Below are 115343 nucleotides of genomic sequence, written 5' to 3'. Positions count from 1 at the left end.
GGCAAGACCCGCTTCCACGATTTCAAGCTCGCCCCGGAACTGATGCATGCCATCCAGGACCTGGGTTTCCCGTATTGCACGCCGATCCAGGCGCAAGTGCTCGGTTACACCCTCGCCGGCAAAGATGCCATCGGTCGCGCCCAGACCGGCACCGGCAAGACCGCCGCGTTCCTGATTTCCATCATCACCCAGTTGCTCCAGACCCCACCGCCCAAGGAACGCTACATGGGCGAACCGCGGGCGCTGATCATCGCGCCGACCCGCGAGCTGGTGGTGCAGATCGCCAAGGACGCCGCCGACCTGACCAAGTACACCGGCCTGAACGTCATGACGTTCGTGGGCGGCATGGATTTCGACAAGCAGCTCAAGCACCTCGAAGCCCGTCACTGCGACATCCTGGTCGCCACGCCGGGCCGCCTGCTGGACTTCAACCAGCGCGGCGACGTGCACCTGGACATGGTCGAAGTGATGGTGCTGGACGAAGCCGACCGCATGCTCGACATGGGCTTCATCCCGCAAGTGCGCCAGATCATTCGCCAGACTCCACCTAAAAGCGAACGCCAGACCCTGCTGTTCTCCGCCACCTTCACCGAGGACGTGATGAACCTGGCCAAGCAGTGGACCACCGACCCTGCCATCGTCGAGATCGAAGCCGAGAACGTCGCCAGCGAAAACGTCGAGCAACATATCTACGCAGTCGCCGGGGCCGACAAGTACAAGCTGCTCTACAACCTGGTCAACGACAACGGTTGGGAGCGGGTGATGGTGTTCGCCAACCGCAAGGACGAAGTGCGCCGCATCGAGGAACGCCTGGTGCGCGATGGCGTCAACGCGGCCCAGCTCTCGGGCGACGTGCCGCAACACAAGCGCATCAAGACCCTCGAAGGTTTCCGTGAAGGCAAGATTCGCGTGCTGGTGGCCACCGACGTGGCCGGTCGTGGTATCCACATCGACGGCATCAGCCACGTGATCAATTTCACCCTGCCGGAAGTGCCGGACGACTACGTGCATCGCATCGGCCGTACCGGTCGTGCCGGGGCCGCGGGGGTTTCGATCAGCTTCGCCGGTGAGGATGACTCCTACCAGTTGCCGTCGATTGAGGCGTTGCTGGGGAAAAAGATTAATTGCGAAACTCCGCCGACGCATCTGTTGCGACCGGTCGAGCGCAAGCGCCCTTAGCATCGAGACGGACGCAGAGCGTCCATGAGGCATTCCCACGCAGAGCGTGGGAATGATCAGCGCAGCCAAGACAGGCTGCGCTTTTTTTTGCCTGGGGATATTGCTCGATTAAACTAAAAGTCCATAATGGACAAATTAGTTTACGCAAGCATCCGGAGCCCCCATGTCCAGCACGCCCCATGTGATGACCCAAGCCCAGGCCCGAGAACTGCTCGGGCAAATCGACGTGCCGCACATCCTGCGCAAGCTGTTCCGTGATCTCGCCGCTGGACAAGCGGTGCAGCCACCCCAGCAACTGGTGGTGTTTCCACAGGGCGCCGGGGACTTCATCAACTATCTGGGTGTGCTGGCTGAAGACCAGGTCTACGGGGTCAAGACCTCGCCCTACATCGTGCGCGAGCAAGGTCCGCTGGTGACCGCCTGGACCTTGTTGATGTCGATGCAGACCGGCCAGCCGCTACTACTGTGCGATGCCGCCGAGTTGACCACCGCTCGCACCGCTGCCACCACGGCTGTTGCCGTCGATGCCCTCGCCCCGCACACCGCCCGGCGCCTGGCGGTCATCGGTAGCGGTGCGGTGGCGCGGGCACACGTGCAATACGTCAAGGGCCTGCGGGACTGGCAAGCTATCAGCCTATATTCGCCAGGCCTGAAGACCAAGTCGGCACAAGAACTTGCCTCCATCACCGACCTGGACCCGCGCCTGCACATCGCCGACAGCCTTGAAGCGGCGCTGCACGACGCTGATGTGGTGATGCTCTGCACCTCGTCCGCCAAAGCGGTACTCGACCCGCAGGCCTTGGGCAAACCGGCGCTGATCACCTCCATCAGCACCAACGCCCCACGCGCCCATGAAGTCCCCCCTCAAAGCCTCAACGACATGGACGTGTTCTGCGACTATCGTCAGACCACCCCAGGCTCGGCCGGTGAAATGCTGATCGCCGGCGAAGAGCATGGCTGGGAGGCGTCGAGCATCGTCGGCGATTTGCCCGAATTACTCAGCGAACACGTGGCGCGTCCCGACTACCAACGCCACGTGTTCTTCCGCTCCATTGGTCTGGGCCTGGAAGATGTTGCGCTGGCGAATGCCCTGTATCGACTTCACAACTGACACCCCCCATTCCCTTGTGGGAGCGAGCTTGCTCGCGATGGCGGTGGGTCAGTCACCTTCAATATCGACTGTCAGGCCGCCTTCGCGAGCAAGCTCGCTCCCACAGGGGTCTTCGAGTTCCCGGGCACATTCTTCGCAGGAGAATTCATGAAACAAGCAGATTTCATCATCATCGGCGGCGGCATTGCCGGTGCATCCACCGGTTACTGGCTCGCCCCCCACGGCCGTGTGATTGTGCTCGAACGCGAATCCCATCCGGCCTACCACTCCACCGGACGCTCGGCGGCGCTGTATACCGCCGCCTACGGCACCCCTCAGGTGCGGGCACTGACCCAGGCCAGCCGGGATTTTTTCGACGCCCCGCCGACCGGTTTCTGCGAACACCCCTTGCTGACCCCACGGGGCGAAATGACCGTGGACTTCACCGGTGACCCGGCCGAGTTGAACAACCAATACCTCAGCGCCAAGGCCACGGTGCCGCAGATGCAACTGCTCAGCGCCGACGAGGCCTGTGTGCGGCTGCCGATCCTGCGACGGGAGAAAGTCCACGGAGCGATCTACGACCCCACGGCCTGCGACATCGACACCGATGCACTGCACCAAGGCTACCTGCGCGGTATTCGTCGCAATGGCGGTGAAGTGCACACCGACAGCGAAGTCCAGCAATTGAGCCGCGATGATCAGGGGCTGTGGCAGGTGAAGACCGCCAACCAGACGTTCACCGCACCGATCCTGATCAATGCTGCCGGCGCATGGGCCGATCACATTGCCGAAATGGCCGGCGCCCGGAAGCTAGGGTTGCAGCCCAAGCGGCGCGCAGCGTTCATTTTTGCCGGGCCCGAGGGCGTGGACATCCATGACTGGCCGATGCTGGTGAGCCTGGACGAATCCTTCTATATGAAGCCTGACGCCGGCATGTTCCTCGGCTCGCCAGCCAACGCCGACCCGGTGGAACCCCATGACGTGCAGCCGGAAGAGCTGGACATCGCCATGGGCATCTACCAGATCGAAGAAGCCACTACCCTGACCATCCGCCGCCCGACCCGCACCTGGGCCGGCTTGCGCAGTTTCGTGCCCGACGGTGACCTGCTGTCCGGTTTCGATCCGCAGCTGCCCGGGCTGTATTGGGTCGCAGCCCAGGGTGGCTACGGCATCCAGACCTCACCGGCCATGGGCCAGGCCAGCGCGGCGCTGGTGCGTGGCGAACCGCTGCCCGAGGCCCTGGCCCGTTTCGGCCTGAACAGCGCCATGCTGTCACCCGAACGCCTGGGCTGAACCACCTTGAGGTGACGCATCGCCACGATTGCGGCACACTCCCCCGCGCCCCTGTTCCACGGGGCGCTGACGCTGCCTGGAGCCCTGTCATGACTGCCTCGCCACCCGATCCGGCGCTGGAAAACTTCCGCACCATCGCCGACGCCATCGCCACGCTGTTCTACCCCCACGCCGAAGTGGTGCTGCACGACCTGCGCACCCAGAAAGTCGATTACATCGCCAATAACCTGTCCAAGCGCGAAATTGGCGATGACTCGTCCCTGGAAGACATGCTCAGCGAGGACGTCAGCGAACGTAATATCGGGCCCTACGAAAAGCTGAACTGGGACGGACAGAAGATTCGCAGCCTCAGCAGCGTACTGCGCGACGCCGACGGTCATCCGCTGGCGGTGCTGTGCATCAACCTGAATATTTCGCTGTTCGAGAATGCCAAGGCCGCGCTGGATCTGTTCCTGTCGCCGAGCAAGTTGATCCCCCAGCCCGACTCACTGTTTCGCGATGACTGGCAGGAACGAATCAACACCTTCCTGCATGCCTGGATGCGCGAGCGTCAGTTGAGCCTGAACCTGCTGACCCGCGACCACAAACGCGAGCTGGTGCTGGCACTGCATGCCGAAGGCGCATTCAAGGGCAAGAGCGCGTCCAACTACGTGGCCAATGTGCTGAATATGGGGCGGGCGACGGTGTACAAGCATTTGAAGGAGCTGAAGGGCTGAAATCTGCTTTGCCAGGCCTACCGCCTTCGCGAGCAAGCTCGCTCCCACACTGGATCTTTGTACCCAGGTCCCCTGTGGGAGCGAGCTTGCTCGCGATGGCGGTCAATCAGTCGCCATAGATATCCGACTTGAAATACTTGCCCTGGATCTTCTGATACTCCCCATTGGCCCGAATCCCATCGATGGCCTTGTTCAAATCCGCCACCAGTTGGGTATTGCCCTTGCGCACCGCGATACCGGCGCCTTCGCCGACGTATTTCGGGTCCTTGAGCTCGGGGCCGACAAAGGCGTAGCCCTTGCCACGAGGCATCGACAGGAAGTCTTCCAGCGGGATGGTGTCGGCGAAAATCGCGTCGAGCCGACCGGACGCCAGGTCCATGTAGATTTCTTCGTTGTTGCTATAGCGCTTGACGATCACACCCTTGGGTTCGAGGACTTCAGTGGCGTAGCGGTCAGTGGTGGTGGCCCGCTGCACACCGACGGTCTTGCCCTTGAGGCTGGCGTACTGGTCATCGACCACCGCCCCTTCCTTCATGACCAGGCGCGATGAGGTGAAGTAGTACTTGTGGGTGAAATCCACCGATTTCTTGCGCTCTTCGGTAATGGTCATGGACGACAACGCCAGATCGATCTTCTTCACCTTGAGCGCCGGAATCAGCCCGTCGAACTCACCCTCGATCCACTCGCACTTGACCTGCATCTGCGCGCACAGGGCATTGCCGATGTCGTAGTCGAACCCCTCGATCTTCCCTTCCGAGGTCTTGGAAGCAAACGGCGGATATGCCGCCTCGATGCCGATGCGCAAGGTTTTCTCAGCGGCGAACAGGCTGCTGGAGGCCAACAGGCTCAAGGCCAGGCCGGTGATGAGGGGGAGTTTTTTCATGATCGATCTCTCGCGGGTTGTTGTTGGTTTGGCAGAGAAAGGTGGGGCGATGACTTTATATGTACTTATAAATCCATATTGGACTTTAATGTACACACCGTCAATCGGTAGGCAGGGGAATGTGATGGGAGGTTGATGGCCTCATCGCGAGCAAGCTCGCTCCCACAAGGGACCTTGTGTACAACGAAGATCCACTGTGGGAGCGAGCTTGCTCGCGATGGCGACTTATGGCTTGCGAAAAAACAACAGGTTGCTTACTGCTTCCAGCGATCCGCCGCCGCATGGTCACTGTCCCGCCCTTCAACCCAGCGCGGGCCGTCGACAGTGTTTTCCTTTTTCCAGAACGGCGCTCGGGTCTTGAGGTAGTCCATGACAAAGGCGCAGGCATCGAACGCCGCCTGGCGATGGGCACTGGCGGCACCGACGAAGACGATCGGCTCGCCCGGTTCCAGGGCACCGATCCGGTGCAGCACCTCCAGCTTGAGCAACGGCCAGCGCTGCTCGGCCTCGGTGGCGATCTTGCCCAAGGCTTTTTCGGTCATGCCTGGGTAATGCTCCAGGAACATCCCGGACACATCGAGGCCGTCATTGAAGTCACGCACGTAGCCGACAAAACTCACCACCGCCCCCACGCCGACATTGGCCGCGTGCATCGCGTTGACTTCGCCCCCTGCGTCGAACGGTTCGACCTGCACACGAATCGCCATGGTTCAGCCTCCGGTCACGGTGGGGAAAAACGCCACTTCATCGCCGTCCGCCAGCGGTTCGTCGAGCTGGCACAAGTCTTCGTTGCGCGCGCACATCAGGTTTTGTTCCTTCAGCACCTCGGCCCCGTCACGCTGGGCAAGCAGCACGCGCACATCGTCGACCGTGGCGAAATCGCCTTCCACTTTCACCGAATCCACACCAAGTGCTTCACGGTAACGAGCAAAGAACTTCACGTTGATTTTCATGACGCATCCGCCTGGAAATGGCCGCTCTTGCCACCGAGTTTTTCCAGCACTCGCACGCCTTCGATGGTCATGCCCCGGTCGACGGCCTTGCACATGTCGTAGATGGTCAATGCGGCGACGCTGGCGGCGGTGAGCGCCTCCATTTCCACGCCGGTCTGCCCCGACAGTTTGCAGCGGGCGACGATGCGCACCCGGTCCTCGCCTTCGGCATTGAGCTCGACCTTGACGCTGGTGAGCAGCAGCGGGTGGCAGAGCGGAATCAGGTCACTGGTTTTCTTGGCCGCCTGGATGCCGGCAATGCGTGCGACGGCGAACACATCGCCCTTGGGGTGACCGCCGCTGACGATCATCTGCAGCGTGTCGGGCAACATGCGCACAAAGGCCTCGGCCGTGGCTTCACGGAACGTCACGGCCTTGTCGGTCACGTCAACCATGTTGGCGCGACCTTGGGAATCGAGATGAGTCAGCACAGGGTTACTCCTGATCGGGAGTGTCGATTGTAAACCCGTGGGTCAAATTCCGGCAGGCTTGATTGTCGCACCCTGTTATATCCCGCAACTTCCCAAATACCGAAAATCCCCTTGCTATCGCGAGCAGGCTCGTTCCCACAGGGGTTATGTGGCGCATACAAAAAACCGGGCGACGGTGAGGTCGCCCGGTTTGGCTGGGGTTACAGGTGGGATTCGGCGTATTCGGCCAGGATCGAGCGCGGTACGCCCTGCAGGGTGATGTGGACCCCGTTGGGGAAGTCCTTGAAGCGTTCGGTCAGGTAGGTCAGCCCGGAACTGGTCGCGGACAGGTAAGGGGTGTCGATCTGCGCCAGGTTACCCAGGCACACCACTTTGGAACCGGCACCGGCACGGGTGATGATGGTTTTCATCTGGTGCGGGGTCAGGTTCTGGCATTCGTCAATCAGGATCAGGCTCTGCTGGAAGCTGCGCCCCCTAATGTAGTTGAGGGATTTGAACTGCAACGGCACTTTGCTGAGGATGTAGTCGACGCTGCCATGGGTGCTTTCGTCATCCATGTGCAAGGCTTCGAGGTTGTCGGTTATCGCCCCCAGCCACGGCTCCATTTTCTCCGCTTCGGTACCGGGCAGGAAGCCGATTTCCTGGTCCAGGCCCTGCACGCTGCGGGTGGCGATGATGCGCCGGTAGCGCTTGCTGACCATGGTCTGCTCGATGGCAGCGGCCAGGGCCAGAATGGTTTTGCCGGAACCGGCGGCGCCGGACAGGTTGACCAGGTGGATATCCGGATCGAGCAAAGCGAACAGCGCCAGGCTCTGATAGATGTCACGGGGCTTGAGGCCCCAGGCTTCCTGATGCAGCAAAGGTTCCTGGTGCAGGTCGAGGATCAGCAGCTTGTCGACATGGATTTCCTTGATCCAGCCGACAAAGCCTTGTTCGTCGATGATGAACTCGTTGATGTGCACGGCCGGCAGGTTGTCGATCAACTGCACCTGGTGCCAGGTGCGGCCGTGATCCTGGCGGGTCTCGACCTTGCTCACACGGTCCCAGAAGGAGCCGGTCATGTTGTGGTAGCCATTGGGCAACAGCGAGACGTCGTCGACCAGTTGGTCGGTGCTGTAGTCCTCCGCCGCGATCCCACAGGCGCGGGCCTTGAGGCGCATGTTGATGTCTTTGGTCACCAGCACCACGGCCTGGTCCTTGGTGCGCGCGTGCAAGTCGATCAACTGGTTGATGATGATGTTGTCGTTCAGGTGTTCAGGCAGCACCAGGTTGGGTTCGGTGCGCTTGCTCATCAGGATCGAAAGCAGGCCCTTGGGGCCACTTTTGCCGCGCTGGATCGGCACGCCGAGTTCAACGTCCTCCGGAGAGGCGTCACCCAGGGTCTTGTCGATCAGACGGATCGCCTGCCGGCATTCGGCCGCAACGCTGTGGTGTCCGCTCTTGAGCTTGTCCAGCTCCTCAAGCACGGTCATCGGGATGGCAACGTGGTGTTCTTCGAAGTTCAGCAGGGCGTTTGGATCGTGGATCAATACGTTGGTATCGAGTACATAGAGGATTGGCTGGTTGGAGGAAAGGCTGCGTCCGTGGTCATCCATACTCGGTCACCTATGTGGGGGCCATTCGACGCAATACCGTGACAGTGCTGCGCCTCGAGGTAGCCACCGAATTCACCCGCGACGATTCAGGTGAACTGCACACAATCTGGGTCTTGGAAGACGCCACCTGTGTTGCAGGTTTCGGCGGTCTGTCTTCTTGATACTCCAAAAACCATGACAGGAAAAAGCACTTTGACGCTTTTTTGAAGTTTATTTTTCAGAGTGACGAATAACCCTTGGCGTACCGCCATTGCGCCGTTAAAGTCGGAAGTCCGGTTGTCATGAATGTGCGCCGATTTTTTCTCGTCCCCCAATGTTTCCGGGCCTTTTCAGGTTTCAGCGAAACGCTTCCTGGCAGTCCGCCCAACCGATCCCGCTTTGCGCCGTCTGCGTCATCAACCAGGGCATCGCCGTTTTCACCCCATCCTGCTTGGCATTGAAATTGATCACCCCGTGGCGCCACAGCAGCATCAGGGTCAGCACACGCTGGGCGCTTTGCTCAGGCTTGAGTCGATTGTTGCTGTCCTGGGGATCGATGTCCCACAGCGCCACTTGCAAGCCCTGCTGCTGGAAGAACGCTTGCGCATCGCCGCGCCGCTGGCCTTGGGGCGGACGGAACAGCGGCACGAAATTTTCGGGCAGCTTGCCCTTGACCAGTTCGACACTGCGCCGGACCGAGTCTTGCCAGTCCTGCCAATAACTGTGGGAGCGGAACTCCCAGCCCTGCACGCCCACGCATTGTCTCGAATACAACGCCTGGAGATTGTTGACCGAGCCCTCTTGCAACCGCGCCTGAATGTCCTTGCCCAGCACGAAGAAGGTGCCATTGATGTTCGCCTTGCGCAGGTATTCGGCCAACCACGGGGTGTTGTCCGGCACAACGTTGGCGGCGCTGTCGAAGGTCAGCAGGAACAGGCGGTCGTTCATGCCTTCGCCGTTGCGTTCGTAATCGCCGAAACGTTCGATTTCGCTGCTGGTTTGCGGAAAAAGCGCGGCTTTACGCAGCAGTTCGTCGCGGTATTGGGTATGAAAGATCTGGCTCGGCGCGGCCCACTTGATGTAGTAGGAATTGTCATCCAGATGGAATCTGCGTGCCTCTTCGCGCAGGGTCGCCATGTCCTCGACCAGGTAACAGAAGGAAGCGTCCTGATCGCAACTGCGTTGGGCAAAGTTGTAGTTGGCCAACAACCGCTGCCACAGCCGGGCGCGAAGCGCGTCGATAGCAACCATATTGACCGAACGCAGCCCCAGGTACTGCTTGAGCGCAATTTCGTCCATCGCATCGACGTCCAGCAGGACCCGGGCGAACATCAGGATCTCGGCCCGCGAGGCCACGTCGAACAGCGTCGGGCTGGTGAGTTGTTCCGGCCAGGTGCTGCGGTCCAGGGTCGCGACGTCGTTGAGCGCGGGCGCGGCAATGGCACCCAGGCTCAACAGCCAGGCCGATAACAGAAGAGCGATACGCAAAAGGGATGTCTCCATAACGAAACCCGCGCGGCATCATAGCCGATCCTGGCGCAATACCCTTGTGATCAGAGGACTTGGGGAGCAGACCTGTGGGAGCAACGCTTGCTCGCGATGCAGGTGACAAGGTCCATCTGCAAGATTGCGTCATCGTTCATCGCGAGCAAGCTTTGCTCCCACGGACTTTGCTCCCACAGCTCCCTCACCACAAATGCCCGTCAATACTCGCCCATCCATCACCTATCACCCCAATAGCTGGAGTCCACCCGGACAACCCCCTAGAATCGCCGCACCCTCAAGGAGACGATTTCATGCTGATGGTGATTTCCCCCGCCAAGACCCTCGATTACGAAACACCGCCGGCCACCGCGCGTTTTACCCAGCCTCAGTACCTGGATCATTCCCAGGAACTGATCGAGCAACTGCGCGAACTCTCCCCGGCACAGATCAGCGAGCTGATGCATGTCTCCGACAAGATCGGCGGCCTCAATGCCGCGCGATTCGGCAGTTGGACGCCGGCGTTCACTGCGGCCAATGCCAAGCAGGCGCTGCTGGCCTTCAAGGGCGACGTGTATACGGGCCTCGATGCGCAAAGCTTTGGCGATGCCGACTTCGACTACGCCCAGCAGCACCTGCGCATGCTCTCTGGCCTCTATGGCCTGCTGCGGCCACTGGACCTGATGCAACCCTATCGCCTGGAAATGGGCACGAAGCTGGCCAATGCCCGGGGCAAGGACCTTTATGCTTTCTGGGGCACGCGCATCAGCGAATGGCTGAACGAAGCCCTCGCCGACCAGGGCGACGACGTACTGCTGAACCTGGCCTCCAATGAATACTTCTCGGCGGTCAAGCGCAGCGCACTGAAAGCACGAGTCATCGATACCGAATTCCGCGACCTGAAAAATGGCCAGTACAAAATCATCAGCTTCTACGCCAAGAAAGCCCGGGGCCTGATGAGTCGTTTCGTGATTCAGGAACGGATCAACGACCCTGCGGCACTCAGCCAATTCGATGTACAGGGCTACCGCTTCAACGCCCAACAGTCGAGCCGGGACAAACTCGTTTTCCTGCGCGATCACGCCCCCGAATAAAGCATGACCTTATACCGCCCCCTGATCGGGGGCTTCGATCATCTGCCTATTTGTCATCTTAGTTCCTCGCCCACTTCGACAGTTTCATGGCGCCAATAAATCGCCCCACCCCTGCGCTAACTTTTCTTTCACTCGACACTCGTCAGTTTTTTGCGTAGTGGCACCGATTTTTTTCATCGGTAGTGGCACAAAACTATCTACCCCTCCTAACTCCCCATTAATAAAGGGCGAAACGGTAAGTGCCATCATATTGAGGGCAGTGCCATCTTCGATAATATTTCGAAAAATTTCGAAAATCGCGATGAGCGGATCGGAACTATGTGAAATTGCATGGCTCATACCATCCGTAACGATTCTCGGCGAGCGTGTACGAGATAACTTACAAAGGACGACGAACGGATTAACCAAGTTGTCACGACAACTTAGTGAAACCGTCGTCTAATTGGATCCACCCTTAAAGGATGGGAGATAAAGCACCATTACTATCCCCTACAAGGCCAAGGCTGCGCCCCTATAACGTGCTCACCCGAGCACACAAGCTTCTGATTTTGTGGGCTTTTTGCCAGGGATCGGAAGTGAAGGACCTTTGCACGAGCGTTCCCGATAACGAGGACTGGCTGCATAACAGGGCAGGTCATAACAACTAGGCCACATTGCGCACAACTTGAGTGCATTTATTTAGACACTCGGAACTTAGTATGCCTGCACACGGCATTGTGGCGCCTGCATTCCACACTTCCGAGTGCACTATGACCGCTGAACACTATTAACTCCGGCCATTTAATGGCGTGAAAAACAGAGGGAAATGCGATGCGCATTAGCATATTTGGTTTGGGTTACGTCGGTGCAGTATGTGCCGGTTGCCTGTCTGCACGGGGCCATGATGTAGTTGGCGTAGATGTCGCCAAAGACAAAATCGACATGATCAACGCCGGCAAATCGCCAATCGTTGAACCGGGTCTTGGCGAGCTATTGGCGCAAGGCATTCAAACAGGTCGACTGCGCGGTACCACCAACTTCGCCGAAGCCATTCGCGATACTGACCTGTCGATGATTTGTGTCGGTACACCGAGCAAGAAGAACGGCGACCTGGAACTGAACTACATCGAAGCCGTGTGTCGCGAGATCGGTTTTGTCCTGCGTGACAAGACCACCCGCCACACCATTGTGGTTCGTAGCACCGTATTGCCGGGCACTGTGGCAAACGTCGTCATCCCGATCCTGGAAGACTGCTCCGGCAAGAAAGCCGGCGTCGATTTCGGTGTCGCAGTCAACCCTGAGTTCCTGCGCGAAAGCACCGCGATCAAAGACTACGACCTGCCGCCGATGACCGTTATCGGTGAGTTCGACAAAGCCTCTGGCGACGTTCTGCAATCGCTGTACGAAGAGCTCGATGCGCCGATCATCCGCAAGGACATCGCCGTTGCCGAGATGATCAAGTACACCTGCAACGTGTGGCACGCCACCAAGGTGACCTTCGCCAACGAGATCGGCAACATCGCCAAGGCCGTCGGCGTCGATGGCCGTGAAGTGATGGACGTCGTCTGCCAGGACAAGACCCTGAACCTGTCCCAGTACTACATGCGCCCAGGCTTTGCCTTCGGCGGCTCCTGCCTGCCCAAGGACGTTCGCGCCCTGACCTACCGCGCCGGTTCCCTGGACGTGGACGCGCCGCTGCTCAACTCGCTGATGCGCAGCAACGAATCCCAGGTGCAGAACGCCTTCGACATCGTTTCCAGCCACGACAAGCGCAAAGTCGCCCTGCTGGGCCTGAGCTTCAAGGCCGGTACCGACGACCTGCGTGAAAGCCCACTGGTAGAACTGGCGGAAATGCTGATCGGCAAGGGTTTCGACCTGAAGATCTACGACAGCAACGTCGAATATGCCCGCGTCCACGGTGCGAACAAGGATTACATCGAGTCGAAGATTCCTCACGTCTCGTCCTTGCTCAACTCCGACTTCGACTCGGTGATCGACAGCTCCGACATCATCATCCTGGGCAACCGCGACGAGAAGTTCCGCGCGCTGACCGAGAACGTACCGGAAGGCAAGCAGGTCATCGACCTGGTCGGCTTCATGTCCAAGGCCACCAACCCGAGTGGCCGGACCGAAGGCATCTGCTGGTAAGTCTGTTTGCCGGCCGGGGCATGCCCCGGCCGGCCTTTCGCCTGCCTTAACCCATCGGGCCGCCCACAAGGCCCGCCCGAGATAGAGACGGATGCAGATTATGCACAGGCTAAAGCACGGCCTGCTTCAGGCCGCCGGTTGGCTGTTTTACTTGAGTTTATTGATGGGCATCGCCATGGCGCTGCCCACGTCCACGTTCGACTCCGAATCCAAGGACTTCATCTTCCTGATCGGCGCCGTGGGCATCTGGCGTTACTCCATGGGAGCAACGCATTTCGTGCGCGGCATGATCTTCCTGTACATCGTCTACCCGCACCTGCGCCGCAAGGTCCGCAAGCTGGGCAAGGCGGCGGATCCGTCCCATGTGTACCTGATGGTCACCAGCTTCCGGATCGATGCGCTGACCACCGCTCAGGTGTATGGCTCGGTGATTCGCGAGGCCATCGAATGCGGGCTGCCCACCACCGTGGTCTGCTCCATCGTGGAAATGTCCGACGAACTGCTGGTCAAGAGCCTCTGGGCCCGCATGAACCCGCCAGCGCGGGTCAAGCTGGACTTCGTGCGCATCCCTGGCACCGGCAAGCGCGACGGTCTGGCCTACGGTTTCCGCGCCATCTCCCGCCACTTGCCGGACGACCGTGCCGTGGTAGCGGTGATCGACGGCGACACCGTGCTCGCCGAAGGCGTCGTGCGCAAGACCGTGCCGTGGTTCCAGCTGTTCGGCAACGTCGGCGGCCTGACCACCAACGAGTTCTGCGAAGTGCGCGGCGGCTACATCATGAGCGAATGGCACAAGCTGCGTTTCGCCCAGCGTCACATCAACATGTGCTCCATGGCCTTGTCCAAGCGCGTGCTGACCATGACCGGCCGCATGTCGGTGTTCCGCGCCACCGTAGTCACCAACCCGGACTTCATCGCCGACGTGGAAAGCGACTCGCTGCAACACTGGCGCCTGGGTCGCTTCAAGTTCCTGACCGGCGATGACAAGTCGAGCTGGTTCAGCCTGATGCGCCTGGGCTACGACACGTTCTACGTGCCCGATGCAGCGATCAATACCGTCGAACACCCGCCGGAGAAGAGCTTCATCAAGGCCAGCCGCAAATTGATGTTCCGCTGGTACGGCAACAACCTGCGGCAGAACTCCCGGGCACTGGGCCTGGGTCTGCGCCGTCTGGGCCTGTTCACCTCGGTGGTGCTGTTCGACCAGCGTGTGTCGATGTGGACCTCGCTGCTGGGCCTGACCGTGGCACTGATCGCCAGCTTCAAGTACGGCACCGCGTTCATCCTGGTGTACCTGCTGTGGATCGGCATCACGCGGTTGATCCTGACCCTGTTGCTGTCGTGCTCCGGACACCGGATCGGCCCTGCCTACCCGGCGATTCTCTATTACAACCAGATCGTCGGTGCCCTGGTGAAGATCTACGTGTTCTTCCGCCTCGATCAACAGTCCTGGACCCGCCAGCCCACCCACCTGACCCGTGATCTCGCCAGCTTTCAACGTTGGTTCAACACTTGGTCGTCTCGGACCATGACCTTCTCCGCCGGCAGCATTTTTGTCGCCGTGCTGCTGACGATGGTCTGACCGGACTTGAATGAATTAACTAGGAAATCGCCCCTATGAACACCGCCGTGAATGTCAACGTAGTGCATGAATCCGAAGCCCAGCGCCAACACGCCCGGGTCAAAATCCCGGCCAAGCTGCGCTTCTTCGGTCCTGACCGTACGCCGATGGAAGTCAAGGTCCAGGACCTGTCCGCCGGTGGCCTGAGCTTCAACGCCGGCCAGATGCCCCTCAAGACCGGGGAGTCCTACAAAGGTCGCCTGCAGTTCGTCATCGACAACCTTGGCCTGGCCATGGACGTGGAATTGCAGATCCGTTCCTACGACCGCCAGACCGGCCGCACCGGTTGCCAGTTCCAGAACCTGGAGCCTCGGGACATCTCGACACTGCGTCACATCATCACCTCGCACCTGGCCGGCGACATCGTCGGTGTGGGCGATGTGCTGGCGACCCTGCAGCGCGATAACTTCACCAAGGCTCGCAAACAGAAAGACGAAAACGGTGGCATGAGTGCCTTCGGCCGCCTGCGCGCCGTGACCTTCAGCCTGGGCGTCTTCGTCGTTGGCTTGGCGGCGTTCGGTTTCGTCTTCAAGTCGGTGTACGGCATGTATTTCGTCAGCCACGCCCAGGCCGGCCTGGTGAATGTACCGGGCATGGCCATCACCATGCCGCGCGACGGCACTGTGCAGAGCCTGGTCAAGGCCGACGGCGTGGCCGCCAAGGGCGCCCCGCTGGCGACCTTCAGCACCAGCATGCTCGACGTGCTCAAGGGTCACCTGGACGACAACCAGTTGCAACCGGCCAAGGTCGAGGAGCTGTTCGGCAAGCAAATGACCGGCACCCTGACGTCGCCGTGCGACTGCATCGTGTCCCAGCAACTGGTTGCCAACGGCCAGTACGCCAGCAAGGGTGACGTGATCTTCCAACTGGTCCCACGGGGCACCGAGGCCAACGTCGAAGCGCGCTTCTCCTATCGCCAGTTCGGCGACGTGCGCCCAGGTACGCCAGTCAACTTCCAGGTCGCCGGCGAAGACACCACCCGTACCGGCAAGATCGTCAGCAGCACCAGCCTGAAAAGTGCCGACCTGTCCTCCGATATCCGTGTGCTGATCCAACCTGACGAACCTCTGGACAGCTCGCTGGCCGGCCGTCCGGTAGAAGTCACCAGCGACCGTGGCCCGAATCTGAACTGGCTGATCGACAAAGCCATGGCCGTCGGTATTTAAGTCGAGGATATGCCCGTGACCATTATAAAAATCCTGAACACCCCACAGACCCTGTGGGAGCGAGCTTGCTCGCAAAAGGATCAACGCGGTCAGGATGCTATGCCGCAAACTCGCTCCCACATGGGAACTCTGTGTGCCCTGGCACTGGCCGTCAGCCTGGCCGGTTGCGCCGGTCTGCCCGATCAACGCCTGGCCAATGAAGCCCTCAAGCGCGGCGACACGGCGCTGGCGCAGCAGAACTACCAGCAACTGGCCGACCTGGGCTACAGCGAGGCCCAGGTGGGCCTGGCTGACATCCAGGTGGATAGCCACGACCCCGAGCAGATGAAAAAAGCCGAGGCGACTTACCGCGCCGCGGCCGATATCTCGCCACGGGCCCAGGCTCGCCTGGGTCGCCTGCTGGTGGCCAAGCCCGGTTCCACTGAAGCGGAAAAACACGAAGCCGAAGGCCTGTTGAAGAAAGCCTTCGCCAACGGAGAAGGCAACACCCTGATCCCGCTGGCGATGCTGTACCTGCAATATCCCCACAGCTTCCCGAACGTCAACGCCCAGCAGCAGATCAGCCAATGGCGCAGCGCCGGTTACCCGGAAGCGGGCCTGGCGCAGATTCTGCTCTACCGCACCCAGGGCACCTACGACCAGCACCTGGACGAGGTCGAGAAGGTCTGCAAGGCCGCGCTGGCGACCACGGACATCTGCTACGTCGAACTGGCCACGGTCTATCAGAAACGCGGCCAGCCGGAACAGCAGGCCGCATTGCTCAAGCAGATGCAGGACGGTCACGCCCGTGGCGTCGTATCCGCCCAGCGCGTGGACAGCGTCGCCCGTGTCCTGGCCGATGCCAGCCTGGGCAAGACCGACGAAAAGACCGCCCAGTCGTTGCTCGAAGGCATTGCTCCTGGCTACCCCGCTGCCTGGGTCAGCCTGGCGCAACTGCTCTACGACTTCCCGGAACTGGGTGACGTCGACAAGATGATGCAGTACCTGGAAAACGGCCGCGCCGCCGACCAGCCGCGCGCCGAGCTGTTGCTGGGCAAGCTTTACTACGAAGGCAAGTGGGTCCCGGCCGATGCCAAGGTCGCCGAGGCGCATTTCCAGAAAGCCGTGGGCCGCGAAGTGGCTGCCGACTACTACCTCGGCCAGATCTATCGCCGCGGTTACCTGGGCCAGGTGTACTCGCAAAAAGCCCTGGACCACCTGCTCAAGGCCGCCCGCAACGGCCAGAACAGCGCCGACTTTGCCATTGCCCAGCTGTTCTCCCAGGGCAAGGGCACCAAGCCCAACCCGGTCAACGCCTATGTGTTCAGCCAGTTGGCCAAGGTGCAGAACACCCCGCAAGCCACCGAGCTTGCCCAAACCCTCGAAGCACAATTACCGCCGGAACAACTTGCACAAGCCCAACGCCTGCTACAACAAGAGCAGGCCATTCGCGGCGCTATGAGCCCCGATACGCTTGAACTGCAAGCCCTAAAAGAAGATGACGGCGAGGAACCTCTATGAAGCTTTTGAAGCTCAACCCTTTTGTGCAGGCTGGTATTGGCCTGTCGTTTGCCCTGCTGTGGTCCTGTCCGACCCTGGCGGCACTGACCGATAGCAAGAATTTCGGCCTGGAAGTGAAGATCACCGGACAGTCCGAAGATGACCGTGACCTCGGCACCCAGAGCGGTGGCGACGTCAACGGTGTCGGCCTGGACCTGCGTCCATGGGTCTACGGTGAAAGCGAAAGCGGCGCCTGGAGCGCCTATGCCATGGCCCAGGCCGTGACGTCCAGCGACATCATCGAGACCGACACCCTGCAGCAGTCCGATGGCAGCACCCAGCAAACCGACAGCGGTGACCGCGAAGCCAAGAAAAGCTACCTGGCCATGCGCGAGTTCTGGATTGGCTACCGCGGCCTGACCCCCTACCCGGGCGAGCAGTTGAAATTCGGTCGCCAGCGCCTGCGCAACGACGACGGCCAATGGCGCGACACCAACATCGAAGCCTTGAACTGGACCTTCGATACCACCTTGCTGCGGGCCAACCTCGGCGTGGCCGAACGGTTCAGCGAGTACCGTACCGACCTCAAGGAATTGTCCCCCAAGGACAAGGACCGCCTGCACGTCTATGGCGACGTGGGCTACCAGTGGATGCCAGGCCAGTGGGCCGGTATCCGCGCCCACCACTCCCATGACAATGGCAGCCTCGATTACCCGACCCCGGGCGAAGCCACCGACACCCTGGACAAGACCCAGAACGGCGACATCTCCTGGCTGGGCCTGGAAGCCAACAGCGATGCCTACAACTGGCGCAACACCAACACCGTCAACTACTGGGCCAGTATCACCGGCATGAGCGGCGAGCGCGACACCGTCAACCCGCTCAACGCCGACGGCACGCGCCCGACAGAAGCCAAGCACAGCGATGACGTGGACGGCTGGGCCACTGACCTGGGTATCCGCCTGCGTCTGGACCCGCAATGGCAAGTCGGTGCGGCCTATGCCCGCGCCAGCGATGAGTACCAACAGAACGGCCTGCAAAGCAACCGCTCGAACTTCACCGGCACCCGCTCGCGCGTGCACCGTTTCGGCGAAGCGTTCCGTGGCGAAATGGCCAACACCCAGAGCGCCAGCCTGTTCGGCTCCTGGCAACTGCGTGACGAATACGACGCCAGCCTTGTGTACCACAAGTTCTGGCGCGTGGACGGCAACAAGCCAGTGGGCAGCAACGGTATCAACGCCGTGGAAAACAACACCGACGACGTGACCGGCGCGATTCTGTCCACCTCGTCCCTGCCGCTGAATGATGGCGAAAAGGACCTGGGCCAGGAAGTCGATCTGGTCGTCACCAAATACTTCAAGCAAGGCCTGCTACCGGCCGCGCTGAGTCAATCCATTGATGAGCCGTCGGCGCTGGTGCGCTTTCGTGGCGGCGTGTTCAAGCCAGGCGACGCCTACGGCAAAGAGGTCGATTCGTACATGCATCGCGCCTTTGTCGACGTGATCTGGCGCTTCTGATGCGAATGGCCATGGGAGTGCCCGAAATGAACCGCTACCTCAGGAACAGCCAGGCGATGAAAGGTTCGATCAGCCTGTTGGTCGCAGCGATGCTGCTGGCCGGCTCGCCGGCGTTCGCCAACGTTGAACCGGTGGTCAAGCCGGGCAACGTGGCCAAGGGCCTGCAACGGGCCAAGACCTACACCGTCAACAGTGCACCGACCGCGCCACTGGAGCTGGCCAAGCCAACCTTGCCCGACCTCTCCGGCTACACCGCCGAAGCGGTCGCGGCAAAAATTGTCCGCACCAAGCCCGGCAAGGTCAGTGTGCGCCGGATGATGCAGGAAAACGCCTTGAAGGACTTCATCGGCGGCGACAACAAGATGGCCGAGTGGGTCGTGCGTCAGCACGGCATCCCACAGGCCATCTTCGTCGACGATGGCTACATGAATCTCAAGGACCTGGCCAAGAAACAGCCCAAGTACGTCATCGAAACTTCGCCAGGTGTCTACCTGGCGAAGATTCCGATCGTGGTCGGTCAGAAAGGCATCCTGGAAATCGACAAACAGACCCAGGAACTGCGCCTGTCCCAGGAAGGCGGCGCATTCCTGGTCAACGATGGTCATATGTTCATCCGCGACACCAAGGTCACCGGCTGGCGTGAAAAGGACAACGGCCCTGCGACCTTCCGTTCACCCAAGGAATTCCGTCCGTTCCTGCTGGCCTGGGGTGGCACCGAGACCTACATCGTCAACACCAAGATGGCGAGTTTCGGCTACTCCAACAGTAAGTCGTACGGGGTGAGTATTTCCCAGTACACGCCGAACATGGCCAAGGTCCTCAAACGCCCGGAACCGACCGGTTGGATCATCGGTTCCGAGTTTTCGGACATGTGGTACGGCTTCTACTGCTACGAAACCCGCGACTTCGTGGTCAAGAGCAACACCTACAAAGACAACATTGTCTACGGCATCGACCCCCACGACCGTTCCCATCGGCTGGTCATCGCCGACAACACCGTCTACGGGACCAAGAAGAAGCACGGGATCATTATTTCCCGTGAGGTCAACGACAGCTTCATTTTCAACAACCGCAGCTATGACAACAAACTCTCGGGCCTGGTGATCGACCGTAACAGCGTGAACAACCTGATCGCCTACAACGAGATCTACAAGAACCACACCGACGGCATCACGCTCTATGAGAGTGCTGACAACCTGTTGTGGGCCAACAAGGTGATCAGCAACCGCCGCCACGGCATCCGTATTCGTAACAGCGTGAACATTCGCCTCTACGAAAACGTGTCCATGGCCAACGGCCTGACCGGTATCTACGGTCACATCAAGGACCTGTCCGATACCGACCGTGACATCAAGCTCGACCCGTTCGACGCCGAAGTCTCGCTGATCGTGGTCGGCGGCGAACTGGCTGCCAATGGCAGCGGCCCGCTGTCCATCGACTCGCCGTTGAGCGTCGAGCTGTACCGCGTGTCCATGCTCGCGCCGACCAAATCCAGCGGCATCAGCTTCACGGGAATCCTTGGCGAGCGCCAGGATGAAATTCTCGACCTGCTGGTGCGCCAGCAGAAAGCCGTGCTGATCGACCCCGTCGAACGCCAGACCGAAATGCGGGACTGAGGATGACCTTTATGAACCCAAAGATGATCAAACTCCTGGGCCTGTCCGCCCTGACTGCCGGCATTCTCGCCGCCGCAAGCGGCGCTCGCGCCGATGAAATCAAGGCACCGAGCTTCACCGCCGAGCCATGCTGCAACCTGTGCCCTGAAGCCCACGACGCGAAGAACTACACCACGCGCTACCAGCAGAACTTCACCACGCTGGTGCAGGCCCAGGGCGACTGGTTGTTCCGAACCCAGGAAGACCTGCGGACCGAATTCAACACCACCCCGGCCGGCTACAAGCGCCTGCAGCAGTTGCACGATGCGTTCAAGGCAAAAGGTGTCGAGCTGGTGCTCGTCTACCAGCCAACCCGGGGCCTGGTGAACCGCAACAAGCTCAACCCACAGGAAAAGGCCGCTTTCGACTACGAGAAAGCCCTGACCAACTACAAATCCATGCTCGGCCGTTTCGCCCAGATGGGTTACGTGGTGCCGGACCTGTCGCCGCTGACCAACGAAAGCCTGCCCGAAACCCTGCCGGCCCACGATTTCTATTTCCGTGGCGACCAGCACTGGACGCCATACGGCGCCCAGCGCACCGCCAAGATCGTCGCCGAGAAGGTCAAGCAGATCCCGGCCTTCGCCGACATTCCCAAGCGTGAGTTCGAGACCAAGAAGTCCGGCCGCATGGGCAAGACCGGCACCCTGCACAACATGGCCGGGCAGCTGTGCGGCACCAGCTATGCGATCCAGTACATGGACCAGTTCACCACCGAGCCTAAGGGCGAGGCTGGCGACGGCGACCTGTTCAGCGATTCCGGCAACCCGCAGATCACCCTCGTGGGCACCAGTCACAGCGGCAAGAACTACAACTTCGCAGGCTTCCTGGAAGAGGCCATCGGCGCCGACATCCTCAACGTAGCCTTCCCCGGCGGCGGTTTCGAGGGCGCGATGATCCAGTACCTGGGCAGCGAAGAGTTCCAGAAGAACCCGCCGAAAATCCTCATCTGGGAATTCTCGCCGCTGTATCGCCTGGACCAGGAAACCATCTATCGCCAGATGATGGCGCTGCTGGACAACAACGGTTGCGAAGGCAAGCCGGCATTGATGAGCAGCAAGACCGCGCTCAAGCCGGGCAAGAACGAATTGATGGTCAATAGCAAGAACATGGATCTGCGTAACGGCAGCCACCAGGTCGACATCCGCTTCGCCGACACCTCGGTGAAAACCTTGCAAGCCACCCTCTGGTACATGAATGGGCGCCACGAGGATATCAAGATCGAAAAACCGGATACCTCCGAAACCGACGGACGTTTCGCCTTCCAGCTGCGCACCGACGAGGACTGGGCTTCGCAAAACCTTCTGGCTGTTGAAGTCCAGGGCCCCGAAGCCGGTAAAGAGCCGCAGCAGATCGAAGCGAAAATCTGTAAACGCAACGCATCTCCGCAAGCCGAACAAACGGCTCAAATCGGACAATGAGGTCTCGTCTCATGACCAGTACCACGCGCACCCGAACGTTGAAAACGCTGCTGGCGCCCTCCCTGCTGACCCTGGCGATGTTCGCCGGGGCCACGCAGGCGGCGGCCCCGCTGCGCCCGCCACAGGGTTACTTCGCCCCGATCGAAAAGGTCAAGGCCGGCGAAGCGGCCCAAGGCTGCGACGCCACACCGACGCCCTACACCGGCTCCCTGCAATTTCGCAGCAAGTACGAGGGCTCCGACAAGGCCCGTGCAACCCTGAACGTGCAATCGGAAAAAGCCTTCCGCGACAGCACCGCCGACATCACCAAGATCGAGCGCGGCGTCAGCAAGCAAGTGATGCAATTCATGCGTGACGGCCGTCCCGAACAATTGGAATGCACCCTCAACTGGCTGACCGCGTGGGCCCAGGCCGATGCGCTGATGTCCAAGGACTTCAACCACACCGGCAAGTCCATGCGCAAATGGGCGCTGGGCAGCATGGCTTCGGCCTATGTGCGCCTGAAGTTTTCCGAGTCCCGCCCACTGGCCAATCACCCGGAGCAGGCGCAACTGATCGAAGGCTGGTTCAGCCGGATGGCCGATCAGGTGGTCAGCGACTGGGACAACCTGCCGCTGGACAAGACCAACAACCACTCCTACTGGGCCGCCTGGTCGGTGATGGCCACCTCCGTGGCAACCAACCGCCGCGACTTGTTCGACTGGGCCGTCAAGGAATACAAGGTCGGCGTCAACCAGGTCGATGCCGACGGTTTCCTGCCCAACGAACTCAAGCGCAAGCAACGCGCCCTGTCCTACCACAACTATGCCCTGCCGCCACTGGCGATGATCGCCAGTTTCGCCCAGGTCAATGGTGTGGACCTGCGCCAGGAAAACAACGGCGCCCTCAAGCGCTTGGGTGACCGGGTGCTGGCCGGGGTCGAAGACCCGGACATCTTCAAAGAGAAGAATGGCGACAAGCAGGACATGAAGGACCTGAAGGTCGACTCGAAATTCGCCTGGCTCGAACCGTTCTGCAGCCTCTACACCTGCAGCGAGGATGTACTGGAGCGCAAGCATGAGATGCAACCGTTCAAGACCTTCCGCCTCGGCGGTGACTTGACCCGGGTGTACGACCCTTCGCGGGAGAAAGGCGAAAAAGGAAGCTGATTCACCGCTGATCATTCCCACGCTCTGCGTGGGAATGCAGCCCGGGACGCTCTGCGTCCCACAAAGCCGAACGCGGAGCGTCCGTAGAGGCATTCCCACGCAGAGCGTGGGAACGATCATCACCCCTCTTTTTCATTGGGGGGGTTTGGGGGGGCTCTGGCCCTTGACTGTTGATTCAACATGGAGAGATCGGGATGGTATTTTCATCCAATGTGTTCCTGTTTCTGTTCTTGCCGATCTTTCTCGGCTTGTACTACTTGAGCGGGCAACGCTATCGCAACCTGCTGCTGCTGATCGCCAGCTACGTGTTCTATGCCTGGTGGCGGGTGGACTTCCTGGCGCTGTTCGCCGGCGTCACCCTGTGGAACTACTGGATCGGCCTGAAAGTCGGCGCCGCCGGTGTGCGCACCAAACCGGCCCAGCGTTGGCTGTTGCTCGGCGTGGCGGTGGACTTGTGCATCCTGGGTTACTTCAAGTACGCCAACTTCGGCGTGGACAGCCTCAACGCGATCATGACCAGCTTCGGTCTCGAACCGTTCATCCTGACCCACGTGCTGTTGCCGATCGGGATCTCGTTCTACATCTTCGAGTCCATCAGCTACATCATCGACGTCTATCGCGGTGACACCCCGGCGACCCGCAACCTGATCGACTTCGCGGCGTTCGTGGCCATTTTCCCGCACCTGATCGCCGGCCCCGTGTTGCGTTTCCGCGACCTGGCCGACCAGTTCAACAACCGTACCCACACGTTGGACAAGTTCTCCGAAGGCTGCACCCGCTTCATGCAGGGCTTCATCAAGAAAGTGTTCATCGCCGACACCCTGGCGGTGGTGGCCGACCATTGCTTCGCCTTGCAGAACCCGACCACGGGCGATGCCTGGCTCGGCGCGCTGGCCTACACCGCGCAGCTGTACTTCGACTTCTCCGGCTACAGCGACATGGCCATCGGCCTGGGCCTGATGATGGGTTTCCGTTTCATGGAAAACTTCAAGCAACCCTACATCAGCCAGTCGATCACCGAGTTCTGGCGTCGCTGGCACATCAGCCTGTCCACCTGGCTGCGCGACTACCTCTACATCACCCTGGGCGGTAACCGCAAAGGCACGCTGATGACCTATCGCAACCTGTTCCTGACCATGCTGCTCGGTGGTCTGTGGCACGGCGCGAACTTCACCTACATCATCTGGGGTGCCTGGCACGGCATGTGGCTGGCCATCGAAAAAGCCGTGGGCATCAACACCACGCCACGCAGCATCAACCCGATCCGCTGGGCGCTGACCTTCCTGCTGGTGGTGATGGGCTGGGTAATTTTCCGCTCCGAGAACCTGCATGTGGCCGGCCGCATGTACGGCGCCATGTTCAGCTTCGGCGACTGGTCGCTGTCGGAGCTGACCCGCGCCAACCTCACCGGCCTGCAGATCGCCACGCTGGTGGTGGCCTACATCACCCTCGCCTTCTTCGGCCTGCGGGACTTCTACACCAACCGTCCGCCGGTCAAGACCAAGCCTGAGGTCAATACCGAGGCCAACGGCCCTGCCACCGCACAGCCGGGGATGATCAAGGCCGTACCGGGTGACAATCCATCGACGATCCATGAACCAGGCTACACCGTAGGTGTCGAAGCCCAGGTGCAACCGGCCTACTGGACCGTGGACTGGTCACGCTATGTGATGCGCACCCTGGTGCTGCTGTTGTTCATCGCCTCGATTCTCAAACTCTCGGCGCAAAGCTTCTCGCCGTTCCTTTACTTCCAGTTCTGAGGGATCTGAACATGACCCGCTCATTACGCATCTTTTACATCGCACTGTTCATGCTGATCCTGACAGCATTGGGCCTGTGGTCGATGCGCAGTTTCTTCGGCTTCAGCACCAACCCCGACGCCACCGTGCTCAACGGGCGCTGGGCCAAGGCCGTGGAAACGCACTACGACGATCAGTTCCCGATCAAGCGCCTGGGCACCAACATCTGGGCTGCGCTGGACTACAAGCTGTTCAACGAAGGCCGCAAAGGCGTGGTCCTGGGCCGCGACCAGTGGCTGTACAGCGACGAAGAGTTCAACCCGATCGTCAACGAAGAGCTGAACCTGCAAGGCAACTACGCGCTGGTCGAAGGCGTGCGCCAGAAGCTCAAGGAACAAGGCGTGACCCTGGTCATGGCGATCGTGCCGGCCAAGGCGCGGCTGTACCCCGAGCACCTGGGTGACGTGAAGCCATCGAGCATTCACGCCAACCTCTACCAGGATTTCCATGCTCGCGTGGCGGCCGACAAGATCCTCGCGCCGGACCTGCTCGGCCCGCTGCAACAGGCCAAGCAAGGCGGCCAGCAAGTGTTCCTGCGCACCGACACTCACTGGACTCCGGAAGGTGCTCAGGTCGCTGCCGAGAACCTGGCCAAGGCCATTGCCGAAGGCACACCGCTCAACGGTGAGCCGCAACGCTTCGTCACGGAACCTGCGGAGAAAATCACCCACAAGGGTGACCTGCGCCAGTTCCTGCCCCTGGACCCGCTGTTCGAAAACCTGATGCCAGCCCAGGAGCCGCTGGTCAAGCGCAACACCCGCGAAGCCGACGACAAGCCGGCCGGCGACGACGCATTGTTCGCCGACGCCCAGGTGCCCGTGGCCCTGATAGGCACCAGCTACAGCGCCAACCCCAACTGGAACTTCGTCGGTGCACTCAAGCAAGCCCTGCACAGCGATGTCGTCAACTACGCCGAAGACGGCCATGGCCCGATTCTGCCGATGCTCAGCTACCTCAAGAGCGACGCCTTCAAGAACAGCCCGCCACAGGTGCTGATCTGGGAGTTCCCTGAACGTTATCTGCCCGTGAACAACGAAATCGGCGACGCAGACCCACAGTGGGTCGCAGAGCTCAAGCAAACCGGCGCGCGCCAACAGAACGTAGCCGCCAACACCCCATCCGAGACGCCCGACCGGGCGCAAAACTGAAAGAGAGGTCCACCATGACTTTCAACACTACTCCTCGCCGTCTCGCTGCTCGCTCCTTCAAGGTCGTTGCACTCGTCGCCAGCATGAGCGCCCTCTCACTGTCAGCCTTTGCCGGTGACGCGGCCCTGTACGGCCCGGTCGCGCCAAAAGGCTCGAGCTTCGTGCGGGTGTACAACGCCGCCAACGCCGAAGTCAGCGCAACCGTCGGCAGCACCAACATCAGCGACGTAGCTCCCTTGGCCAGCAGCGACTTCAGCTTCATGCCCGGTGGCGACTACAGCGCCAAGGTCGGCAGCCAGACCGTGCCGGTGAAACTGGCTTCCGATCACTATTACACCTTGGTCAACAACGCCAGCGGCCAGCCGCAACTGATCGAAGAGCCGCCGTTCAAGAACAAGCAGAAGTCCCTGGTCCGCGTACAGAACCTGAGCGACAAGGCACTGACCCTCAAGACTGCCGACGGCAAGACCGAAGTGGTGCCGAACGTGGCCGCCAAGGGCCGTGGCGAGCGTGAAATCAACCCGGTGAAAGTGTCCCTGGCGCTGTTCGAAGGCGACAAGAAAGTCGGCGACCTCAAGCCCGTGGCCCTGGAGCGCGGCGAAGCAGCCGTGCTGTACGTCACAGGTTCAGGCAGCAGCCTGTCGCCAGTGTGGGTCAAACGCCCAGTGTCGACCCGCTGATGAATTCACTTGATTGACGTTGTACCCCTGTGGGAGCGGGCTTGCTCGCGAATACGGTCTCACATTCAACATTGATGTTGGCTGAAGCACCACTTTCGCGAGCAAGCCCGCTCCCACCCTGAATCGGGGTGTCAGTCGGGTACGGAACAAGAACAAGAGAGTGAAACGACAGAACGCAGTAGCTCTAACAACCATTTCGCTTCAAGGAGTAACAAACATGATTCCGGTGATCTTGTCAGGTGGTAGTGGCTCACGTCTTTGGCCGCTTTCGCGCAAGCAATTCCCTAAACAGTTCCTGGCCCTGACCGGTGAACACACCCTGTTCCAGCAGACCCTCGAGCGCCTGGTGTTCGAAGGCATGGACACGCCGATCGTGGTCTGCAACACAGACCACCGTTTCATCGTCAACGAACAGTTGACCAACCGTAATCTCGAAGCCCAGCGCATCCTGATGGAACCGTTCGGGCGCAACACCGCACCGGCCGTGGCGCTGACCGCGATGATGCTGGTCAACGAAGGCCGCGACGAGCTGATGCTGGTGCTGCCGGCCGACCACGTGCTGGAAGACCAGAAAGCCCTGCAACGCGCCCTGGCCCTGGCCACCGTGGCCGCCGAGCGTGGCGAAATGGTGCTGTTCGGCGTACCGGCCACAAAACCGGAAACCGGCTACGGCTACATCAAATCGACCAACGACGCGCTGCTGCCTGAAGGCGTGAGCCGCGTTTCGCACTTCGTCGAAAAACCCGACGTCAAGCGCGCCACCGAGTTCGTCGAGGCCGGCGGTTACTTCTGGAACAGCGGCATGTTCCTGTTCCGCGCCAGCCGTTTCCTCGAAGAGCTGAAAAAGCACGATCCGGACATCTACGACACCTGCCTGCTGACCCTGGAGCGCAGTGAGCAGACGGCCGACACCATTACTTTCGACGAAGCCACCTTCGCCTGCTGCCCGGACAACTCCATCGACTACGCCGTGATGGAAAAAACCCAGCGCGCCTGCGTGGTGCCACTGTCGGCGGGTTGGAGCGATGTCGGCTGCTGGTCGTCGCTGTGGGAAGTCAACCCCAAGGATGCCAACGGCAACGTCACCAAAGGCGACGTGGTCGTCCAGGACAGCCGCAACTGCATGATCCACGGCAACGGCAAGCTGGTGTCGGTGATCGGCCTGGACAACATCGTGGTGGTCGAAACCAAGGACGCCATGATGATCGCCCACAAGGACAAGGTCCAAGGCGTCAAGCAGATGGTCAACACCCTCAACGCACAGGGCCGCACCGAGACCCAGAACCACTGCGAGGTCTATCGTCCTTGGGGCTCCTATGACTCGGTGGACATGGGCGGTCGTTTCCAGGTCAAGCACATCTCGGTCAAGCCGGGCGCGTGCCTGTCGCTGCAGATGCACCACCACCGCGCCGAACACTGGATCGTGGTCAGCGGCACCGCCGAAGTGACCTGCGACGAGAACGTGTTCCTGCTCTGCGAAAACCAGTCGACCTACATCCCGATCGCGTCGGTCCACCGCCTGCGCAACCCGGGCAAGATCCCACTGGAAATCATCGAAGTGCAGTCCGGCAGCTACCTGGGCGAAGACGACATCGAGCGTTTCGAAGACATCTACGGTCGCTCCACCCCGATCGAACGCGGCGTGTCGGTGAAGACCATCGCGCAGTAACGATCAGCAGAACAAGAAGCCCCCATCCAGCCCACTGCGTCCCCTATCCGCAGCGGGCTGGGTGGGGGCTTTTTATTGATTGACCACTCTCTTGGCATCAAACTTTTCGGCAATCCTGGCCGAGCGCGGATTGACAGCGTCCGTTCTGATTTTTCTGATATCCGCTCCCTTCGAAATCGCCTTGATTGCGCGCACCGTCAAGAATGTACCCACTCCCTTCAGAATCGGCAGTCGCGCCACTGAGGTGGCCTCTGCCAGCGCCTCTTTTTTCAACGTTCCGTCACCCTGGGTTTCAGGATGGACGACCACTTGCACAACATCCACTTCCGTTTTTCCCTCGGAAGTAAACATGTTCAGTTCAGCCAGACCATAAATGTGCCGCTCCTCGGGCGATTTCAACTTGTCGGATTTTTTCATGACTGCGAAAAAGCGCCGCTCAACGACGAAGTCAGGGTGTCTGTGCAAAGCGTCCGGATCGTTCGGCTCGTCCACAAATACGTCATTGGCACTGCGCAACATATAACCGGAAATGCTTGCCCCCAGACCGAAGTTTGAAGGCTGCCCAACGACCTTCGAACGCGCCGTTTCGCTGGAGAGGGTTTTATAGCGTTGCTTGTAGTGTTGAAGATTCTGTTTGACCTCATCTCCTCCCACCAGATAATCATTGAATGCGCCGACCTCCACCACTTTGAAGTCGTTCACTTCACTGTACTTTCCCGTGGCTTGCTTAAACACGCTAACCCGGCTCGTAAGCGCTGCCCCTGTGAGCTTGAGTCGATTCTTCAAGCCCATTTCAATTTCGTACTTTCCAGTCTTGTTAAGCCCGTCGGCGTCCCGAAAAGTCAGTGGGTTATTGCTCACCATCGCGTACAGGTTCAGCCCATCGATATCTCCTGCGGGGTCTGGATTGAGCCAGCGCTGCAAGCCAGGCATGTAGTAGCGATAGCCGTAATAATAGAACCCCGTCGCATCCCGTTCCTTCCCCGAATAACGAACCGTCTTGTAACTGACCTCGACCCCGTCAGCCCCCGCCAGGTACGCGGTCTCGCCGAAGGGATAGAAGTGCTCCCGGCTGATGATTCGCCCGTCCTGGCCAAGCTCCAGGCTGGTCGAGCCCAGATGGTCGGTAAAACTGTATCGATAGAGGTCATTGGCCCCCGCAGGTGGTGGGCTTTCCCAGTGCAATATCCGAACGCTGTTGAGCCCACCCTGGGCGGTGATGACCTGGAGTAACTCTCCGGTGCTGCTGTCGGCACGCAACTGCAGGCCCGGCAAATAACGCACCTCGGCGGCCAAGCTGCGGGCGCCGGTTTGCAGCGATCGCAGCTTGCGCACACGTTGCCCACCGCCGTCGTAGGCATACACTTCACTGTCGTCAAGCCCCGAGTCGCGTTCAATGGACGTGACCGAACTCAACTGGTTGCGCAAGTCCCAGACCAGGAACCGTCCCGCGTACAGTTCCAAGCAGTTGCCCCGCGCATCGAACGCCGCAGCGATTTCGTCCTCCGTGGGCGGCACACCATTACGGTACGGCAAGCAGCGATTGCTATAGCGAGCCGCTTGGATTTCCCGACCATGGTTTTGTGCCCCGACGTGAACCAGCGTCAACAGATTGCCGCCTTCGTCGTAGCGGTAGGTCTGTTGGTAATTGCTGACCGCCGCCGGGTCGTTCTGCCTCAGCGAGTCGGGCCCTTGGTTCGCCGAGCCCGCCTCCCAACCGGTGGCTTTGATCAGTTGATAGAGACTGTCGTAGACAAAGCGGCTGATCGGGTCGATGCGCTGGTTGGCAAAGTAGCGGACCGCCAGGGCTGCGTCCTCGATGCTCAACACGTTGCCCATCGGGTCATAAACGTAGCGCAAGTGTTGCAGTGCCTGGCCGGAACGCAGGGCTTGGCGCTCTGCCAGGCGTCCGTCTTCAGGGCTGTAGATAAGGGTGGTTTTCACGCCGTTGCCGGCTGTTTCTCCCTCGATCTGTCCAAGGGCATCGTAGCGAATATCACTCACCAGCGTCTGCCAATCGCCCTGCCCCGCCAATAGCAGTTGGCTGCCGGACAGCCGGCCATCGAGCGTAAGGCGTTGGCGTTGGCGATTTCCCCGGGCGTCGACTCGCTCCAGCACGTCTCTCAGCGGGCCGACGCGCCACGTCGAAACGGCACCGCTTCCAGGTTCAAGGAGTTGTTCGCGATCGGGTTCCGGCCCCGGCCAATCGGGCAAAGCCGCATCGAGGATGTAACGGCGGTCCTGCATGAGGTTTTGCCCGGTCAAGGCAAACGACGCCAGCAACAGCACACCCGCCGTATCGTCGTGCCGAATCAACTGCCCATACTGATTTTGGTCCTGATCGCCCTGGCCCGGATATCCGTAGGTCATGCGCTCGGTACACCGACGCGGCATCCCATCACCTTGCTCGAACACCGCCACGGGGCGAAGCGATTCGTCGTAGAGCACATCGCGCTGCGCCCCTCGACTGTCCCAGCCCAGCAGTCCTTCCTCGGCGAGCCCCGGCAGATCGGTCTGCCGGCCGGCATCGACGCTGTCTGTGCGCAGCGTGACGCCGGACAACGAATAAATCGCCGAAAGGTTGCTGGGCGCCAATTCGTCACTGTCCTGCATGGCCCACAACCGCGGATCCCACTGTTTCACCGCGCGCCCGGCGAGGTCAAGGAGGCTGCGGTTGATACGCCGCTGCGCGGGGCCGTTCTCCAGGCTGCGGCAGTATTCGAGCGAACGAACCGGCCTACTTCGCGAGTCGACGGCTATCAACGTCGGCGTTCGATAATCCATGCCCATCTGTAGGAACCCGTGTAGTGCCAGGGTATCGCGGTCCATCTAACCAACGAGTCTGCAAGGCTGCCAACTGTCAGATATGACAGTGACGACCGACGGTGCAGGATCGGTGAATATCCATCGCCCCCTCCCTTCGGTAGGATGTGGCAACGGGAACGGAGGCTTCCACCATGCTTATCGGCGTCTTGCTGGTCATCACCTGGCTCATCCTGCTGTTGCGCTACCCGGCCAGGGCCTTGCCGGTTTCCCTGGCGGCGTTCATCGGGCTGGGACTGGTCGCTGCGTGGGTGCTCTGGCAGGAAAACCGCGAGACCCGGCAATTGGAGCGCCTGGAAATGCGCATCACCTATGCCCCCGGACAATGCCCCGCCGACCGACCGCTGTCGCTGAACCTGAAAAACACCAATGACGTGCCACTGATCGAACTGCGCTGGCAGGTCGCGGCCTACGCGCCTGGCGACACCATCAACCTGGCCGACACCCCCTACGATGCACCGCGCTACCGAGGCCCCGGCCAATTGCAGGCCGGCGTTGACTGGCAAGATTGCCTGCCGCTGCCGCCCCTGCGTCCGGGTTATCGCCCGCAAACCCTGGAGTTTCGCGCCGAGCGATTGCACGGTAGCTTTTCCAACTGATTGCTCTCCCCCCACTTTTGCACAAGGAATGCGCCATGCCTGTTGCGCTGATTACCGGATGTTCCAGCGGCATTGGCCGCGCCCTCGCCGACGCCTTCAAGACTGCGGGTTATCAGGTCTGGGCCACGGCGCGCAAGGTTGAAGACGTAGCGACACTCAGCACCGCCGGGTTCACCGCCGTGCAACTGGACGTCAACGACGGCCAGGCCCTGGAACAACTCAACGAACGGATCAACCAGCAGCATGGCGGCCTGGATTTGCTGGTCAACAACGCAGGCTACGGCGCCATGGGCCCGTTGCTCGACGGCGGCGTGCCGGCCATGCAGCGTCAGTTCGAAACCAACGTGTTCGCCATCGTCGGGGTCACCCGGGCGCTGTTCCCGGTGTTGCGCCGGGCCAGGGGGCTGGTGGTGAACATCGGCAGCGTTTCCGGGGTGCTGGTCACGCCGTTTGCCGGGGCCTACTGCGCCTCGAAGGCGGCGGTGCATGCCTTGAGCGATGCCTTGCGCATGGAACTGGCGCCGTTCGGCATCCGCGTGATGGAGGTACAACCCGGCGCCATTGCCTCCAGCTTTGCCAAGAATGCCGGCCATGAAGCCGAACAACTGATCAGCGAACAATCGCCCTGGTGGCCCCTGCGCGACGGCATCCGCGCCCGGGCCAAGGCCTCCCAGGACAACCCGACCCCGGCCCCCGAATTCGCCGCCGCGCTGCTCAAGGCGGTTCAACAACCCAAGCCTCCTCGCTTGCTGCGTCTGGGCAATGGCAGCCGGGCATTGCCATTGATGGCCGGCTTGCTGCCCAAGGGGTTGCTGGAAAAAGGGTTGATGAAGCGGTTTGGGTTGGGTGGGTCGCTTTGATAAATAGCGGCCACCCTGAAAACTGTGGGAGCGAGCCTGCTCGCGAAGACACCGGCACAGTCAACATCTTTGCAAACTGACCCACCGCTTTCGCGAGCAAGCTCGCTCCCACAAGGGGTCAGCGCTTGTCGTGGGGTTCTACCACCACCGTACAAGTCATCCCCGCCGCCAGCAGCACCCCGTCGGGCACTTCGTCGAGATGGATGCGCACCGGCACCCGCTGGGCCAGGCGAACCCAGTTGAAAGTCGGGTTCACGTCGGCGATCAGTTCGCGGCTTTCGGGGTTGTCCCGGTCGTAGATGCCGCGGGAGATGCTTTCCACATGCCCCTTGAGCATCTCACCGCTCATCAACTGCAACTGCGCTGAATCGCCGACCCGCACCTTGGGCAATTTGGTCTCTTCGAAGAAGCCGTAGACCCAGAACGAATTCATGTCCACCACGGCCATCTTCGCCTCGCCGATGCGGGCGTAGTCGCCACGGTGCACGTTGAGGTTGGTGACGTAGCCATCCACCGCCGCGCGGACTTCGGTGCGCGACAGGTTCAGCTCCGCGGCTTCCAATTGCGCCTGGGCCTGCTGATAATCGGCCAGGGCCGAGTCGGCGATGTTGCTGGCGTCGTCGCGGTTTTCCCGGGAGATCACCAGGCTATCCAGGTCGGCACGCCGATGGGCGTTGACCTTGCGCATCTCCCAAGTGGCCTTGCGTGACGCCACCAGGGAGCGAGCCTGCTTCACGGCGATGCGGTAATGCTCAGGATCGATGCGCATCAACAGGTCGCCCTTTTTCACCGATTGGTTGTCGCGCACCGGCACTTCGACCACCTCGCCGCTGACATCGGCGGCCACATTGATGATATCGGCCCGCACCCGGCCATCGCGAGTCCAGGGCTCGTTCATGTAATGGACCCACAACGTACGGCCGATCCACAGCGCCAGGGCCAGAACCAACAGCGTCGCCAGCAGGCTGAAAAACTTTCTCATCGCATCGATCTCAACGGTAGACCGTCAGCGCCAGCGCGCCGAACAGACAGGTAAACAGACTCAGGCGCAGCAACGCCGGGTGCCAGAAGAAGCGGTACAGGTCCAGCCCCGACAGGAAGCGGTCCAAGGCCCAGGCCAGGCCGGCAGCGATGAAAAACATCAAGGTCATGGTGGGCATGTACACGCCATGGAAGGCGATCTCACGGGGCATGTTCAAGTTCCTGGGGAAGCGGTGTGGCGTGCGGCATGGCATAGCCGGCCAAGGGCGATTGCGGGTCGAGCAACGAGGTGCGGATGAAATGCAGATAGCTTTTCACCCGGCGCAGGGCCGAGGTGTCGAAATGCGGGGCGAAGGGTTCGTCGGTGGCCTGCACGCGGCCGATGGCGTGGTCCACCGCCACCAGGGCACGCTCCAGATTGCTCTGGCTCGGTTGGCGGAACAGCCGCACCAGCGCCCGCCCCATCACCCGAATCGCCTGGCGCCACGGCTGGCTTTCGGCATACGCCGGATGCACCGGCAAAATCGCCTGTTCCTTGCGCAGCTCGATAATCGCGTGGCCGACCTCCAGCACCACGAACATCCAGCGCAGCAAGTCCCGTTGCACCCGAGGCTGCCCCGCTGCCAGCCCGTAGGCCTGGTGCAGCAAGTCGCGGGTACCACTTTCGAAGCTCGATGCCAGGCCCTTGAGCTTGCCACTGATAGCAAACACCACTTGCTCGCGCAAATTCTGTTCGAGCCGGCGCCACAACCAGCGACTGTTGGGCGGCAGAATGATTGCCCCGGCCGCGGCACACACCAGCATGCCGAGGATCATCGCGATGTAATCGTTGATGAAGGCGTAGGGGTTGTAGACCGTCAGGTTGTCCGGCACCGAACCGGTGCTGAAAAAGATCAGCAGCCCCAGCCCGACCCCGGCGTATTTCGGCCGCGAGCTGAGGAACGAACCGAGCATGATCACCGGCGCCAGCATCACGCAGAGCAAAGGGAAGCCGTCGATCAACGGGAAGATGAAGAACATCTCGACAAAGCCGATCAACGCCCCGAACAACGTGCCGCAGGCCATCTGGAAAGCCATGCGCTTGGGGTTCGGCGTCGCGGCCGACAAGCCCACGGTGGCAGCGGCGATCATCGTCATGGTCGCGCCGCTCGGCCAGGCCGTGGCGACCCAGTAACTCCCCAGCACCAACAGGATGAAGGCGGCGCGAACACCCGATGCCGTAGCGGCCAGCCAGTTGGTCTGCGGCACGAACGGTTCGTCCCAGCGCTCACGTTCGTGGCTATGATCGGCCAGGGAGGCGTGGGTCAAGGCATAGCCGTGCAAGTCGTCGACGAATCGATAAAGCAGCTCGTAGGCAGTATGGAAATCCAGTTGCTGCCCATCACTGGGCGCCGTTTCCTGGAACAACGCCCGCAGCCGCCGCACCTGGGCCGGCAGCTCGGCCTTGTACTCGGCCAGCGCCGCCGCCAGACGGGCCGCATCGGCATCGGTCAGGGCGCGGCCACTGAAACCGTCGAGCAGTTCGGCCAACGTTTGCAAGCCCGGCTTGATGGCATTGACCACGTGATCCGCCGCACTGCTGCGCAAGCGCTCCAGCAATTGGTGCAAAGCGTTAAAGCGGGTGGTGATACCCATGAATTCGCTGTTCAAGCGGCTCAGCCGGCCGTTGCGTCGACGCATGTGCGGGTCTTCGAAAACGGTCACGCTGCGCAGGCTTTCCAGGCCCACCGCCTCGGCAATGAAGCCCACGTTGCGCGCTTCGAATGCCTCCCGCTTGCTGCGCCCACGCAGGCCATCGGTAACAAACAGGGCAAATACCCCAAAGCGCTGGTACAAGGCATTGCGCATGGCGGCACTGGCGGTTTGCGGCAGGATCGCGGCGCTGACCAGGGTGGCGCAGAGAATCCCCAGGGAAATCTCCAGCACCCGCCAGACCGCCGCCATGAACGCGCCTTCCGGATGGGCCAGGGCCGGCAGGCCGATCATCGCCGCGGTGTAGCCGGCCAGCACAAAACCATAGGCCCGGAAGTTGCGATAACGCGCCGCCCCTGCCGAACAGAGACCAACCCAGACCGCCAGGCACGCGAGGAACGGCTCGGTGTTCTGGGCAAACAAGGCGATCAGCGCCACCATCACCACCGAGCCGGCCAGGGTGCCGAGGAAGCGGTAGAAACTCTTGGCGAACACCTGCCCGCTCTGGGGCTGCATGACGATGAACACGGTGATCATGGCCGTGCGCGGTTGCGGCAACTCCAGGCGCATCGCCAGCCACAAGGTCAGGAACGCGGCAAACAGGACCTTGAAGATATAGACCCAGGTCACCCCGTCGCTGCGGGCCCAGTCGAAGAAACCCCGGCGCCATTCAAGACGGTACAGCCAGCGTGCGGGGGCAAGTAAAGACGTCACAGGGGAAATATGGCTCACCGTACGTGGCCCAAGTCAGGACTGTCGTTGCCGGCCTCAAGCCCGCCCCCCAACGCCGTCACCAGGTCGGCATGGGCACTCAGGCGCGCCGCCTGCACTTGCTGTTGCACCTGTTGCTGCTTGAACAACAGGCTTTGGGCGTTGAGCACGTTGAGGTAATCGGTAAGCCCACGCTGGAACGCCACCATTGCGATGTCGTAGGTGCGCTGGGCTGCGGCCACCGATTCGGCGGCGAAGGCCTGCTGCTTGTCCATGGATTGGCGGCGGATCAACTGATCGGAAATGCCCTTGAGGGCGTTCACCAGTGTCTGGTTGTAGTGCGCCACGGCGATGTCATAACCCGCCGCCGCCTCGCCCAATTGCGAACGCAAGCGCCCGCCGTCGAAGATCGGCAACGTGATCGCCGGCCCGACGTTGTAGGTGAGCTTCTTGCCCGTCAAGAACTCCAGCGCCCCACCACCGGTGGCCATGTAGCCAAGGCTACCCACCAGGTCGACGTTGGGATAAAACCCGGCCCGGGCCACATCGATGCCCCGGGCCTGGGCCGCCACTTGCCAACGCCCGGCAACCACATCCGGACGTTGGCCGAGCAGTTCGGCGGGCAAGGCCGACGGCAGCTTCAACGGCGCGCCGAGGGCCAGGGTCGGGCGTTGCAGTTGCGTGCCCTCTCCCGGTCCCTTGCCGGCCAGGGCCGCCAACTGATTGCGGCTCAAGGCGATGGCTTCGTCCAGGGCGTCGAGTTGGCGGTGGGTCTCGGGCAGTGGTGCCTGGGCCTGGCTGACTTCGAAATGGGTGCCGATGCCGCCGTCCAGGCGCTTCTGCGCCAGGTCGAGAATCTGCTCTTGTTGGTGGAGGGTCGCGGCGACGATATCGCGCTGGGCGTAGTGCAGCGAAAACTGGATGTAGGCGCGCACGATGTTGCTCTGCAGTTCCAGTTGCGCCTGGCGCGCCTCAGCGACACTGGCATGGGCCAGGTCAACCGCCCGTTCGCTGGCATTGCGCTCGCGGCCCCACAGATCCAGGGCGTAGCTCAAGCCCAGGGCGGCATTGTTGTCCCAGGTCGTGGTGTCGGCCAGTTCGCCCGGGCCATAGAACTGATCGGTGGGCCAGTTATGGCGCTTGAGGGTCGCCTCGCCATTGATCTGCAGCGACTCGGCGGCCTCGGCGACACCGGCCATGGCCTTGGCCTGGCGCACCCGCGCGGCGGCCATGGCCAGGCTCGGGCTGTCCTGCATGGCCAGGTCGACCCAGCGATCCAACTGCCGATCGCCATAAACTTGCCACCACTGGCGAGTAGGCCAGTGGGCGTCGCGAGCCGCCTCGCGGATGGCGGCATCGGTCGCCAGTTGGTCGGCCGGCATTACCTGGCTTTGCGGCCCTATCCCGCCTGTCCCGATGCAACCGCTGATGGTTAATGTCAGAACCCAAACACTGAGAGTCTTCAGCTCTCTGCTGATGCAACGCGGCACTTGCGCAAAATTCCTGAGATGGAGCATGACGACGAGGATGGCTGCCTGTTAACGCAAAACTTGTGAGAGCGAGCCTTTGTGGGAGCCGAGCTTGCTCGCGATGGGGACGACACGGTTTAACAGCAGGACCGCGTCATCGTTCATCGCGAGCAAGCTCGGCTCCCACAAGGGCTCCCACAGGAATCAGTGACCCAGGATTGACGGTAATTCTAGGCATCGCCCTACCCGGCGATAAGCCGATCTTTCTGTGAATCTTTGTTACCGTTAACGCGATAATCCATTAGTCGGGTCCCGCTGCTCTGTAACTTCGTGTCACAATTTGCCACCTCCCAAGAGAGCCCTCCATGGACACCTTGCAAAACATGCGCGCGTTCAGTTGTGTTGCCGAAGCTGGCAGTTTCACCGCCGCCGCCGCGCAACTGGACACCACCACGGCCAACATCTCGCGCGCAGTTTCCAACCTGGAAGCCCATCTGCAAACCCGCCTGCTCAACCGCACCACTCGCCGCATTGCCCTGACCGAGGCGGGTAAACGCTACTTGTTGCGTTGCGAGCAGATCCTGGCTTATGTCGAAGAAGCCGAAGCCGAGGCCAGCGACGCCCATGCGCGACCGGCCGGGCAGTTGAAGGTCCACACGATGACCGGTATCGGCCAACATTTCGTGATCGACGCCATCGCCCGTTACCGCAAGACCCATCCGGATGTGACCTTCGACCTGACCCTGGCCAACCGCGTGCCGGACATCCTCGACGAGGGCTACGACGTCTCAATCGTGCTCGCCAGCGAGTTGCCGGATTCGGGCTTCGTCTCCCAGCGCCTGGGGATCACCTACAGCATCGTCTGCGCATCGCCCGCCTACGTGAAAGCCAGCGGCTGCCCGCAAAAACCCGGCGACCTGCTCAACCACGCCTGCCTGCGCCTGGTCAGCCCGGTCATTCCGCTGGAAAAATGGGTGTTCGACGGCCCGGAAGGCCAGGAGATGGTCACCATCAACAGCTCACCGTTCCTGGTGAATTCGGCCGATGCGATGAAAACCGCGATCACCAGCGGCATGGGCGTGGGGGTATTGCCGGTGTACGCGGCCATCGAAGGCTTGCGCAACGGCACGTTGGTGCGGGTCATGCCCAACTACCGCTCCCAGGAACTGAACCTCTACGCCATCTATCCGTCGCGCCAATACCTGGATGCGAAGATCAAGACCTGGGTCGAGTACCTGCGAGGCTCGTTGCCGGAAATCCTCGCGGCGCACCAGTCTGAGCTGGCGGCTTACGAATTGAGTGGAAGCCTGGCAGGCGCACGGGTCGCGAACTGAAGTCGCCCCCGTGCGTGAAGGATGATGTCAGCGCTTGCCCATCGAACGACGTGTGCCGGGAGGCGCGGCACCCGGGGTCTTGGTATGGCCATTCTTGGCGCCGTTCTTGTACCACGGCTGCTGGCCGGCGCCCTTGGCCGCAGCCAGTTCACCGGGTTTGAACGGGAATTTGAAGGCAGGGATCGCCGCCTTGGTGTCCTCGGCGCTGGAAACATCGCTGTCGGACAAATCGGCCTGTTCGCCGCCGGGAAGTTCATCCGCAGGCGAAAGTGTCGGGGAAGTCATGTAAGGCTCCGGGTCATGCATGCAAGTCGGGCCCGAAGGGCGAGCCGCGAAAGGCGGCAGTATACCTGCCCGATATCACAGCGCGCAGGGCAGTTTCATCTGGCACAACCATTCATCCGACAGCAAGCCAGGACAAAACTGACAAGCCTGTCAGTTAGCCGTCACCTTCCTGACCGGCTCGTAACGCTATATAAGAAAGCTCAAACTCCTGTGTCCCGAACCGGCCCTTCATATCCATGCACACCCAGAAGAAAACCGTCCTGCTCGTCGTGTTGTTGGCCGCCCTGGCCGCCCTCGTCCTCTGGTTTGTGCTCAAGCCCGTGACCGCCAAGCCCAGCGCTCCCGCCGCCGTTCCGGTGCGGGTCGTCAGCGTGGTGCAAAAGGATGTGCCGCGCTTTGCCAGCGGCATCGGTACGGTCCTGTCGTTGCACAGCGTGGTGATCCGGCCGCAGATCGACGGCATTCTCACCCGGCTGCTGGTCAAGGAGGGGCAACTGGTCAAGAAAGGTGACCTGCTGGCGACCATCGACGATCGTTCGATCCGCGCCAGCCTCGACCAGGCCCGGGCCCAGCTCGGCGAGAGCCAGGCGCAGCTGGCGGTGGCCCAGGTCAATCTCAAGCGCTACAAATTGCTGAGCGTCGATGACGGCGTCTCGAAGCAGACCTACGACCAGCAACAGGCGCTGGTCAACCAGCTCAAGGCCACCGCCCAGGGTAACCAGGCGGCCATCGACTCGGCGCAGGTGCAACTGTCCTACACCCAGATCCGCTCCCCGGTGAGCGGTCGCGTCGGCATTCGCAACGTGGATGAAGGCAACTTCCTGCGCACCAGCGACACCGAAGGCCTGTTCACGGTGACCCAGATCGACCCGATCGCCGTGGAGTTCTCCCTGCCCCAGCAAATGCTGCCCACCTTGCAACGCTTGATCGCGGCGCCCGAGCAAGCCTTGGTCAAGGCCTATATCGGTGCCGACGGCGCCACCGGGGAACTGCTCGGCGAGGGGCGCCTGAGCCTCATCGACAACCAGATCAACGCCAACACCGGAACCCTGCGGGCCAAGGCTGAATTCAACAACGCCGCGCAACGGCTGTGGCCCGGGCAACTGGTGACGCTGAAAATCCAGACCGCCCTCGACAAGGACGCCCTGGTGGTGCCTCCCACCGTCGTCCAGCGTGGGCTGGAGCAACACTTCGTGTACCGGATCAAGGGCGACAAGGTCGAGAGCGTGCCGGTGGTCATGGTTTACCAGGACAGCGACATGCACATCATCAAGGGGGTGAACGCTGGCGATCAACTGGTGAGCGACGGTCAGTCACGACTCAAGCCAGGCAGCCACATCCAGGTGCTCAGTGATCCGCCCGCCCTGGCCAAGACCACGGAGCCGCAACCGTGAAGGGCCGCGGCTCGGTTTCGGCGTGGTGTATCGACCACCCCATCGCCACGGTGCTGCTTACGTTTGCCCTGGTACTGCTGGGCGTGATCGCGTTTCCTCGCCTGCCCGTCGCGCCGTTGCCAGAGGCCGAATTCCCGACCATCCAGGTTAACGCGCAGTTGCCTGGGGCCAGTCCCGAAACCATGGCTTCGTCAGTGGCGACGCCGCTGGAAGTGCAATTCAGTGCCATTCCCGGCATCACCCAGATGACCTCCAGCAGTGCCCTGGGCTCGACCAACCTGATCCTGCAATTCAGCCTCGATAAAAGCATCGACACCGCCGCCCAGGAAGTGCAGGCAGCGATCAACACCGCCGCCGGCAAACTGCCCAACGACATGCCGAACCTGCCGACCTGGCGCAAGGTCAATCCCGCCGACAGCCCGGTGTTGATCCTCAGCATCAGCTCCTCCCTGATGCCCGGCACCGAGCTGAGCGACTACGTCGAAACCCTGCTCTCGCGTCAGATCAGCCAGATCGACGGCGTAGGACAAATCTATATCTCCGGCCAACAGCGTCCGGCGATCCGGGTCCAGGCCTCGGCCGACCGGCTCGCCGCCATCGGCCTGACCCTGGCGGACATCCGCCTGGCGCTCCAGCAGGCCAGCCTCAACCTGGCCAAGGGCGCCCTGTACGGCGCTTCGAGCATTTCCACCCTGTCCACCAACGACCAGCTGTTCCAGCCTGAGGAGTACGGTGAGCTGATCGTGTCCTACAAGGACGGCGCACCGGTTCACCTCAAGGACATCGCCAAGGTCGTCAACGGCTCGGAAAACGCCTACGTCCAGGCCTGGTCCGACAGCGAACCAGGGGTCAACCTGGTGATCTTCCGGCAACCGGGAGCGAACATCGTCGAGACCGTCGACCGCATCCAGGCGGCCCTGCCCACCCTGCAAGCCATGTTGCCCGCCGCCGTGCAGGTCAAGGTCCTGATCGATCGCACCCAGACCATCCGCGCCTCGTTGCATGAGGTGGAGATCACCTTGCTGATCGCGGTGCTGCTGGTGGTCGCGGTGATGGCGCTGTTCCTGCGTCAGCTCTCGGCGACCCTGATTGTCTCGGCGGTGCTGGGGGTGTCGCTGACCGCCAGTTTCGCCCTGATGTACGTGATGGGGTTCAGCCTGAACAACCTGACCCTGGTGGCGATCGTCATCTCGGTGGGGTTCGTGGTGGACGATGCGATTGTGGTGGTGGAGAACATCCACCGGCACCTGGAGGCCGGTGACGGCATGCGCGAAGCGGCGATCAAGGGGGCTGGTGAGATCGGCTTCACCGTGGTCTCCATCAGCTTCTCGCTGATAGCCGCGTTCATTCCACTGCTGTTCATGGGCGGCGTGGTCGGGCGACTGTTCAAGGAATTTGCCCTGACCGCCACCTCGACCATTCTGATTTCGGTGGTGGTGTCGCTCACCCTGGCGCCGACCCTGGCCGCGCTGTTCATGCGTGCCCCGGTACATCATGCCCACAGCAAGATGGGATTCGGCGAGCGTCTGCTGGGCTGGTACGAGCACGGCTTGCGTCGGGCCCTGGCCCATCAAAAACTGATGATCGGCGTGTTCGGCCTGACCCTGGCGCTGGCGGTGGTGGGCTACGTGTTCATTCCCAAGGGGTTCTTCCCGGTACAGGACACCGGCCTGGTACTGGGCACCAGCGAAGCCGCCGCCGACGTATCGTTCCCGGACATGGTCGCCAAGCACAAGGCCCTGGCCGACATCGTCGCCGCCGACCCGGCGGTGCAGACCTTCTCCCACTCCGTCGGCGTCTCGGGCAATAACCAGACCATCGCCAACGGCCGCTTCTGGATCGCCCTCAAGCCCCGGGGCGAGCGTGACGTGTCGGCCAGCGGCTTCATCGACCGGATTCGCCCGCAATTGCTGAAAATTCCCGGCGTGGTGCTGTACCTCAGGGCCGGGCAGGACATCAACCTCAGCTCCGGCCCCAGTCGCGCCCAATATCAATACGTGCTCAAGAGCAACGACGGGCCGAGCCTCAACGCCTGGACGCAAAAACTCACCGACAAGCTGCGTGGCAACCCGGCGTTCCGTGACATCTCCAACGACCTGCAACTGGGTGGCAGCATCACCCACATCAACATCGACCGCAGCGCGGCGGCGCGCTTCGGCCTCACCGCCACCGATGTCGACCAAGCCCTGTACGACGCCTTCGGCCAACGGCAGATCAATGAATTCCAGACCGAGACCAACCAGTACAACGTGATCCTGGAGCTCGACACCCAGCAACGCGGCAAGGCAGAAAGCCTGGCGTATTTCTACCTGCGTTCGCCACTGAGTGGGGAAATGGTACCGCTCTCGGCCCTGGCCCGCTTCGATGCGCCGAGCAACGGCCCGCTGTCGATTGCCCACGATGGCATGTTCCCGGCCGCCAACCTGTCATTCAACCTGGCGCCCGGCGTGGCCCTGGGGGACGCGGTGCGCCTGCTCGACCAGGCGAAGAACGAGATCGGCATGCCCGCCGCCATTACCGGCAACTTCCAGGGCGCGGCCCAGGCCTTCCAGAGCTCCCTGGCCAGCCAGCCATGGCTGATTCTCGCCGCGCTGGTGGCCGTGTACATCATCCTCGGCGTGCTCTACGAGAGTTTCGTGCACCCGTTGACGATCATCTCTACCCTGCCCTCGGCCGGCCTCGGTGCGCTGATCATGCTCTGGCTTCTGGGCCAGGACTTTTCGATCATGGCGCTGATCGGGCTGGTGCTGCTGATCGGGATCGTCAAGAAGAACGGCATCCTGATGATCGACTTCGCCCTCGACGCCCAGCGCAACAAAGGCATGGTGCCCCAGGAGGCGATTTTCCAGGCGTGCCTGACACGCTTCCGGCCGATCATGATGACCACCCTGGCCGCCCTGCTCGGCGCCTTGCCGCTGATGCTCGGCTATGGTCCCGGCGCGGAGCTGCGCCAACCCCTGGGCATCGCGGTGGTGGGCGGCCTGCTGGTGAGCCAGGCGCTGACGCTGTTCACCACACCGGTCATATACTTGTGGCTGGAGCGACTGTTCCATCGACCCGCCCATCAGCCAGGGTCGGCGCCGACGGCGGCGCTGGCGAGCACAGACCACTGAGGCAGGGCCATGCGCGTTCTGATTATCGAAGACGAAGAAAAAACCGCGGACTATCTGCACCGCGGCCTGACCGAACAGGGTTACACCGTGGACGTGGCGCCGGACGGCATCGAGGGGCTGCACCTGGCCCTGGAAACCGACTATGCGGTGATCGTGCTCGACGTAATGCTGCCGGGCCTGGACGGCTTCGGCGTACTGCGAGCCCTGCGCGCCCGCAAGCAGACACCGGTGATCATGCTTACCGCCCGGGAACGGGTCGAGGACCGCATCAAGGGCTTGCGCGACGGCGCCGATGACTACCTGGGCAAGCCTTTCTCCTTCCTCGAACTGGTGGCCCGCCTGCAAGCCCTGACTCGTCGCAGCGGCGGCCATGAACCGGTGCAGGTGAGCATCGCCGACCTGTGGATCGACCTGATCAGCCGCAAGGCCACACGGGCCGGCCAGCGCCTGGACCTGACGGCCAAGGAGTTCTCCCTGCTCAGTGTCCTGGCCCGCCGCCAGGGCGAAATCCTCTCGAAAACCGCCATTGCCGAAATGGTCTGGGACATCAACTTCGACAGTGACGCCAACGTGGTGGAAGTGGCGATCAAACGCTTGCGAGCCAAGCTCGATGGGCCGTTCGAACAGAAGTTGCTGCACACCATTCGCGGCATGGGTTATGTGCTGGAGAGTCGCAGCGATGACCGTCCCTGACAGCATCGCCCTGCGCTTGAGCGGCATGTTCACGCTGGTGGCCGCACTGGTGTTCCTGTTGATCGGGGGCGCTTTATACCAGCAGGTCGCCAAGGGCCTGGGCCTGTTGCCCGAAGCCGAGCTCGATGCCCGCTACAGTGTCCTGGAGTCCACCGTTGGCCGCTACGGCACGCCTGAACACTGGGTGAAGATCAACAACAAGCTGCGATTGCTCGGCGAAGAAGACAAACGCATCCATTTCTGGATCGTCAGCGACGATCCGCGCTTTGAATACGGCAATCCCGATGCGCAGATCCGTGCCTTTGCCCAAGGCGCCCTGGGTAAGCGCGACCTGACCTTGCCCCAACGACACTACCCGATGAAAGTGCTGGTGAGCCAATTCCCGGCCAAGGACCAGCGTCCGCCGCTGCGCTTCATGATCGGCATCGATACCGAGACCTTCTACCAGACCCAGCATCGCCTGCTGGTGGCACTGGTGAGCCTGGCGATTGTCGGTGTGTTCCTGGCTTCGTTGCTGGGCTACTGGGTCGCACGCATCGGCCTCAAGCCGCTGATCAAGCTGTCCGATGAAGCCCGGCGCCTGGCCCCGCCCCGCCTGTCCGGGCGCTTGCAGCTGTCGCCCTTGCCGCCGGAGCTGAGTCAGTTCGTCAGTTCCTTCAACGCCACCCTAGACCGGGTCGAACAGGCTTACTCGCGGCTGGAATCGTTCAACGCCGACGTCGCCCATGAATTACGCTCGCCCCTGACCAACCTGATCGGCCAGACCCAGGTAGCACTGACCCGTGGGCGCTCGGCCGAACACTACTTCGAAGTACTGCAATCGAATCTCGAGGAGTTGGAGCGGCTGCGCTCGATCATCAACGACATGCTGTTCCTGGCCAGCGCCGACCAAGGCAGCAAGGCCACCAAACTGACCAGCACCTCCCTGGCCGGCGAAGTGGCCACCACCCTCGACTACCTGGACTTCATTCTCGAAGACGCCCAGGTCCAGGTCCGGGTCAGCGGCGATGCCCAGGCCAACATCGAGATCGCCCACCTGCGGCGGGCGCTGATCAACCTGCTGAGCAATGCCGTACAGCACACCGCCCCCGGGCAAGTGATCGACGTGCGCATCGAAGCCCTTGGCGACCAGATCACCCTCGCGGTCACCAACCCCGGCGAACCGATTGCCGGCGAGCACCTGCCGCGCCTGTTCGAACGCTTCTATCGCGTCGATGCCTCGCGCAGCAACAGTGGCGCCAACCATGGGCTGGGGCTGGCCATCGTCAAGGCCATCGCGCTGATGCATGGTGGCGATGTATTTGTGCTCAGCGACCAGGGCGCCAACACGTTCGGGATCCGCTTGCCAGCCTGAGGCAGCCACAAGGTTCGATCTTTTCCAGCATTGAATGCTGGGCGAAAGCCAACTCGATCAAAATCAACAGATAGCAGCCTTCGGCAGCTCCTACCCGGTTATTGCGCAAACACTGATTGCCCGCCCTCACCGATCCAAGCACAATCAGCAAAAGGCCAGCATCTGGTTCATTGCCGGTTTGCAATCCTTTGGGACGGATCCCAGCCACATCACAATGCAGACATCGGACCCATGAGCGCGCGCAGTGCGACACCCGGCAACACCCCGTCTTCGATACGTTCAGAACGGGTACTCGTACTGGCCAGTTCGCTGGTTGTCATTGCCATCCTGAGCATCGTGACTTTCCTGCTGATTCGCGAACATGCCGCCGCACAACAGGCAGCAACACGTGCGGCGAACAATATCGTGCAACTGATTGACGCCGATGTGCTGCGTAACGTGGAGCTCTACGATCTGTCGCTGCAAGGTTTGGTCAAGGCCGCCAAACGCGAAGACCTGAAAGACGTTTCGCCAGCGATCCGCCATCTGGCGCTATTCGACCGCGCCACCGCCGCCCCCTATAAAGGCGACATCCTGCTGCTGGACAAACGCGGCGATGTGATCGCTGACTCCGCCTCGATCACGCCGCGCATAGGCAACTATGCCGATCGGGAGTATTTCCAGTCCCATATCCAAGATCCGAACCCGGGCATGATGATCAGCCGCCCGTTCCACTCCAGAAGTCATGGGCAGGAATGGCGCATCAGTTTCAGCTATCGATTGAGCGACGAACGGGGTGAGTTCATGGGCGTGGCCGAGGCCGCGATGCGCCTGAGCTACTTCAACCAATTGTTCAAGAGTCTGAACATCGGTCATGGGGGGACGGTCAATCTGGTCAGCCGCGACGGTATCCTCCTGGCACAAGAGCCCCCCTTGGCCGAAGACCTGACAGGCAAGGACTTCAGTCACCGACCGAATTTCATGCGAATCCTGCGCGAAGGCAATGGGAGTTTCACCAGCATTTCCGGCCAGGATCAAAAGCCGCGCCTGTACACTTTTTCCCAGGTGGGCAACTTGCCATTGATCGTCGTGGTGGCGCTCTCCTCTCAAGAGGTGTTCGCGTCATGGCAACGCACGGCATTGCTGGTCAGTGGCGCCACTGGCGCACTGTGCATCGGTTTGCTCTGGCTCACCTGGCTGCTGCGCCGCGAATTGCGACGCCGCTACAGAGCTGAACGGGAATTGGCCCAACTGGCATCCGTCGACCCCCTTACAGGACTGGCCAACCGACGAACACTGGACGAGACGTTGCAACAGGAATGGCTGCGTGCCCAGCGTTCGGGCCAACCGTTGTCTGTGCTGATGATCGATGCCGATCACTTCAAGGCATTCAACGACCGTCATGGCCATCAACGGGGTGACGAGGCCTTGCGAACCTTGGCGCAGTTGATCAGCAAGCATGTCCGTCGCCCCGCCGACCTGGCAGCGCGCTACGGTGGTGAAGAGTTCTCGGTTGTGCTGCCCGAGACCACCACCGCTGGCGCGTTCACCATGGCCCAGAACATTCGCGAAGCAGTTGAACAGTTGCTGCCTGTGGCCGAGGGGGAAGCGCCGATGACGGTCAGTATCGGCATCGCCACTTGGGTAAACGGGCCGTATGGCGAGCTCCAACAACTTTTGTTCGCGGCGGACAAGGCGCTGTACCAGGCCAAGGCCAGTGGGCGAAATCGTGTGGTTTGTGCGATGTGACGCTTTCCCTGTGGCTGTTCACTTAGTGTGTATATCCGTTGCTGCGGTAACGGATATAAACACCAAGAAAGCGCCCATAAAAAAAGGCCACCCAAAGGCAGCCTTCAAAAACTAGAGAGGTTTTTTTGCCTACACGGCCGCAACAGGGCGCATGTAGGAGATTGGTGCGGTGCTGGCGTCTTCGAACGTCACGACTTCCCAAGCATCTTTCTGCTCAATCAACTTGCGCAGCAGCTGGTTGTTCAGTGCATGGCCGGACTTGAAGCCCTTGAACTCACCAATCAGGCTATTGCCCAGCAGGTAGAGGTCGCCGATTGCATCGAGAATCTTGTGTTTGACGAATTCGTCTTCATAGCGAAGGCCGTCTTCGTTCAATACACCATCGGAATCGACCACGATCGCGTTTTCAACACTGCCGCCGAGTGCGAGGTTGTGCTTGCGCAGGTACTCGATATCACTCATGAAACCAAAGGTACGGGCGCGGCTGACTTCTTTTACGAACGAAGTGCTGGAAAAATCCACGCTTGCACTCTGGGTGCGGTCACGGAAAACCGGGTGATCGAAATCGATCTCGAAGCTCACCTTGAAACCTTCGAAAGGGACGAAAGTGGCACGCTTGTCGCCGTCTTCCACTGTCACTTCCCGCAGGATGCGGATGAACTTCTTGGCGGCATCCTGCTCTTCCAGGCCAGCCGATTGAATCAGGAATACGAAGGGTCCGGCACTGCCATCCATGATCGGGACTTCGGACGCGGAGAGCTCGACGTAGGCGTTATCGATGCCCAGGCCAGCCATGGCCGAGAGCAAATGCTCCACCGTATCCACTTTGGTGTCACCGTTGACCAGAGTGGTCGACATAGTGGTTTCACCAACGTTTTCCGCGCGAGCAGGAATCTGCACCACAGGGTCGAGGTCGGCACGACAAAACACAATGCCGGTATCGATAGGCGCGGGCTTGAGGGTCAGGTAGACCTTCTCGCCGGAGTGCAAGCCGACACCTGTGGCACGGATAATATTCTTCAGGGTGCGTTGTTTAATCATGGCATGGGCCGCTTCAGCGCAAATTGCGAACTGGTATCAACAAAGGCTGGCGATGATAGCAGACCAGACCTTTGCTGAACACCAATCACCCGTATCCCCCTGATACATTTCATCAATCGGCCTGACGACGCAGGAAAGCCGGGATGTCCAGGTAATCCAGATCGTCTTGCGGATTCATCTTCGCGGCAGTCGCTGTACCGGCCTGGGCCTGGTTTCGCATGACGGTCGGACGGTCCAGGTCACGGTAGTTCACCGCAGGCGCTTCCTGACGCGAAGCCACTTGTTGTTGCGGTTGCGAAGCCATGGAGGTGTGAACGGTGTTGTCGATGACCTTCACAGGCTTCTCGATTTTCGCGCCCAGACCGGTGGCAACCACGGTAACGTGCAACTCGTCGCGCATGTCCGGATCGATAACGGTACCGACCTTGACCATCGCGTGCTCGGAAGCGAAGGCTTCGATGATGCTACCCACGTCGGAGTACTCACCCAGGGACAAGTCAGGACCGGCGGTGATGTTCACCAGGATGCCGCGTGCACCTTGCAGGTTCACGTCTTCGAGCAACGGGTTGCGGATGGCCGCTTCGGTGGCCTCGCGTGCACGGTTCGGACCGCTGGCGCAGCCAGTGCCCATCATCGCCATGCCCATTTCGCTCATGACAGTCCGTACGTCGGCAAAGTCGACGTTGATCATGCCTGGACGCTTGATGATGTCGGAGATACCGCGAACGGCCCCGGCCAGTACGTCGTCAGCCTTGGCGAAAGCCGACAGCAGGCTTGCGTCTTTACCCAGGATGGTCAGCAGCTTCTCGTTGGGAATGGTGATCAACGAGTCGACGCTTTCAGACAGCAGACGGATACCTTCGTCGGCGATCTGCATACGCTTGCGGCCTTCGAAAGGGAACGGACGAGTCACCACCGCAACGGTGAGGATCCCCATTTCCTTGGCCACTTCGGCGATGATCGGCGCCGCACCAGTACCGGTGCCGCCGCCCATGCCCGTGGTGATGAACACCATGTTGGTGCCTTGCAGGACTTCAGCGATGCGCTCACGGTCTTCGAGAGCGGCCTGACGACCGACTTCCGGGTTGGCGCCGGCGCCCAGGCCTTTGGTCACGCCAGTGCCCAATTGCAGGATGGTCCGCGCGCCGATGGATTTCAGTGCCTGGGCATCAGTGTTGGCGCAGATGAATTCAACGCCTTCAATGTTGCTCTTGACCATGTGGTTGACAGCGTTGCCGCCGCCACCGCCGACACCGATTACTTTGATAACCGGGCTAGCGGGGATGTTGTCTACGAGTTCGAACATTTTCCCTCTCCTTTCATTCTCTAGTTTTTTCGCCTACTGCGTTTGCTGCGTCTTCCAGCGCCAAGCCTGAAACCTGCCGCGTGAAGCTTTGAAACTGTTTAAAAGTTGCCTTTGACCCAAGCCTGGAGCCGCTCGAACAGCGGAGCCTTCGGCTCGTCGCTGCTGTAGCTGTCGCGGCTGCCGATGCCTGAGAACGAAATCCCGTCGGACTGCTTCTGCAGGCCGTACATCAACAGACCCACGCCGGTGGAATAGATCGGGTTGCGGACCACGTCATCCAGGCCCTTGACGCCATGGGGCACGCCCAGGCGCACCGGCATGTGGAAAATCTCTTCGGCCAGCTCGACCGCGCCTTCCATCTTCGACGTACCGCCGGTCAGCACGATGCCGGCCGGGATCAGGTCTTCGTAGCCACTGCGACGCAGTTCGGCCTGGATCAGCGTGAACAGCTCGTCGTAACGCGGCTCGACCACCTCGGCCAGGGCCTGGCGCGACAGCTCGCGCGGTGGACGGTCGCCAACGCTTGGCACCTTGATGGTTTCGCCAGCACCGGCCAGCTTCGCCAGGGCACAGGCGTAACGGATCTTGATTTCCTCGGCGTACTGGGTCGGGGTGCGCAACGCCATGGCGATGTCGTTGGTCACCTGGTCACCGGCAATCGGGATTACCGCCGTATGGCGAATGGCGCCTTCGGTGAAGATCGCGATGTCGGTGGTGCCGCCGCCGATGTCCACCAGGCACACGCCCAGCTCTTTCTCATCGTCGGTCAGCACCGAGTAGGCCGAAGCCAGTTGCTCGAGGATGATGTCGTCGATTTCCAGGCCGCACCGGCGCACGCATTTCTCGATATTCTGCGCAGCGTTCACCGCACAGGTCACCACGTGGACCTTGGCTTCCAGGCGCACGCCGGACATGCCCAGGGGCTCACGCACGCCTTCCTGGTTATCGATCACGTAATCCTGCGGCAGGGTGTGCAGCACACGCTGGTCCGCCGGGATCGCCACGGCCTGGGCCGCGTCGAGCACGCGCTCAAGGTCGGCGGAGCTGACTTCGCGATCACGAATGGCCACGATGCCGTGGGAGTTCAGGCTGCGGATGTGATTGCCCGCCACGCCGACGAACGCCGAGTGGATCCGGCAACCGGCCATCAGCTGCGCCTCTTCGATGGCGCGCTGGATCGATTGCACGGTGGACTCGATGTTCACCACCACGCCTTTTTTCAAGCCACGGGACGGGTGTGTACCGATCCCGACGATGACCAGCGTGCCGTCGTCCGCGACTTCGCCTACCAGCGCCACCACCTTGGAAGTGCCGATATCGAGACCGACGATCATTTTCCCGCTTTGCACGTTTGCCATGGGTCCTGCCTCTTCTTAATTCTTCGCGACGGCGGGTACGGCCGTCGTGGGCGCTACAGGTTCCCGCCAGCCAACAGCCAGGCCGTTGGCGTAGCGCAGATCGATGCGCGCAATGTTCGTAATCTGTTCTTTAAGCGTCTTGTCATAGATGGCGATGAAGCGGCGCATCTTTTCCACCAGGTTGCCGCGACCGAGCAACAGCTCGATGCCCGGCCCCGAGCTACCCGCGCCAGTGGTCAGGAACCAACTGCCGCGCTCGCGCAATTCCAGGCGCGCGATGGAGAAGCCCAATGGCCGCAACATCTGGCTCAACACCTGGTATTGCTGCATCACTTGCTGCTGGGCCCGCTGTGGGCCGAACAGTTGTGGCAAATGTTCATAGTTGGCCAGTTCCCGCGGCGTAAACGCCTGGCCCTGGTTGTTCAACAACGACTCGTCGCCCCAACGGGCCACCGGCAATTGCTCTTCCAGGCGGATCGACACCTGGTCAGGCCACACCCGGCGGACTTCGGCGTGGGCGATCCAAGGCATCTGCTCCAGTTCCTTGCGCATGCCCGCCAGGTCGATGGTGAAGAAACTCGACGCGACGAACGGAGCGATCCGCTGCTGCACGGCCTGCTGGCTGATGTAGCTCAGGTCGCCCTGGACGTTGATCCGGGCGATCGGCCGGTCGGCATAAGGCAGCAACCGTTGCGCGCCTTCATACGTACCGAACCCCAACGCCACCAGCAGCACCGGCCAGAACAGGCTCTTGAGAAAGCCAAAATTGGCTTTCGGCAAGCGCGCCGACATCGGCTCTTTGGCCACCATTCGGCTGGCACCCCGCGGCACCGGCTTGCGACCGGGTGCGGATGGCTGATGACGAAGCGATGCGCCTTGCATGGCTTAACCTCTTGGCTCTTGATGGCCGACACTGGCGGCCAGGATCGACACCACCAGTTGCTGGAAATCCAGACCGGCGGCGCGCGCCGCCATTGGCACCAGGCTGTGGTCGGTCATGCCAGGCGCGGTGTTGACTTCCAGGAACCAGAACTGCCCATCGGCGTCCTGCATCACGTCTGCCCTGCCCCAACCGGCGATACCCAGCGCCTCACAGGCCTTTGCCGTGAGGTCCATCAGTTCTTTTTCCTTGGCGGCGTCCAGCCCGCAGGGAATGCGGTACTGGGTATCGTTGGCGACGTACTTGGCGTCGTAGTCATAGAACGTGTGGGGCGTGCCCAACGCAATCGGAGGCAATACCTGGTCACGCAGGGTGGCGATGGTGAACTCGGGACCGGTGATCCATTGTTCGACCAACACTTGCGAATCGTAGGAACTGGCGTCTTTCCATGCCGCGGTCAACTCAGGCAGCGAATTCACTTTCGCCATGCCGATACTTGAACCTTCATGGGCCGGTTTGACGATCAAAGGGAAGCCCAGTTCCGTGGCCGCCGAAATACAATCGGCCTCGGATGCCAGCACGGCGTGACGCGGCGTCGGAATGCCGAGACTGTGCCAGACCTGCTTGGTGCGCAGCTTGTCCATCGCCAGGGCGGAAGCCAGGATGCCGCTGCCGGTGTAGGGAATGCCCAGGCATTCGAGCAGACCTTGCATGCTGCCGTCTTCACCACCGCGACCATGAAGGATGATGAATGCGCGGTCGATCTTTTCGCTCAGCAGGCGCTGCAGGAAGTCGTCGCCCACGTCGATGCCGAATGCGTCGACACCGGCGCTTTGCAGGGCTTGCAGCACGGCATTGCCGGACTTGAGGGACACCTCGCGCTCGGCGCTCTTGCCGCCGAACAGCACGGCAACGCGGCCGAAGGCTTTCGGATCAAGGGTCGAGACCAGGTTGGCGTAGGCAGCAGTCATTTCAGTTTCCCCTCGCTGGAAGCCACGATTGCCCCGGCGAATAACGGACTGTTCAACAGTTTCGGAGCCAGGCCCCCAATGTCACCGGCACCCTGGCACAGCAGGATGTCGCCGGCGCGCAGCAGCGGCTTGACCAGCGGCGCGAGGTCCACGCCGCGTTCGATGTAGATCGGGTCCAGCTGGCCGCGCTGGCGAATGCTGTGGCACAGCTGGCGGCTGTCGGCCCCCGGGATCGGCTCTTCACCGGCCGGGTAGACTTCCATCAACAGCAGCACGTTGGCGTCGGCCAGCACTTGGACGAAGTCGTCGTACAGGTCGCGGGTGCGGCTGTAGCGGTGCGGCTGGTAGACCATCACCAGGCGCCGCTCCGGCCAGCCGCCGCGCACGGCCTTGATCACCGCCGCGACTTCGGTCGGGTGGTGGCCGTAGTCGTCCACCAGCATCACGTTGCCGCCGTCCACCGGCAGTTCACCGTAGACCTGGAAACGTCGGCCCACGCCCTGGAACCCGGACAGGCCCTGAACGATGGCTTCATCGCTGACGCCTTCGTCGGTGGCGATGCAAATGGTGGCCAAGGCGTTGAGCACGTTGTGGTTGCCGGGCATGTTCACCGACACATCCAATGGCTCGCGATCAGGGCGCAGCACGGTGAAGAACGTCTGCATGCCTTGCTGGCGCACGTTGATTGCGCGCACGTCGGCTTCTTCGCCGAAACCGTAGGTCATGGTCGGACGTTTGATCAGCGGCAGGATTTCGCGCACCACCGGGTCGTCCAGGCACACCACCGCCAAACCGTAGAACGGCAGGTTGTGCAGGAACTCGACGAAGGTTTTCTTCAGTTTGTTGAAGTCGCCGTCGTAGGTCGCCATGTGGTCGGCGTCGATGTTGGTGACCACGGCCACCAGCGGTTGCAGGTGCAGGAAACTCGCATCGCTCTCGTCGGCTTCGGCGATCAGGTAGCGGCTGGTGCCCAGTTGGGCATTGGTGCCCGCGGCGTTCAGGCGACCGCCGATCACGAAAGTCGGGTCCAGGCCACCGGCCGCGAACACCGAGGCGATCAGGCTGGTGGTGGTGGTCTTGCCGTGGGTACCGGCGACGGCGATGCCGTGGCGATAGCGCATCAGCTCGGCCAGCATCTCGGCCCGCGGTACCACGGGGATACGGCGCTCCAGGGCGGTGGCGACTTCCGGGTTGGAGGTGTTCACGGCACTGGAAACCACCAGCACGTCGGCATTGGCGGCGTTCTCGGCACGGTGGCCGATAAAGATCTGCGCGCCGAAGGATTCCAGGCGCTCGGTGACCGGGGAGGCCTTCAGGTCGGAACCCGAGACCTGGTAACCCAGGTTCAGCAGCACCTCGGCGATCCCGCACATGCCCACGCCGCCGATACCGACGAAGTGGATGCGGCGGATACGGCGCATTTCCGGTTGCGGCATGGCTTTGCGATTCTCAACCATGGGCCACCTCCAGGCAGGTATCGACCACTTGGGTCGTGGCATCGGGTTTGGCCAGGCGGCGGGCGGCGCGGGCCATGTCTTCAAGTCGTTGCGGCTGCATCAAAACCTCTGTCAGGCGGGCGGCAAGATCCGCGGCGCCAGTCGTTCTTTGCGGCATCAGGAAGGCAGCGCCTTCACGGGCCAAATAATCGGCATTACGGGTCTGGTGATCGTCGATGGCGTGGGGCAAAGGCACCAGCATCGAAGGCAGACCGGCGGCAGCCAGTTCACTGATAGTCAGCGCGCCTGCGCGGCAGACCACCAGGTCGGCCCAGCCATAGGCTTGGGCCATGTCTTTGATGAAAGGCTGCACTTGCGCCTCGACACCCGCGGCGCAGTAGCGCTCGGCGGTCACTTCATCGTGGTTTTTGCCGGCCTGGTGAAACACTTCCGGGCGCAGTTCGGGGGCGACCTGCGACAGGGCTTCGGGCAGCAATTTGTTCAACGGTTCGGCCCCCAGGCTTCCGCCCAGGACCAGCAAACGCGCCTTGCGTCCGGCCAAGGCCGGGCGCGGTGTATCGAAAAACAGCTCGGTACGCACCGGATTTCCGGTGGTGCGGCGGCTGCCCGACAGGGTAAAGGTGTCGGGAAAGGCTTCACAGACCCGGGCGGCCAACGGCACCAGTAACCGATTGGCGGTACCGGCCACGGCGTTTTGTTCGTGAACGATCACCGGTACACCGGCCAATTTCGCCGCTACACCGCCGGGACCGGTCACATAACCGCCAAACCCCACCACGCACACCGGCCGCAACCGACGGATGATCGCCCGCGCCTGCCAGACCGACTTGAGCAGCATCAGCGGCGCCTTGAGCAACGACAACTTGCCCTTGCCCCGCAGGCCGCTGGCGTCGATCCGGTGCAGCTCAAGGCCAGCAGCTGGCACCAGTTCGTTCTCTATGCCCCGTGGCGTGCCTAGCCAGTGCACGGTGTATCCGCGCGCCTGGAACTCCCGGGCACAGGCCAGCGCCGGGAATACGTGCCCGCCGGTACCGCCCGCCATGATCAGCACGTTAGCGCCCATGAGTCGGCTCCTCGGCGAAGTCGCTCTCTTGAAACTCCATCTCTTCGCTGCCCAGGTGGGTTCGACTCTCCCATTCGATGCGCAGCAACAGGCCGAGACAGGCACAGCAGATCACCAGGGAACTGCCGCCATAACTGAGGAACGGCAGCGTCAGGCCCTTGGTCGGCAACAGGCCGACGTTCACGCCGATGTTGATCAGGAACTGGCCGATCCACAGGAACGACAAGCCATACGCCACGTAAGCGGCAAAAAACTGCTTGGCTTTCTCGGCCCACAAGCCGATGTACATGCCGCGCACGCAGACGAACACGAACAAGGCAACGGTGCACAGGGAGCCGACCACGCCCAGCTCTTCGGCCAATACCGAGAACACGAAGTCGGTGTGGGCTTCCGGCAGGTAGAACTGCTTCTGCACGCTGTTGCCCAGGCCTACGCCCAGCCATTCGCCGCGACCGAAGGCGATCAGCGCCTGGGTCAATTGATAGCCGGAACCGAACTGGTCGGCCCACGGGTCGGTGAAAGTGATCAAACGTGCCATCCGATAAGGCTGCGCCTGGACCAACACGGTCACAGCCGCCACTGCCAATGCCACCATCAGGATGAAACGGAACAGCCCGACGCCACCCAGGAACAACATCGCCGCCGCCGCACCCATCATCACCACCGTGGCACCGAAGTCCGGCTCCATCAGCAGCAGGCCCGCCATCGGCAGCAACACGATGAACGGCTTGAAAAAGCCCATCCAGCTCTCGCGCACTTCTTTCTGGCGACGCACCAGGTAACCGGCCAGGAAAATCACCACGAAGACCTTGGCGATTTCCGAAGGCTGCACGTTGAAGAAACTGAAACCGATCCAGCGCATGGAGCCGTTGACCTCGCGGCCAATCCCCGGCAACAGCACCATCACCAACAGGCCGAAGGCACCGAGCAGCATCATCCAGCCCAGGCGCTGCCAGGTGGCGATCGGCACCATCATGGTGACGACGCACGCACCCAAGCCGATCACCAGGTAAACCAAGTGGCGGATCATGTGGTAAAGCGTGTTGCCCGACTGCACCGCGGCCACTTCCGACGACGCGGAGGTGATCATCACCAGGCCAAGGCCCAGCAAGGCCAGGCAACCGGCAAGCATCGGGAAATCCAGGTCGATGCCGCGCCCGGTGATCAGCGGCGACGGGTACGGCTTGATGATGTTCATCAGGCTCATGCCAAGTCCTCCGCGGCCCGGGCGAACAACTGCCCACGCTCTTCATAGTTCTTGAACATGTCGAAACTGGCGCAGGCCGGTGACAACAGCACCGCATCGCCCGGTTGCGCAAGGGCGCGGCACTGTTGCACCGCCTCGTCCAGCGAACCGACCCGAACCAGCGGCACGGCATCGCCGAGGGCCTGGGCGATCAATTCGCGATCGCGGCCCATCAGCACTACGGCACGGCAGTTGGCCGCCACCGGGTCACGCAGGTCCTTGAAGTCGGCGCCCTTGCCGTCGCCGCCGGCGATCAGCACGAGCTTGCCTTCAATGTCCGCGCCCAACCCTTCGATGGCCGCCAGTGCGGCACCGACATTGGTGGCCTTGGAGTCGTTGTACCAGGCCACGCCGTCCAGGTCGCGCACCCACTGGCAGCGGTGCTCAAGGCCGGCGAAGGTGCGCAGGGCCGAGAGCATGGCGTCGAACGGCAGGCCGACCGCATGCCCCAGGGCCAACGCGGCCAGGGCATTGGCCTGGTTGTGGGCGCCACGAATCTTCAGTTCGCGCACCGGCATCAGGTTCTGGAATTCGAAGGCCAGGTATTTCTCGCCATTCTCTTCGCGCAACCCGAAGCCTTTGAAGTCCGGCACGCCCAGGCCGAAGGACCAGCACGGCATGCCCTCGCCCAACAACGGACGAGTCAGGGCGTCCTGGCGGTTGAACACCACTTGCCGGGCACCACGGAAGATCCGGTGCTTGGCCAGGTGATAAGCCGGCAGGCCGCTGTAGCGGTCCATGTGGTCTTCGCTGACGTTGAGCACGGTCGCCACTTCGGCGCCCAGGTGGTCGGTGGTTTCCAGCTGGAAGCTCGACAGCTCCATCACGTACAACTCGACGTCGTCACTGAGCAGGTCCAGTGCCGGGGTACCAAGGTTGCCGCCCACGGCGACGCGCTTGCCGGCCGCCGCGGCCATCTCGCCCACAAGGGTGGTGACGGTGCTCTTGGCATTGGAACCGCTGATGGCGATGATCGGCGCCTTGGCGTTACGCGCGAACAGCTCGATGTCGCCGGACAATTTCACGCCACGGGCAGCGGCCGCCTGCAGGGCCGGAGTCGCCAGGGCCAGGCCGGGGCTCACGTAGAGCTCATCGGCGCGGCACAGGAATTCGACGTCCAGCTCGCCACAACGCACGTCCACCTGCGGATAGTCACGGCGCAGCGTGGCCAGCTCAGGTGGATTTTCCCGCGTATCAGCCACGGCAAACGACACGCCCCGGTTCGCCAGGAAGCGAACCAGGGACATGCCGCTCTTGCCGAGACCGACAACGATGCGGAAGTGGTCAGAAGCGATCAGGGACACTCGTTCTACCTCAGCTTCAGGGTGGCAAGGCCGATCAGCACCAGAATCACGGTGATGATCCAGAAACGGACGATCACGCGCGGCTCGGGCCAGCCCTTGAGTTCAAAGTGGTGGTGGATCGGCGCCATGCGGAATACGCGGCGGCCGGTCAATTTAAAGGAGGCAACCTGAATGACGACTGACAGGGTCTCCATCACGAACACACCGCCCATGATGAACAGGACGATTTCCTGGCGAACGATGACGGCGATGGTGCCCAGGGCCGCGCCCAGCGCCAACGCGCCGACGTCGCCCATGAAGACTTGCGCCGGGTAGGTGTTGAACCACAGGAACCCCAGGCCGGCACCGATCAGCGCTCCGCAGAACACGATCAGCTCGCCCGCCCCTGGCACATAGGGGATCAACAGGTATTCGGCGAATTTCACGTTACCCGACAGGTAGCAAAAGATCCCCAGGGCGCCGCCGACCATGACCGTGGGCATGATCGCCAGGCCATCGAGGCCGTCGGTGAGGTTGACCGCGTTGCTCGAACCGACGATCACCAGGTAGGTCAGCACGATGAAACCTGCACCCAGCGGGATGCTGTAGTCCTTGAGCATCGGCAGGATCAGGGTGGTCTCCACCGGCGAGGCGGCGGTCATATAAAGGAAGATCGCCGCGCCGAGGCCGAACACCGACTGCCAGAAATACTTCCAGCGGCTTGGCAGCCCACGGGAGTTCTTCTCGATGACCTTGCGGTAATCGTCGACCCAGCCGATGGCGCCAAAGAGCAAGGTCACCAGCAGCACGACCCAGACATACCGGTTCGCCAGGTCGGCCCAGAGCAAGGTGCTGATGCCGATGGACGACAGGATCAGCGCGCCGCCCATGGTCGGGGTGCCGGATTTGGACAGGTGTGATTGCGGGCCGTCGTTACGTACCGACTGGCCGATTTGCAGGTTCTGCAGGGTGCGGATCATCCACGGGCCCAGGAACAGCGACAACGACAGCGCGGTCAGCACACCCAGGATCCCGCGCAGGGTCAGGTACTGGAAGACCGCGAAGCCTTTGTGGAACTGTTGCAGGTACTCCGCTAGCAGCAGCAGCATTAATGTTTCTCCGTGGAGGCGCCGCACAGCGCCGCGACGATGTTTTCCATCGCTGCGCTGCGTGAGCCCTTGATCAATAAGGTGGTGTTCGGATCCTGCTCGGCGCCCAGGGCCTGGATCAGTTCGGCCTGAGTGGTGAAATGCCGTGCGTGCTCGCCAAACGCGGCGACCGCATGGGCCATCATCGGGCCGACCGCATACAGCGCGTCGACCTTGCCGCGCGCATAGGCACCGACATCGTGATGCCCCTGTTGCGCCCACTCGCCCAGCTCACCGATATCCCCCAGCACCAATACGGTACGGCCGGAGAAACCGGCGAGGATATCCACGGCCGCGCACATGGACGACGGATTGGCGTTATAGGTGTCGTCGATCACGCGCATACCGTTGCTGGCCAGTTGCGCAACACTGCGCCCCTTGACCGGCTGCACGGCGTTCAACCCGGCGACGATGCCCGGCAGCGACACGCCCAGCGCATGGGCAGCCGCTGCCGCGGCCAGGGCGTTGGCAACGTTATGGGTGCCAAGCAGGTTCAACTGCACCCGCTCGGCGCCATCCGGGCTGTGCAGGTTGAAGGCCGGGCAACCGCGAGCATCGCGGTCCAGGTCGCTGGCGTAGAAATTCGCGGCGAGGTTGCTCAGGGCAAAGGTCAGCACCTTGCGCTCGCCCGCCCGGGTCTTCCAGATTTCGAAGGCCTTGTCGTCGAGATTCAGCACCGCGACACCATCGGCATCCAGCCCCTCGATGATCTCGCCCTTGGCCTCGACGATTTTTTCCGGGCCGCCGAACTCACCGACGTGAGCAGTCCCGGCATTGTTGAGCACCGCCACATGAGGCTTGGTCATGCCCACGGTGTAGGCGATCTCGCCGAGCCGCGAAGCGCCCAGTTCGATGACAGCGGCGCTGTGTTCCGGCGCCAGCTCCAGCAGGGTCAGTGGCACGCCGAGGTCGTTGTTCAGGTTGCCACGGGTCGCCAGCACCGGACCACGGGTGCGCAGGATGCTGGCAAGCATTTCCTTGACAGTGGTCTTGCCGCTGGAGCCGGTGATGGCTGCGACCGGGTTGCCATACGCCGCGCGGTTCAGCGCACCGAGCTGGCCCAGGGCCAGGCGGGTGTCGTTGACGAGCAATTGCGGCAGCGTGCTGTTGGTCACTTCGCGCTCGACCAGGGCCGAAACCGCACCTTTGGCGGCGACCTCGTTCAAGTAATCGTGACCATCGAAGCGCGGCCCGGCCAGAGCGACGAACAATTGCCCCGGCGCGATCGCCCGACTGTCGATGCTGACGCCGTCGAACGTGGCGTCCGCGGCGATGAGGCGTGCATTCAGGGCGTTGGTCAGTTCGCTGAGCTTCAGGGCCTTAAGCATGGGCCACCTCCCACGCGGTCAGGGCGTGATCGGCTTCCACCAGATCGGAGAAAGCGTGGCGTTCGCCGTTGATTTCCTGATAGTCCTCGTGGCCCTTACCGGCCAGGACGATGACATCGTCCGCCGAGGCACTGGCGATCAACTGGGCAATGGCCTGGCCGCGACCAGCCACGAAGGTGACGTTATCCACAGCCATAAAACCGGCGCGGATGTCGTCGAAAATCCGCTGCGGGTCTTCGGTACGAGGGTTGTCGTCGGTGACCAGCACGCCGTCTGCCAGCCGCTCCACCACCTCGGCCATCAGCGGACGCTTGCCGCGATCACGATCGCCACCGCAGCCGAACAGGCACAGCAACTTGCCCTTGGCGTGAGGACGCAGGGCCGTGAGAACTTTTTCCAACGCGTCGGGGGTATGGGCGTAATCGACCACAACCAGTGGTTGAGTCCCACCGCCCAAACGCTGCATGCGACCGGCCGGGCCCTCGAGCTTCGGCAAGACCTTGAGAATTTCGTCCAGCGCGTAGTCCAGGCCGAGCAAAGCGCCGATGGCCGCCAATACGTTGCTCAGGTTGAAGCGGCCGAGCAAGGTGCTGCGCAAATGGTGCTCGCCCTGGGGCGTGACCAAGGTGGCACGCACGCCTTCGTCATTGAATTGCGCCTGGCGTACATAAAGGTAGGCGCTGGCATCTTCCAGGCTGTAGGTGATCAACCGCGACTCGCGCTTTTCGGCGGCCAGTTGCCGACCGAATTCGTCATCGAGGTTGATGACCCGGCACTTCAGGTCATTCCAGGCAAACAGCTTGGCCTTGGCTTCACCGTAGGCCTGCATGGTGCCGTGATAATCCAGGTGATCCCGGGACAGGTTGGTCAACACCGCGACATCGAACGCCAGCGCGGTCACACGGCCCTGGTCCAAACCATGGGAAGAGACTTCCATCGCAACGGCCTTGGCACCAGCCTTTTTCAGGTCCGCCAGGGTCGCTTGCACGGCAATCGGGTTCGGCGTGGTGTGCAGTCCGCTTTCCAGCGCGCCATGGAAGCCGTTGCCCAGGGTCCCGACAATGCCGCAATGCTGGCCGAGCAGGTCGAGGGCCTGGGCCACCAGTTGGGTCACGCTGGTCTTGCCGTTGGTGCCGGTCACGCCCACCAGGTTCAGGTGACGGCTCGGGTCGCCATAAAAACGCCCGGCGATGTCCGACAGCTGCGCTGCCAGGCCCTTGACGGGAATCAGCGGAACGTCGGTGATCGGCAGTACAGTAGCGCCTTGCACTTCATAAGCCACGGCAGCCGCGCCACGCTTCAAGGCATCGGCAATATGGTCGCGACCATCGACACGCGCGCCCGGCACCGCCAGGAACAAGTCCCCGGCGCGTACATTGCGGCTGTCCAGGGCCAGTTCGCGAATCAGCAGATCGTGACCGGCGTGGGCAAAAATCTTGTTCAGGCTCAGGGACATCAGCCACGCCCTCCTTCGGTTTTCAAGGGAACGACCGGTGCGGTATTGGCCTGCTGGGTCGGCGGCAGGTTATCCGGGGTAATGTTCATCAGGCGCAGGGTGCCGGACATCACTTTGCTGAACACTGGCGCCGAAACCAGGCCACCGAAGTAGCCTGCCTTGCTCGGTTCATCGATGACCACGACGATGGCATAGCGCGGGTCGCTCATCGGGCCGAAGCCGGCAAACAGCGAACGGTAGGAGTTCTCGGCGTAGCCTTTGGTGCCCACGGAGGTCTTACGGGCCGTACCCGATTTGCCTGCCACGTGATAGGCCGGCACCTGGGCGCGATAGACACCGCGCGGCGCCTCGATTACCTGTTGCAGCATGCCCTGCATGGTCTTGGCGACATTCTCCGGGATCACTTGGGTGGTCTGCGGCGCCTTGTCGGTCTTGATCAGGGTCAGCGGGGCGATACGGCCATTGTTGGCCAGCGCGGAGAACGCGTGGACCAGTTGGATCGCCGTCACGGAAACACCATAGCCATAGGACAACGTGGCGGTTTCAGCCTTGCGCCAGTCACGGTAGTTCGGCAGGTTGCCGACACGCTCGCCCGGAAAGCCCAGGCCGGTGTCCTGGCCGAGGCCGATTTTCTGGGCCAGGCGATAAATCGTCTCACCGCCGATATCGAAGGCGATCTTGCTCATGCCCACGTTACTGGAGTTGATCAGGATGCCGGTCAGGTCGAGCACCGGGCCTTCGGTCTTGGACACGTCGCGGATGGTGTACTTGCCGATCTGCAGGGTGCCCGGGTACACCTCGACGGTGTCGCTCGGTTTCCAGCGCCCGGTTTCCAGGGCGGCGGCCATGGACACGGCTTTCATGGTCGAACCCGGCTCGAACACGTCGATCATCGCGCGGTTGCGCATCATCGCCGGTTGCAGGTTGCGACGGTTGTTCGGGTTGTAGGTCGGCTGATTGACCATCGCCAGGATCTCGCCAGTCTTCACGTCCATGATTACCAGACTGCCGGCCTTGGCACCGTTCTCGACGATGGCATTGCGCAGCTCACGGTTGGCCAGGTATTGCAGGCGCAGGTCAATGGACAACGCCAAGGGCTTGCCGGCCTTGGCGTTTTTGGTGACTTGGACATCCTTGATCAGCCTGCCGCGCCGATCCTTGATGACCTGGCGCTTGCCGGCGACCCCGGCGAGCCATTCGTCATAGGCCAGTTCGACACCTTCGCGCCCTCGGTCATCGATGTCGGTAAACCCGACCATGTGGGCCGTGACTTCACCAGCCGGGTAGAAACGCCGGAACTCTTCGATGCCGTAGACACCGGGTACTTTCAGGTCGAGCACGCTCTGGCCCTGCTCGGGCGTCAGGCCGCGCACCAGATAAATGAATTCCTTGTTGGCCTGGGCTTCGAGGCGCTCGGCCAGGGCCTTGGGATCCTGCCCGAGGGCCGCGGCCAGTGCCGGCCATTTTTCCTTGGCCAGCTGCATTTCCTTGGCGTTGGCCCACAAGGTGGTTACCGGGGTGCTCACGGCCAGGGGTTCGCCATTGCGGTCGGTGATCAGGCCACGGTGAGCCGGGATCGGAATATGCCGCACACTGCGCGCATCGCCCTGCCCCTTGAGGAAATCACGGTCGACGACCTGCAGATCGATGATGCGCCACGAAATCGCCGCCACCATGATCCCGAGCAAACCCAGGACCAGACGAAACCGCCACGGGAACAGCGCCCCTTCGAGTTTCATCATGGCGCCACCATCTGCACTTCGGCAGCGCTGGGAATGCGCATTTTCAGCTGCTCGGTGGCCAATACTTCGATACGGCTATGGGCGGTCCAGGTGCTCTGCTCCAGGATCAACCGGCCCCATTCGGCCTGCGCCTTGTCGCGCACGCTCAGCTCGTTGTAAAGGGAATTGAGAAGCTGCCGGTTCCAGTGCGCGCTATAGGACACGCCGATGGCCGACACGAGCACGCCGATAAACAGCAGCAGCATGAAAAAGCTGCCGCCGGGCAGTGGCTTGGCGAAGAGCTTGCTCACCGCAACTTCTCCGCGACACGCATGACGGCGCTACGGGCACGTGGGTTGGCCTTGAGTTCAGCCTCAGAGGCGAACTGCGCCTTGCCATGGATCTTGATTTTTGGCACGAAGGCTTCGAAACGCACCGGCAGGTTGCGCGGCAGGTTATCGGCTTCGCCCTTGGTGAGTTTGCGCATGAACAGCTTGACGATGCGGTCTTCCAGGGAATGGAAGCTGATCACCACCAGCCGACCGCCAATTTCCAGCGCTTCAAGCGCCGCTTCGAGACCGACTTCCAGATCGCCCAGCTCGTTATTGACGTGGATGCGCAAGCCCTGGAACGCACGGGTCGCCGGGTTCTTGCCCTTTTCCCAAGCCGGATTGGCAACTTTCAGTACCTCGGCCAGGTCGCCGGTGCGCTCAAATGGCTTGATGTCGCGCCGCTCGACCACGGCACGGGCCATACGGCCGGAGAAACGCTCTTCACCGTATTCCTTGAAGACGCGAGCGATTTCTTCCACCGGGGCAGTGTTGACGAATTCGGCGGCGCTGATGCCACGGGACGGGTCCATGCGCATGTCCAGCGGGCCGTCATTGAGGAAACTGAAGCCGCGCTCCGGATCGTCCAACTGCGGCGAAGACACGCCCAGGTCGAGCAGCACGCCACTGACCTTGCCGGCCAGGCCACGCTCGGCGACTTCCGAAGCCAGCTCGGCAAAGCTGCGTTGCACAATGACAAAGCGGCCGTCTTCGGCCGCCAGCGCTTGCCCGGTGGCAATCGCTTGAGGATCCTTGTCGAACCCCAGCAACCGGCCACCCGGACCGAGCTTGCTGAGAATCAACCGGCTGTGTCCGCCACGCCCGAACGTACCGTCCAGATAGCAGCCATCAGGACGTACGGCGAGAGCCTCGACGGCTTCGTCAAGCAGTACGGTGATGTGGTTAAAGCCGCTATCAATAGTCACAGGATCAAATCACGCAGTTCATCAGGCATGGCGCCCGGTTGTTGAATAGCAGCGAGGTCAGCGGCAGAAACCGCATTCCAGGCATCTTCGTCCCACAGCTGGAACTTGTTCAGTTGGCCCACCAGCATCGCGCGCTTGTCCAGCTTGGCGTACTCGCGCAGGCGCGGCGGAACCAGGAAACGACCACTGCCATCGAGTTCGAGGTCGACGGCATTACCGATCAGCAAGCGTTGCAGACGGCGGTTTTCTTCACGCAACGAAGGCAGTGCGCGCAGTTTGGTTTCGATGATTTCCCACTCATCAAGAGGGTAAACACACAAACATGGGTCAACGGCGTCGATCGTGACGATTAACTGCCCCGAACTTCGCGAAACGAGCTCGTCACGATACCGGCTCGGCATGGCGAGACGGCCTTTTGCATCGAGACTGATAGCGTTAGCTCCGCGAAACACGTCTGCGTTTCTCCCCTTTTTGGCGTTTTACCTTCAAAAAAACCCACTTCATGCCACTTTCCGCCACTTGCGCACACTATAGGAATGCGCCCACCGCACCGTCAAGGCGCGGATTGAAGGAAAAGCCTTATAGATCGGAGATTTAGGAGCGTTTCAGGAGGGGTAACAAGAATCTGACGTAGGAATTTTCGCCTCAACCCGAATGAGCACAGGAAGCTGCGCGCACAAGTTAAAGTGATTTATTAAGAGTAAGATTTTTTTGGTATTAGCAACTGCGTCTGCCAGTGATTCCGGCAGGGAGGGAAAAAGGTGGAGAGTCGATCTGTAAGCCGGGTTCTGTCTTGAACAGTCATTCGTCTACGATGGCCATCACTGGACATCTTTAGCAACCTACCCGGTCCCAGCGCGGGCCACGCCTTGGGACCCTATTTGGTCTTGCTCCAAGTGGGGTTTACCTAGCCACGAACTGTTGCCAGACGTGCGGTGCGCTCTTACCGCACCTTTTCACCCTTACCGGCACCGAAGCGCTTAGGCGGTTATTTTCTGTGGCACTTTCCGTAGGCTCACGCCTCCCAGGCATTACCTGGCACTTCGCCCTATGGAGCCCGGACTTTCCTCCCCCCCCTAATTCTCATAGAGGGCAGCGACTGTCCGATCGACTCTCCGCCGCGAAGGTTAACGGTAGAGCGCTCGAAGAACAAGCGCTAAAAGCCTTGGGCCAGCCCTGCGCCCCGCTTTCACTGATCCTTCTGTTTCTCCAGTGCGACCTGGTACAGCACATTCTTGCGCTCGCCAGTGATCTGCGCCGCAAGGGCCGCGGCACGCTTGAGCGGCATTTCCTCGAGTAGCAGGTTCAGGATGCGCATCGCTTCGCTGCTGACAGCGTCTTCACTTTCCGGCGCTGTCCACCCGGCCACCAGCACTACACACTCGCCGCGCTGCTGGTTGCTGTCGCTTTCGACAAACGCCCGCAGCTCTGCCAACGGCAACCCCTTGAGGGTTTCGAAGGTCTTGGTCAACTCACGAGCCAGCAACGCCGGGCGCTCGGCGCCGAACACCAGTTCCATGTCTTGCAGGCATTCCAGAATGCGGTGCGGCGCCTCATAGAAGATCAGCGTGCGTGGTTCTTCCTTTATAGCTTCCAGGCGCGCCCGCCGCCCCACCGCCTTGGCCGGCAGGAAACCCTCGAAGATGAAACGGTCCGACGGCAGCCCCGCCGCCGACAGCGCTGCGATCAATGCACAAGCGCCTGGCACCGGCACCACGCTGATGCCTGCCGCCCGGGCCTGGCGCACCAGATGATAGCCAGGGTCGGAAATCAGTGGCGTACCGGCATCGGAAATCAGCGCGACGTTATCGCCCGCCAGCAGCCGGGTAATGAAACGACTGCCCTCATCCCGTTCATTGTGTTCATGACAGGCGGCCAACGGCGTGGAAATGCCGAAATGCTGCAGCAGGCGCTGGGAGTGACGCGTGTCTTCAGCTGCGATCAAAGCAACTTCCTGCAGGATTTTCAGCGCCCGGGCACTGATATCGTCCAGGTTGCCGATGGGCGTCGCCACCACATAAAGCGAGCCGGCAGCGGAATTCAAAGCACCTGGAGCAGTCAAGACACATACCTCATGATCGGTAAAAACCGCCATTGTAGCGTGTAGCGGCGGTCTCGGCTGTTCGTCCTTAAACGACGACAGTGCAGGACACCCTGACGGCCTTTTGTGTTGCCCCGCACTCTTTGAAATACCTAAATTGATCGATTCACACCACTAACATCGCGCCCCGGCCAGTGCTTGGGTACAATTCGACGCTAATTTGATCTCGTATCAGGAACACTTACATGATCGCTTGCCTGCGGCTGCTCTCCGCCCTCTGCCTCGCTGCCCTCCTGGCGGCTTGCGCCAGCTCGCCCTCGTCCAGCCTTGGCGAACTTCCACGCACCCCGGATGCCAGTATCGAGCAGTTGCTCGAACAGGCCACTCAAAGCAAAAATCCGGAAAAAGCCGCCCTGCTGCGCCTGAGCGCTGCCGACCTGGCCTACCGCCAGGGCAATGCCGGCCAGTCCGCACAGATCCTGCAACAAGTGCCGATGGAACAACTCAAGCCCGGCCAGCAGATTTTCGCCAGCACGCTGTCGGCTGAACTGGCGATGACCCGCAACCAGCCCAAGGCGGCACTGACCGCCCTGAGCCACCCAAGCCTGCAACACCTGAGCGAAATGCCGGTGGAGCAACAGGTTCGCACCGGTACCGTCCGCGCCCGCGCCCTGGAGGCCGATGGCCAGACCCTGGCCGCCGCCAAGGAGCGCATTTTCATCGCGCCCCTGTTGGAAAACGACGCTGCGGCAAAAAACCACGAAGCCATCTGGTCGTTGATCGCCTCGCTGCCCACCGACCAGTTGCAGCCAAGCTCCAACGACGACCTTGGCGGCTGGCTGAGCCTGGCCCAGGCCGTCAAGACCGCCGGCACCCTGGAACAACAGCAGGCGGCCATCGACCACTGGCGCGAACAGAACCCGAAGCACCCTGCCGCCCTGCAACTGCCGACACCCCTGGTCAAGCTCAAGGAGCTGGCGAGCCAGCCGCTGAGCAAGATCGCCCTGCTGCTGCCACAGAATGGCCAGCTAGCTGCGGTTGCCAAGGCCTTGCGCGAGGGCTTCATGGCCGCGCATTACCAGGCCCAGCAGGCCGGTCAGAAGCCGCCAAGCATCCAGTTCTATGACAGCTCCAGCCTGACCTCCATGGACGAGTTCTATCGCAAGGCCCAGGCCGACGGCGTGCAACTGGTAGTCGGACCGCTGGAAAAACCCCTGGTCAAGCAGATCAGCACCCGCCCGCAACTGCCGATCACCACCCTGGCGCTGAACTACAGCGAAGGCGAACAAGGGCCACCGCAACTGTTCCAGTTCGGCCTGGCCCCCGAGGATGAAGCCCGCGAAGTCTCCCGCCGTGCCCGCGCCGACGGCCTGCATCGCGCCGCCGCCATGGTACCGAAGGGTGAATGGGGCGATCGTGTCCTGAAAGCCTTCAGCCAGGACTGGCAGGCCAATGGCGGCACCATCATCGCAATCGAACGGGTCGACCAGCCGGTGCAACTGGCCCAGCAGATCGCCGACATGTTCCAACTGCGCCAGAGCGAAGGTCGCGCCAAGAGCCTGCAAAGCACCGTTGGCACCACGGTCGCGGCCCAGCCGTCCCGTCGCCAGGACATCGAGTTCATCTTCCTGGCCTCGACGCCGCAACAGGCCCAGCAGATCAAGCCGACCCTGAACTTCCAGTACGCGGGTGATGTGCCGGTCTACGCGACGTCTTCAGTGTTCAGCGCCAGCGGCGACCAGAACCAGTACAACGACATGAGCGGTATCCGCTTCTGCGAAACCCCTTGGCTGCTCGACGCCAATGACCCGCTGCGCAAGCAGGTCACCGCACAGTGGCCACAGGCGGGTAGCAGCCTGGGCCGGTTGTACGCGATGGGGGTAGACGCCTATCGCCTGGCACCACGCCTGGGCCAGCTCAAGACGTTGCCGGACAGCCGCATCGAAGGCCTGTCGGGCAGCCTGGCAGTGTCTCCAACCCAGCGCGTACAGCGTCAACTGCCTTGGGCCGAGTTCGTCAATGGCCAGGTGCAGCGCCTGCCGGATACCCAGCGCTGATGCCCGACCGATCACGCCAGCAAAGCGGACGGGATGCCGAGGGCCAAGCTCTCGCGCATCTCCAGCAACAAGGCCTGCGGCTGGTGGCGCAGAACTGGTTGTGCAAACGCGGCGAGCTTGATCTGGTCATGCTTGACGGCGATACAGTAGTATTCGTCGAAGTCCGCTACAGAAAAAATACTCAATGGGGTGGCGCGCTCGACAGCATTGACGAGCGCAAGCGCCAGAAGCTGGTTTTCGCCGCGCAGTATTTTCTGCAACGCGAGTCTCGCTGGGCCGATCATCCCTGCCGCTTCGACGTGGTTGCCATCGACAGCAACGCCGCCCAGTTGAACTGGCTGCAGAACGCCTTCGACAGTTGAGCGCCCATGCCGAGCCGGACACCTTCACCTAACTTTTTTGCTCTTTGCTTTGCGCGCCGCACATGTTTGTGCCGATAAGCCGCGCTACTTAAGGTCACACAGATGGACATGCAATCGCGAATTCGCCAGCTTTTTCAGGCCAGTATCGACACCAAGCAACAGGCGATGGACGTACTTGCACCGCACATCGAGCAAGCCAGCCAAGTGATGGTCAACGCCCTGCTCAACGAGGGCAAGATGCTTTCGTGCGGCAATGGCGGCTCGGCCGGCGACGCCCAGCACTTCTCTTCGGAACTGCTCAACCGCTTCGAACGCGAGCGCCCGAGCCTGCCGGCGATCGCCCTGACCACCGACAGCTCGACGATCACCTCGATCGCCAACGACTACAGCTACAACGAAGTATTCTCCAAACAGATCCGCGCCCTGGGCCAACCCGGCGATGTGCTGCTGGCGATTTCCACCAGCGGTAACTCGGCCAATATTATTCAAGCGATCCAGGCCGCACATGATCGCGAAATGATTGTCGTAGCATTGACCGGTCGTGACGGCGGCGGCATGGCGTCCCTGCTATTGCCAGAAGACGTCGAGATCCGCGTACCGGCCAATGTCACCGCACGTATCCAGGAAGTCCACCTGCTGGCGATCCACTGTCTTTGCGACTTGATCGACAGCCAACTGTTCGGGAGTGAAGAATGACCCCTAATCGCCTAGGCCTTCTGGCCCTGACCCTGTGCCTCGGCATCAGCGGCTGCACATCGGTGGTTAACGCCAGCCGGGAAAAGCCGATTGAAGACGATCGCGGCACCCGCACCTTCGGCAGCAAGATCGACGACTCCCTGATTGAAACCAAGGTCGGCGTGAACATTGCCAAGGCCGACCCGGACCTGGACAACAACTCGCACATCGTCGTCACCAGCTTCAACGGCGTCGTACTGCTGGCCGGCCAGACCCCACGCGCCGACCTCAAGGCCAAGGCCGAACAGGAAGCCAGCGCCGTGCAACGGGTCAAGACCGTGCATAACGAACTGCAGGTCCTGCAACCCTCCTCGCTGCTGGCGCGCCAGAACGACGCCTGGCTGACCACCAAGATCAAGACCCAGATGCTCACCGACGCCAGTATTCCCGGCTCGCGCATCAAGGTTGTGACTGAGAATGGCATTGTCTATTTGCTGGGGTTGTTGACCAAGAAAGAGGCTGCGCAGGCGACCAACCTGGTGCAGGGTGTGTCCGGGGTGCAGAAAATCGTCAAGTTGTTTGAGTACATTGACTGATTTTTGAACTTCAGTTGCTCAAGAAAAACGGCGCTTCTTCTGGGACGGAGGACGCCGTTTTTTTTGCTTCTTTTTTGGTGGGATCGATGTGTATATCCGTTGCTGCGGTAACGGATATACACACCAACCACAACAGCAAAAAAAAATGCCCACATCTCACGATACGGGCATTTTCTTAACCAGGTTACCAAGCTTTCAAACAGCCTGTATCTGGCACATATCTACCTACTTCACCACTTTCAAACTCGGCCGCCCGCTAGGACGCGGCGGCTCGTCATCCGGTGGCGGCAGGTCATCATCCGGCTCGAACTCTTCTTCGCCATCAAGCGGCGCTTCCAGCTCAAACACCATGCCCTGGCCATTCTCCCGAGCATAAATCCCCAGGATCGCAGCAATAGGCACGTACAAAGTGTGCGGCACGCCACCGAAGCGCCCTTCGAAGCTGACGGCGTCGTTATCCATATGCAAGTGACGCACAGCGGCTGGCGACACGTTCAAGACAATTTGCCCGTCATTGGCAAAACCCTGCGGCACCTGCACCGACGGAAACTCGGCGTTGACCAGCATGTGCGGGGTGCAATCGTTGTCCACAATCCACTCGTAGAGCGCGCGGACCAGATAAGGTCGACTGGAGTTCATAGCGGCTCCCTAAGCCTTAGCGCATGTCACGTTCGACGCCAGACAGACTCGCCTGGAAAGCCTCACGCGCGAATTGGCGCTCCATATAATCAAGCAGCGGCTTGGCAGGCCGCGGCAGTTCGATACCCAGAATCGGCAAACGCCAGAGTATGGGCAATAGGCAGCAATCCACCAGACTTTGTTCCTCACTGAGGAAAAACGGCTTATCGACGAATAGCGGCGATACGCCAGTCAGGCTTTCACGCAATTCCTTGCGTGCCACGACCCGCGCCGGCTCCTTGGTCCGAGAATCCAGGATCAGATCCACCAACCCGCACCAGTCACGCTGGATGCGATGGATCAGCAAACGGCTGTTGGCCCGCGCGACAGGGTACACCGGCAGTAAAGGTGGATGCGGATAACGCTCATCCAGATATTCCATCACCACGGTCGACTCCCACAACGCCAGGTCACGATCGACCAGTGTGGGCAGGCTGCCATAAGGGTTCACCTCGATCAGCTTCGGCGGCTGACGGCCCGCTTCGACGTAAATGATCTCGGCGCTGACACCCTTCTCTGCCAGTACGATGCGTACCCGGTGGGAATAGTGGTCGGCGGGGTCGGAGTAACAGGCCAACCGATTGGTCACGCCCATGGCGATCCTCCTCGCTTGTTGAAATTATCGAAAAACGGAAAAACGAGCGCGCCCAGAGGGCATCTCCCGTAACACCTGGCTGGCCAGGCTCGTTACATTAGAGACGCCCTTGGGCGCGCACGATTAACAGCAACGGCTTACAGCTTTATCAATGCACGTCTTTCCAGTATTCACGCTTGAGCAGGTAAGCGAATACGAAGAAGAACGCCAGGTACAGCAATACATAGGTACCGATGCGCTGATGCTCCAGCTTCACCGGGTTGGCCGAGTAGGCCAGGAAGGTCACAAGGTTCTTGACCTTCTCGTCGAACTGCTCCGGAGTCAGGCTGCCGGTGTTCGGCAATACAGTCAGCTGGTCGCAGGCTTCATGAGTCAAAGCGGTGCCGGTCAGCGGATCGAATTGCTTTTTACCGCCCTCAACGATCTGAACCTGTTTGCAGCCTACCACCTGGCGCCCTTGGAGGCCGACCAGTACGTTAGGCATGCCGACGTTCGGGAAGACCTTGTTGTTCACGCCCCATGGACGCGCAGGATCTTCGTAGAACGAACGCAGGTAACCGTAGAGCCAGTCAGTACCACGCACACGCGCCACCAGGGTCAGGTCTGGCGGCGCGGCGCCGAACCAGGTCTTGGCGTCCGCAGGTTGCATGCCAATGGTCATGTGATCGCCCAGTTTGGCACCGGTGAACACCAGTTTCTCGAGCATCATTTCATGAGGAATGCCCAGGTCATCGGCAACACGCTCGTAGCGCTGGAACTTGGCACTGTGGCAACCCATGCAGTAGTTGGCGAACGTACGTGCGCCGTCCTGCATGGCAGCTTTGTCGGAAACGTCGATGTCGACTTTTTCCAGCTCTGGACCACCGTGTTCAGCCGCGAAGGACAGTACAGGCATAGCAGCAAGAATCAGTACAGCAAATAGCTTTTTCATCAGCCAGTCACCCTTTCCGGAACCGGTTTGGTCTTCTCGAGCCTGGTGTAGAAAGGCATCAGAATGAAGTAGGCGAAGTACAGGAAGGTGCAGACCTGCGACAGCAACGTACGCTCCGGTGTCGGGGCCAATACGCCCAGCACGCCCAGGATCACGAACGAGATGCAGAACACCACGAGCCAGATCTTGCTCAGCCAGCCTTTGTAGCGCATCGACTTGACGGGGCTGCGGTCCAGCCAAGGCAGGACAAACAGCACTGCGATGGCCGCGCCCATGGCGATAACGCCCATCAGCTTGTCCGGGATCGCCCGCAAAATCGCGTAGAACGGCGTGAAGTACCAGACCGGGGCAATGTGCTCAGGGGTCTTGAAGGCGTTCGCCTGCTCGAAGTTCGGCTTCTCGAGGAAGTAACCACCCATTTCCGGGAAGAAGAACACGATGGAGCAGAAGATGAACAGGAAGACCACCACGCCGACGATATCTTTCACGGTGTAGTACGGGTGGAAGGCGATGCCATCCAGCGGTACGCCGTTCTCGTCCTTGTGCTTCTTGATGTCCACGCCATCCGGGTTGTTCGAGCCAACTTCGTGCAAGGCCAGGATGTGCAACACCACCAGGCCGAGGATCACGATCGGCAGCGCGACCACGTGCAGGGCGAAGAAGCGGTTCAGGGTAATGCCCGAGATCAGGTAGTCACCACGAATCCACTGGGTCAGGTCGTCACCGATGACCGGGATCGCACCGAACAGCGAGATGATCACCTGGGCACCCCAGTAGGACATCTGGCCCCACGGCAGGAGGTAGCCCATGAAGGCCTCGGCCATCAGCGCCAGGTAGATCAGCATGCCGAAGACCCACACCAACTCACGAGGCTTCTGGTACGAACCGTAGAGCAGGCCACGGAACATGTGCAGGTAGACCACGATGAAGAACGCCGAAGCACCGGTGGAGTGCAACAGACGCAGGATCGAGCCGTACTCGACGTCGCGCATGATGTATTCGACGGAAGCAAACGCTTCTTCCGCCGACGGGGTGTAGCTCATGGTCAGCCAGACACCGGTAACGATCTGGTTGACCAGAACGAGCAGCGCCAGGGAGCCAAAGAAGTAGAAGAAGTTGAAGTTCTTCGGAGCGTAATACTTGCTGAGATGGTCTTCCCACATTTTGGTCGCGGGAAAGCGCGCATCAACCCAATCCATGAATTTGCTCATCACGCTTTCTCCGTATCGACGCCGATGACAATGATGTCGTCGGTCTCATAGGAATGCGGGGGAACTGGCAGGTTCAGAGGTGCAGGCTGCGACTTGTAGACGCGACCAGCCAGGTCGTAGTGGGAGCCGTGGCAAGGGCAGAAATAACCACCGACCCAGTCCTTGCCCAGATCGGCAGGAGCCACTTCAGGACGGAACGTTGGCGAGCAACCCAGGTGCGTACAGATCCCGATCAGCAGCAAAACCTCTGGCTTGATCGAACGCGTTTCAGGATTGACGTACTCCGGTTGGACCGAGTTCTTGGAGGAAGGGTCGGACAACTGACCCTCGATCTTTTTCAGATTCCCCAGGATTTCCTCTGTACGGCGGACGATGAACACCGGCTGGCCGCGCCACTCAGCAATCATCTGCTGGCCTGGCTCGATCTTGCTGACATTCACTTTCACCGGTGCACCCGCGGCTTTCGCCTTGGCACTGGGAAACCATGACCCCACGAACGGGACCGCAGCCCCCACCGCTCCTGCAGCACCCACCACGGATGTGGCTGCTACCAGGAAGCGACGCCGGCCTGCATTCACGCCGTCATTGCTCATTCAGTCCTCTCCCATCAGCTTTGTGGCCTGTTAGATCAGGCGTCTACTAAGTAAAAATCTGAACTTATAAAAATTTTGCCGAATGGTAATGAAAAGCCCCAATTCTGACAAGGTAATTACCAAGCGGCCAAACCGCCAAGCCTTGTAGTATAGGGGCTCTACGAATGTGGCAAGTTGTCACAGAGCAATTCTTTTGCCCATAAAAAAACGCCCAGCTCCGTGAGGAACTGGGCGCCTTTTGAAAGCGGAAGCGAAATTAACGCTTCGAGTACTGCGGACGCTTACGCGCTTTACGCAGACCGACTTTCTTACGTTCAACTTCGCGAGCATCGCGAGTTACGAAGCCGGCTTTGCGCAGAGCACCACGCAGAGTCTCGTCGTAATCCATCAGGGCGCGAGTGATGCCGTGGCGGATTGCGCCAGCCTGACCACTTACACCACCACCGATAACAGTGACGTAGATGTCGAATTTTTCGACGGTCTCGGTCAGTTCCAGCGGCTGACGAACTACCATGCGGGCAGTTTCGCGGCCGAAGAAGTTATCCAGGGAGCGGTTGTTGATGGAGATGTTACCAGTGCCCGGACGCAGGAAAACGCGTGCGGTTGCAGTCTTGCGACGGCCAGTGCCGTAATTTTGAGTCGCCGACATAATGAACTATTCCGTTAAAACTTCAGTTCTTGGGGCTGCTGAGCAGTATGAGGGTGAGCAGCGCCCGCATAAACCTTCAGCTTACGATACATGTCGCGACCCAGTGGGTTTTTAGGCAGCATGCCTTTAACCGCGGTCTCGATCACGCGCTCAGGGGCTTTGGCGATCAGCTTTTCAAAGTTGATCGACTTGATGCCGCCAGGAAAACCGGAGTGGGAGTAGTACATTTTGTCAGTGGTTTTAGCGCCAGTAACACGTACTTGCTCAGCGTTGATCACGACGATGTAGTCACCGGTGTCAACGTGAGGGGTGTACTCAGGCTTGTGCTTGCCACGCAGACGGCTCGCGATTTCGGTGGCCAGACGACCCAGGGTCTGACCAGCAGCGTCGACGACAAACCAGTCGCGCTTTACTGTTTCCGGTTTAGCAGTAAAAGTTTTCATTCTTTATAGCCTCAGGGGCCGCCCTGTAAATTAGACGGCGGATCTTACTGAATAGTGCGTACTTTGACAAGTCAAAGGCAGCCGGATACAGACGCTTTCGGGGGCTCGGGTCGGCGCGTCCGTTCAACGGCAAGATTCTTCGGCGGCGGCGCATCACTTCCACTGCAGAAAGAGGTGCGCAATTATGCAGATTGCGAAAAATATTTCAACCTGCTTTTATGATTGTTTTGCCCAAGGAGTTCCCGATGGACTATCGCCCGCTAGGCCGTACCGACCTGAACGTGAGTGCCCTGTGCCTCGGAACCATGACCTGGGGTGAGCAGAACAGCGAGGCCGAGGCCTTCGCCCAGATCGAACGCGCCAAGGCTGCCGGCATCAATTTCATCGACACCGCCGAGATGTACCCGGTGCCACCCAAGGCCGAAACCTACGCCACCACCGAGCGCTACATCGGCAATTACTTCAAGAGTCGCGGCGATCGTGCCGACTGGATCCTGGCGAGCAAGATCGCCGGCCCCGGCAACACCATCGACTACATCCGCGACAAGAACCTCAAGCACAACCGCCGCCACATCGTCGAAGCCGTGGACGCCAGCCTCAAGCGCCTGCAGACCGACTGGATCGATCTCTACCAGCTGCATTGGCCGGAGCGCAGCACCAACTTCTTTGGTCAACTGGGCTACCAGCACAATGCCGACGAAACGTTCACCCCGCTGGAGGAAACCCTCGAAGCCCTGGACGAACAGGTTCGCGCCGGCAAGATCCGCCATATCGGCCTGTCCAACGAAACGCCGTGGGGCACCATGAAGTTCCTTGCCCTGGCCGAGGCCCGTGGCTGGCCGCGGGCGGTGTCGATCCAGAACCCGTACAACCTGCTCAACCGCAGCTTCGAGATCGGCCTGTCGGAAATCGCCATTCGCGAGCAATGCGGCTTGCTGGCTTATTCGCCGCTGGCGTTCGGCTTTCTGTCGGGCAAATACGAAAACGGCGCACGGCCAGCCAAGGGCCGCCTGACGCTGTACAGCCGCTTCATGCGCTACTTCAACCCGCAATCGGAAGCGGCGTGCAGCCGGTATGTGGCCCTGGCCCGCGAGCATGGCCTGGACCCGGCGCAGATGGCCCTGGCGTTCGTCACCCGGCAGCCGTTCGTGACCAGCAACATCATTGGCGCCACCACGCTGGAGCAACTGGACAGCAACATCGCCAGCTTCGACCTGAAACTGTCGGATGAAGTACTGGCGGGGATCGAGGCGATTCACAAGGATCAGCCGAACCCGGCGCCTTGATCCGTAGGCCTCATCGCGAGCAAGCTCGCTCCCACAGGGGTTCGATGTTGATCACAAAATAGCGATCAGACACGACTCCCCTGTGGGAGCGAGCTTGCTCGCGATAGCGGACCCAAGCTCACCACTGCATCAAAGCGACCGCGCAATGATCTCCTTCATGATCTCATTGGTCCCGGCATAGATCCGCTGCACCCGCGCATCCGCCCACGCCCGGGCAATCGGGTATTCCCACATGAAGCCGTAGCCGCCATGCAACTGCACGCATTCGTCTAGCACCTTGCATTGCAAGTCGGTGCCCCAGTACTTGGCCATCGCCGCCGTCGGCACGTCCAGCTTCCCTTGCAGGTGCAATTCCAGGCAACGGTCCACGAAGACCCGGCCGATCTGGATTTCGGTGGCCATTTCCGCGAGCTTGAAACGGGTGTTCTGGAAGTCTGCGATGGATTTGCCGAACGCCTTGCGCTCGCGGGTGTAGTCCAGGGTCCATTGCAGCGCCGCTTCGGCCGAAGCCAGGCCGCCGATGGCGACGGTCAGGCGCTCCTGGGGCAGCTCCTGCATCAAGTAGGCGAAGCCCATGCCGGCCTGCCCCAGCAGGTTCTCCTTCGGCACGCGGACATCCTGGAAGAACAGTTCCGACGTGTCCTGGGCCTTCATGCCGACTTTTTCCAGGCGCTTGCCCTTTTCAAAGCCCGGCGTACCCGCCTCCACCAGGAACAGGCTGGTGCCCTTGGCGCCGGCCTTCGGATCGGTCTTGGCGACCACGATCACCAGGTCTGCCAGGAAGCCGTTGGTGATGAAGGTCTTCGAGCCATTGATGACATATTCATCGCCGTCCAGCACCGCCGTGGTCTTCACCCCTTGCAGGTCGGAACCGGCGCCCGGCTCGGTCATGGCGATGGCCGTGACCATTTCGCCAGACACCAGCTTCGGCAGGTACTTGTGTTTCAACGCTTCGCTGCCGTAATGCAGGATGTACGGTGCGACGATGTCGGAATGCAGCGAGAAGCCAATCCCTGTCAGCCCCAGGCGGCCGATCTCCTCGATCACCACCGTGCTGTAGAGAAAATCTGCGTCCAGCCCCCCATAGGCTTCCGGGAGGTGCGAGCACAACATGCCCGCCTCCCCTGCCTTGTTCCAGAGCTGGCGATCGACATGCCCCTGTTTTTCCCACTGGCTGTGGTACGGCACGGCTTCTTTTTCAAGGAAGGTTCGTACGCTGTCGCCAAACAACTCGTGCTCGGGACTGAACAGTGTTCTTGGGATCATGGCGCACCTTTGGTTATTGTTGGGCGTTGTTATCCGACAGAGCCTAAGCCTGCGGGGTACGACAGGACACTGGACACATCCGACAAAAAATAAGACGATCCAGCCGTCTGTTGACCACTTTCCCCTATAAAAATAAAGATGAATTATGTCTATGCACGCCTCCACGCCCTTGCGGCGCGTCAGCATCCTGGCAATCGACCAGGTCTTCGCCTCCACCCTCATGCAAGCCAAGGATTTTTTCCACCTGGCCAGCCTGCGCTACGGCAAACAACTGGGCCACGGCCTGACGCCGGCCTTTGAAACCCGGCTGGTCAGCCCCGATGGCAAACCGGTGAACAGCTTCAGCGATGTGATCATGCCGGTGGACGGCGGCCTGGAAAACACCGATGTCATCATCCTGCCGGCCTTCTGGGATGATTTCGCCACCCTCTGCCAACGTTATCCCCAGGTCCTGCCTTGGCTGCGCGAACAACACGCGCGCGGTGCGGTACTCTGCGGCGAAGCCACCGGGGTGTTCTGGCTGGCGGAGGCCGGGCTGCTCGACGGCAAGGAAGCCACCACCTACTGGCGTTTCTTCAATGCCTTCAAGGAGCGCTTCCCCCAGGTATACCTGAACCAGGACAAGCACCTGACCGACGCCGACAACCTGTTCTGCGCCGGCGGCACGACCTCAGCCTGTGACCTCTACATTTATCTCATCGAACGCTTCTGCGGCGCCAACGTGGCCCAGGCCGTGGCGCGGGACATCCTGTATGAGGTGCAACGCAGCTATTCGCCAGGGCGGATCGGCTTCGGCGGGCAGAAACTGCATCAGGATGTGATCATCCTGCAGATCCAGCAATGGCTCGAAGAGCACTTCGCCGATAAGTTCCGCTTCGAGGACGTTGCCCGGGAACATGGCATGAGCATCCGCAACTTCATGCGCCGCTTCCAGACCGCCACTGGCGACAAACCGCTGCATTACCTGCAACGACTGCGGATCGAAACCGCCAAGGGCCTGCTCTCCGGCAGCCGCAAGAGCATCAAGACCATCAGCTATGAAGTCGGCTACGACGACGCGAGCTTTTTCGCCCGGCTGTTCCGGCAACATACCGACCTGTCGCCGAACCAGTATCGGCAGCAGTTCCAGCAGGCGGCGTAGCCCGAGGGCTTGGCAACGATCCACTGTGGGAGCGAGCTTGCTCACGATGGCGGTGGTTCAGCGGCACTGATGTTGACTGACACGACGCCATCGCGAGCAGGCTCGCTCCCACAAGCTCAGATGGGGAATATGCACATACAAAAAAAGGCCCGCAATCGCAGGCCTTTTTTGGTGTTCCGAATGTCCCTACGGCTTATGCGCCCGCGCCAGGAATTCGTGGGACTGCATCTCCAGCAAGCGACTCAAGGTCCGCTGGAATTCGAAGGTCAGGCGACCGCCGGTGTAGAGGTCCTTGAGTTCGACTTCGGCCGAAATGATCAGCTTCACGTTACGGTCGTAGAACTCGTCGACCATGTTGATGAAGCGACGGGCGATGTCGTCGGTGGTGACGCTCATCTGCTCGACGTTGCTCAGCAGCACGGCGTGGAAGATCTTGCCCAGTTCGATGTAGTCGTTCTGGCTGCGAGGGCCGTCGCACAGTTCGCGAAAGTCGAACCAGGCCACGTCATCGCACGTACGCACAGCGCGGATTTCGCGATTTTCGATGACCAATACATCATTTTCCACAGCCTGGGTGCATTCCGGCGTCAGGGCGCGGAAGCTCTTGCGCAGGCTTTCCTGGGCAGCGGCATCCAACGGGAAGTGGAACAGCTCCGCTTGTTCGAGGTGACGCAGGCGGTAGTCGACGCCGCTGTCGACGTTGACGATTTCAGTGTGTTCCTTGATCAGCGCGATGGCCGGCAGGAAACGCGCCCGCTGCAGGCCGTCCTTGTACAGGCCGTCCGGCACGATGTTCGAGGTGGCGACCAGGGTCACGCCGTTCTTGAACAGCTCTTCCATCAAGGTGCCGAGGATCATGGCGTCGGTGATGTCGGAAACGAAGAACTCATCGAAGCAGATCACCCGGGTCTCGTCGGAAAAACGCTTGGCGATGATGGTCAGCGGGTTCTTCTCGCCGCCCAGGGTCTTCATCTCCTCGTGCACGCGCTTCATGAAACGGTGGAAGTGCGTCCGTGTCTTCTCCTTGAACGGCAACGCTTCGAAGAAAGTGTCCACCAGGTAGGTCTTGCCACGGCCCACGCCGCCCCAGAAATACAGGCCCTTGACCGGTGTCTGGTCTTTTTTGCCGAACAGTTTGCCCAACAGGCCGGGCTTGTTGTTCGCCGCCGCGACCAGGTCGTCGTACAGGCGTTGCAAATGCCGCACCGCCGTTTCCTGGGCTGCGTCGTGGAAGAACTCCGGGCGTTTCAGATCAGCTTGATATCGTTCTAGGGGCGTCATATTCGTTAGCAAGGCAACAAAAACGGGCCGTCACTGTAGCGACGGCCCAGAGGAATGGCAATCGGCCCTTATTCGGGCCGATGGTCGGGTGACGTGCCGAGATCAGTCCTGGGCAGGCGTCAGGGCAACGCGCAACGCATCGATGGCTGCATCCCGGGCGGCGCTGTTGGCGAAGGCCGGGCTGTTCGCCACGCACTCGCCTTCGAGCCAGACGCTGAAACTCAGGTCGTCGCTGCGTACGTCCAAGGGCTGGCCGGACTGCAATTGCTTGGTCACCTGCCCTGCGGTCTTGCCGTCGGCAAAATTGTTCGACAGCAACAGTTGCTCGCCGTCGGCGGCCAGCAGACGGAAGCGGAAACTGCCGTCGTCTTCGCGAAAGCTGACGAAGCGTGCTGCCTTGGCGGCTTTCTTCTTGGTGCTGGCGGCCACTTGGACCTGGCTGACAAACGAACGCAGGCCAACGGCCTCGCGCAGTTCGTTGAGGAACGGCGTCGCCACGGCCCGGGCTTTTTTCGCGCCCAGTTGCAGGATGTCTTCAAGGTCCGATGGACGCTCGATGAACTGGTGATAACGCTCGCGCGCTTCACCCAACTCGCTGTCGAGCAATTGGAACAGGCGGTTCTTGGCTTCGCCCCAACCCAGGCCTTGCAGCAGTTCGCTGCGGAACTCGGCGGACTGTTCGGCAGTGGCGAAGGCCTGGAACAGGGTGAACAGGTGCGAATTGTCCGGATCCTTGGCTTCGCCCGGGGCACGCGAGTCGGTAACGATCCGCGAGATCGCGTCCTTCATGTCCTTCGCGCTGCTGAACAACGGGATGGTGTTGTCATAGCTCTTGGACATCTTGCGGCCATCGAGGCCCGGCAGCGTGGCGACGCTTTCTTCGATCAGCGCCTCGGGCATGGTGAAGAACTCCTTGCCCTGGCCGAACAGGTGGTTGAAGCGCTGGCCGATGTCGCGGGCCATTTCCACGTGCTGGATCTGGTCGCGACCGACCGGCACCTTGTGAGCGTTGAACATCAGGATGTCGGCGGCCATCAACACCGGGTAGCTGTACAGCCCCATGGTGATGCCGGCGTCCGGGTCTTCGCCGGCCTCGACGTTCTTGTCCACCGACGCCTTGTAGGCGTGGGCACGGTTGAGCAGGCCCTTGGCGGCGACGCAGGTCAGCAGCCAGGTCAGCTCCGGGATCTCGGGAATATCGGACTGGCGATAGAACGTCACGCGGTCCACATCCAGGCCGCCGGCCAGCCACGTGGCGGCGATTTCCAGGCGCGAACGCTGGATACGCAGCGGGTCATCGCACTTGATCAGGGCGTGGTAGTCGGCCAGGAAGTAGAACGAATCGGCGTTGCTGTCGCGGCTGGCGAGGATCGCCGGACGGATGGCGCCGGCATAGTTGCCCAGGTGCGGGGTGCCGGTGGTGGTGATGCCGGTCAGGATACGGGTACGCGTCGTCATGGGTTATCGCTTGTCAGACTGCTGTCAATTCGAGAGGCGCGGCAGGATCAGATCCTTGAGATCGGTCAGCTTGCCATGAAAAAAGTGTCCGCATTCTGCCACTTTCAGCAGCTCATGGGGACGTTGGAGCGTGTCGGACCATTCGTAAACCAGTTGCGGATCGACCACTTCGTCGGTTTCCGGCTGGATCACCGTCAACTCGCCGCTCATCGGCAAGGGCGACTGCTCGTCCAGGCGCATTACCGCCGGGGCCACCATGAACAGGTGCTTGACCGGTTGACCCTGGGCTTCCAGGCGCCCGCCCAGGCTGGCGGCGACAAAGCCGCCAAAGGAAAAACCGAACAGGGTCAGGGGCAATTGCGGGTATTTTTCCCGCAGCCATTGGGCGACCGCCTGGGCGTCATCCACTTCGCCAGCGCCCATGTCATGACTGCCGGCACTGGCCCCCACGCCACGATAATTGAAACGCAACGTAACCAGGCCAGCATCGCGGGCAGTGCGTTGCAGGGTCGAGACCACTTTGTTGAGCATGGTCCCGCCCTGCACCGGGTTCGGGTGGCAGATCAGCGCCAGGCCACGGGGGGCCTCGTTGTCCAGGTACAAGGCTTCCAGTTGGCCCACCGGGCCATCGATGACTACAGGGGTTTCGCGCATAAGCAAGGGAAAGAACTCCGTGACCTCGAATTGGGTCGTCTCGTCTAGCTAAAGTCTGTGCCTGGCATGATTGCGATGTTCTTCGCGGTATACAGCGCAGGTCCGAGCCGTTAACGTAAAGCAAAGCCGTTTATAGAGGAAGGACTCGTGGAACACTCGCTCTTAGTTTGGTTGTTGCCGACTCTTGCCCTGGTTGCCGGTGTCGCCATTGGATTCCTGCTTGCCCGACTGCTGCCCAACGCGGTGCCCAACAGCACGCAACGTCAGCTGGACGACATCCAGGAACGTTTCGACAGTTATCAGAATGAAGTGGTCACTCACTTCAACAGCACCGCTTCTCTGGTGAAAAAACTCACCCAGAGCTACCAGGACGTCCAGGATCATTTGTCCGAGGGTGCCAATCGCCTGGCCCTGGACGAGCAGACTCGCCAGCGCCTGCTGGCCGCCCTGCAAGCCGATGCGGCACAGACTCCACGGGAACGCCTGACCCCACCGAAAGGGATCCAGGAACCGCCGCGGGACTACGCCCCCAAGGCCCCGAATTCACCCGGCATGCTCGATGAGCATTACGGTTTGAAGAAGTAATCGCCAAGCCACAACCAAAAGCCCGCCCGATCACATGATCGGGCGGGCTTTTTATTGGCCTCAAGAAAATCTCCCTGTGTGGGAGCGAGCTGGCTCGCGATGGCGCCAGCACATCCAACATCGCCGGTTCAGACAGACCGCCATCGCGAGCAGGCTCGCTCCCACATTTAAAGCGGGCTTAAGCCAACACCTCACCCGCCACTTGATCGATAGCCCCTTTGGTGATGTCGACGATCAGGTCCGCATCCTCGCGAGTCAGGATCAGTGGCGGGGCGAAGCCCAGGATGTCGCCGTGGGGCATGGCGCGGGCGATCATGCCGCGTTCCAGGCAGGCGGCCGAGACCTTCGGGCCGACTTTCAGTGCCGGGTCGAATGCCGTGCGCCGTTCACGGTCGGCCATGAACTCCACCGCCGCCAGCATGCCGTCACCACGCACCTCGCCCACCAACGGATGACCTTCAAGGGTTTCACGCAGGCGACGATTCAGGTAGCCACCCACATCCTCGGCGTTGGCCGTGAGGTTTTCCCGTTCAAGAATGTCGAGGTTCGCCAGTGCCGCCGCCGCGCAAATCGGGTGCCCGGAATAGGTCCAGCCATGGCCCATGGCCCCTTCGGCCTGGGAGGCTTTTTCAATCACGCTCCAGACCTTTTCCCCGATGATCACCGCTGACAGGGGCGCATAGGCACTGGTCAGGCCTTTGGCGGTGGTGATCAGGTCCGGCTTCATGCCGTATCGCTGGCTGCCCATCTTCGAACCCAGGCGGCCGAACGCGCAGACCACTTCATCGGCAATCAGCAGCACGTCGTATTTTTTCAGCACGGCCTGGATCGCATCCCAATAACCGGCAGGGGGAACGATGATGCCCCCGGTGCCCATCAACGGTTCGCCAATGAACGCCGCCACAGTATCCGGACCTTCGGCGAGGATCATTTTTTCCAGCTCATCGGCGCAATACCGCACGAAGGCCGCTTCATCCATGCCCGCCGGAGCCTTGCGATACCAGTGTGGGCAGACGGTGTGCTTGACCCCTTCCACCGGCAGATCGAAATGCTGGTGGAAGGTCGCCAGCCCAGTGAGGCTGCCGGTCATGATGCCCGAGCCATGGTAGCCACGGTCCCGTGAAATGATTTTCTTCTTCAGCGGCCGGCCCAATACGTTGTTGTAGTAGCGCACCAGCTTGACCTGGGTTTCGTTGGCATCGGAGCCGGACAAACCGTAATAAACCTTCTTCATCCCCTCCGGCGCCCAGTCCATGATGCGACTGGACAGCTCGATGATCGCCTCGCTCGAATGGCCGACGTAGGTGTGATAGTAGGCCAGTTCCTTGGCCTGTTTATAGATTGCGTCGGCCACCTCGGTGCGGCCGTAACCAATGTTCACGCAGTAGAGGCCGGCAAAGGCATCGATGAACTCACGGCCTTCATGGTCGCGAATGCGAATGCCTGACGCACTCTTGATGATCCGGCCCTTGAGCGCGCCGCTGGCGTGGTCGTGAGCGTGGGTCGAGGGGTGCATGAAATGCGCACGGTCGTGTTCGAACAGCGTGTTGAGTTCTTGGCTCATGCGGGCTCTCCTGGGAACTGGCCTTGATGGTGCAGGCAAAAATATTTGGTTTCGACAAAGGGCTCGAAGCCCTCGCTGCCACCCTCGCGACCGAGGCCCGAGGCTTTCATGCCACCGAAGGGAATCGGGTGGCCGGTGAACTTGACGCCGTTGACCGCGACCATGGCGTGGTCGAGACGGCGGATCAGCGGATAAATGAGGTCCAAGCGATTGGAACAAATATAGGCCGCCAACCCATACTCGGTGTCGTTGGCCATTTCGATGACTTCGTCCAAAGTGTCGAACGGCATCACCCCGGCAATGGGCGCGAAGTTTTCTTCACGGTAGATGCGCATCTGCGGCGTGACGTCGGCCAGCACCGTGGGTTGATAAAACAACCCGCCCAAGGCATGGGCCTCACCGCCCACCAGGCGTTGAGCGCCAAGGGCCAGGGCATCGGCGACGCGGTCAGCGGTCGCATCGAATGCCGCCTGATGCATCAACGGCCCGACCTCCACGTCCTGCTCCTGTTGATCGACCATTGCCGGCCCGACGCGCAAGGCGCGCACCGCAGCGGCGAAACGACTGAGGAACGCCTGGTACACCGGGCGCTGCACCATGATCCGGTTAGCCGCACAGCAGTCCTGCCCCGAGGTCTGGAACTTCGCCTCCACGGCGACTTTTACCGCCAAGGCCAGGTCGGCATCGGCGCAGACAATGAACGGCGCGTTGCCGCCCAGTTCCAGTGCAACCTTCTTCACGTCATGGGCTGCAGCCTGCAACACCAGCTTGCCCACCCGGGTCGAGCCGGTGAAGCTCACTGAGCGTACGCGACGATCCTTGACCAGGGTTTCCATGGCCATTTGCGGCTCGCCCAATACCACGTTGAAGACCCCGGCGGGAAAACCGGCTTCCTCGGCCAATTGCGCCAGCGCCAAGGCCGAGTACGGCGTTTCGTGGGCCGGCTTGATCACCACGGTGCAACCGGCGGCCAGGGCAGCGGCGGCCTTGCGGGTGATCATCGCCGACGGGAAATTCCACGGTGTGAGCAGCGCGCAGACGCCCACCGGTTCCTTGATCGTACCCAGGTGCGCATTCGGGATATGGCTGGGGATGTTCTGACCGTACAGGCGCCGGGCTTCCTCGGCGAACCACGGGATAAAGCTGACAGCGTAGGCGATTTCGCCACGGGACTCGGCCAATGGCTTGCCCTGCTCAAGGCTGAGAATGCGGGCGAGGTCTTCGCTGTGTTCGACGATCAATGCCGCCCAGCGCCGCAGCAACGCGCCCCGGGTCTCCAGGCTCTGCTCACGCCACACAGGGAATGCGCGATGCGCCGCGTCCACCGCCGCGACGATCTGCGGCTGATCCAGCATCGGCACATGGCCGATGACGGTGCGGGTGGCAGGGTTGTGGACGGCCACACTGTGACCGCTGTCGCTGTGGACCCAATGGCCGTCGATGTAGCAAAGCGCTTTGAACAGCAGCGGATGTTGGTAAGGCATGACGTTCACTCCAGAGCGTGTGCGTGAATCCATGCTAGGGCAGCGGCGCTTGGGGAATTGGGGGTTTACCGTGGGTCAAACCCTGGTTTTTTTCTGAATCGAGGGCGGCAAACCGGGTTTTCTGCGGTGCTCAGCACGGCTCGGCCAGCTCCGCCGGCAAGGCACCGGCGGTCTTGATGGTCTTGGTGACGATGTAGGTGAAGTAGCGTTCGATGCCAAGGTCTTCGAGCAGCAGTTGGTCGACGAAACGCTGGTAGGCATCGACGTCCGGCGCCTGGATCATCGCCAGGTAATCCACGCCGCCGCCCGTGGCGTAACAGAACGCCACTTCTGGCGCGGCGATCATGCGTTGCTCGAAACGGCGCATGTCCTGGGCGGTGTGCCGGGCCAGGGTGATTTCCACCAGCACCTGCTGACGCTTGAACACCGCACCCCAATCGATCTGCGCCCGGTAGCCGATGATCAGGCCTGCTGCTTCGAGCTTGCGCACCCGTTCCCAGGCCGGGGTCACCGACAGGTTGATGGCCTCGGCCAGGCTCGACTTGGTAATCCGCCCGTCCTCGGCGAGGATTTGCAGGATCTTGAGGTCGTAGCGATCGAGCTTGTGCATGGGCCGGGCTCCTGATGGTTAAAAACTCACACTCAACGCAAGCCTTTGTGGGAGCGAGCTTGCTCGCGATGAGGCTGGCACATTCAACATCATCGTCTCAGACACACCGCCATCGCGAGCAAGCTCGCTCCCGCAGGAGTTTGTGTCGGCCCCGCATGTCACGCCAACACATCCGCAATCACCACCAAGGTATCGCCACACTGCACCAACCCGGGAAAGTGCCGGGCCGCCAGCAGGCCGCTGCGGGCGGCGCGGTATTCGACCGGGGCGACGCCGCTGCGGGTGGCGTCGTAGATGCGCGCCACCACCTCGCCCAGGGTCACGTGCTCCCCCAGGTCGCGGCACATTTCCAGCAGGCCGTCGTGTTCGCTGGCGATGAAACAACTGGCGTCCGGCATGTCGAGCACCAGCGAGGGCTGCAACTCGATCGTGCCCCGCAGGATGCCGGCATGGATCAACAGGTTGCGCACCCCACGCTCGGCAATCGCCACGCTACGGGCGGTCGACGAACCGCCGCCGCCCAACTCGGTGGTGACGAACACCTTGCCTTGGGACTCGGCCGCCGTGTCGTACATCGCCCCGGCGTCCAGCTCCAGCATGCGCATGCAATACGGCGCGTTGAACGCCAGCATCCCGGCCTCGCAGCGCGCTTGCTGCTGTTTGTCCGGCAACACGTGGCAGGCGGCAAACGGCAGGAAATCCAGGGTCCGGCCGCCGGAATGAATGTCCAGGACAATGTCGGCCAAGGGCAGCAGGGTGCGATTGAAATAGTCGGCGATTTTCTCGGTGACGGTGCCGTCCGGCCTGCCGGGAAAACTGCGGTTCAGGTTGCCCTTGTCGATGGGCGAAGTCCGGCGTCCGGCGTGGAAGGCCGGGGTGTTCATGAACGGCACGATGATCACCCGCCCGCTCACGTCTTCAGCCGTCAGTTGCTGCGCCAGTTTGCTCAGGGCCACCGGACCTTCGTATTCATCGCCGTGGTTGCCGCCGCTGAGCAGCGCCGTCGGACCGCTGCCGCGCTGGATGACCGTGATGGGAATCATCACTGCGCCCCAGGCCGAATCGTCCCGCGAATACGGCAGCTTGAGAAAGCCGTGCTGCACGCCCTCACGGGTGAAGTCGACCGTGGCGCTGATGGGATTATTAGGCAGATCGGGCATGGCTCAATCCTTCACGAACAATTGACGAGGTACGTTGCACAGCGTCTCGACGCCGGTCTCGGTGATCAGGATGCTTTCAGTGATTTCCAGGCCCCAATCGTCCATCCACAGCCCCGGCATGAAGTGGAAGGTCATGCCCGGCTGCAACACGCTGTTGTCGCCGGGGCGCAGGCTCATGGTGCGCTCGCCCCAATCCGGCGGATAACTGATCCCGATGGGGTAGCCGCAACGGCTGTCCTTGTGGATGCCGAATTTCTCCAGCACCTTGAAAAACGCCACGGCGATGTCGCCAGTGGTGTTGCCCGGCTTGGCTGCGTCCAGGCCGGCGGCGATGCCTTCGACCACGGCTTTTTCGCCATCGAGGAAATGTTGCGGCGGCTTGCCCAGGTAAATGGTGCGCGACAACGGGCAGTGGTAACGCTTGTAGCAACCGGCGATTTCAAAGAAGGTGCCGGCGCCCTTCTCGAAAGGTGAATCGTCCCAGGTCAGGTGCGGCGCACTGGCGTCGGCCCCGGTGGGCAACAGCGGCACGATGGCCGGGTAGTCGCCGCCATGGCCGTCGGCACCGAGGATGCCGCTGCTGTAGATCTCGGCCACCAGTTCGTTCTTGCGCATGCCCGGCTCGATGCGTTCCAGGATCCGACTGTGCATGTTCTCGACGATGCGCGCGGCGATGCGCATGTAGGCGATTTCCTGGGGAGATTTGACCGCTCGCTGCCAGTTCACCAGGCCTACCGCGTCCACCAGTTTTGCCTGGGGCAAATGCTTTTGCAGCGACAGGTACGCGGCGGCGCTGAAGTAATAGTTGTCCATCTCCACGCCGATGGTCAGCGCGCCCCAGCCACGGGCGATGATCACCTCGCGGGACAGGTAGTCCATGGGGTGGCGCTCACGGGACTGCACGTAGATGTCCGGGTAGCCGACGATGTTATCGGCCTGCATGAACACCGTGCGCTTGGCACCGTTGGCATCCTGGCCGCGACCGAACCATACGGGCTCGCCTTCCAGCGCCAGCAGCACGCATTGGTGCACATAGAACGACCAACCGTCATAGCCGGTGAGCCAGGCCATGTTCGACGGGTCGGTGACCAACAGCAGCTCCAGGCCCTGGGCCTGCATGGCGGCGCGAACCTTTGCCAGGCGTTGGGTGTATTCCTCCCGTTTAAACGGAAGATTGACGACGATCTCAGACATCCATCTGCCCTCTGTTCAATGACTCATGAGAAAAATGATCTAGCGACCGAACGCAAAGCCCTTGCCCGCCGCCCGTGCCCGCTCGAACGCCAGGTTGGCGATAGCGGTGTCCTGGGCGCCGGTGCCGGTCAGGTCGCAAAGCGTCACTTGCGCTTGATCGCAGCGCCCGGGCTGCTGTCCCGCCAGCACCTGTCCCAACTCCATCAACGCCAGGTCGTCGCGAACAGTGCCGGCCACCAAGGCGTGGTGCAGCTCGCCAAGCACGCGGGTCTGGCTCAGGCGATCGGCGACATAGCAGTCGATGGCCGCCAGGGCTTTCGGGGAAATTTCGTTCTTGTGTTCGGCGTCCGAGCCCATCGCCGTGATGTGCAGGCCAGGATGCAAATGGCGGGCTTGGATCAACGGCTCGCGACTGGGTGTGCAGGTGATGGCGATGTCCACGCCTTCCAGGGCATCGTCAATGGAGGCGCATGGCGAGACGGCAAGCCCGGTGTCACGCGCCAGCTCGTGACTGAACGCCTTGGCCTTTTGCGCATCGCGCGCCCAGACCCGCACATCGTCGATGGGCCGCACCAGGCGCAACGCCTGAAGCTGCAACGCCGCCTGCTCACCGGCACCGATCAACGCGACGCTGCGGCTCTCCTCGCGAGACAGGCAACGCGCGGCCACCGCCCCGGCTGCGGCGGTGCGCACGGCGGTGAGGTAACCATTGTCCAGCAGCAGGGCTTCCAGCAAACCGGTACGCGCCGAGAGCAGCATCATCATGCCGTTGAGGCTGGGCAGGCCGAGCTTGGGATTATCGAAAAAACCCGGGCTGAGCTTGATGGCGAAGCGTTCCAGCCCCGGCAGGTAAGCGGTCTTCACATCCACTTCACCGTTGTGCTCGGGAATGTCCAAGCGCAGGATCGGCGGCATCGCCACGGCGGCGGTGGCCAGCAGCACGAAAGCCTGTTCGATGGCGTCGATGCTGGCCAGATCGAGGGCCACGCAACTGCGCAGGTCGGCTTCGCTCAATAGGGTGACTTCACTCATGACAGGCTCCGTTAGGGGTTATCAGGCGTTGGCGCCAGCGATCACGCGGGCATGGTGTTCGGTGTCGACATTGCGCCCGCTGACCACCAGGACAATGGGGCCGCGCGGCTCGACCAGGCCGTCGAGCAGCGCCGCGATGCCCACCACGGCAGCGCCTTCGAGCACCAGGCGTTCGTGGTGATAGGCGTGACGGATGGCATTGGCGATAGAGGCTTCCGAGAGCAGATGTACGTCATTGCTCAGTTGCCGGGTCATGGCGAAGGTGTAGCGGTTGTCCAGGCCGATGCCGCCACCGAGGGAGTCGGCCAGCGTCGGCAGTTCCTCGATGTCCACGGGCTGCCCGGCGGCGAGGCTGGCGTGCATCGCGGCACCTCGGGCCATGCTGACGCCGTGGACTTGAATCGCTGGGTTGGCACTTTTGAGGGCCAGGGCAACACCGGCGAACAGGCCGCCACCGGACAATGGCACCAGGACCTGGGCCACCTCCGGTTGCTGCTCGAGGATCTCCAGGCCGAGGGTGCCCTGCCCGGCGATGATCGCCGGGTGATCGAAGGGTGGCAAAAAGGTCGCGCCCTGCTCCCGGGCGATGCGCTCGGCCTCGCGCTGTGCATCGTCCTGGGACTGGCCGACGATGCACACCTCGGCGCCCAAGTCGCGGATCGCCTGCACCTTGTTGGCCGGCACCAGGTTCGACAGGCAGACCATCGCCTTGACGCCCTGCTGTGACGCGGCATGGGCCAGCGCTCGGCCATGATTACCCGTCGAAGCCGTGACCACGCCTCGGGCCTTTTGCTCGGAACTAAGTTGCGCGACGGCATTGCTCGCCCCGCGCAGCTTGAAGCTACCGGTGATTTGCAGCGCCTCAAGCTTGAGGTACACCTCAACACCCATCAACCGCGACAAACTCGGGGAATGCTCCATGGGCGTACGCCTGACCTGCGACTCGATGCGCTGGCGAGCGAGGTAAATGTCCTGAAGCTGCAACCCTGTCATGACTGCGTCCCGAGCGGATGTGTTGGGCGCAGTCTAAGAGGGCTGGATTGTGGTGATGAATGTACTAGGGCAATTTAGATGGATTACTTGAACCCCCATCCCAAGCCCCTCACAAATCCCCTGTGGGAACTGCAGTGTGGGGCATCAGAAATCATGAATCTGCGGGTACTGGTTGAAGATCTGCCGCATGCCGATCAGCGCATGGCGCATTTCTTCGTCACTGCATTCGGCACCGACGCAGACCCGCACCGCGCGGGGCCTGGGGGTGCCGCGGACGGTGAACGGATCGGGCGAGGTCACGGCGATGTGCTTGTGCCGCAGCGCCCGCACCAGGCTGTCCACTTCCCAATGGGACGGGATACCGACCCAGGCACTCAAGGCATGCGGGTGCTGGCCCAGCAGATGTTCGCCCATGTACTCGGTGACCATCGCCTGGCGCCCGGCCAGCAGTTGACGTTGCAATTGCACCAGCGACTCGGCGCGTCCATCGCGAATCCAGCGGGTGGCGATCTCCGAGACCATGGGCGTGGCCATCCAACTGTTGACCCGCAGGATGCTCTCGGTGCGCAGGGCCAGGCGCTTGGGCACCACCAGATAACCAGTGCGCAGGCCCGTGAGCACCGACTTGGTCATGCTCGTGCAGTAGAACGACAGCTCCGGCAGGTAATGGCTGATGGGCGGCGCCCGACGCTCGTCCAGCAGCGGGCCGTACACATCGTCTTCAATAATGTGCACACCGAAGCGCCGGGCAATCTCGGCGATTTCCCGGCGGCGGGCGTCGGGCATCAGGCTGGTGGTGGGGTTGTTCAGGTTCGGCGTGCACACCAGCGCCGTGATGCGCTCGTTGCTGCACATGTCTTCGAAATGTTCGGGATCAATGCCATAGCGGTCCATCTCCAGGCCCTTGAGGGTGAAGCCCAGCACCTGGGAATTGCCGATCACGCCGTGGTCGGTCAAGCCTTCGCAGAGCACCACGTCATCAGGGCCCGCCAGCGAAGCGAGAGCCAGGAAAATCCCGTGGGCCGCGCCGTTGGTGATCAGCACATCGTTACGGTCGACTTTCAGCCCTTGCCGGCCGATCCACTGCGCCGCCGCTTCGCGATGGGATTCAAAACCGGCGATGGGGCGAAACGCATGAATCCACGGCTGATCCTCTTCAGTGCTCAGCGCCGCGCAGGTATCACGCCAGGCCTGGTCATGCTCGCGGGTGTGGAGGATGCGGGTGATGGAAAAATCCACCAGCGCTCGTTCGGGACTGTCGAGAATGTACGTCGCCACCCGGTCGCTCATGCGCCGCGAGACGAAACTGCCACGCCCGACCTCACAGCGCACCAGTCCCTGGCGCTCCAACTCCTTATAGGCGTTGGTGACGGTCTGCACGCTGATACCCATGGCGTCAGCTACCTGCCGTTGCGGCGGCAGGCGCTGGTCATTGGCCAGGGTGCCCTGTTCGATATCGTCGGCAATGGCCTGCACCAGAATCTTGTATTTGGATTCACCGCTGCGGGCGAGGTCCAAGGCTGACTTCCACTTATCCATGACAGCTGCAACCGGCGTGTGTAGGGGTGCGCACAGCATTGCGCGACCATCGCGGCAAAGCAATTGTCCTAGTGCAATACAATCGATGCCGGGGCTTTTGTATGCTCGGTCCAAGGTCGTCACCCAGGCGGGCTCATCGCCCTGACAAAAAGCCGGATCGACCTGTACCGGCGCTGTTCCCGATTCCAGGCCACGCCCGGATCCGCCGCTGTACGCTTTGCTCTTGTAACACTGCCTCCTACCACAGAGCCGTCAAACGACGGATCCACAAGAAACAGGAGATTTTATCGATGAGCAATTTTCTTCCCAGCACCGGTGCGCCCTTGCGTCGGCTCTTGTTGACCTGTGCCGTACTGGGCCTGGCCGGCAGCGTTCAAGCGGCCACCCTGGATACGATCAAAAGCAACAGCAGCATCCGGATCGGCTATGCCAACGAAACCCCGTTTGCCTTCACCGAAACCGACGGCAACGTTACCGGTGAGTCGCCGGAGATCGCCAAGATCATCTTCGCCAAGATGGGCATCAAGCAGGTCAATGGCGTGCTCACCGAATGGGGCTCATTGATTCCAGGCCTGCGGGCCGGCCGTTTCGATGTCATCGCCGCCGGCATGTACATCACCCCGGCGCGCTGCAAGCAAGTGTTGTTCACCGATCCGCAGTACCAGTTGCCCGATGCCTTGCTCGTGGCCAAGGGCAATCCGAAAAAACTCCACAGCTATGAAGACATCGCCAAGCAACCGGATGTGAAACTGGCAATCATGGCCGGCACGGTGAACCTGGCTTATGCCCGCGACTCCGGGATCAAGGACGACCAGATCCTCCAGGTACCCGACACCACCGCACAATTGCAAGCCGTGCGCGCCGGACGCGCGGACGCTGCCGTCGGCACCCAACTGACCATGAAAGGCCTGGCCAGCAAGGGCGGCGACAAGGTGGAAGCGATGACCGAATTCAAGGACGACCCGTCCCACATCGGCTACGGCGCCCTGGCCTTCCGCCCCGAAGACAAAGACTTGCGCGATGCGGTCAATGCCGAGCTGAAAAAGTGGCTGGGCTCCGAAGAGCATCTCAAGACGGTTGCGCCATTCGGGTTCGACAAATCCAACGTGACCAGCAAGACCGCGGCCGAGCTCTGCGCTCAGTAGTCGCCAAAAACTGGCGTGCCGAAACGGGCATGACGCGCGGTGCGTGATGCCTGTTCCCTGCTTCACCGGACATTGGGTTGAACCATGGGCGAATTACTTCCGTTATTGATACAGGGGGCCTGGGTCACGCTCCAGGTGACCTTCTTCGGCTCGCTGCTGGCCATCGTCGCGGCGGTGCTGGCAGCTCTCGGGCGACTCTCGCCGTGGCGAGCGTTGCGCTGGTTTTCCATCACCTACATCGAAGTGTTCCGTGGCACCTCGCTGCTGGTGCAATTGTTCTGGCTGTTCTTCGTGCTGCCGCTGCCACCCTTCAACGTTGAGCTGAGCCCTTACGCCGTGGCGATTGTCGGCCTGGGCCTGCACATCGGCGCCTACGGTGCGGAAGTGATGCGCGGCGCCATCAGTTCGGTCGCCAAGGGCCAATACGAAGCCTGCACGGCGTTGAACTTCAGCGGTTTTACGCGCTTCAAGCGGATCATCCTGCCCCAGGCGTTGCTGGCGGCGATTCCACCGGGCACCAACCTGTTGATCGAGCTGCTGAAGAACACCTCGCTGGTGTCGCTGATCACCTTGTCGGACCTGAGTTTCCGGGCGCGGCAGTTGGATCAGGCGACCTTCCAGACCCTGGAGATCTTCAGCCTGGCCCTGGTGATGTATTTCATCCTCGCCCAGGCCATCAACTTCGGCATGCGCCACGTCGAACGACGACTGAGCCGGGGCCGGATGCGTGGAGGTCTGTCATGACGCTGTTCGACTGGTCCTATGCCGCACAAATCCTGCCGGACCTGCTGCGCGCCTCCCTCAACACCGTGGGCATTACCCTGATCGGTTTCCTGATCGCGATTGTCCTGGGATTGTTCCTGGCGATTGGCCGGCGCAGTCGCAAATTCTGGCTATCGTGGCCGGCCACCGCGGTGATCGAGTTCATCCGCAGCACACCGCTGCTGATCCAGGTGTATTTCCTCTACTACGTGCTGCCCAACTACGGCTTGAGCCTGACGGCCATGCAGGTTGGCATCCTCGGCATCGGCCTGCACTACGCCTGCTACATCGCCGAGGTCTATCGCAGTGGTCTGGATGCGGTGCCGCGGGCGCAGTGGGAAGCGGTGACGGCACTGAACATCGCGCCGTACGACGCCTACCGCAACATCATCCTGCCCCAGGCGCTGCGTCCGATCGTGCCGCCGCTGGGCAATTACCTGGTGGCAATGCTCAAGGACACGCCGGTGCTGTCGGCGATCACCGTGGTGGAGATCATGCAGCAGGCCAAGAACATCGGTTCCGAGAATTTCCGCTACCTGGAACCGATCACCATGGTCGGCCTGTTCTTCCTCGCTCTGAGCCTTGCCCTGGCTTATCTGGTACGGCGCCTTGAAACGCGCATGGAGCTACGCTAATGACTTTACCCCTGTCCACGCCCACCGACTTGTCCCGGCGCAGCACGCTGGCGTCGCAGCAGGAGGCCCCGGCCATGCAAGATCCAACAACGTCCCGGCCGATCGTGAGTTTCCAGGACGTGACCAAAAGCTATGGCAGCTTCACCGTGCTCGACCATCTGAACCTGGATGTCGCCCCCGGTGAAAAGGTCGCGATCATCGGCCCCAGCGGCTCGGGCAAGTCCACGCTGCTGCGGGTGTTGATGACCCTGGAAGGTATCGACCAAGGCCAGATCCGCGTCGAGGATGACTCCCTGACCCACATGCCCAACCGCAACGGCGTGCTGGTGCCGGCCAACGACCGACACATCCGCCGGGTGCGCGGCAAGATCGGCATGGTGTTCCAGAGCTTCAACCTGTTTCCCCACATGACCGCGCTGCAGAACGTGATCGAGGCACCGGTGCAGGTGCTGGGCATGAACCCGAAAGAAGCCCGGGAGCGCGCCGCCGACTTGTTGGAGCTGGTAGGGCTGGGCAACAAGCTCGAGCATTACCCGTCGCAGTTGTCCGGCGGCCAGCAACAACGGGTGGCGATCGCCCGGGCGCTGGCGATGCGGCCCAAGGTGATGCTGTTTGACGAAGTGACCTCGGCGCTCGACCCGGAGCTGTGCGGCGAAGTGCTGAATGTAATCCGCAAACTGGGGGCCGAACATAACCTGACGATGCTGATGGTGACCCACCAGATGGGCTTCGCCCGGGAATTCGCCGACCGGGTGTGTTTCTTCTACAAAGGGCAGATCCACGAACAGGGCACCCCGGCGCAGATCTTCGAGAACCCGCAGCAGGAGCGTACGTGTGCGTTCTTGAGTGCGGTAAAAGAGGCGAATTGATCCCCTTGTGAACACCTTTGGGCGAGGAGACTTGTGGGAGCAAGGCTTGCCCGCGATGAAAGCGATGCGGTCTTTCAGAAAATCGAGGCGCCTGTTTAGCGAGCAAGCTTTGCTCCCACAAATCCCCTCGCCACAAATGGCGGCATCAGGCGGATAGAAACTGACAACCACAAAAAAACGGGGGCCCTGTTTCCAGAGCCCCCGTTTCATTTGCCGCCCAGCCGTTATGGGTATTGCTGGTAAGTCTGGCCCTGCTGCGCCGGTGCCTGGTACTGCTGGCCGGGAATGGCCTTGAGGTTGACCTCGACACGACGGTTTTGCGCACGGCCATTGACGTCGGCGTTGCTGGCCACCGGGTTGTCCGGGCCGGCGCCACGGGCCGACAGGTTGGCACCGCTCACGCCCTGGGACGTCAGGTAGGTCGCCACGCTCTGCGCACGACGCTGGGACAGGTCCATGTTGTGCTGCCGGCTGCCGGTACTGTCGGTGTAGCCGACGATTTCAATCTGGTTCTGGTTGAACTCCTTCAGGGAGTTGGCCAGGTTGTTCAGCGGCTGGTAGAAGCTGGAGGCGATGTTCGCCGAGTCGGTGGCGAAGGTGATGTTGCCCGGCATGATCAGCTTGATCTGGTCGCCCTGGCGCTGCACTTCAACGCCGGTATTGGCCATGCTCGCACGCAGCTTCTTTTCCTGCTGGTCGGCGTAGTAGCCGTAACCGGCCGCGGAAGCCCCCACCACCGCTGCACCGATCAACGCACCCTTGCCCCGGTTATCGTGACCGATGGCCGCACCAGCCAACGCCCCCGCCAGTGCACCGAGGCCACCATACTTGGCGGTTTTGCTCATGCCCGAAGATTCGGTAGAGGCCTGGCCCTGGTTGTCATAGGGGTTAGGTGACGCACAGCCGGACAACAGGGCCACAGCGGTAGCGACAACGATCAAGCGACGCGAGGTGAACATGAAGATGCTCCTGGGTTTTCAGTCTGAATGCCAAAGTGTAGGCAATCGACTCTGGCAGGCGTTGGAACGCGGCAATCGTTAAAAATTCCGTCGCGCTGCGTTGCGCTTCGCCCGGCTGACCGATAAAAAACCGGCGTCCGGGCGAACGCCCCTCACCCTTGTGCCAGAGAGCGGCTCACACCCCGGACAATCATCTCCACTTCCCGCCCATCGATCGTCAACGGCGGCAGCAGGCGGATGGTCTGGCCCCGAGTGATATTGATCAGCAGGCCGTGATCCCGGGCGGCACGCAGGGCCAGGTCGCGAACCGGCTGCTTGAGTTCAATGCCGATCATCAACCCCTGGCCGCGAATCGCCAGGACATTCGGGTTGTCCGCCAACTCGGTACGCAGCCGGCTCAGCAACTGTTCGCCCTGATGCCTGGCGTTGTCCGCCAGCGCTTGTTGCTCAATGATCTCCAGCACCGTGCAGCCGACCCGACAGGCCAGTGGATTACCGCCAAAGGTGCTGCCATGGCTGCCAGGGGTAAACAGCTCGGCCGCCTTGCCCCGTGCCAGGCAGGCCCCAATGGGCACGCCGTTGCCCAGGCCTTTGGCGAGGGTCATGACGTCCGGCACGATGTCCTCGTGCTGGAACGCGAACCATTGGCCAGTGCGACCGATGCCGGTCTGGATCTCGTCGAGCATCAACAACCAGGCGCGCCGGCTGCACAGTTCCCGCAGGGCCTTGAGATAGCCCGGCGGGGCGAGTTGCACACCGCTTTCGCCCTGGATCGGTTCCACCAGTACTGCGACGATGCGCTCGGCATGAGCCTGCTGGATCGCTTCCAACGCTGCCAGATCGCCGAACGGCACCTTGATGAAATCCCCCGGCAAGCGGTTGTAGCCCAGCCGCACGGACGGGCCGTCACTGGCGGACATCGTGCCCAATGTGCGCCCGTGGAACGCATTGTCCATGACCACCACCAACGGCTGCTCAATGCCTTTATGCCAGCCATAGAGGCGCGCCAGTTTCAGTGCGGTTTCGTTGGCCTCGGCACCTGAGTTGTTGAAAAACACCCGATCCAGCCCCGACAGCTGAGTGAGCTTTTGCGCCAGGCGTTGCTGCCAATCGATGCTGTACAGGTTCGACGTGTGCAACAGCAGGCCGGCCTGCTCGCTGATGGCGGCCACCAGCCGCGGGTGGGAGTGGCCGACATTGGTCACCGCCACGCCCGCCACGGCATCGAGGTATTCGCGGCCGTCCTGGTCCCACAGGCGCGTACCCAACCCATGGGTGAAACTCAGCGCCAGGGGTTGGTAAGTGGTCATCAGGCAGGCAGCGGTCATGGCATCAAGCTCCATTTGGTTGGTTTTTTCCAGTATGGTTAGCCACCAAGGCTGGATAAACTCCGCTTTACTTCAATCATTTAAAAGCTGAGCTTGATAATGGACTTGTTCCAGGCGATGACCGTTTACGTGAAGGTGGTAGAAACCGGAAGCCTGACGGCGGCGGCCCACGCATGCGAAATGTCCACCACCATGGTGGGCAATCATCTTCGTGCACTGGAGCAACGTCTCGGCGTACGCCTGATCAACCGTACGACGCGGCGCCAGCGCCTGACCGAGTTCGGCTCGGCCTACTACCAACGCTGCCTGGAAGTGCTCGGGCTGGTGGCCGATTCCGAGCGCCTGGCCGAGCAGACCCAAGGCGAGCCCAGCGGCACCCTGCGCATCACCGCGCCGCTGACCTTTGGCACCGAGCGCCTCGCACCGGCCCTGGCCGAATTCAGCCAGCGCTTCGCCCAGGTCAAGCTCGACGTGGTGCTGACCAACCAGCGTCTGGACCTGCTTGAGCATGGATTCGACGTCGCCATCCGCCTCGGCCATCCCGACCCGAAACTGATTGCCCGTCCGTTGGTGGACTACACCCTGACCGTCTGCGCCTCTCCTGCCTACCTGGCGCGGCGCGGCACACCGGAAAAACCCGCGGACCTGCAACTGCACGACTGCCTGTCGTTCGCCTATTCGGCAGCAGACGAATGGCGCTTCGCCCAGGACCACTGGCCGATCAACGGCCCGGAGGGCGAGATCAAGGTCCCGGTGAACGGGCCGATGCTGATCAACAGTTCCTCGGGCCTGCATCGCGCCGCCCTGGCCGGGATGGGCGTGGTCATGCTGCCCGATGCGCTGGTGGCACAGGATCTGAAGGATGGACACCTGGTGACGTTGTTGCAGGGCTACCAGTTGCCCCATCGCCCAATGAGCCTCATGTACGCGCAGGATCGCTACCGTTTGCCAAAACTGCGCAGTTTTGTCGAGTTCGCGCTGGAGAAATGGGGCAAACCCCCAACACCAGCCGAATGATGTTGTGGCGAGGGGATTTATCCCCGCCGGGTTGCGCAGCAACCCCAAGGCTATCGGTCCACATCGGGGGCCGCTACGCGACCCAACGGGGATAAATCCCCTCGCCACAAAAGCGAACCCCGCCTGAACATCCCCCCGCTAGTGCCTCTCGCCCCCCATCAGCTACTCTTCCTCCTTGGACGAGCATTTTGATATCAAGGCTGATTGAGGGAACGACGATGGGAGATGCCTCGAACATCGATATGCTGCGGTTCGACCTGTCCGATCTGGACGAAGGCGTACTGCACACCATCCTGGAACTGGTCAGCGATGGCATCTGGGACTGGAATGCCAACACCGGCTTCGTCTACCGCAACCCCGGCTGGTACACGATGCTTGGCTACCAGCCTCATTCACTGGACAACACCGTGCTGACCTGGGAGAGCGTGATCCACCCGGATGACTATCCACGGGTCATGGCGTTGTTCGACGACTACCTGGAACACCGATCCCACGTCTACCAAGCCGAATACCGCTGCCGCACCCACGACGGTTCCTACATCTGGATCGAGGATCGCGGCTACGTGATCGCCCGTAACCCAGACGGCACGGTGGCGCGCATGATCGGCGCCCATCGCAGTATCGATGACAAGAAACGCCTGTTCGAACAACTGGAACGGCGCAACAAATCCCTGGAAGCCGTGATCGAAGAACGCACCCGCGAACTGTCCCGGGTCAACCATCAGTTGCAGATCCAGCTCGACGAAAACCGCAAGCTTGCCGAAACCGACGCCCTGACCCGGGTCGCCAACCGTTATCGCCTGGACCAGGCGCTGCCGCTGGCCTGTGAGCGCGCGCAGCGTTTTCGCGAGCCGTTATCGCTGATCGCCATGGACGTGGATGATTTCAAGGACATCAACGATCGCTACGGCCACGCCTTTGGCGACGCAGCGTTGATACAAGTGGTGCAGAGCGTCAAGCGCTGCGAGCGCGGCGGCGACTTGCTGGTTCGCTGGGGCGGTGACGAATTCATCATGATCTTGCCCAACACCACCCTGGCCGACGCCCGCCTGCTGGCTGAGAGCATTCGCCGGGGTCTGTCCGACCTGCTGCCGGTGGGCGACTTCCAGATCACCATGAGTTTTGGCGTGGTGCAGCGACTCGAGGATGAACAGCACGCCGTGTTGCTGCACCGGGCGGACCAGGCGCTGTATCGCTCCAAGATGTCGGGCAAGAATGTGATTTGTGAATGAACCGAGCCCAGGCCCGAAGGCAAAAAAGAATGCAGACATGAGGCGCTGCCAACGGTCATAGGCTGTATCCCTAGCAATCAGGCTTTCACCCTTGCCGACTCGACCGCCCTCCCTCTCACGCCTTTACCTGGGCTGCGCCGGCTGGTCGCTGCCCCGGGAGCACTGGCCGGCCTTTGCTGTCGACGGGACTCATTTGCAACGCTATAGCAGCCGATTCCCGGCCGTGGAAATCAACAGCTCGTTCTACCGCCCTCACCGTCCCGCCACGTATGCAAAGTGGGCAGCCAGCGTGGCCCGGGATTTTCGTTTCTCGGTCAAAGTGCCCAAACAGATTACCCATGAACGGCGACTGATCGACTGCGAAGGGCTTGTGGATGAATTCCTCGGGCAATGCTCGCAACTGGGAGAACAGCTTGGTTGCCTGTTGATTCAGTTGCCACCGTCGCTGGCCTTCGATGCCGCAGTGGCCGGGGGGTTCTTCAAGGCCTTGCGGGACCGTTATCAGGGTTACGCAGTGCTTGAGCCGCGACACCCGAGCTGGCTCATGCCCGAGGTCGCAGCGATGCTGCAAGACGAATGCATCGGCCGTGTCGCAGCCGATCCGTCCCCCTTGCCCGGCGGCGATCAACCCGCAGGCTGGCCCGGCATTCGCTACTATCGCTTGCACGGCTCACCACGAATTTACTACTCAGCTTACGAAGACGCCCGGCTGGAGCACCTCGCCCGAACGTTGAAAGCCGACCCCGACACGCCGACCTGGTGCATCTTCGACAACACCGCCAGTGGCGCCGCGACGCCGGATGCGTTGCGGCTGATGGATTTGCTGCGCGACTGAAATAGACACCGGTGACCGGTCCGACCGTGACAACACCGCCCGCGTCCAATAGATTAGGCGACCGGAAAAAAGCTCAATGCCTTTCTCGCCTCATCCCGCTAACAGAAGTAGTGAAATTTCAATGTCCGATTCCAACACCGCTGAATCCTTAGTCACCCTGTCGTCCAAAGCGGAATACGAAAACTCCATCAATCTTTCACAGCATCTGCCCCAGGCCAAAACCATCAGCGAAATGGTCCTCGATGCGTTCCAGTCGAATCGCGAAAGCGACCAGATCCGCGAACTGCGCAACGCCATCCGCCAGGCTCACGATGCGTTCGACGACGACAAGGCCTATGAACTGATGGGCCAGCTCAAACAACTCAAGGACGCCGAAGCCGCCGATTTCGCGGCCCTGGAAGACCTGAGCAGCCGCTTCCCGATCAGCCGTATCCTCTCCAGCTACAAGGACGACCCGTCGTTCCAGGAACTGGTCTACGGCCTGGCCCTGAAAGTACTGAACCAGACCCACCAGGCCATCAGCAACCCGAGCGGCAGCAAGGGCAAGGCCTCGCGGGCCAAGAAGGAAGCCGAAGTGTTTGTTATCAGCAAGGATGGCATCAGCGTCACCCTGCCCCTGCGCACACCACGCTCCAAGCCGAACGTCGACCGCGAGGCCTTCGAGTTCCTGGGCTTCAATTTCGTAGGCGAAGGCGACGAAGCCGAGCTGGAAAGCGAAACCTTCCTGGACAACGACGGCACCGAACAACAGGCCACCCGCAAAAGCATCGTCACCGCCCTGCAACAGCAGAAAGCGTTCGATGGCTACAGCATCGCCCAGCAATAAGCCCATGTGGGAGCGAGCTTGCTCGCGATCGATAGTCCCCACGCTCCGCGTGGGAATGACTCCTCGGACGCTCCGCGTTCGGCTCTTGGGGGACGCAGAGCGTCCCAGGCTGCATTCCCACGCGGAGCGTAGGAGCGATCCTCCAGGCAGTGGCCATGAAAAAGCCCCGCGCTTCTCTCGAAGGCGGGGCTGTTTTCATGGATATGAGCTGATCAAACAGCGCCAAGCCGTTCGACCATATCTGGAAACTTCTCGACCAGCTTGATCAACAAAGCCGCCTGGGCGTTAGGCTTGGACTTCTCCTGCTCCCAGTTCCTGAGCGTACCTGGACTGGTCCTGATGCTCTTGGCGAAAACGGCTTGAGACATGTGGAGCTTGTCGCGCAACGCCACGATTTCTTGGGCAGACACCTCGGGAACCGGTTTGTCTTCGATCGATATCTGGCGAAGGGTAATCTTGCCCTCCCGGTGGGCGGCCATCTCCTCGACGCCTTGCATCATCTCGGCAAACAGATCGCGCTTTTTCATAAGGTACCTCGTACTTTCAACTCAGCTTCTATGGCGCGTTTGAGCGTCTTCTCTTGCTCGGAGGTCAGGTTTTCCAACTCGTCCTTGTCATAAATCGCGAACATCCAGAACTGACGATCGTTCATGAGCCAATAGTAAATAACGCGCAACCCGCCTCGCTTCCCTTTACCACGACGTTCATCGAACCAGCGCAGCCTACGAAAGCCGCCGGTACGTGGCATGACGTCACCAACCTCTGGATGCTGCAGCATATAGGACTGAAGCAGGCGATACTCATCATCAGTCAGGTAATGGCCAACCGTGTCGGTGAATGTAGTCGTTTCAAAAAATAGGGTACGCATGGCAGAAACTATAGGCAAATTGCGCATAGTTCAACAAACCATAATCTATTGCGACGAATGACAGCCAATCCACACCTCACCTCAACAAAAAGCCCCGCGCTTCTCTCGAAGGCGGGGCTTTTTTTGTGGCGTCTGAAGCTTAAGGCGCGTAGGTCAGCAGCAGCTCACTCGGCACCTTGAAGTCCAGGGACATCATGACGCTCAGGGCGGTGATGGTGAAGATCGAGAACACGAACAGCTTGCGTGCCCAGACCGTGTCATCCACCGCCTTGTAGCCGGTCCAGGCCATGTACAGCCAGTACATGCCCATGGCGGCGGCGACGGCGAGGTAGCTCATGCCGGCGTAGCCACTGAAGGTCAGCATCAAGGTCGCAACGAGGAAGGCCAGGATGTAGAGCAGGATGTGCTTCTTGGCCACCCGGATACCGCGCTTGACCGGCAGCACCGGAATCGAGGCGGCCAGGTAGTCGTTGAAGCGGAAGATCGCGATGGCGTAGGAATGCGGCATCTGCCAGAGGCTGAACATCACCAGCAGCGTCACCGCAGCCATGTCGAAGCTGTTGCTTACCGCCACATAGCCGATCACCGGCGGCATCGCCCCCGACAGGCTGCCCACCAGCGTGCCGTGGACCGACTTGCGCTTGAGGTACAGGCTGTAGAGGCCGACGTAGATGACAAAACCGATCACCGCGAACAACGCAGCCAGCGGGTTGGCCACCCAGTACAACAGCGCCACGCCGGCCACGCCCAGCACCGTGGCGAACGCCAGGGCCAGTTGCACCGGAATCAGGCCCTGGACCAGCGCCCGATTCTTGGTGCGTTCCATCTTGATATCGATGTCACGGTCGATGCAGTTGTTGAACACACAACCGGACGCCACCACCAGGGAAGTGCCGATCATCGCCGCCAGGAAGATGGCCAGATCGACATGCCCTTTCGAGGCCAGGAAAAACCCGCCTGCCACAGAAAGCACGTTACCGAAAATGATCCCCGGCTTGGTGATTTGGATAAAGTGCTTCAGGGACATCCGGACTTTCCTCAGTGCGCCATCATGTTGGTGTGGATGCTGAACATGATCCACAACGACAGGCCAACCAGCAGGACAATCACGATCGCGGCAAAGACAAACGCGACCACGTTGTTACGTTGGGCGGCGGAGCGGTCCAGGTGCAGGAAGTACACCAGGTGCACCAGTACCTGGACCACGGCGAAGATCAGTACGATCCACAGGGTCAGGCTCTTGGGCAGCGATGGGTACATCACCAGGCCGAACGGAATGACGGTCAGGATCACCGACAGAATGAAACCGATGGCGTAGGACTTGACGCTGCCGTGGCCGGCGTCGTGGCCATCATGGGAATGTGCGTTAGCCATTTACAGGGTCCCCATCAGATAAACAACGGTGAATACGCAGATCCACACCACGTCCAGGAAGTGCCAGAACAGGCTCAGGCAGCTCAGGCGTGTCTTGTTGGTGGCGGTCAGGCCGTTTTTCTGGACCTGGTACATCATGATCGCCATCCAGATCAGGCCGCTGGTCACGTGCAGACCGTGGGTGCCGACCAGGGTGAAAAACCCGGACAGGAAGCCGCTGCGGTTAGGGCCGTAGCCCTCGGAGATCAACATGTGGAACTCGTTGATCTCCATGCCGATGAAGCCGGCACCGAACAGGAAGGTCATGGCCAGCCAGCCCAGTACCTGGGTTTTCTTGCCCTTGAACAACGCCAGCATGGCGAAGCCGTAGGTGATCGAGCTGAACAGCAGCAGCGCGGTTTCGCCCAGTACGTACGGCAGTTCGAAGATGTCGTGGCCCGATGGGCCACCGGCGACGTTGTTAACCAGCACCGCGTACGCTGCGAAGATCGACGCAAACAGAATGCAGTCGGTCATCAGGTAGAGCCAGAAACCGAATACGGTCATCTCGCCCGAGTCGTGGTGATGGTCATCGTGCCCATGGTCATGACCATGGGCGTGTCCAACAGTGGTCACTAAGTTCGACATGGTTTAAGCCTGTTCCAACGAGGTTTCAACACGGGTGGCGGTGGCAGGGACTTTCCCGGCCGCTACCAGACGTTTGTGCTGCTCGGCTTCGATGCGCTCGATGACATCCACCGGCACCATGTAGCCCTGATCGTCACGGGCAGCATGGATAGCGAAATACACCACGGTGCCGACCAGGCTGGCGATGGCCAGCCACCAGATGTGCCAGATCATCGCGAAACCGAACACGGTCAGCAGCGCGCCCATGACCACACCGGTAGCGGTGTTGTTGGGCATGTGGATCGGCTCGTACTTGGCCGGGACCGGGTACGCGGTGCCGTTTTCCTTGGCTTCGGTGAACGGGTCGATGACGTCTGCTTTTGGCAGCACGGCGAAGTTGTAGAACGGCGGTGGCGAAGAGGTCGACCATTCCAGGGTATGGGCATTCCACGGGTCACCGTGGTCGCACATGTTCTCTGGCTTGTTGCGATCGCGCACGCTGACATACAACTGGATCAGCTGGCAGGCGATACCAACAGCGATCATCACCGCACCGAACATGGCGACGTACAGGTACGGCACCCACTCAGGGTTGGTGGTGGTGTTCAGGCGACGGGTCATGCCCATGAAGCCCAGTACATAGAGCGGCATGAACGCGACGAAGAAGCCGGTGATCCAGAACCAGAACGCTGCCTTGCCCCAGCCTTCGTGCAGCTTGAAGCCGAACGCTTTCGGGAAGTAGAAGGCGAAGCCGGCGATGTAGCCAAACACGGCGCCACCGATGATCACGTTGTGGAAGTGCGCGATCACGAACAGGCTGTTGTGCAGCACGAAGTCAGCACCCGGGATGGCCAGCAATACGCCGGTCATGCCGCCGATGGCGAAGGTCACCATGAAGCCCAGGGTCCACATCACGTGGCTGGTGAAACGCAGGCGGCCCTGATAGATGGTGAACAGCCAGTTGAATAGTTTCACCCCCGTCGGGATCGAAATCAGCATCGTCGCCAGGCCGAAGAAGGCGTTGACGCTGGCGCCCGAACCCATGGTGAAGAAGTGGTGCAGCCAGACCATGAAGCCCAGTACCGAGATCGCGCCGCTGGCGTAGATCATCGAGTGGTGGCCGAACAGTTTCTTGCCGGAGAAGGTCGAGATGACTTCGGAGAAAATCCCGAACGCCGGGAGGATCAGGATGTACACCTCAGGGTGACCCCAGGCCCAGAACAGGTTGACGTACATCATCGGATTGCCACCAAGTTCATTGGTGAAAATGTGGAAATCCATGTAGCGGTCAAGCGTCAGCAGAGCCAGGGTAGCGGTCAGGATCGGGAAGGAAGCGACGATCAGGACGTTGGCCCAGGTGCAGGTCCAGGTGAAGATCGGCATGTCCATCAGCTTCATGCCCGGGGTACGCATTTTGACCACGGTGGCCAGGAAGTTGACCCCCGTCAGCGTTGTACCCAACCCGGATAGCTGTAGCGCCCAGATGTAGTAATCCATCCCCACGCCCGGACTGTATTGCAGGCCCGACAGCGGTGGATAGGCAACCCAACCGGTCTTGGCGAATTCGCCAACGCCCAGGGACAGGTTGATCAGCACTACGCCGGAAACCAGCAACCAGAAGCTCAGGGAGTTCAGGAACGGGAAGGCGACGTCACGGGCGCCGATCTGCAGCGGCACTGCAAGGTTCATCAGGCCGGTGAAGAATGGCATCGCCATGAAGATGATCATGATCACACCGTGGGCGGTGAAGATCTGGTCATAGTGTTCAGGCGGCAGGTAGCCAGGCGAACCCTCGGTGGCCATGGCCAGCTGGGTACGCATCATGATGGCGTCGGCAAAACCACGCAGCAGCATGACCATGGCGACGACGATGTACATCACGCCGATTTTCTTGTGGTCGACCGATGTCAGCCACTCGGTCCACAGGTAGGTCCACTTCTTGAAGTAAGTGATCCCCGCGAACAGCGCCAGACCGCCGAGTGCGATGATGGCGAGGGTCACCATGACAATCGGCTCGTGGAACGGGATCGCTTCCCAACTTAATTTACCAAACATCGTTTACTCCTCTGCCCCGGCAGCTGAATGCGAACTCATGTCCATCCCTTCCATGTTGTGGGCCACTTCCTTCTCGTTCTTCTCGTGGTGCATCGGCTTGCCCGGATTCATCCCTTCATACTTGTCGATGATGGTCTGGAACAGGTTCGGCGTAACCGACGAGTAGAGTTCGACTGGATTGTTCTGGCTCGGCTTGGAAAGGGCTTCGTATTCAGCTTTTTCAAGCTGTTTAGGTGCCTTCTTCACATCGTTGACCCAGGCGTCAAAATCTTCCTGGGTCGTGGCGATTGCTTTGAACTTCATACCGGTAAAGCCCGCGCCGCTGTAGTTGGCGGAGATACCGTCGAGTTCGGCGTTCTGGTTGGCGATCAGGTGCAGCTTGGTCTGCATGCCCGCCATCGCATAGATCTGGCCGCCCAGGCCCGGGATGAAGAACGAGTTCATCACGGTGTCGGAAGTGACCTTGAAATTGATCGGCGTGTGGGCCGGGAACACGATCTTGTTGACCGTGGCAATGCCTTGTTCCGGATAGATGAACAACCACTTCCAGTCCATGGAGACCACTTCAATGGTGATCGGCTTGACGTCGGAATCCAGCGGACGATACGGGTCCAGGGCGTGGGTCGACTTGTAGGTGACGTAACCCAGGGCAATGATGATCAGAACCGGAATGGTCCACACCGCCACTTCGATCTTGGTCGAATGCGACCACTTCGGCGTGTAGGTGGCATTGGTATTGGTTGCGCGGTACTTCCAGGCGAACAGGAAGGTCATGACGATGACCGGCACAACGACCAGCAACATCAGCAGCGTAGCGGTGATGATCAGGTTTCGTTCATCCAGGCCGACCTGGCCCTTGGGATCGAGCAAGGTCATGTTGCAGCCTCCCAGCAGCAACGTGCCGAGCAGCGGCAACAAGCCTAGTAATCGGGGGTACCTGTTTTTACTCATCTCACGACCTCTAAAGCAGCTTGCGCAATGCAGTTGGGTTTTGATCGCCAACACTTCACCCTGCCAAGGGTTGGCATTTTCTTGGATTGAATAAGGGCTGCCCGTCGAACGTCAGCGGCTGTTCGACACATCCTGGGCCAGCAGTGAGTTCTTATTCGTTGGTCAAAGGCCTAGTTCAAGCCCAATTCCATTTGGTGCGGGTAGTTGGAGGCACCGACACCTGGGGTCGCATGGGGCGCTGGCGCCCTTCGACCACTCTCGTGCTCAAGCTTGAGCCGGGTCGGAAAATCGGTGCGGGCGATTGTAGTGAGCTGAGGCGCTGTAGACCATGTCTCATCTCGAAATAATTTTTATCCGATCCGGCAACAATCTTTCGCAGATATTGCAACAAGTCAGTATGTTATCGAAATTAATTCTCAACAAGAACCCCAAAAAACGTAGGGCTACTATGCCCGATTTAGACAGCTCGACAGGATCACGAAGAGCTTTTTTGCCCGGCAAGCGCCCAGTTTTCGGGGGCTCTGGCGCCCGACGCTTCGCTGTTAAAAATGCCTGCTGCAGGTGATACGCGTTTTGCGAAACCGGACGGCTTTTTGTTACAGGAAGGTGCGCTTAATTGCCCTCGAAAAGGCTGAGCGGCTCAAGATATGTGACAACATGTCGCACATTGTCGCAGGCTATTCTTGCCTCGGATCAAGGACGGTCCGGCTCAAGAGTGAAACGCAAAACGCCCCGGCTCTCCAGAAGAGAAACCGGGGCGTTTCATGAAGACGCTTCAGCGAATCTGTTTACGGTTACGTGACACCAGCAACGGCACCAGCACTACCGTCAACACGAAGGCCACCAGTGCCCATTGCGCCAGGGACAGACCCAGGATCGGTGGGTAGGGGGTGGAGCAAAAGCCATCGACCTGGAACCCCAGCGGAAAGATCTTCGCCAGCGGCAGGTCATCGACAATCGGTTGCAACACGTCGATGCCGCAACTGACCGCCGGGAAGAACTGGGTGTACACGTGATGCCCTGCCACCCCGGCACCGGCCAGGGCGCTGAGCACCACCAGGCCTTCGAAGATCGTCAGGCTGCGGCGGGTGCGCATGGCGGCACCGATGAAGGCGAAGATCGCGATCAGCAACAGCGCATAGCGTTGCAAGATACACAGCGGGCACGGCGCCTCGCCGAGGGCCACCTGCATGTACAGCGCACCGCCGATCAGCGCCAGGCAGATCAGCCCCAGCAGCACCAGATAGCGCCGCTCACGGCCTAACCGCATCATTTCCTCACTCATTGCGTTTCCCTTTGTCTGCATTGATCGACGCGCGGCACGGCGACGCTCGGGCGCGCGGTCGGATGCCCGAAGTCTACACGCAGACCATGACAGTGAACGAGCAGCGGGCGTCGACATTGAAGGGGAATAGACCTTGAGAAGGTTAAGTACGGATTAATTCTGGTCAGTTGGACCCAGGATGGACCTGCCGCCGCCATCGCGAGCAGGCTCGCTCCCACAGTTTTTTTGTGGTGTTCACAGGAATCGTGTCCACCGCAGATCCCTTGTGGGAGCGAGCCTGCTCGCGATGAAGGCAACCCGGTCTCCCGGTTTAGCGCGGCCTTATTCCAGTGCCGCCGCCGGGCCGAAGAATTCGTAACGGCTCTGCTGCTCCGGCACGCCCAAGGCCTTGAGGTGGCGCTTGACGGCGCCCATGAAGCCCTTGGGCCCGAGGAAATAGGCGTCCACGTCACGTTGCTGCGGCAGCCATTGCGCCAGTTGTTCCTGGCTCAACAGCCCCACCTTGTCGGCCGCTGGGCTCAAGCCGTCGTCTTCGTCGTAGCAGTAGAAGCGCTTGAGCTGCGGATGCCGCTTGGCCAGCTCGTCGATCCAGTCGCGGAAGGCATGGGCACGGCCGTTGCGCGCGCAATGAATGAAATGCACCGGCCGCTCGGTTTGCAGCGCCGCCTGCAACATGGCCAGGGTCGGGGTGATGCCGACACCGCCACTGATCAGCACCAGCGGTTTGTCGCTGGCAGTCAGGTAGAAATCCCCGGACGGTGGGAACAACTGGATGCGGCTGCCGACGTCGAAATGATGATGCAGGTGGTTGGACACCCGCCCGCCCGGCTCGCGCTTGACGCTGATACGGTATTGACCGTTGTCCGCCAGGGCTGACAGTGAATAGTTGCGGCGTACTTCCTCGCCATCGAGCATGAGCTTCATGCCGATGTACTGGCCTGGCTCGGCCAGCAGGATCGGGCCCTTGTCCGCCGGTTCAAAGTAAAACGAAGTGATCTCCGAGCTTTCCTGCACCTTGGCAGTCAGGATGAACTCACGCTCGCCACGCCAGCCGCCCGGCGCCTCGGCCTTCTTGTCGTACATGCCGGCTTCGGCGCCGATCAGGATATCGGCCAACTGGTTGTAGGCTGCGCCCCACGCCGCAATCACTTCGGGCGTGGCGATCTCTGCGCCCAGCACTTCGGCAATTGCTCGCAGCAGGCACGAACCGACAATCGGGTAATGTTCCGGCAGGATCTGCAGGGCAACGTGCTTGTTGACGATCTTCGCCACCAGATCGCCCAATTGATCGAGCTGGTCAATGTGCCGCGCATACATCAACACACCATTGGCCAAGGCCCGCGGTTGATCGCCACTGGCCTGGTGAGCCTGGTTGAACAATGGGCGCACCTGCGGGTATTCGGACAGCATCATGCGATAGAAGTGAGTGATCAGCGCCTCACCACCACTTTCAAGCAACGGAACGGTGGAGCGAATGATGGCGCGTTCTTCTCGACTGAGCATAGGGTGACTCCTGGCGTATGACCGATAACAGTTAGGTAAGTCTTATCAGTTTCCATGCCATAAATTTTTTCATTAAATATCAGATAGTTAAAAACAATGTAGTCATATCGACACGGCCCACCTTATAGTCGTTAAGACTACATGGAGTCATTATGACCGCAACCGCCCTGCTGACCTCCCTGCTACCACTGGTGGCCGATCTGTCCCGCGAACTGCCTGAAGGCGAACGTTATCGTCGCCTGCTCGGCACCTTGCGAACCCTGCTGCCCTGCGATGCGGCGGCGTTGTTGCGCCTGGACGGCGACTGCCTGGTGCCGCTCGCCGTGGATGGCCTGAGCACCGATACACTGGGCCGGCGATTCCGGGTCAGCGAACACCCGCGCTTCGAAGCGCTGCTGGCCAGCCCACAGCCCACCCGCTTCGCCGCCGACAGCGGCCTGCCCGATCCGTACGACGGACTGGTCGAGGGGCTCGCCGAACATCTGGAGGTACATGACTGCATGGGCTGCCCGCTGTTCGTCGACGAACGGCCCTGGGGCCTGCTGACCCTGGATTCGCTGGATCCTGAGCGCTTCGAGCCCATCGACCTGAGTGCCCTGCAAGCCTTCGCCAGCCTCGCCGCCGCCACGGTCAGCGCCGCCGAGCGCATCGAGCGCCTGGCCCTGAAGGCCGAGGACGAGCACCGCCGCGCCGAGGTCTATCGCCAGGCCAGCGGCCAGCAACCTCGCGACATGGTCGGCCAGAGCAAGGCCCACAAGCGCCTGGTGGAAGAGATCGCGCTGGTGGGCAGCAGCGACCTGACGGTATTGATCACCGGCGAAACCGGCGTGGGCAAGGAACTGGTCGCCCAGGCTATCCATGCCGCGTCGAAACGTGCCGAGCAGCCACTCATCAGCCTCAATTGCGCCGCCCTGCCCGATACGCTGGTGGAAAGCGAACTCTTCGGCCATGTACGAGGCGCCTTCACCGGGGCCACGAACGACCGGCGCGGCAAGTTCGAACTGGCCGACGGCGGCACCTTGTTCCTCGACGAAGTGGGCGAGTTGTCCCTGACCGTCCAGGCCAAGTTGTTGCGGGTACTGCAAAGCGGCCAACTGCAACGCCTGGGCTCGGACAAGGAACACCGGGTCGATGTGCGCCTGATCGCGGCCACCAATCGCGACCTGGCCGAAGAAGTGCGCAACGGCCGGTATCGGGCCGACTTCTACCATCGCTTGAGCGTGTATCCGCTGCAGGTGCCGGCGCTGCGCGATCGCGGGCGGGACGTGCTGCTGCTCAGCGGTTTTTTCCTGGAGCACAACCGTTCACGCATGGGCCTGGGCAGCCTGCGCCTGACCAGCGACGCCCAGGCCGCACTGCTGGCCTACGACTGGCCGGGCAATGTGCGCGAACTGGAACACCTGATTGGCCGCAGCGCCTTGAAGGCCTTGGGCCGGTGCGCGACGCGCCCGAAAATCCTCAGTCTCAGCGCCCAGGACCTGGATTTGCCCCAGGCGCCTGTGGACAACCCCATACCTTCGCCCATCAGCCCGGCACCGACCGCGCAGGGCGTAACCGGAGACTTGCGCGAAGCGGTGGACGAGTTCCAGCGCACGCTGATCGCTGCCTGCCTGGAGCGTCACCGGCACAACTGGGCCAGCGCCGCCCGGGAGCTAGGGCTGGACCGGGCGAACCTGGGGCGGATGGCCCGGCGGTTGGGGCTGAAATAGAAACCTGTGGATTGGCACACTCAAAGGAAATTTGAGCAAGTGAATTGGGTTGCCGACGGCTTTTGCCCTAAAGCCTGTCCCCAACGAGTCGATAACCCAATATCAAAAGCTGTTTTGGCGATCCTCGAGTTCGCCCCACCTTTTTCCACAGAAGGTTTTTATGTCTTCCAACAAAGCCCGCGCAGATTCACTTTCGCTTCTGCTGTTTACCTTGCGCAGCGGCAAGCTGATGGCAATCAACCTGCTCAAGGTCAGTGAAATCATTCCCTGCCCACCATTGACCAAGCTGCCGGAGTCGCATCCGCACGTCAAAGGCATCGCCACCCTGCGCGGGACATCGTTGTCGGTGATCGACCTGAGCCGCGCCATTGGCGAGCGACCGCTGGAAGACCCGGATGGCGGCTGCCTGATCGTCACTGACGTCAGCCGTTCCAAACAGGGTTTGCACGTGCAGGCGGTGAGCAAGATCGTGCATTGCCTGACCACCGACATCAAACCGCCGCCCTACGGCTCCGGCGGTGTGCGTTCGTACATCACCGGCGTGACCTCGGTGGACGGCACGCTGGTGCAGGTGCTGGATATCGAAAAGGTCATCCACGGCATCGCCCCGGCACAGATCGAAACCGCGCCGACCGAACTGAGCATGGAAGACGCCGAGGTGCTGGGCAACGCACGGATCCTGGTGGTCGATGACAGCCAGGTCGCGCTGCAGCAATCGGTGCACACCCTGCGCAACCTGGGCCTGCAATGCCACACCGCGCGCAGCGCCAAGGAAGCCATCGAGTGCCTGCTGGACCTGCAAGGCACGGCCGAACAGATCAACCTGATCGTCTCCGACATCGAGATGTCGGAGATGGACGGCTATGCCCTCACCCGGACCCTGCGCGAAACCCCAGACTTCGCCCACCTCTACGTATTGCTGCACACCTCGCTGGACAGCGCCATGAACAGCGAAAAAGCCCGGCTGTCGGGTGCCAACGGCGTGCTCACCAAGTTCTCTTCACCGGAACTGACCAAGTGCCTGATCACGGCGGCCAAGGCCGTTGCCGAGCAGGGTCACTGAGTCATATAGGTTGCTCGCTTCTGCGTTCACGCGTGGGGGCGATCACCGTCCGACAACCTCAGGCATACTCTTGTCCTGGCTTCCCGGAACAAGGCTCCCTGATGAAAATCCGTCTACTGATTCTCCTTGGCCTCACCGTCCTGGCCTCCCAGGCCCATGCCTCCAGCCCGGACGCCTGGGCCGCCCACGACAAAGCCGTGCTGGCCAGTTGCATCAAGGCCAGCGGCTTGAAGAGCGCCGAGCCGGTGGGTAACGCCGCTCAATTCGACGACCAAGTCGGCTACACCGCGCTGTTACTGCAAGGCCAATATCCGCAGAAACACATGAAAGGGGCGATCGGCACCGAGTTGTGCCTCTACCGCAAAAAAACCAAAACCGCCTATGTGACCGAGTGGGACTCGATCCGCCCGGCCGCTACCGACCGGTGAGTGGCGCATAACTTGCTTCGCACGGTCCATCACGGCGTTTTTCTGTCGCCGTTCCCCAGCTTTCTGCGACCGGGCGCTCAATGAACACAACGTTTTCCTGTGTAGGGTGCGGCAAATGCTGCACCGATCACCACGTCCCCCTGACCCTCGACGAGGCCCGGATGTGGGCGGACGACGGCGGCCAGGTGATTGTCCTGGTGGAAGCCTTCCTGCCCAACGGCCTCGGCCTGCCGGCAGGGCAACGCGAGCATGCCGAGCGCCGCTCGGCGGTGGTCCACAGCGGCAGCATCGAGGCCCTTGTGGCGATCACCTTTGCCGCCTACAACGTCGGCCGCTGTCGGAATCTTGACGATGAAAACCTGTGCCGCATCTATGAGCGCCGCCCCTTGGTGTGCCGCATCTATCCGATGGAAATCAACCCGCACATCCCGCTCAATATCGCCGTCAAGGAATGCCCTCCAGAGTCGTGGGAAACCGGGCCACAACTGATACTCGGCGGTGAACTGGTCGATCAGGAACTGGTCCGGTTGATCGAGCGTTCACGCCAGGCCGACCGTGAAGAGATCGCCATCAAGGACCGCATCTGCGCCGCCCTGGGCATCCGCACCACCGCGCTCAAGGGTGACGGGTTCACCGCGTATCTGCCGCAGATGAGCGCATTCGTGGCCGCCCTCGATCAGGCACGCCTGCAACCTGCGCAACAGCACACCAGTGAATGGCTGTTCCATCTGTCTGGCGATGATGTGGCCAGCCAGGTATTGGCCAGCGGCGCGCGGGTGGTCACTGAAGCGCCGATCAATTACGCCTTTATTTCGCTGCGGGCGGTATAAACCTAGCGACTCGCTCCCACATTCTACCTGGGGTGAGCCCCAATGCCTTGTCCACTGCAGGCCCCTGTGGGAGCGAGCTTGCTCGCGATGGCGGACTGTCAGCCGACATCCATGTTGAGTGGTCTACGGCTATCGCGAGCAAGCTCGCTTGTATGTTTAGACTTGAAGGGGTGGGCGGGACTAAAAGCTCGATTCCGACTCTAGCCAGTACGGACCGTGGGAGACTTCTCGTCCCGCCCTTTCTACCCAAAGCGCCAATAAGGAATTCA

General features: G+C 61.2%; 104 protein-coding genes and 1 other RNA gene (1 of these 105 running past the window's edge). 44 read left to right on the top strand and 61 right to left on the bottom strand.

Annotation, left to right across the window (positions count from 1 at the left end):
- From rhlB to KGA89_RS02140, 4 genes are all read left to right on the top strand, one after another.
- A protein-coding gene (gene rhlB / locus KGA89_RS02155) for an ATP-dependent RNA helicase RhlB (RefSeq protein WP_057448977.1) crosses the window boundary here: on the top strand, nt 1-1179 show its 3' portion. 285 nt of this gene lie to the left of the window's left edge; the window shows 1179 of its 1464 coding nt (coding positions 286-1464); its start codon lies beyond the left edge, outside the window; its stop codon occupies nt 1177-1179.
- Between the two features lie 163 nt (nt 1180-1342).
- Nucleotides 1343-2290 (top strand): ornithine cyclodeaminase family protein, encoded by a 948-nt coding sequence (locus KGA89_RS02150; protein ID WP_003205305.1) that lies wholly within the window; start codon nt 1343-1345, stop codon nt 2288-2290.
- 147 nt (nt 2291-2437) lie between these two features.
- The gene (locus KGA89_RS02145; RefSeq protein WP_013694161.1) at nt 2438-3565 is read left to right on the top strand and encodes an NAD(P)/FAD-dependent oxidoreductase; all 1128 of its coding nucleotides are present in this window, start codon (nt 2438-2440) and stop codon (nt 3563-3565) included.
- A gap of 89 nt (nt 3566-3654) precedes the next feature.
- Entirely contained in the window at nt 3655-4281 is a 627-nt protein-coding gene (locus KGA89_RS02140) for a transcriptional regulator (RefSeq protein WP_003205307.1), read from the top strand.
- Nucleotides 4282-4387: 106 nt separating this feature from the next.
- Here the strand turns inward: KGA89_RS02140 and KGA89_RS02135 are convergent, their stop codons facing one another.
- The 6 genes from KGA89_RS02135 to KGA89_RS02110 all read right to left on the bottom strand — a co-directional run bounded on the left by KGA89_RS02135 (nt 4388) and on the right by KGA89_RS02110 (nt 9649).
- Nucleotides 4388-5164, bottom strand: coding sequence for an ABC transporter substrate-binding protein (locus tag KGA89_RS02135; protein WP_003205308.1), 777 nt, complete (start codon nt 5162-5164; stop codon nt 4388-4390).
- Between the two features lie 254 nt (nt 5165-5418).
- On the bottom strand, nt 5419-5871 hold the full coding sequence (gene moaE, locus KGA89_RS02130) for a molybdopterin synthase catalytic subunit MoaE (RefSeq protein ID WP_003205309.1): 453 nt from the start codon (nt 5869-5871) through the stop codon (nt 5419-5421).
- 3 nt (nt 5872-5874) lie between these two features.
- On the bottom strand, nt 5875-6117 hold the full coding sequence (gene moaD, locus KGA89_RS02125) for a molybdopterin converting factor subunit 1 (RefSeq protein WP_053189805.1): 243 nt from the start codon (nt 6115-6117) through the stop codon (nt 5875-5877).
- Nucleotides 6114-6587: a cyclic pyranopterin monophosphate synthase MoaC gene (gene moaC / locus KGA89_RS02120; protein WP_003205311.1), complete on the bottom strand. Its 474-nt coding sequence runs from the start codon at nt 6585-6587 to the stop codon at nt 6114-6116. Before moaC ends, moaD begins: the two co-directional genes overlap by 4 nt.
- 200 nt (nt 6588-6787) lie before the next feature.
- Nucleotides 6788-8182: a PhoH family protein gene (locus tag KGA89_RS02115; RefSeq protein WP_003205312.1), complete on the bottom strand. Its 1395-nt coding sequence runs from the start codon at nt 8180-8182 to the stop codon at nt 6788-6790.
- Between the two features lie 336 nt (nt 8183-8518).
- Nucleotides 8519-9649, bottom strand: coding sequence for a polysaccharide deacetylase family protein (locus KGA89_RS02110; protein ID WP_003205313.1), 1131 nt, complete (start codon nt 9647-9649; stop codon nt 8519-8521).
- Between the two features lie 308 nt (nt 9650-9957).
- Here KGA89_RS02110 and yaaA point away from each other — a divergent pair, with 308 nt between their 5' ends.
- Complete coding sequence (gene yaaA / locus KGA89_RS02105; protein ID WP_223470404.1) at nt 9958-10737, top strand: peroxide stress protein YaaA; 780 nt, start codon at nt 9958-9960, stop codon at nt 10735-10737.
- 84 nt (nt 10738-10821) lie between these two features.
- Here the strand turns inward: yaaA and KGA89_RS02100 are convergent, their stop codons facing one another.
- Nucleotides 10822-11076, bottom strand: a complete 255-nt coding sequence (locus KGA89_RS02100; RefSeq protein WP_223470402.1) for a hypothetical protein — start codon at nt 11074-11076, stop codon at nt 10822-10824.
- 471 nt (nt 11077-11547) lie between these two features.
- Here KGA89_RS02100 and KGA89_RS02095 point away from each other — a divergent pair, with 471 nt between their 5' ends.
- From KGA89_RS02095 to KGA89_RS02040, 12 genes are all read left to right on the top strand, one after another.
- The gene (locus KGA89_RS02095) at nt 11548-12864 is read left to right on the top strand and encodes a nucleotide sugar dehydrogenase (protein WP_223470401.1); all 1317 of its coding nucleotides are present in this window, start codon (nt 11548-11550) and stop codon (nt 12862-12864) included.
- Nucleotides 12865-12964: 100 nt separating this feature from the next.
- Nucleotides 12965-14446: a mannuronan synthase gene (gene alg8, locus KGA89_RS02090; protein ID WP_003205316.1), complete on the top strand. Its 1482-nt coding sequence runs from the start codon at nt 12965-12967 to the stop codon at nt 14444-14446.
- Nucleotides 14447-14481: 35 nt separating this feature from the next.
- On the top strand, nt 14482-15651 hold the full coding sequence (locus KGA89_RS02085; RefSeq protein WP_028236669.1) for an alginate biosynthesis protein Alg44: 1170 nt from the start codon (nt 14482-14484) through the stop codon (nt 15649-15651).
- A 15-nt stretch (nt 15652-15666) separates the two neighbouring features.
- The gene (algK, locus tag KGA89_RS02080) at nt 15667-17151 is read left to right on the top strand and encodes an alginate biosynthesis TPR repeat lipoprotein AlgK (RefSeq protein ID WP_028236668.1); all 1485 of its coding nucleotides are present in this window, start codon (nt 15667-15669) and stop codon (nt 17149-17151) included.
- A 5-nt stretch (nt 17152-17156) separates the two neighbouring features.
- Entirely contained in the window at nt 17157-18647 is a 1491-nt protein-coding gene (locus KGA89_RS02075; protein WP_028236667.1) for an alginate export family protein, read from the top strand.
- Between the two features lie 26 nt (nt 18648-18673).
- Nucleotides 18674-20263: a mannuronan 5-epimerase AlgG gene (gene algG, locus KGA89_RS02070; RefSeq protein ID WP_053163312.1), complete on the top strand. Its 1590-nt coding sequence runs from the start codon at nt 18674-18676 to the stop codon at nt 20261-20263.
- Between the two features lie 11 nt (nt 20264-20274).
- Nucleotides 20275-21723 (top strand): alginate O-acetyltransferase, encoded by a 1449-nt coding sequence (locus KGA89_RS02065; protein WP_053163315.1) that lies wholly within the window; start codon nt 20275-20277, stop codon nt 21721-21723.
- Between the two features lie 11 nt (nt 21724-21734).
- Nucleotides 21735-22871 (top strand): mannuronate-specific alginate lyase, encoded by a 1137-nt coding sequence (locus KGA89_RS02060; RefSeq protein ID WP_053163264.1) that lies wholly within the window; start codon nt 21735-21737, stop codon nt 22869-22871.
- 194 nt (nt 22872-23065) lie between these two features.
- Nucleotides 23066-24631 (top strand): MBOAT family O-acyltransferase, encoded by a 1566-nt coding sequence (locus KGA89_RS02055; RefSeq protein ID WP_223470398.1) that lies wholly within the window; start codon nt 23066-23068, stop codon nt 24629-24631.
- A gap of 11 nt (nt 24632-24642) precedes the next feature.
- Entirely contained in the window at nt 24643-25818 is a 1176-nt protein-coding gene (locus KGA89_RS02050; RefSeq protein WP_223470397.1) for an alginate O-acetyltransferase, read from the top strand.
- A gap of 14 nt (nt 25819-25832) precedes the next feature.
- The gene (locus KGA89_RS02045) at nt 25833-26498 is read left to right on the top strand and encodes an alginate O-acetyltransferase AlgF (RefSeq protein ID WP_223470396.1); all 666 of its coding nucleotides are present in this window, start codon (nt 25833-25835) and stop codon (nt 26496-26498) included.
- 217 nt (nt 26499-26715) lie between these two features.
- Entirely contained in the window at nt 26716-28167 is a 1452-nt protein-coding gene (locus KGA89_RS02040) for a mannose-1-phosphate guanylyltransferase/mannose-6-phosphate isomerase (RefSeq protein ID WP_223470395.1), read from the top strand.
- Nucleotides 28168-28239: 72 nt separating this feature from the next.
- On the opposite strand, the gene KGA89_RS02035 is transcribed toward KGA89_RS02040, so the two are convergent.
- Nucleotides 28240-30957, bottom strand: a complete 2718-nt coding sequence (locus KGA89_RS02035) for an RHS repeat domain-containing protein (RefSeq protein WP_223470425.1) — start codon at nt 30955-30957, stop codon at nt 28240-28242.
- A gap of 167 nt (nt 30958-31124) precedes the next feature.
- Between KGA89_RS02035 and KGA89_RS02030 the strand changes: the two genes are divergently transcribed.
- Both KGA89_RS02030 and KGA89_RS02025 read left to right on the top strand, forming a co-directional pair.
- Nucleotides 31125-31589, top strand: a complete 465-nt coding sequence (locus KGA89_RS02030) for a multidrug transporter (protein WP_223470394.1) — start codon at nt 31125-31127, stop codon at nt 31587-31589.
- A 35-nt stretch (nt 31590-31624) separates the two neighbouring features.
- The gene (locus KGA89_RS02025; RefSeq protein ID WP_123350945.1) at nt 31625-32449 is read left to right on the top strand and encodes an SDR family oxidoreductase; all 825 of its coding nucleotides are present in this window, start codon (nt 31625-31627) and stop codon (nt 32447-32449) included.
- A 118-nt stretch (nt 32450-32567) separates the two neighbouring features.
- Here the strand turns inward: KGA89_RS02025 and KGA89_RS02020 are convergent, their stop codons facing one another.
- Genes KGA89_RS02020 through KGA89_RS02005 form a run of 4 tightly spaced genes read right to left on the bottom strand, consistent with a single transcriptional unit; the run spans nt 32568 to nt 37323 of the window.
- Nucleotides 32568-33431 carry an HlyD family secretion protein gene (locus KGA89_RS02020; RefSeq protein ID WP_003205330.1) on the bottom strand — a complete coding sequence of 288 codons (864 nt, stop codon included), beginning with the start codon at nt 33429-33431 and terminating at the stop codon, nt 32568-32570.
- A 10-nt stretch (nt 33432-33441) separates the two neighbouring features.
- A complete protein-coding gene (locus KGA89_RS02015; RefSeq protein ID WP_003205331.1) occupies nt 33442-33642 on the bottom strand; it encodes a DUF1656 domain-containing protein in 201 nt (66 codons plus the stop codon).
- A complete protein-coding gene (locus tag KGA89_RS02010) occupies nt 33632-35836 on the bottom strand; it encodes an FUSC family protein (protein ID WP_223470393.1) in 2205 nt (734 codons plus the stop codon). Before KGA89_RS02010 ends, KGA89_RS02015 begins: the two co-directional genes overlap by 11 nt.
- 14 nt (nt 35837-35850) lie before the next feature.
- Complete coding sequence (locus KGA89_RS02005) at nt 35851-37323, bottom strand: efflux transporter outer membrane subunit (RefSeq protein WP_223470392.1); 1473 nt, start codon at nt 37321-37323, stop codon at nt 35851-35853.
- Nucleotides 37324-37667: 344 nt separating this feature from the next.
- On the opposite strand from KGA89_RS02005, the gene KGA89_RS02000 reads away from it, so the two are divergent.
- Nucleotides 37668-38636: a LysR family transcriptional regulator gene (locus tag KGA89_RS02000; RefSeq protein WP_003205334.1), complete on the top strand. Its 969-nt coding sequence runs from the start codon at nt 37668-37670 to the stop codon at nt 38634-38636.
- Nucleotides 38637-38663: 27 nt separating this feature from the next.
- Here KGA89_RS02000 and KGA89_RS01995 read toward each other — a convergent pair whose 3' ends face one another.
- Nucleotides 38664-38921: a hypothetical protein gene (locus KGA89_RS01995; protein ID WP_223470390.1), complete on the bottom strand. Its 258-nt coding sequence runs from the start codon at nt 38919-38921 to the stop codon at nt 38664-38666.
- A 236-nt stretch (nt 38922-39157) separates the two neighbouring features.
- Between KGA89_RS01995 and KGA89_RS01990 the strand changes: the two genes are divergently transcribed.
- The 5 genes from KGA89_RS01990 (at nt 39158) to KGA89_RS01970 (ending at nt 47203) form a co-directional block, all read left to right on the top strand.
- On the top strand, nt 39158-40315 hold the full coding sequence (locus KGA89_RS01990) for an efflux RND transporter periplasmic adaptor subunit (protein ID WP_223470388.1): 1158 nt from the start codon (nt 39158-39160) through the stop codon (nt 40313-40315).
- Nucleotides 40312-43428 (top strand): multidrug efflux RND transporter permease subunit, encoded by a 3117-nt coding sequence (locus KGA89_RS01985; RefSeq protein WP_223470386.1) that lies wholly within the window; start codon nt 40312-40314, stop codon nt 43426-43428. Before KGA89_RS01990 ends, KGA89_RS01985 begins: the two co-directional genes overlap by 4 nt.
- Before the next feature lie 9 nt (nt 43429-43437).
- Complete coding sequence (locus KGA89_RS01980; protein ID WP_027911423.1) at nt 43438-44121, top strand: heavy metal response regulator transcription factor; 684 nt, start codon at nt 43438-43440, stop codon at nt 44119-44121.
- Complete coding sequence (locus KGA89_RS01975; RefSeq protein ID WP_027911424.1) at nt 44108-45475, top strand: heavy metal sensor histidine kinase; 1368 nt, start codon at nt 44108-44110, stop codon at nt 45473-45475. The genes KGA89_RS01980 and KGA89_RS01975 overlap by 14 nt, the downstream gene beginning before the upstream one ends.
- Before the next feature lie 231 nt (nt 45476-45706).
- Nucleotides 45707-47203, top strand: a complete 1497-nt coding sequence (locus KGA89_RS01970; RefSeq protein WP_027911426.1) for a sensor domain-containing diguanylate cyclase — start codon at nt 45707-45709, stop codon at nt 47201-47203.
- 129 nt (nt 47204-47332) lie between these two features.
- Here KGA89_RS01970 and lpxC read toward each other — a convergent pair whose 3' ends face one another.
- From lpxC to rsmI, 18 genes are all read right to left on the bottom strand, one after another.
- Entirely contained in the window at nt 47333-48244 is a 912-nt protein-coding gene (gene lpxC / locus KGA89_RS01965) for a UDP-3-O-acyl-N-acetylglucosamine deacetylase (protein WP_003178240.1), read from the bottom strand.
- 112 nt (nt 48245-48356) lie between these two features.
- The gene (gene ftsZ, locus KGA89_RS01960; protein WP_003205341.1) at nt 48357-49550 is read right to left on the bottom strand and encodes a cell division protein FtsZ; all 1194 of its coding nucleotides are present in this window, start codon (nt 49548-49550) and stop codon (nt 48357-48359) included.
- A 98-nt stretch (nt 49551-49648) separates the two neighbouring features.
- A complete protein-coding gene (gene ftsA / locus KGA89_RS01955) occupies nt 49649-50908 on the bottom strand; it encodes a cell division protein FtsA (protein ID WP_003205342.1) in 1260 nt (419 codons plus the stop codon).
- A gap of 15 nt (nt 50909-50923) precedes the next feature.
- Nucleotides 50924-51790, bottom strand: coding sequence for a cell division protein FtsQ/DivIB (locus KGA89_RS01950; protein WP_013694173.1), 867 nt, complete (start codon nt 51788-51790; stop codon nt 50924-50926).
- A gap of 3 nt (nt 51791-51793) precedes the next feature.
- Nucleotides 51794-52759 carry a D-alanine--D-alanine ligase gene (locus KGA89_RS01945; RefSeq protein WP_003205344.1) on the bottom strand — a complete coding sequence of 322 codons (966 nt, stop codon included), beginning with the start codon at nt 52757-52759 and terminating at the stop codon, nt 51794-51796.
- Nucleotides 52756-54216, bottom strand: a complete 1461-nt coding sequence (gene murC, locus KGA89_RS01940) for a UDP-N-acetylmuramate--L-alanine ligase (RefSeq protein ID WP_003205345.1) — start codon at nt 54214-54216, stop codon at nt 52756-52758. The genes KGA89_RS01945 and murC overlap by 4 nt, the downstream gene beginning before the upstream one ends.
- On the bottom strand, nt 54209-55279 hold the full coding sequence (gene murG / locus KGA89_RS01935) for an undecaprenyldiphospho-muramoylpentapeptide beta-N-acetylglucosaminyltransferase (RefSeq protein ID WP_223470384.1): 1071 nt from the start codon (nt 55277-55279) through the stop codon (nt 54209-54211). Before murG ends, murC begins: the two co-directional genes overlap by 8 nt.
- The gene (gene ftsW, locus KGA89_RS01930) at nt 55269-56486 is read right to left on the bottom strand and encodes a putative lipid II flippase FtsW (RefSeq protein WP_411740630.1); all 1218 of its coding nucleotides are present in this window, start codon (nt 56484-56486) and stop codon (nt 55269-55271) included. The genes murG and ftsW overlap by 11 nt, the downstream gene beginning before the upstream one ends.
- Nucleotides 56483-57829, bottom strand: a complete 1347-nt coding sequence (gene murD / locus KGA89_RS01925) for a UDP-N-acetylmuramoyl-L-alanine--D-glutamate ligase (RefSeq protein WP_212799089.1) — start codon at nt 57827-57829, stop codon at nt 56483-56485. Before murD ends, ftsW begins: the two co-directional genes overlap by 4 nt.
- 5 nt (nt 57830-57834) lie before the next feature.
- The gene (gene mraY / locus KGA89_RS01920) at nt 57835-58917 is read right to left on the bottom strand and encodes a phospho-N-acetylmuramoyl-pentapeptide-transferase (protein ID WP_003205349.1); all 1083 of its coding nucleotides are present in this window, start codon (nt 58915-58917) and stop codon (nt 57835-57837) included.
- Nucleotides 58917-60284, bottom strand: coding sequence for a UDP-N-acetylmuramoyl-tripeptide--D-alanyl-D-alanine ligase (locus KGA89_RS01915; protein ID WP_223470382.1), 1368 nt, complete (start codon nt 60282-60284; stop codon nt 58917-58919). Before KGA89_RS01915 ends, mraY begins: the two co-directional genes overlap by 1 nt.
- The gene (locus KGA89_RS01910) at nt 60277-61740 is read right to left on the bottom strand and encodes a UDP-N-acetylmuramoyl-L-alanyl-D-glutamate--2,6-diaminopimelate ligase (RefSeq protein ID WP_223470380.1); all 1464 of its coding nucleotides are present in this window, start codon (nt 61738-61740) and stop codon (nt 60277-60279) included. The genes KGA89_RS01915 and KGA89_RS01910 overlap by 8 nt, the downstream gene beginning before the upstream one ends.
- A complete protein-coding gene (locus KGA89_RS01905) occupies nt 61740-63479 on the bottom strand; it encodes a peptidoglycan D,D-transpeptidase FtsI family protein (protein WP_223470423.1) in 1740 nt (579 codons plus the stop codon). Before KGA89_RS01905 ends, KGA89_RS01910 begins: the two co-directional genes overlap by 1 nt.
- On the bottom strand, nt 63479-63772 hold the full coding sequence (gene ftsL, locus KGA89_RS01900; RefSeq protein WP_223470378.1) for a cell division protein FtsL: 294 nt from the start codon (nt 63770-63772) through the stop codon (nt 63479-63481). The genes KGA89_RS01905 and ftsL overlap by 1 nt, the downstream gene beginning before the upstream one ends.
- Nucleotides 63769-64716, bottom strand: a complete 948-nt coding sequence (gene rsmH / locus KGA89_RS01895; protein ID WP_003205354.1) for a 16S rRNA (cytosine(1402)-N(4))-methyltransferase RsmH — start codon at nt 64714-64716, stop codon at nt 63769-63771. The genes ftsL and rsmH overlap by 4 nt, the downstream gene beginning before the upstream one ends.
- On the bottom strand, nt 64713-65168 hold the full coding sequence (mraZ, locus tag KGA89_RS01890; protein WP_003205355.1) for a division/cell wall cluster transcriptional repressor MraZ: 456 nt from the start codon (nt 65166-65168) through the stop codon (nt 64713-64715). The genes rsmH and mraZ overlap by 4 nt, the downstream gene beginning before the upstream one ends.
- A gap of 309 nt (nt 65169-65477) precedes the next feature.
- Nucleotides 65478-65831, bottom strand: an RNA gene (gene rnpB, locus KGA89_RS01885) — RNase P RNA component class A.
- Nucleotides 65832-65905: 74 nt separating this feature from the next.
- Nucleotides 65906-66811: a 16S rRNA (cytidine(1402)-2'-O)-methyltransferase gene (gene rsmI, locus KGA89_RS01880; RefSeq protein WP_080561008.1), complete on the bottom strand. Its 906-nt coding sequence runs from the start codon at nt 66809-66811 to the stop codon at nt 65906-65908.
- A gap of 191 nt (nt 66812-67002) precedes the next feature.
- Between rsmI and KGA89_RS01875 the strand changes: the two genes are divergently transcribed.
- The 4 genes from KGA89_RS01875 (at nt 67003) to KGA89_RS01860 (ending at nt 70447) form a co-directional block, all read left to right on the top strand.
- A complete protein-coding gene (locus KGA89_RS01875) occupies nt 67003-68814 on the top strand; it encodes a penicillin-binding protein activator (RefSeq protein ID WP_003205357.1) in 1812 nt (603 codons plus the stop codon).
- The gene (locus KGA89_RS01870) at nt 68814-69176 is read left to right on the top strand and encodes a YraN family protein (RefSeq protein ID WP_223470376.1); all 363 of its coding nucleotides are present in this window, start codon (nt 68814-68816) and stop codon (nt 69174-69176) included. Before KGA89_RS01875 ends, KGA89_RS01870 begins: the two co-directional genes overlap by 1 nt.
- 102 nt (nt 69177-69278) lie before the next feature.
- A complete protein-coding gene (locus KGA89_RS01865) occupies nt 69279-69872 on the top strand; it encodes a phosphoheptose isomerase (protein WP_007928463.1) in 594 nt (197 codons plus the stop codon).
- Entirely contained in the window at nt 69869-70447 is a 579-nt protein-coding gene (locus tag KGA89_RS01860; protein WP_003178201.1) for a BON domain-containing protein, read from the top strand. The genes KGA89_RS01865 and KGA89_RS01860 overlap by 4 nt, the downstream gene beginning before the upstream one ends.
- Nucleotides 70448-70672: 225 nt before the next feature.
- Here KGA89_RS01860 and KGA89_RS01855 read toward each other — a convergent pair whose 3' ends face one another.
- From KGA89_RS01855 to rplM, 7 genes are all read right to left on the bottom strand, one after another.
- A complete protein-coding gene (locus tag KGA89_RS01855; protein WP_003205360.1) occupies nt 70673-71086 on the bottom strand; it encodes a ClpXP protease specificity-enhancing factor in 414 nt (137 codons plus the stop codon).
- A gap of 16 nt (nt 71087-71102) precedes the next feature.
- Nucleotides 71103-71720: a glutathione S-transferase N-terminal domain-containing protein gene (locus tag KGA89_RS01850; protein WP_003178195.1), complete on the bottom strand. Its 618-nt coding sequence runs from the start codon at nt 71718-71720 to the stop codon at nt 71103-71105.
- Between the two features lie 148 nt (nt 71721-71868).
- A complete protein-coding gene (locus KGA89_RS01845; protein ID WP_109754819.1) occupies nt 71869-72651 on the bottom strand; it encodes a cytochrome c1 in 783 nt (260 codons plus the stop codon).
- Entirely contained in the window at nt 72651-73862 is a 1212-nt protein-coding gene (locus KGA89_RS01840; RefSeq protein ID WP_003205362.1) for a cytochrome b, read from the bottom strand. Before KGA89_RS01840 ends, KGA89_RS01845 begins: the two co-directional genes overlap by 1 nt.
- Complete coding sequence (gene petA, locus KGA89_RS01835; RefSeq protein WP_003205363.1) at nt 73862-74455, bottom strand: ubiquinol-cytochrome c reductase iron-sulfur subunit; 594 nt, start codon at nt 74453-74455, stop codon at nt 73862-73864. Before petA ends, KGA89_RS01840 begins: the two co-directional genes overlap by 1 nt.
- 256 nt (nt 74456-74711) lie before the next feature.
- Nucleotides 74712-75104, bottom strand: a complete 393-nt coding sequence (rpsI, locus tag KGA89_RS01830) for a 30S ribosomal protein S9 (protein WP_003205364.1) — start codon at nt 75102-75104, stop codon at nt 74712-74714.
- 14 nt (nt 75105-75118) lie between these two features.
- The gene (rplM, locus tag KGA89_RS01825) at nt 75119-75547 is read right to left on the bottom strand and encodes a 50S ribosomal protein L13 (protein WP_003205365.1); all 429 of its coding nucleotides are present in this window, start codon (nt 75545-75547) and stop codon (nt 75119-75121) included.
- Nucleotides 75548-75792: 245 nt separating this feature from the next.
- On the opposite strand from rplM, the gene KGA89_RS01820 reads away from it, so the two are divergent.
- Nucleotides 75793-76833 carry an NADP(H)-dependent aldo-keto reductase gene (locus KGA89_RS01820; RefSeq protein ID WP_003205366.1) on the top strand — a complete coding sequence of 347 codons (1041 nt, stop codon included), beginning with the start codon at nt 75793-75795 and terminating at the stop codon, nt 76831-76833.
- Between the two features lie 129 nt (nt 76834-76962).
- Here the strand turns inward: KGA89_RS01820 and KGA89_RS01815 are convergent, their stop codons facing one another.
- Nucleotides 76963-78099: an acyl-CoA dehydrogenase family protein gene (locus tag KGA89_RS01815; RefSeq protein WP_223470374.1), complete on the bottom strand. Its 1137-nt coding sequence runs from the start codon at nt 78097-78099 to the stop codon at nt 76963-76965.
- A 244-nt stretch (nt 78100-78343) separates the two neighbouring features.
- On the opposite strand from KGA89_RS01815, the gene KGA89_RS01810 reads away from it, so the two are divergent.
- Nucleotides 78344-79240 carry a GlxA family transcriptional regulator gene (locus KGA89_RS01810; protein WP_172681420.1) on the top strand — a complete coding sequence of 299 codons (897 nt, stop codon included), beginning with the start codon at nt 78344-78346 and terminating at the stop codon, nt 79238-79240.
- A 186-nt stretch (nt 79241-79426) separates the two neighbouring features.
- Here KGA89_RS01810 and zapE read toward each other — a convergent pair whose 3' ends face one another.
- The 3 genes from zapE to KGA89_RS01795 form a co-directional block, all read right to left on the bottom strand.
- Nucleotides 79427-80521 carry a cell division protein ZapE gene (gene zapE / locus KGA89_RS01805; protein WP_003205369.1) on the bottom strand — a complete coding sequence of 365 codons (1095 nt, stop codon included), beginning with the start codon at nt 80519-80521 and terminating at the stop codon, nt 79427-79429.
- A gap of 102 nt (nt 80522-80623) precedes the next feature.
- Entirely contained in the window at nt 80624-81979 is a 1356-nt protein-coding gene (locus tag KGA89_RS01800; protein WP_223470372.1) for a tryptophan--tRNA ligase, read from the bottom strand.
- A gap of 24 nt (nt 81980-82003) precedes the next feature.
- Nucleotides 82004-82633, bottom strand: coding sequence for an alpha/beta hydrolase (locus KGA89_RS01795; protein ID WP_223470421.1), 630 nt, complete (start codon nt 82631-82633; stop codon nt 82004-82006).
- A 147-nt stretch (nt 82634-82780) separates the two neighbouring features.
- Between KGA89_RS01795 and KGA89_RS01790 the strand changes: the two genes are divergently transcribed.
- Nucleotides 82781-83218, top strand: a complete 438-nt coding sequence (locus KGA89_RS01790) for a YhcB family protein (RefSeq protein WP_003205372.1) — start codon at nt 82781-82783, stop codon at nt 83216-83218.
- 178 nt (nt 83219-83396) lie between these two features.
- Here KGA89_RS01790 and KGA89_RS01785 read toward each other — a convergent pair whose 3' ends face one another.
- The 8 genes from KGA89_RS01785 to KGA89_RS01750 all read right to left on the bottom strand — a co-directional run bounded on the left by KGA89_RS01785 (nt 83397) and on the right by KGA89_RS01750 (nt 92794).
- A complete protein-coding gene (locus tag KGA89_RS01785; RefSeq protein WP_223470370.1) occupies nt 83397-84782 on the bottom strand; it encodes an aspartate aminotransferase family protein in 1386 nt (461 codons plus the stop codon).
- Entirely contained in the window at nt 84779-86266 is a 1488-nt protein-coding gene (locus KGA89_RS01780) for an NAD-dependent succinate-semialdehyde dehydrogenase (protein ID WP_223470368.1), read from the bottom strand. Before KGA89_RS01780 ends, KGA89_RS01785 begins: the two co-directional genes overlap by 4 nt.
- A gap of 130 nt (nt 86267-86396) precedes the next feature.
- Nucleotides 86397-86876, bottom strand: a complete 480-nt coding sequence (locus KGA89_RS01775) for an Lrp/AsnC family transcriptional regulator (RefSeq protein WP_223470366.1) — start codon at nt 86874-86876, stop codon at nt 86397-86399.
- A 158-nt stretch (nt 86877-87034) separates the two neighbouring features.
- Nucleotides 87035-88036, bottom strand: coding sequence for a N(2)-acetyl-L-2,4-diaminobutanoate deacetylase DoeB (gene doeB / locus KGA89_RS01770; protein WP_223470364.1), 1002 nt, complete (start codon nt 88034-88036; stop codon nt 87035-87037).
- A 3-nt stretch (nt 88037-88039) separates the two neighbouring features.
- Nucleotides 88040-89230: an ectoine hydrolase DoeA gene (doeA, locus tag KGA89_RS01765; protein ID WP_053163286.1), complete on the bottom strand. Its 1191-nt coding sequence runs from the start codon at nt 89228-89230 to the stop codon at nt 88040-88042.
- A gap of 39 nt (nt 89231-89269) precedes the next feature.
- On the bottom strand, nt 89270-90262 hold the full coding sequence (locus KGA89_RS01760; protein ID WP_223470362.1) for a cyclodeaminase: 993 nt from the start codon (nt 90260-90262) through the stop codon (nt 89270-89272).
- Nucleotides 90263-90283: 21 nt separating this feature from the next.
- Nucleotides 90284-91255 (bottom strand): hydroxyectoine utilization dehydratase EutB, encoded by a 972-nt coding sequence (eutB, locus tag KGA89_RS01755; protein ID WP_223470361.1) that lies wholly within the window; start codon nt 91253-91255, stop codon nt 90284-90286.
- 144 nt (nt 91256-91399) lie between these two features.
- A complete protein-coding gene (locus tag KGA89_RS01750) occupies nt 91400-92794 on the bottom strand; it encodes a PLP-dependent aminotransferase family protein (RefSeq protein ID WP_003205380.1) in 1395 nt (464 codons plus the stop codon).
- Between the two features lie 290 nt (nt 92795-93084).
- On the opposite strand from KGA89_RS01750, the gene ehuB reads away from it, so the two are divergent.
- The 4 genes from ehuB to ehuA all read left to right on the top strand — a co-directional run bounded on the left by ehuB (nt 93085) and on the right by ehuA (nt 96205).
- Nucleotides 93085-93939: an ectoine/hydroxyectoine ABC transporter substrate-binding protein EhuB gene (gene ehuB / locus KGA89_RS01745; protein WP_223470359.1), complete on the top strand. Its 855-nt coding sequence runs from the start codon at nt 93085-93087 to the stop codon at nt 93937-93939.
- An 84-nt stretch (nt 93940-94023) separates the two neighbouring features.
- Complete coding sequence (gene ehuC / locus KGA89_RS01740; protein WP_204127525.1) at nt 94024-94683, top strand: ectoine/hydroxyectoine ABC transporter permease subunit EhuC; 660 nt, start codon at nt 94024-94026, stop codon at nt 94681-94683.
- Entirely contained in the window at nt 94680-95336 is a 657-nt protein-coding gene (gene ehuD / locus KGA89_RS01735; RefSeq protein WP_003205383.1) for an ectoine/hydroxyectoine ABC transporter permease subunit EhuD, read from the top strand. Before ehuC ends, ehuD begins: the two co-directional genes overlap by 4 nt.
- Before the next feature lie 74 nt (nt 95337-95410).
- Entirely contained in the window at nt 95411-96205 is a 795-nt protein-coding gene (gene ehuA / locus KGA89_RS01730) for an ectoine/hydroxyectoine ABC transporter ATP-binding protein EhuA (protein ID WP_223470419.1), read from the top strand.
- Between the two features lie 224 nt (nt 96206-96429).
- Here the strand turns inward: ehuA and KGA89_RS01725 are convergent, their stop codons facing one another.
- Together KGA89_RS01725 and KGA89_RS01720 are read right to left on the bottom strand one after the other, a co-directional pair.
- Nucleotides 96430-97164, bottom strand: coding sequence for an OmpA family protein (locus tag KGA89_RS01725; RefSeq protein ID WP_003205385.1), 735 nt, complete (start codon nt 97162-97164; stop codon nt 96430-96432).
- 152 nt (nt 97165-97316) lie between these two features.
- Nucleotides 97317-98492 (bottom strand): aspartate aminotransferase family protein, encoded by a 1176-nt coding sequence (locus KGA89_RS01720; protein ID WP_223470358.1) that lies wholly within the window; start codon nt 98490-98492, stop codon nt 97317-97319.
- Between the two features lie 99 nt (nt 98493-98591).
- On the opposite strand from KGA89_RS01720, the gene KGA89_RS01715 reads away from it, so the two are divergent.
- The 4 genes from KGA89_RS01715 to KGA89_RS01700 all read left to right on the top strand — a co-directional run bounded on the left by KGA89_RS01715 (nt 98592) and on the right by KGA89_RS01700 (nt 102402).
- On the top strand, nt 98592-99509 hold the full coding sequence (locus KGA89_RS01715) for a LysR family transcriptional regulator (protein WP_223470357.1): 918 nt from the start codon (nt 98592-98594) through the stop codon (nt 99507-99509).
- A 218-nt stretch (nt 99510-99727) separates the two neighbouring features.
- Nucleotides 99728-100741, top strand: a complete 1014-nt coding sequence (locus tag KGA89_RS01710) for a sensor domain-containing diguanylate cyclase (RefSeq protein ID WP_003205388.1) — start codon at nt 99728-99730, stop codon at nt 100739-100741.
- Nucleotides 100742-100832: 91 nt separating this feature from the next.
- The gene (locus KGA89_RS01705; protein WP_013694184.1) at nt 100833-101576 is read left to right on the top strand and encodes a DUF72 domain-containing protein; all 744 of its coding nucleotides are present in this window, start codon (nt 100833-100835) and stop codon (nt 101574-101576) included.
- A gap of 121 nt (nt 101577-101697) precedes the next feature.
- Complete coding sequence (locus KGA89_RS01700) at nt 101698-102402, top strand: hypothetical protein (protein ID WP_003205390.1); 705 nt, start codon at nt 101698-101700, stop codon at nt 102400-102402.
- Between the two features lie 212 nt (nt 102403-102614).
- On the opposite strand, the gene KGA89_RS01695 is transcribed toward KGA89_RS01700, so the two are convergent.
- The 9 genes from KGA89_RS01695 to hmpA form a co-directional block, all read right to left on the bottom strand.
- Nucleotides 102615-102929 (bottom strand): helix-turn-helix domain-containing protein, encoded by a 315-nt coding sequence (locus tag KGA89_RS01695; protein ID WP_003205391.1) that lies wholly within the window; start codon nt 102927-102929, stop codon nt 102615-102617.
- Nucleotides 102926-103270: a toxin gene (locus tag KGA89_RS01690; RefSeq protein ID WP_223470356.1), complete on the bottom strand. Its 345-nt coding sequence runs from the start codon at nt 103268-103270 to the stop codon at nt 102926-102928. The genes KGA89_RS01695 and KGA89_RS01690 overlap by 4 nt, the downstream gene beginning before the upstream one ends.
- Before the next feature lie 139 nt (nt 103271-103409).
- On the bottom strand, nt 103410-104297 hold the full coding sequence (cyoE, locus tag KGA89_RS01685; RefSeq protein ID WP_223470355.1) for a heme o synthase: 888 nt from the start codon (nt 104295-104297) through the stop codon (nt 103410-103412).
- Between the two features lie 11 nt (nt 104298-104308).
- Nucleotides 104309-104644: a cytochrome o ubiquinol oxidase subunit IV gene (cyoD, locus tag KGA89_RS01680; protein ID WP_003205394.1), complete on the bottom strand. Its 336-nt coding sequence runs from the start codon at nt 104642-104644 to the stop codon at nt 104309-104311.
- The gene (locus tag KGA89_RS01675; RefSeq protein ID WP_003205395.1) at nt 104645-105271 is read right to left on the bottom strand and encodes a cytochrome o ubiquinol oxidase subunit III; all 627 of its coding nucleotides are present in this window, start codon (nt 105269-105271) and stop codon (nt 104645-104647) included. It abuts the gene before it with no gap.
- Between the two features lie 3 nt (nt 105272-105274).
- On the bottom strand, nt 105275-107305 hold the full coding sequence (gene cyoB / locus KGA89_RS01670) for a cytochrome o ubiquinol oxidase subunit I (protein ID WP_003205396.1): 2031 nt from the start codon (nt 107303-107305) through the stop codon (nt 105275-105277).
- 3 nt (nt 107306-107308) lie between these two features.
- Nucleotides 107309-108256, bottom strand: a complete 948-nt coding sequence (gene cyoA / locus KGA89_RS01665) for a ubiquinol oxidase subunit II (protein WP_003205397.1) — start codon at nt 108254-108256, stop codon at nt 107309-107311.
- A 775-nt stretch (nt 108257-109031) separates the two neighbouring features.
- Nucleotides 109032-109541 carry a disulfide bond formation protein B gene (locus tag KGA89_RS01660; protein WP_003205398.1) on the bottom strand — a complete coding sequence of 170 codons (510 nt, stop codon included), beginning with the start codon at nt 109539-109541 and terminating at the stop codon, nt 109032-109034.
- Between the two features lie 321 nt (nt 109542-109862).
- Complete coding sequence (hmpA, locus tag KGA89_RS01655; RefSeq protein ID WP_003205399.1) at nt 109863-111044, bottom strand: NO-inducible flavohemoprotein; 1182 nt, start codon at nt 111042-111044, stop codon at nt 109863-109865.
- A 152-nt stretch (nt 111045-111196) separates the two neighbouring features.
- Between hmpA and norR the strand changes: the two genes are divergently transcribed.
- From norR to KGA89_RS01635, 4 genes are all read left to right on the top strand, one after another.
- Nucleotides 111197-112753, top strand: coding sequence for a nitric oxide reductase transcriptional regulator NorR (gene norR, locus KGA89_RS01650; RefSeq protein ID WP_223470354.1), 1557 nt, complete (start codon nt 111197-111199; stop codon nt 112751-112753).
- A gap of 160 nt (nt 112754-112913) precedes the next feature.
- Nucleotides 112914-113816, top strand: a complete 903-nt coding sequence (locus tag KGA89_RS01645; protein ID WP_003205401.1) for a chemotaxis protein CheV — start codon at nt 112914-112916, stop codon at nt 113814-113816.
- Nucleotides 113817-113917: 101 nt separating this feature from the next.
- Nucleotides 113918-114244, top strand: coding sequence for a hypothetical protein (locus tag KGA89_RS01640; RefSeq protein ID WP_223470353.1), 327 nt, complete (start codon nt 113918-113920; stop codon nt 114242-114244).
- 80 nt (nt 114245-114324) lie between these two features.
- A complete protein-coding gene (locus tag KGA89_RS01635; RefSeq protein ID WP_027911437.1) occupies nt 114325-115074 on the top strand; it encodes a YkgJ family cysteine cluster protein in 750 nt (249 codons plus the stop codon).
- The last annotated feature ends 269 nt before the right edge of the window (nt 115075-115343 follow it).

The organism is Pseudomonas sp. A-RE-22 (assembly GCF_019956035.1).
Lineage (GTDB): Bacteria > Pseudomonadota > Gammaproteobacteria > Pseudomonadales > Pseudomonadaceae > Aquipseudomonas > Aquipseudomonas brassicacearum.
This window is presented reverse-complemented; position numbering and strand designations above follow the sequence as displayed.

Excerpts from the sequence above, each read along its gene's own strand:
- KGA89_RS01720 (WP_223470358.1), bottom strand. The coding sequence starts at position 98,492 with ATGACCGCTGCCTGCCTGATGACCACTTACCAACCCCTGGCGCTGAGT.
- ehuD (WP_003205383.1), top strand. The coding sequence starts at position 94,680 with ATGACGCTGTTCGACTGGTCCTATGCCGCACAAATCCTGCCGGACCTG.
- KGA89_RS01855 (WP_003205360.1), bottom strand. The coding sequence starts at position 71,086 with ATGAACTCCAGTCGACCTTATCTGGTCCGCGCGCTCTACGAGTGGATT.
- zapE (WP_003205369.1), bottom strand. The coding sequence starts at position 80,521 with ATGACGCCCCTAGAACGATATCAAGCTGATCTGAAACGCCCGGAGTTC.
- ftsW (WP_411740630.1), bottom strand. The coding sequence starts at position 56,486 with ATGAGCCTGATGAACATCATCAAGCCGTACCCGTCGCCGCTGATCACC.
- ftsA (WP_003205342.1), bottom strand. The coding sequence starts at position 50,908 with ATGGCAAACGTGCAAAGCGGGAAAATGATCGTCGGTCTCGATATCGGC.
- KGA89_RS02000 (WP_003205334.1), top strand. The coding sequence starts at position 37,668 with ATGGACACCTTGCAAAACATGCGCGCGTTCAGTTGTGTTGCCGAAGCT.
- KGA89_RS01760 (WP_223470362.1), bottom strand. The coding sequence starts at position 90,262 with ATGAGTGAAGTCACCCTATTGAGCGAAGCCGACCTGCGCAGTTGCGTG.
- doeA (WP_053163286.1), bottom strand. The coding sequence starts at position 89,230 with ATGTCTGAGATCGTCGTCAATCTTCCGTTTAAACGGGAGGAATACACC.
- moaE (WP_003205309.1), bottom strand. The coding sequence starts at position 5,871 with ATGGCGATTCGTGTGCAGGTCGAACCGTTCGACGCAGGGGGCGAAGTC.
- KGA89_RS02140 (WP_003205307.1), top strand. The coding sequence starts at position 3,655 with ATGACTGCCTCGCCACCCGATCCGGCGCTGGAAAACTTCCGCACCATC.
- KGA89_RS01975 (WP_027911424.1), top strand. The coding sequence starts at position 44,108 with ATGACCGTCCCTGACAGCATCGCCCTGCGCTTGAGCGGCATGTTCACG.
- KGA89_RS02015 (WP_003205331.1), bottom strand. The coding sequence starts at position 33,642 with ATGCCCCGTGAGATCGCCTTCCATGGCGTGTACATGCCCACCATGACC.
- KGA89_RS02030 (WP_223470394.1), top strand. The coding sequence starts at position 31,125 with ATGCTTATCGGCGTCTTGCTGGTCATCACCTGGCTCATCCTGCTGTTG.
- KGA89_RS01750 (WP_003205380.1), bottom strand. The coding sequence starts at position 92,794 with ATGGATAAGTGGAAGTCAGCCTTGGACCTCGCCCGCAGCGGTGAATCC.
- KGA89_RS01865 (WP_007928463.1), top strand. The coding sequence starts at position 69,279 with ATGGACATGCAATCGCGAATTCGCCAGCTTTTTCAGGCCAGTATCGAC.
- hmpA (WP_003205399.1), bottom strand. The coding sequence starts at position 111,044 with ATGCTCAGTCGAGAAGAACGCGCCATCATTCGCTCCACCGTTCCGTTG.
- KGA89_RS01905 (WP_223470423.1), bottom strand. The coding sequence starts at position 63,479 with ATGAAACTCGAAGGGGCGCTGTTCCCGTGGCGGTTTCGTCTGGTCCTG.
- murG (WP_223470384.1), bottom strand. The coding sequence starts at position 55,279 with ATGGGCGCTAACGTGCTGATCATGGCGGGCGGTACCGGCGGGCACGTA.
- rpsI (WP_003205364.1), bottom strand. The coding sequence starts at position 75,104 with ATGTCGGCGACTCAAAATTACGGCACTGGCCGTCGCAAGACTGCAACC.
- KGA89_RS01695 (WP_003205391.1), bottom strand. The coding sequence starts at position 102,929 with ATGAAAAAGCGCGATCTGTTTGCCGAGATGATGCAAGGCGTCGAGGAG.
- ehuC (WP_204127525.1), top strand. The coding sequence starts at position 94,024 with ATGGGCGAATTACTTCCGTTATTGATACAGGGGGCCTGGGTCACGCTC.
- KGA89_RS01710 (WP_003205388.1), top strand. The coding sequence starts at position 99,728 with ATGGGAGATGCCTCGAACATCGATATGCTGCGGTTCGACCTGTCCGAT.
- KGA89_RS01875 (WP_003205357.1), top strand. The coding sequence starts at position 67,003 with ATGATCGCTTGCCTGCGGCTGCTCTCCGCCCTCTGCCTCGCTGCCCTC.
- rplM (WP_003205365.1), bottom strand. The coding sequence starts at position 75,547 with ATGAAAACTTTTACTGCTAAACCGGAAACAGTAAAGCGCGACTGGTTT.
- KGA89_RS02035 (WP_223470425.1), bottom strand. The coding sequence starts at position 30,957 with ATGGGCATGGATTATCGAACGCCGACGTTGATAGCCGTCGACTCGCGA.
- eutB (WP_223470361.1), bottom strand. The coding sequence starts at position 91,255 with ATGACAGGGTTGCAGCTTCAGGACATTTACCTCGCTCGCCAGCGCATC.
- KGA89_RS02135 (WP_003205308.1), bottom strand. The coding sequence starts at position 5,164 with ATGAAAAAACTCCCCCTCATCACCGGCCTGGCCTTGAGCCTGTTGGCC.
- ftsZ (WP_003205341.1), bottom strand. The coding sequence starts at position 49,550 with ATGTTCGAACTCGTAGACAACATCCCCGCTAGCCCGGTTATCAAAGTA.
- KGA89_RS02095 (WP_223470401.1), top strand. The coding sequence starts at position 11,548 with ATGCGCATTAGCATATTTGGTTTGGGTTACGTCGGTGCAGTATGTGCC.
- KGA89_RS01725 (WP_003205385.1), bottom strand. The coding sequence starts at position 97,164 with ATGTTCACCTCGCGTCGCTTGATCGTTGTCGCTACCGCTGTGGCCCTG.
- KGA89_RS02150 (WP_003205305.1), top strand. The coding sequence starts at position 1,343 with ATGTCCAGCACGCCCCATGTGATGACCCAAGCCCAGGCCCGAGAACTG.
- KGA89_RS01800 (WP_223470372.1), bottom strand. The coding sequence starts at position 81,979 with ATGACGACGCGTACCCGTATCCTGACCGGCATCACCACCACCGGCACC.
- murC (WP_003205345.1), bottom strand. The coding sequence starts at position 54,216 with ATGGTTGAGAATCGCAAAGCCATGCCGCAACCGGAAATGCGCCGTATC.
- KGA89_RS01840 (WP_003205362.1), bottom strand. The coding sequence starts at position 73,862 with ATGAGCAAATTCATGGATTGGGTTGATGCGCGCTTTCCCGCGACCAAA.
- KGA89_RS01690 (WP_223470356.1), bottom strand. The coding sequence starts at position 103,270 with ATGCGTACCCTATTTTTTGAAACGACTACATTCACCGACACGGTTGGC.
- KGA89_RS01780 (WP_223470368.1), bottom strand. The coding sequence starts at position 86,266 with ATGCCTTACCAACATCCGCTGCTGTTCAAAGCGCTTTGCTACATCGAC.
- KGA89_RS01640 (WP_223470353.1), top strand. The coding sequence starts at position 113,918 with ATGAAAATCCGTCTACTGATTCTCCTTGGCCTCACCGTCCTGGCCTCC.
- KGA89_RS01675 (WP_003205395.1), bottom strand. The coding sequence starts at position 105,271 with ATGTCGAACTTAGTGACCACTGTTGGACACGCCCATGGTCATGACCAT.
- mraY (WP_003205349.1), bottom strand. The coding sequence starts at position 58,917 with ATGCTGCTGCTGCTAGCGGAGTACCTGCAACAGTTCCACAAAGGCTTC.
- yaaA (WP_223470404.1), top strand. The coding sequence starts at position 9,958 with ATGCTGATGGTGATTTCCCCCGCCAAGACCCTCGATTACGAAACACCG.
- KGA89_RS01910 (WP_223470380.1), bottom strand. The coding sequence starts at position 61,740 with ATGTCCCTGAGCCTGAACAAGATTTTTGCCCACGCCGGTCACGATCTG.
- alg8 (WP_003205316.1), top strand. The coding sequence starts at position 12,965 with ATGCACAGGCTAAAGCACGGCCTGCTTCAGGCCGCCGGTTGGCTGTTT.
- KGA89_RS01660 (WP_003205398.1), bottom strand. The coding sequence starts at position 109,541 with ATGAGTGAGGAAATGATGCGGTTAGGCCGTGAGCGGCGCTATCTGGTG.
- algG (WP_053163312.1), top strand. The coding sequence starts at position 18,674 with ATGAACCGCTACCTCAGGAACAGCCAGGCGATGAAAGGTTCGATCAGC.
- KGA89_RS02020 (WP_003205330.1), bottom strand. The coding sequence starts at position 33,431 with ATGAGAAAGTTTTTCAGCCTGCTGGCGACGCTGTTGGTTCTGGCCCTG.
- KGA89_RS01970 (WP_027911426.1), top strand. The coding sequence starts at position 45,707 with ATGAGCGCGCGCAGTGCGACACCCGGCAACACCCCGTCTTCGATACGT.
- KGA89_RS01645 (WP_003205401.1), top strand. The coding sequence starts at position 112,914 with ATGTCTTCCAACAAAGCCCGCGCAGATTCACTTTCGCTTCTGCTGTTT.
- cyoE (WP_223470355.1), bottom strand. The coding sequence starts at position 104,297 with ATGTCCCTGAAGCACTTTATCCAAATCACCAAGCCGGGGATCATTTTC.
- KGA89_RS02055 (WP_223470398.1), top strand. The coding sequence starts at position 23,066 with ATGGTATTTTCATCCAATGTGTTCCTGTTTCTGTTCTTGCCGATCTTT.
- KGA89_RS01820 (WP_003205366.1), top strand. The coding sequence starts at position 75,793 with ATGGACTATCGCCCGCTAGGCCGTACCGACCTGAACGTGAGTGCCCTG.
- KGA89_RS01915 (WP_223470382.1), bottom strand. The coding sequence starts at position 60,284 with ATGCTTAAGGCCCTGAAGCTCAGCGAACTGACCAACGCCCTGAATGCA.
- KGA89_RS01945 (WP_003205344.1), bottom strand. The coding sequence starts at position 52,759 with ATGACTGCTGCCTACGCCAACCTGGTCTCGACCCTTGATCCGAAAGCC.
- cyoA (WP_003205397.1), bottom strand. The coding sequence starts at position 108,256 with ATGAGTAAAAACAGGTACCCCCGATTACTAGGCTTGTTGCCGCTGCTC.
- KGA89_RS01775 (WP_223470366.1), bottom strand. The coding sequence starts at position 86,876 with ATGCACAAGCTCGATCGCTACGACCTCAAGATCCTGCAAATCCTCGCC.
- KGA89_RS02100 (WP_223470402.1), bottom strand. The coding sequence starts at position 11,076 with ATGAGCCATGCAATTTCACATAGTTCCGATCCGCTCATCGCGATTTTC.
- KGA89_RS01815 (WP_223470374.1), bottom strand. The coding sequence starts at position 78,099 with ATGATCCCAAGAACACTGTTCAGTCCCGAGCACGAGTTGTTTGGCGAC.
- moaD (WP_053189805.1), bottom strand. The coding sequence starts at position 6,117 with ATGAAAATCAACGTGAAGTTCTTTGCTCGTTACCGTGAAGCACTTGGT.
- KGA89_RS02050 (WP_223470397.1), top strand. The coding sequence starts at position 24,643 with ATGACCCGCTCATTACGCATCTTTTACATCGCACTGTTCATGCTGATC.
- KGA89_RS01715 (WP_223470357.1), top strand. The coding sequence starts at position 98,592 with ATGGACTTGTTCCAGGCGATGACCGTTTACGTGAAGGTGGTAGAAACC.
- KGA89_RS01635 (WP_027911437.1), top strand. The coding sequence starts at position 114,325 with ATGAACACAACGTTTTCCTGTGTAGGGTGCGGCAAATGCTGCACCGAT.
- petA (WP_003205363.1), bottom strand. The coding sequence starts at position 74,455 with ATGAGCAATGACGGCGTGAATGCAGGCCGGCGTCGCTTCCTGGTAGCA.
- KGA89_RS01870 (WP_223470376.1), top strand. The coding sequence starts at position 68,814 with ATGCCCGACCGATCACGCCAGCAAAGCGGACGGGATGCCGAGGGCCAA.
- KGA89_RS01950 (WP_013694173.1), bottom strand. The coding sequence starts at position 51,790 with ATGCAAGGCGCATCGCTTCGTCATCAGCCATCCGCACCCGGTCGCAAG.
- cyoB (WP_003205396.1), bottom strand. The coding sequence starts at position 107,305 with ATGTTTGGTAAATTAAGTTGGGAAGCGATCCCGTTCCACGAGCCGATT.
- KGA89_RS02045 (WP_223470396.1), top strand. The coding sequence starts at position 25,833 with ATGACTTTCAACACTACTCCTCGCCGTCTCGCTGCTCGCTCCTTCAAG.
- KGA89_RS01795 (WP_223470421.1), bottom strand. The coding sequence starts at position 82,633 with ATGCGCGAAACCCCTGTAGTCATCGATGGCCCGGTGGGCCAACTGGAA.
- KGA89_RS01980 (WP_027911423.1), top strand. The coding sequence starts at position 43,438 with ATGCGCGTTCTGATTATCGAAGACGAAGAAAAAACCGCGGACTATCTG.
- ehuA (WP_223470419.1), top strand. The coding sequence starts at position 95,411 with ATGCAAGATCCAACAACGTCCCGGCCGATCGTGAGTTTCCAGGACGTG.
- rsmI (WP_080561008.1), bottom strand. The coding sequence starts at position 66,811 with ATGGCGGTTTTTACCGATCATGAGGTATGTGTCTTGACTGCTCCAGGT.
- KGA89_RS02040 (WP_223470395.1), top strand. The coding sequence starts at position 26,716 with ATGATTCCGGTGATCTTGTCAGGTGGTAGTGGCTCACGTCTTTGGCCG.
- KGA89_RS02060 (WP_053163264.1), top strand. The coding sequence starts at position 21,735 with ATGACCAGTACCACGCGCACCCGAACGTTGAAAACGCTGCTGGCGCCC.
- KGA89_RS01785 (WP_223470370.1), bottom strand. The coding sequence starts at position 84,782 with ATGAGCCAAGAACTCAACACGCTGTTCGAACACGACCGTGCGCATTTC.
- cyoD (WP_003205394.1), bottom strand. The coding sequence starts at position 104,644 with ATGGCTAACGCACATTCCCATGATGGCCACGACGCCGGCCACGGCAGC.
- lpxC (WP_003178240.1), bottom strand. The coding sequence starts at position 48,244 with ATGATTAAACAACGCACCCTGAAGAATATTATCCGTGCCACAGGTGTC.
- KGA89_RS02145 (WP_013694161.1), top strand. The coding sequence starts at position 2,438 with ATGAAACAAGCAGATTTCATCATCATCGGCGGCGGCATTGCCGGTGCA.
- KGA89_RS02065 (WP_053163315.1), top strand. The coding sequence starts at position 20,275 with ATGAACCCAAAGATGATCAAACTCCTGGGCCTGTCCGCCCTGACTGCC.
- KGA89_RS02025 (WP_123350945.1), top strand. The coding sequence starts at position 31,625 with ATGCCTGTTGCGCTGATTACCGGATGTTCCAGCGGCATTGGCCGCGCC.
- norR (WP_223470354.1), top strand. The coding sequence starts at position 111,197 with ATGACCGCAACCGCCCTGCTGACCTCCCTGCTACCACTGGTGGCCGAT.
- KGA89_RS02085 (WP_028236669.1), top strand. The coding sequence starts at position 14,482 with ATGAACACCGCCGTGAATGTCAACGTAGTGCATGAATCCGAAGCCCAG.
- KGA89_RS01845 (WP_109754819.1), bottom strand. The coding sequence starts at position 72,651 with ATGAAAAAGCTATTTGCTGTACTGATTCTTGCTGCTATGCCTGTACTG.
- KGA89_RS01700 (WP_003205390.1), top strand. The coding sequence starts at position 101,698 with ATGTCCGATTCCAACACCGCTGAATCCTTAGTCACCCTGTCGTCCAAA.
- KGA89_RS02115 (WP_003205312.1), bottom strand. The coding sequence starts at position 8,182 with ATGGATGACCACGGACGCAGCCTTTCCTCCAACCAGCCAATCCTCTAT.
- doeB (WP_223470364.1), bottom strand. The coding sequence starts at position 88,036 with ATGCCCGATCTGCCTAATAATCCCATCAGCGCCACGGTCGACTTCACC.
- KGA89_RS01860 (WP_003178201.1), top strand. The coding sequence starts at position 69,869 with ATGACCCCTAATCGCCTAGGCCTTCTGGCCCTGACCCTGTGCCTCGGC.
- ehuB (WP_223470359.1), top strand. The coding sequence starts at position 93,085 with ATGAGCAATTTTCTTCCCAGCACCGGTGCGCCCTTGCGTCGGCTCTTG.
- KGA89_RS01990 (WP_223470388.1), top strand. The coding sequence starts at position 39,158 with ATGCACACCCAGAAGAAAACCGTCCTGCTCGTCGTGTTGTTGGCCGCC.
- KGA89_RS01995 (WP_223470390.1), bottom strand. The coding sequence starts at position 38,921 with ATGACTTCCCCGACACTTTCGCCTGCGGATGAACTTCCCGGCGGCGAA.
- KGA89_RS01850 (WP_003178195.1), bottom strand. The coding sequence starts at position 71,720 with ATGGGCGTGACCAATCGGTTGGCCTGTTACTCCGACCCCGCCGACCAC.